General features: G+C 70.8%; 99 protein-coding genes, 1 tRNA gene, 1 pseudogene and 1 riboswitch (2 of these 102 cut by a window edge). Of the genes and pseudogenes, 42 read left to right on the forward strand and 59 right to left on the reverse strand.

From position 1 onward, the window contains the following. Positions 1–672 carry the 5' portion of an ABC transporter permease gene (locus DO944_RS12370; RefSeq protein WP_112617430.1) on the reverse strand. The gene continues 189 nt to the left of window position 1, outside the view, so only the first 672 of its 861 coding nucleotides appear in the window; the start codon lies at positions 670–672; its stop codon lies beyond the left edge, outside the window. Next, positions 669–1,610, reverse strand: a complete 942-nt coding sequence (locus DO944_RS12375) for an ABC transporter ATP-binding protein (RefSeq protein WP_112617431.1) — start codon at positions 1,608–1,610, stop codon at positions 669–671. The genes DO944_RS12370 and DO944_RS12375 overlap by 4 nt, the downstream gene beginning before the upstream one ends. Positions 1,611–1,672: 62 nt before the next feature. Here DO944_RS12375 and DO944_RS12380 point away from each other — a divergent pair, with 62 nt between their 5' ends. Together DO944_RS12380 and rraA are read left to right on the forward strand one after the other, a co-directional pair. Then, positions 1,673–2,524, forward strand: a complete 852-nt coding sequence (locus DO944_RS12380; protein ID WP_112617432.1) for a sulfurtransferase — start codon at positions 1,673–1,675, stop codon at positions 2,522–2,524. 36 nt (positions 2,525–2,560) lie between these two features. Further along, complete coding sequence (rraA, locus tag DO944_RS12385; protein ID WP_112617433.1) at positions 2,561–3,028, forward strand: ribonuclease E activity regulator RraA; 468 nt, start codon at positions 2,561–2,563, stop codon at positions 3,026–3,028. 4 nt (positions 3,029–3,032) lie between these two features. Here rraA and DO944_RS12390 read toward each other — a convergent pair whose 3' ends face one another. Then, a complete protein-coding gene (locus DO944_RS12390) occupies positions 3,033–3,569 on the reverse strand; it encodes a hypothetical protein (protein WP_112617434.1) in 537 nt (178 codons plus the stop codon). Between the two features lie 95 nt (positions 3,570–3,664). Between DO944_RS12390 and DO944_RS12395 the strand changes: the two genes are divergently transcribed. Then, the gene (locus DO944_RS12395; RefSeq protein ID WP_112617435.1) at positions 3,665–5,620 is read left to right on the forward strand and encodes an ABC transporter ATP-binding protein; all 1,956 of its coding nucleotides are present in this window, start codon (positions 3,665–3,667) and stop codon (positions 5,618–5,620) included. Positions 5,621–5,726: 106 nt separating this feature from the next. Here DO944_RS12395 and DO944_RS12400 read toward each other — a convergent pair whose 3' ends face one another. Continuing rightward, on the reverse strand, positions 5,727–7,625 hold the full coding sequence (locus tag DO944_RS12400; protein WP_112617436.1) for a phosphoenolpyruvate carboxykinase (GTP): 1,899 nt from the start codon (positions 7,623–7,625) through the stop codon (positions 5,727–5,729). Between the two features lie 118 nt (positions 7,626–7,743). On the opposite strand from DO944_RS12400, the gene DO944_RS12405 reads away from it, so the two are divergent. Further along, on the forward strand, positions 7,744–9,186 hold the full coding sequence (locus DO944_RS12405; RefSeq protein WP_112617437.1) for an XRE family transcriptional regulator: 1,443 nt from the start codon (positions 7,744–7,746) through the stop codon (positions 9,184–9,186). Between the two features lie 44 nt (positions 9,187–9,230). Here the strand turns inward: DO944_RS12405 and DO944_RS12410 are convergent, their stop codons facing one another. Further along, entirely contained in the window at positions 9,231–10,355 is a 1,125-nt protein-coding gene (locus DO944_RS12410) for a winged helix DNA-binding domain-containing protein (protein WP_258524711.1), read from the reverse strand. A 246-nt stretch (positions 10,356–10,601) separates the two neighbouring features. On the opposite strand from DO944_RS12410, the gene DO944_RS12415 reads away from it, so the two are divergent. Genes DO944_RS12415 through DO944_RS12425 form a run of 3 tightly spaced genes read left to right on the forward strand, consistent with a single transcriptional unit; the run spans position 10,602 to position 13,098 of the window. Then, positions 10,602–11,456 (forward strand): ABC transporter substrate-binding protein, encoded by an 855-nt coding sequence (locus DO944_RS12415; protein WP_112617438.1) that lies wholly within the window; start codon positions 10,602–10,604, stop codon positions 11,454–11,456. A gap of 20 nt (positions 11,457–11,476) precedes the next feature. Beyond that, positions 11,477–12,322, forward strand: coding sequence for an amino acid ABC transporter permease (locus DO944_RS12420; RefSeq protein ID WP_112617439.1), 846 nt, complete (start codon positions 11,477–11,479; stop codon positions 12,320–12,322). Continuing rightward, on the forward strand, positions 12,319–13,098 hold the full coding sequence (locus DO944_RS12425) for an amino acid ABC transporter ATP-binding protein (RefSeq protein WP_146752041.1): 780 nt from the start codon (positions 12,319–12,321) through the stop codon (positions 13,096–13,098). The genes DO944_RS12420 and DO944_RS12425 overlap by 4 nt, the downstream gene beginning before the upstream one ends. Before the next feature lie 85 nt (positions 13,099–13,183). Here DO944_RS12425 and DO944_RS12430 read toward each other — a convergent pair whose 3' ends face one another. Together DO944_RS12430 and glyA are read right to left on the reverse strand one after the other, a co-directional pair. Continuing rightward, on the reverse strand, positions 13,184–14,065 hold the full coding sequence (locus DO944_RS12430) for a bifunctional methylenetetrahydrofolate dehydrogenase/methenyltetrahydrofolate cyclohydrolase (protein ID WP_112617598.1): 882 nt from the start codon (positions 14,063–14,065) through the stop codon (positions 13,184–13,186). A 142-nt stretch (positions 14,066–14,207) separates the two neighbouring features. Beyond that, the gene (gene glyA / locus DO944_RS12435) at positions 14,208–15,482 is read right to left on the reverse strand and encodes a serine hydroxymethyltransferase (protein WP_112617440.1); all 1,275 of its coding nucleotides are present in this window, start codon (positions 15,480–15,482) and stop codon (positions 14,208–14,210) included. Positions 15,483–15,522: 40 nt separating this feature from the next. Continuing rightward, positions 15,523–15,606: riboswitch (ZMP/ZTP riboswitch) on the reverse strand. A gap of 71 nt (positions 15,607–15,677) precedes the next feature. Between glyA and DO944_RS12440 the strand changes: the two genes are divergently transcribed. The 5 genes from DO944_RS12440 (at position 15,678) to DO944_RS15955 (ending at position 20,622) form a co-directional block, all read left to right on the forward strand. Then, positions 15,678–17,240 carry a family 20 glycosylhydrolase gene (locus DO944_RS12440; protein ID WP_112617441.1) on the forward strand — a complete coding sequence of 521 codons (1,563 nt, stop codon included), beginning with the start codon at positions 15,678–15,680 and terminating at the stop codon, positions 17,238–17,240. After that, positions 17,228–18,388, forward strand: coding sequence for an N-acetylglucosamine-6-phosphate deacetylase (nagA, locus tag DO944_RS12445; protein WP_112617442.1), 1,161 nt, complete (start codon positions 17,228–17,230; stop codon positions 18,386–18,388). Before DO944_RS12440 ends, nagA begins: the two co-directional genes overlap by 13 nt. Positions 18,389–18,449: 61 nt before the next feature. Further along, positions 18,450–18,848, forward strand: coding sequence for a YrdB family protein (locus DO944_RS12450; RefSeq protein WP_112617443.1), 399 nt, complete (start codon positions 18,450–18,452; stop codon positions 18,846–18,848). Beyond that, complete coding sequence (locus DO944_RS12455; RefSeq protein WP_112617444.1) at positions 18,845–20,212, forward strand: FAD-binding oxidoreductase; 1,368 nt, start codon at positions 18,845–18,847, stop codon at positions 20,210–20,212. Before DO944_RS12450 ends, DO944_RS12455 begins: the two co-directional genes overlap by 4 nt. After that, positions 20,209–20,622, forward strand: coding sequence for an NUDIX domain-containing protein (locus tag DO944_RS15955; protein ID WP_162815470.1), 414 nt, complete (start codon positions 20,209–20,211; stop codon positions 20,620–20,622). Before DO944_RS12455 ends, DO944_RS15955 begins: the two co-directional genes overlap by 4 nt. Before the next feature lie 107 nt (positions 20,623–20,729). Here the strand turns inward: DO944_RS15955 and DO944_RS12465 are convergent. The 5 genes and pseudogenes from DO944_RS12465 to DO944_RS12485 form a co-directional block, all read right to left on the reverse strand. Next, positions 20,730–21,494: pseudogene (locus DO944_RS12465) on the reverse strand (ROK family protein); the annotation flags it as partial. Further along, a complete protein-coding gene (locus tag DO944_RS12470; protein ID WP_112617446.1) occupies positions 21,491–22,456 on the reverse strand; it encodes a carbohydrate ABC transporter permease in 966 nt (321 codons plus the stop codon). The gene DO944_RS12470 and the pseudogene DO944_RS12465, both read right to left, overlap by 4 nt. Further along, a complete protein-coding gene (locus DO944_RS12475; protein ID WP_112617447.1) occupies positions 22,453–23,430 on the reverse strand; it encodes a carbohydrate ABC transporter permease in 978 nt (325 codons plus the stop codon). The genes DO944_RS12470 and DO944_RS12475 overlap by 4 nt, the downstream gene beginning before the upstream one ends. 59 nt (positions 23,431–23,489) lie before the next feature. Beyond that, positions 23,490–24,749, reverse strand: a complete 1,260-nt coding sequence (locus DO944_RS12480; protein ID WP_112617448.1) for an extracellular solute-binding protein — start codon at positions 24,747–24,749, stop codon at positions 23,490–23,492. Positions 24,750–24,843: 94 nt separating this feature from the next. Further along, complete coding sequence (locus tag DO944_RS12485) at positions 24,844–25,992, reverse strand: ROK family protein (protein WP_112617449.1); 1,149 nt, start codon at positions 25,990–25,992, stop codon at positions 24,844–24,846. 172 nt (positions 25,993–26,164) lie between these two features. On the opposite strand from DO944_RS12485, the gene DO944_RS12490 reads away from it, so the two are divergent. The 3 genes from DO944_RS12490 (at position 26,165) to DO944_RS12500 (ending at position 28,686) form a co-directional block, all read left to right on the forward strand. After that, the gene (locus DO944_RS12490) at positions 26,165–26,602 is read left to right on the forward strand and encodes a hypothetical protein (RefSeq protein WP_112617450.1); all 438 of its coding nucleotides are present in this window, start codon (positions 26,165–26,167) and stop codon (positions 26,600–26,602) included. 123 nt (positions 26,603–26,725) lie between these two features. Next, the gene (locus DO944_RS12495) at positions 26,726–28,165 is read left to right on the forward strand and encodes a L,D-transpeptidase family protein (protein ID WP_112617451.1); all 1,440 of its coding nucleotides are present in this window, start codon (positions 26,726–26,728) and stop codon (positions 28,163–28,165) included. A 68-nt stretch (positions 28,166–28,233) separates the two neighbouring features. After that, entirely contained in the window at positions 28,234–28,686 is a 453-nt protein-coding gene (locus DO944_RS12500; RefSeq protein ID WP_094260231.1) for a GNAT family N-acetyltransferase, read from the forward strand. 75 nt (positions 28,687–28,761) lie between these two features. Here the strand turns inward: DO944_RS12500 and DO944_RS12505 are convergent, their stop codons facing one another. Then, positions 28,762–30,978, reverse strand: coding sequence for an NADP-dependent isocitrate dehydrogenase (locus tag DO944_RS12505; protein WP_112617452.1), 2,217 nt, complete (start codon positions 30,976–30,978; stop codon positions 28,762–28,764). 115 nt (positions 30,979–31,093) lie between these two features. Between DO944_RS12505 and DO944_RS12510 the strand changes: the two genes are divergently transcribed. Together DO944_RS12510 and DO944_RS12515 are read left to right on the forward strand one after the other, a co-directional pair. Continuing rightward, a complete protein-coding gene (locus DO944_RS12510; RefSeq protein ID WP_112617453.1) occupies positions 31,094–32,074 on the forward strand; it encodes an acetylxylan esterase in 981 nt (326 codons plus the stop codon). Continuing rightward, a complete protein-coding gene (locus tag DO944_RS12515; protein ID WP_112617600.1) occupies positions 32,071–32,997 on the forward strand; it encodes an N-acetylglucosamine kinase in 927 nt (308 codons plus the stop codon). Before DO944_RS12510 ends, DO944_RS12515 begins: the two co-directional genes overlap by 4 nt. Positions 32,998–33,080: 83 nt before the next feature. Here DO944_RS12515 and DO944_RS12520 read toward each other — a convergent pair whose 3' ends face one another. From DO944_RS12520 to DO944_RS12555, 8 genes are all read right to left on the reverse strand, one after another. Further along, on the reverse strand, positions 33,081–34,892 hold the full coding sequence (locus tag DO944_RS12520) for an ABC transporter ATP-binding protein (protein ID WP_112617454.1): 1,812 nt from the start codon (positions 34,890–34,892) through the stop codon (positions 33,081–33,083). Further along, on the reverse strand, positions 34,889–36,724 hold the full coding sequence (locus DO944_RS12525) for an ABC transporter ATP-binding protein (RefSeq protein ID WP_112617455.1): 1,836 nt from the start codon (positions 36,722–36,724) through the stop codon (positions 34,889–34,891). The genes DO944_RS12520 and DO944_RS12525 overlap by 4 nt, the downstream gene beginning before the upstream one ends. A 308-nt stretch (positions 36,725–37,032) precedes the next feature. Next, positions 37,033–37,578: a methylated-DNA--[protein]-cysteine S-methyltransferase gene (locus tag DO944_RS12530; protein WP_112617456.1), complete on the reverse strand. Its 546-nt coding sequence runs from the start codon at positions 37,576–37,578 to the stop codon at positions 37,033–37,035. Further along, the gene (locus tag DO944_RS12535) at positions 37,575–39,089 is read right to left on the reverse strand and encodes an AlkA N-terminal domain-containing protein (protein ID WP_112617457.1); all 1,515 of its coding nucleotides are present in this window, start codon (positions 39,087–39,089) and stop codon (positions 37,575–37,577) included. The genes DO944_RS12530 and DO944_RS12535 overlap by 4 nt, the downstream gene beginning before the upstream one ends. Before the next feature lie 141 nt (positions 39,090–39,230). Further along, the gene (locus tag DO944_RS12540; RefSeq protein WP_112617458.1) at positions 39,231–39,887 is read right to left on the reverse strand and encodes a hypothetical protein; all 657 of its coding nucleotides are present in this window, start codon (positions 39,885–39,887) and stop codon (positions 39,231–39,233) included. 4 nt (positions 39,888–39,891) lie between these two features. Then, entirely contained in the window at positions 39,892–40,593 is a 702-nt protein-coding gene (locus DO944_RS12545; protein WP_146752042.1) for a hypothetical protein, read from the reverse strand. Positions 40,594–40,596: 3 nt separating this feature from the next. After that, positions 40,597–42,288 (reverse strand): alpha/beta hydrolase, encoded by a 1,692-nt coding sequence (locus tag DO944_RS12550; protein WP_112617460.1) that lies wholly within the window; start codon positions 42,286–42,288, stop codon positions 40,597–40,599. Next, positions 42,285–42,578: a hypothetical protein gene (locus tag DO944_RS12555; protein ID WP_112617461.1), complete on the reverse strand. Its 294-nt coding sequence runs from the start codon at positions 42,576–42,578 to the stop codon at positions 42,285–42,287. The genes DO944_RS12550 and DO944_RS12555 overlap by 4 nt, the downstream gene beginning before the upstream one ends. A 251-nt stretch (positions 42,579–42,829) precedes the next feature. On the opposite strand from DO944_RS12555, the gene DO944_RS12560 reads away from it, so the two are divergent. Continuing rightward, positions 42,830–44,257, forward strand: coding sequence for an NAD(P)/FAD-dependent oxidoreductase (locus DO944_RS12560; protein ID WP_112617462.1), 1,428 nt, complete (start codon positions 42,830–42,832; stop codon positions 44,255–44,257). Between the two features lie 27 nt (positions 44,258–44,284). Here the strand turns inward: DO944_RS12560 and DO944_RS12565 are convergent, their stop codons facing one another. The 8 genes from DO944_RS12565 to DO944_RS12600 form a co-directional block, all read right to left on the reverse strand. Next, positions 44,285–45,094, reverse strand: a complete 810-nt coding sequence (locus tag DO944_RS12565; protein WP_112617463.1) for a hypothetical protein — start codon at positions 45,092–45,094, stop codon at positions 44,285–44,287. Beyond that, a complete protein-coding gene (locus DO944_RS12570; RefSeq protein WP_146752043.1) occupies positions 45,091–45,741 on the reverse strand; it encodes a hypothetical protein in 651 nt (216 codons plus the stop codon). The genes DO944_RS12565 and DO944_RS12570 overlap by 4 nt, the downstream gene beginning before the upstream one ends. A gap of 107 nt (positions 45,742–45,848) precedes the next feature. Then, a complete protein-coding gene (locus DO944_RS12575) occupies positions 45,849–46,331 on the reverse strand; it encodes a hypothetical protein (RefSeq protein WP_146752044.1) in 483 nt (160 codons plus the stop codon). Between the two features lie 32 nt (positions 46,332–46,363). Beyond that, entirely contained in the window at positions 46,364–47,038 is a 675-nt protein-coding gene (locus DO944_RS12580; RefSeq protein ID WP_112617466.1) for a hypothetical protein, read from the reverse strand. A 10-nt stretch (positions 47,039–47,048) separates the two neighbouring features. After that, on the reverse strand, positions 47,049–47,690 hold the full coding sequence (locus DO944_RS12585) for a hypothetical protein (protein WP_112617467.1): 642 nt from the start codon (positions 47,688–47,690) through the stop codon (positions 47,049–47,051). Beyond that, the gene (locus DO944_RS12590) at positions 47,690–48,817 is read right to left on the reverse strand and encodes a hypothetical protein (protein ID WP_112617468.1); all 1,128 of its coding nucleotides are present in this window, start codon (positions 48,815–48,817) and stop codon (positions 47,690–47,692) included. Before DO944_RS12590 ends, DO944_RS12585 begins: the two co-directional genes overlap by 1 nt. Next, positions 48,814–49,116 carry a hypothetical protein gene (locus DO944_RS12595; protein ID WP_023955668.1) on the reverse strand — a complete coding sequence of 101 codons (303 nt, stop codon included), beginning with the start codon at positions 49,114–49,116 and terminating at the stop codon, positions 48,814–48,816. Before DO944_RS12595 ends, DO944_RS12590 begins: the two co-directional genes overlap by 4 nt. A gap of 64 nt (positions 49,117–49,180) precedes the next feature. Further along, positions 49,181–49,468 (reverse strand): WXG100 family type VII secretion target, encoded by a 288-nt coding sequence (locus tag DO944_RS12600; RefSeq protein WP_112617469.1) that lies wholly within the window; start codon positions 49,466–49,468, stop codon positions 49,181–49,183. 394 nt (positions 49,469–49,862) lie between these two features. On the opposite strand from DO944_RS12600, the gene DO944_RS12605 reads away from it, so the two are divergent. Beyond that, complete coding sequence (locus DO944_RS12605) at positions 49,863–51,323, forward strand: HNH endonuclease signature motif containing protein (RefSeq protein ID WP_258524713.1); 1,461 nt, start codon at positions 49,863–49,865, stop codon at positions 51,321–51,323. 900 nt (positions 51,324–52,223) lie between these two features. On the opposite strand, the gene DO944_RS12610 is transcribed toward DO944_RS12605, so the two are convergent. From DO944_RS12610 to DO944_RS12640, 7 genes are all read right to left on the reverse strand, one after another. Further along, a complete protein-coding gene (locus DO944_RS12610) occupies positions 52,224–52,775 on the reverse strand; it encodes a hypothetical protein (RefSeq protein WP_146752045.1) in 552 nt (183 codons plus the stop codon). 74 nt (positions 52,776–52,849) lie between these two features. Continuing rightward, complete coding sequence (locus DO944_RS12615; protein WP_146752046.1) at positions 52,850–53,290, reverse strand: hypothetical protein; 441 nt, start codon at positions 53,288–53,290, stop codon at positions 52,850–52,852. A 5-nt stretch (positions 53,291–53,295) separates the two neighbouring features. Continuing rightward, positions 53,296–57,873 carry an FtsK/SpoIIIE domain-containing protein gene (locus DO944_RS12620; RefSeq protein ID WP_112617473.1) on the reverse strand — a complete coding sequence of 1,526 codons (4,578 nt, stop codon included), beginning with the start codon at positions 57,871–57,873 and terminating at the stop codon, positions 53,296–53,298. Between the two features lie 41 nt (positions 57,874–57,914). Further along, on the reverse strand, positions 57,915–59,384 hold the full coding sequence (locus tag DO944_RS12625) for an RDD family protein (RefSeq protein ID WP_181574235.1): 1,470 nt from the start codon (positions 59,382–59,384) through the stop codon (positions 57,915–57,917). Positions 59,385–59,478: 94 nt separating this feature from the next. Further along, positions 59,479–61,083 (reverse strand): bifunctional phosphoribosylaminoimidazolecarboxamide formyltransferase/IMP cyclohydrolase, encoded by a 1,605-nt coding sequence (gene purH / locus DO944_RS12630; protein ID WP_112617475.1) that lies wholly within the window; start codon positions 61,081–61,083, stop codon positions 59,479–59,481. 39 nt (positions 61,084–61,122) lie between these two features. Next, positions 61,123–61,737 (reverse strand): phosphoribosylglycinamide formyltransferase, encoded by a 615-nt coding sequence (purN, locus tag DO944_RS12635; protein ID WP_112617476.1) that lies wholly within the window; start codon positions 61,735–61,737, stop codon positions 61,123–61,125. Positions 61,738–61,741: 4 nt separating this feature from the next. Continuing rightward, positions 61,742–63,028, reverse strand: a complete 1,287-nt coding sequence (locus DO944_RS12640) for a DUF6350 family protein (RefSeq protein WP_181574236.1) — start codon at positions 63,026–63,028, stop codon at positions 61,742–61,744. Between the two features lie 79 nt (positions 63,029–63,107). On the opposite strand from DO944_RS12640, the gene DO944_RS12645 reads away from it, so the two are divergent. Then, positions 63,108–64,544 carry an NCS2 family permease gene (locus DO944_RS12645; protein ID WP_258524714.1) on the forward strand — a complete coding sequence of 479 codons (1,437 nt, stop codon included), beginning with the start codon at positions 63,108–63,110 and terminating at the stop codon, positions 64,542–64,544. Positions 64,545–64,637: 93 nt separating this feature from the next. On the opposite strand, the gene sucD is transcribed toward DO944_RS12645, so the two are convergent. The 4 genes from sucD to DO944_RS12665 all read right to left on the reverse strand — a co-directional run bounded on the left by sucD (position 64,638) and on the right by DO944_RS12665 (position 68,723). Further along, positions 64,638–65,540: a succinate--CoA ligase subunit alpha gene (gene sucD / locus DO944_RS12650; protein ID WP_112617478.1), complete on the reverse strand. Its 903-nt coding sequence runs from the start codon at positions 65,538–65,540 to the stop codon at positions 64,638–64,640. A gap of 27 nt (positions 65,541–65,567) precedes the next feature. After that, positions 65,568–66,734, reverse strand: coding sequence for an ADP-forming succinate--CoA ligase subunit beta (gene sucC, locus DO944_RS12655; RefSeq protein ID WP_112617479.1), 1,167 nt, complete (start codon positions 66,732–66,734; stop codon positions 65,568–65,570). A 133-nt stretch (positions 66,735–66,867) separates the two neighbouring features. Further along, positions 66,868–67,470 carry a DNA-binding response regulator gene (locus DO944_RS12660; RefSeq protein ID WP_023955690.1) on the reverse strand — a complete coding sequence of 201 codons (603 nt, stop codon included), beginning with the start codon at positions 67,468–67,470 and terminating at the stop codon, positions 66,868–66,870. Continuing rightward, positions 67,467–68,723 (reverse strand): sensor histidine kinase, encoded by a 1,257-nt coding sequence (locus DO944_RS12665; RefSeq protein ID WP_258524715.1) that lies wholly within the window; start codon positions 68,721–68,723, stop codon positions 67,467–67,469. Before DO944_RS12665 ends, DO944_RS12660 begins: the two co-directional genes overlap by 4 nt. A 112-nt stretch (positions 68,724–68,835) precedes the next feature. Between DO944_RS12665 and DO944_RS12670 the strand changes: the two genes are divergently transcribed. Beyond that, entirely contained in the window at positions 68,836–69,336 is a 501-nt protein-coding gene (locus DO944_RS12670) for a small multidrug efflux protein (RefSeq protein WP_112617481.1), read from the forward strand. Between the two features lie 62 nt (positions 69,337–69,398). Beyond that, positions 69,399–71,093: a long-chain-fatty-acid--CoA ligase gene (locus tag DO944_RS12675; RefSeq protein WP_112617482.1), complete on the forward strand. Its 1,695-nt coding sequence runs from the start codon at positions 69,399–69,401 to the stop codon at positions 71,091–71,093. Between the two features lie 9 nt (positions 71,094–71,102). On the opposite strand, the gene DO944_RS12680 is transcribed toward DO944_RS12675, so the two are convergent. Continuing rightward, a complete protein-coding gene (locus DO944_RS12680) occupies positions 71,103–72,623 on the reverse strand; it encodes an FAD-dependent oxidoreductase (RefSeq protein ID WP_112617483.1) in 1,521 nt (506 codons plus the stop codon). Between the two features lie 61 nt (positions 72,624–72,684). Between DO944_RS12680 and DO944_RS12685 the strand changes: the two genes are divergently transcribed. Further along, the gene (locus DO944_RS12685) at positions 72,685–73,350 is read left to right on the forward strand and encodes a TetR/AcrR family transcriptional regulator (RefSeq protein ID WP_112617601.1); all 666 of its coding nucleotides are present in this window, start codon (positions 72,685–72,687) and stop codon (positions 73,348–73,350) included. A gap of 46 nt (positions 73,351–73,396) precedes the next feature. Next, a complete protein-coding gene (locus DO944_RS12690; RefSeq protein WP_112617484.1) occupies positions 73,397–74,644 on the forward strand; it encodes an acyl-CoA dehydrogenase family protein in 1,248 nt (415 codons plus the stop codon). Positions 74,645–74,740: 96 nt separating this feature from the next. On the opposite strand, the gene DO944_RS12695 is transcribed toward DO944_RS12690, so the two are convergent. Further along, positions 74,741–75,721 (reverse strand): hypothetical protein, encoded by a 981-nt coding sequence (locus tag DO944_RS12695; protein ID WP_112617485.1) that lies wholly within the window; start codon positions 75,719–75,721, stop codon positions 74,741–74,743. Between the two features lie 74 nt (positions 75,722–75,795). Beyond that, complete coding sequence (locus tag DO944_RS12700) at positions 75,796–77,667, reverse strand: alkaline phosphatase (RefSeq protein ID WP_112617486.1); 1,872 nt, start codon at positions 77,665–77,667, stop codon at positions 75,796–75,798. Between the two features lie 219 nt (positions 77,668–77,886). On the opposite strand from DO944_RS12700, the gene DO944_RS12705 reads away from it, so the two are divergent. From DO944_RS12705 to DO944_RS12720, 4 genes are all read left to right on the forward strand, one after another. After that, a complete protein-coding gene (locus DO944_RS12705) occupies positions 77,887–79,044 on the forward strand; it encodes an AI-2E family transporter (RefSeq protein ID WP_112617602.1) in 1,158 nt (385 codons plus the stop codon). Positions 79,045–79,053: 9 nt separating this feature from the next. Beyond that, positions 79,054–80,097 (forward strand): ATP-dependent DNA ligase, encoded by a 1,044-nt coding sequence (locus tag DO944_RS12710; RefSeq protein ID WP_112617487.1) that lies wholly within the window; start codon positions 79,054–79,056, stop codon positions 80,095–80,097. Positions 80,098–80,240: 143 nt separating this feature from the next. Further along, complete coding sequence (locus DO944_RS12715) at positions 80,241–82,352, forward strand: phosphatase PAP2 family protein (RefSeq protein WP_112617488.1); 2,112 nt, start codon at positions 80,241–80,243, stop codon at positions 82,350–82,352. Positions 82,353–82,432: 80 nt separating this feature from the next. After that, complete coding sequence (locus DO944_RS12720) at positions 82,433–83,731, forward strand: threonine/serine exporter ThrE family protein (RefSeq protein WP_112617489.1); 1,299 nt, start codon at positions 82,433–82,435, stop codon at positions 83,729–83,731. 15 nt (positions 83,732–83,746) lie between these two features. Here the strand turns inward: DO944_RS12720 and ligD are convergent, their stop codons facing one another. The 5 genes from ligD to DO944_RS12745 form a co-directional block, all read right to left on the reverse strand. Next, positions 83,747–84,778, reverse strand: a complete 1,032-nt coding sequence (gene ligD, locus DO944_RS12725) for a non-homologous end-joining DNA ligase (RefSeq protein WP_112617490.1) — start codon at positions 84,776–84,778, stop codon at positions 83,747–83,749. Between the two features lie 186 nt (positions 84,779–84,964). Next, positions 84,965–86,047, reverse strand: a complete 1,083-nt coding sequence (locus DO944_RS12730; RefSeq protein WP_112617491.1) for an SseB family protein — start codon at positions 86,045–86,047, stop codon at positions 84,965–84,967. A gap of 48 nt (positions 86,048–86,095) precedes the next feature. Beyond that, a complete protein-coding gene (locus tag DO944_RS12735) occupies positions 86,096–88,564 on the reverse strand; it encodes an ATP-dependent helicase (RefSeq protein ID WP_112617603.1) in 2,469 nt (822 codons plus the stop codon). 44 nt (positions 88,565–88,608) lie between these two features. Further along, positions 88,609–89,292, reverse strand: coding sequence for a response regulator transcription factor (locus DO944_RS12740; protein ID WP_181574237.1), 684 nt, complete (start codon positions 89,290–89,292; stop codon positions 88,609–88,611). Then, positions 89,261–90,502: an ATP-binding protein gene (locus tag DO944_RS12745; protein WP_112617492.1), complete on the reverse strand. Its 1,242-nt coding sequence runs from the start codon at positions 90,500–90,502 to the stop codon at positions 89,261–89,263. The genes DO944_RS12740 and DO944_RS12745 overlap by 32 nt, the downstream gene beginning before the upstream one ends. 114 nt (positions 90,503–90,616) lie before the next feature. Between DO944_RS12745 and DO944_RS12750 the strand changes: the two genes are divergently transcribed. The 3 genes from DO944_RS12750 (at position 90,617) to DO944_RS15690 (ending at position 92,605) form a co-directional block, all read left to right on the forward strand. Next, positions 90,617–92,116, forward strand: coding sequence for a PspC domain-containing protein (locus tag DO944_RS12750; RefSeq protein ID WP_112617493.1), 1,500 nt, complete (start codon positions 90,617–90,619; stop codon positions 92,114–92,116). After that, complete coding sequence (locus tag DO944_RS12755) at positions 92,113–92,466, forward strand: hypothetical protein (RefSeq protein ID WP_181574238.1); 354 nt, start codon at positions 92,113–92,115, stop codon at positions 92,464–92,466. The genes DO944_RS12750 and DO944_RS12755 overlap by 4 nt, the downstream gene beginning before the upstream one ends. 63 nt (positions 92,467–92,529) lie before the next feature. Next, positions 92,530–92,605, forward strand: a tRNA-Met gene (locus DO944_RS15690). Between the two features lie 8 nt (positions 92,606–92,613). On the opposite strand, the gene DO944_RS12760 is transcribed toward DO944_RS15690, so the two are convergent. The 3 genes from DO944_RS12760 to DO944_RS12770 all read right to left on the reverse strand — a co-directional run bounded on the left by DO944_RS12760 (position 92,614) and on the right by DO944_RS12770 (position 94,568). Next, a complete protein-coding gene (locus DO944_RS12760; protein WP_112617494.1) occupies positions 92,614–92,919 on the reverse strand; it encodes a biopolymer transporter Tol in 306 nt (101 codons plus the stop codon). 43 nt (positions 92,920–92,962) lie between these two features. Then, positions 92,963–94,069: an acyl-CoA desaturase gene (locus tag DO944_RS12765; protein ID WP_258524727.1), complete on the reverse strand. Its 1,107-nt coding sequence runs from the start codon at positions 94,067–94,069 to the stop codon at positions 92,963–92,965. Positions 94,070–94,232: 163 nt separating this feature from the next. Continuing rightward, positions 94,233–94,568, reverse strand: coding sequence for an ATP-dependent DNA ligase (locus DO944_RS12770; RefSeq protein ID WP_112617496.1), 336 nt, complete (start codon positions 94,566–94,568; stop codon positions 94,233–94,235). A gap of 133 nt (positions 94,569–94,701) precedes the next feature. Here DO944_RS12770 and DO944_RS12775 point away from each other — a divergent pair, with 133 nt between their 5' ends. The 3 genes from DO944_RS12775 to DO944_RS12785 all read left to right on the forward strand — a co-directional run bounded on the left by DO944_RS12775 (position 94,702) and on the right by DO944_RS12785 (position 96,362). Next, a complete protein-coding gene (locus DO944_RS12775; protein ID WP_112617497.1) occupies positions 94,702–94,911 on the forward strand; it encodes a hypothetical protein in 210 nt (69 codons plus the stop codon). Positions 94,912–95,098: 187 nt separating this feature from the next. After that, complete coding sequence (locus DO944_RS12780; protein ID WP_112617498.1) at positions 95,099–95,425, forward strand: ATP-dependent DNA ligase; 327 nt, start codon at positions 95,099–95,101, stop codon at positions 95,423–95,425. A 19-nt stretch (positions 95,426–95,444) separates the two neighbouring features. Beyond that, positions 95,445–96,362, forward strand: coding sequence for a helix-turn-helix domain-containing protein (locus tag DO944_RS12785; protein WP_112617499.1), 918 nt, complete (start codon positions 95,445–95,447; stop codon positions 96,360–96,362). Positions 96,363–96,372: 10 nt separating this feature from the next. On the opposite strand, the gene DO944_RS12790 is transcribed toward DO944_RS12785, so the two are convergent. From DO944_RS12790 to DO944_RS12810, 5 genes are read right to left on the reverse strand one after another with little or no spacing between them, the layout of a single operon-like run. Beyond that, positions 96,373–97,557, reverse strand: coding sequence for an ATP-binding protein (locus tag DO944_RS12790; protein ID WP_112617500.1), 1,185 nt, complete (start codon positions 97,555–97,557; stop codon positions 96,373–96,375). A gap of 7 nt (positions 97,558–97,564) precedes the next feature. Beyond that, positions 97,565–98,656 carry an ABC transporter permease gene (locus DO944_RS12795; RefSeq protein WP_112617501.1) on the reverse strand — a complete coding sequence of 364 codons (1,092 nt, stop codon included), beginning with the start codon at positions 98,654–98,656 and terminating at the stop codon, positions 97,565–97,567. After that, the gene (locus DO944_RS12800; protein WP_112617605.1) at positions 98,653–99,612 is read right to left on the reverse strand and encodes an ABC transporter ATP-binding protein; all 960 of its coding nucleotides are present in this window, start codon (positions 99,610–99,612) and stop codon (positions 98,653–98,655) included. The genes DO944_RS12795 and DO944_RS12800 overlap by 4 nt, the downstream gene beginning before the upstream one ends. Positions 99,613–99,622: 10 nt before the next feature. After that, positions 99,623–101,245, reverse strand: a complete 1,623-nt coding sequence (locus tag DO944_RS12805; RefSeq protein WP_112617502.1) for a HAMP domain-containing sensor histidine kinase — start codon at positions 101,243–101,245, stop codon at positions 99,623–99,625. 6 nt (positions 101,246–101,251) lie between these two features. Further along, positions 101,252–102,250 (reverse strand): glycerophosphodiester phosphodiesterase family protein, encoded by a 999-nt coding sequence (locus DO944_RS12810; protein WP_112617503.1) that lies wholly within the window; start codon positions 102,248–102,250, stop codon positions 101,252–101,254. A gap of 158 nt (positions 102,251–102,408) precedes the next feature. Between DO944_RS12810 and DO944_RS12815 the strand changes: the two genes are divergently transcribed. The 8 genes from DO944_RS12815 to DO944_RS12850 all read left to right on the forward strand — a co-directional run bounded on the left by DO944_RS12815 (position 102,409) and on the right by DO944_RS12850 (position 113,596). Then, positions 102,409–103,305: a Bax inhibitor-1/YccA family protein gene (locus DO944_RS12815; RefSeq protein WP_181574239.1), complete on the forward strand. Its 897-nt coding sequence runs from the start codon at positions 102,409–102,411 to the stop codon at positions 103,303–103,305. An 88-nt stretch (positions 103,306–103,393) separates the two neighbouring features. Next, positions 103,394–104,623, forward strand: coding sequence for an ROK family transcriptional regulator (locus DO944_RS12820; protein WP_112617504.1), 1,230 nt, complete (start codon positions 103,394–103,396; stop codon positions 104,621–104,623). 107 nt (positions 104,624–104,730) lie between these two features. Continuing rightward, the gene (locus DO944_RS12825; protein WP_112617505.1) at positions 104,731–106,092 is read left to right on the forward strand and encodes an extracellular solute-binding protein; all 1,362 of its coding nucleotides are present in this window, start codon (positions 104,731–104,733) and stop codon (positions 106,090–106,092) included. Positions 106,093–106,099: 7 nt separating this feature from the next. After that, positions 106,100–107,044 (forward strand): carbohydrate ABC transporter permease, encoded by a 945-nt coding sequence (locus tag DO944_RS12830; protein WP_112617506.1) that lies wholly within the window; start codon positions 106,100–106,102, stop codon positions 107,042–107,044. A 1-nt stretch (position 107,045) separates the two neighbouring features. Then, the gene (locus tag DO944_RS12835) at positions 107,046–107,897 is read left to right on the forward strand and encodes a carbohydrate ABC transporter permease (RefSeq protein WP_112617507.1); all 852 of its coding nucleotides are present in this window, start codon (positions 107,046–107,048) and stop codon (positions 107,895–107,897) included. 27 nt (positions 107,898–107,924) lie between these two features. After that, positions 107,925–110,954, forward strand: a complete 3,030-nt coding sequence (locus DO944_RS12840; protein WP_112617508.1) for a glycoside hydrolase family 38 C-terminal domain-containing protein — start codon at positions 107,925–107,927, stop codon at positions 110,952–110,954. 121 nt (positions 110,955–111,075) lie between these two features. Beyond that, positions 111,076–112,869, forward strand: coding sequence for a ribonucleoside triphosphate reductase (locus tag DO944_RS12845; protein ID WP_112617509.1), 1,794 nt, complete (start codon positions 111,076–111,078; stop codon positions 112,867–112,869). A 1-nt stretch (position 112,870) separates the two neighbouring features. Further along, positions 112,871–113,596 (forward strand): anaerobic ribonucleoside-triphosphate reductase activating protein, encoded by a 726-nt coding sequence (locus DO944_RS12850; RefSeq protein WP_258524716.1) that lies wholly within the window; start codon positions 112,871–112,873, stop codon positions 113,594–113,596. Between the two features lie 30 nt (positions 113,597–113,626). Here DO944_RS12850 and DO944_RS12855 read toward each other — a convergent pair whose 3' ends face one another. The 3 genes in view from DO944_RS12855 to DO944_RS12865 are tightly spaced (at most 25 nt apart) and all read right to left on the reverse strand, a layout consistent with a single transcriptional unit that may run on beyond the window. Beyond that, a complete protein-coding gene (locus DO944_RS12855) occupies positions 113,627–114,223 on the reverse strand; it encodes a CbiQ family ECF transporter T component (RefSeq protein WP_112617511.1) in 597 nt (198 codons plus the stop codon). A 25-nt stretch (positions 114,224–114,248) separates the two neighbouring features. Beyond that, entirely contained in the window at positions 114,249–114,935 is a 687-nt protein-coding gene (locus DO944_RS12860) for an energy-coupling factor ABC transporter ATP-binding protein (protein ID WP_112617512.1), read from the reverse strand. Further along, positions 114,932–115,343 carry the 3' portion of a biotin transporter BioY gene (locus tag DO944_RS12865; protein WP_112617513.1) on the reverse strand. 230 nt of this gene lie beyond the right edge of the window, so only the last 412 of its 642 coding nucleotides appear in the window; its start codon lies off the right edge, out of view — the gene reads right to left on this strand; its stop codon occupies positions 114,932–114,934. Before DO944_RS12865 ends, DO944_RS12860 begins: the two co-directional genes overlap by 4 nt.

A 115,343-nucleotide genomic window follows, 5' to 3' on the forward strand; every position in this document is an offset into this window, starting at 1 on the left:
AAGTGTCTCCACGGGGTAGAAGGTGCCCGAGAAGAGGAACATCGGCATGAAGATGAAGCGCTGCACGAGGGCGAACTGCCCCTTGTCGTCTTGAATGGAGCCCGCATACGCCATGAGCGGGATGCCGAAGGCGATACCGGCCGCGACACCGGCGAGGATCGACAGCCAGCCCGTCGCGGGGTTCGGGACAGCGCCGAACGGCAGCAGCCAGATGAAGAGGTAGTAGGCGGAGACGGCGACGATCATCCGCGCGGTGGCCCCGATGATGACGCCGTTCGCGATCTGGGGGCTCGACAGCGCCGACGCGTTGAATCCGTAGAAGTAGCGGCGCCACTTGAAGCCCGCCATCACCGGATAGGTCATCTCCTCGGAGGCCACGGCGATTGCGGCGGTGACGAGCAGCGCCGGCGCGACGAACGGGAGATAGCCGACCTCCTGGCCGTGGGAGGAGATCGGCGCGGTGATGAGCGCCGCGAGCCCGACGGCCAGCCCGAGCAGATACATGATCGGCTGCCCGACGGCGCCGACGACGATCGTCCAGCCGTAGGCGCGCATGGCGCGGACCATGTGCTCGGCGACATACCAGGTGCCGTAGCGCCGGGGCTTGCGCCCACCGGCGAGTGCCTCGGCACGCAGCTCGTCGAGCGTGGGATGCGCGGTCTCGGTGCTCATTCGATCAGCGACCGTCCGGTCAGGCGCAGGAAGACGTCTTCGAGGCTCGATCGGCGCACGAGGCTCGTCAACGGCGTGAGCCCCACCGCCGAGACACGCTCGAGAGCCGCCTCACCGTCGTGCGCGTAGACGAGGATGCGGTCGGGCAGCACCTCGACGCGGTCGCCGATCCCCCGCAGCTGAGCGGCCGCCGACTCGTTGCGGTCGGACCCGAAGCGCACCTCGAGGACTTCACGGCTCGAGTGCTCGCGGATGAGCGAGGCCGGCGTGCCCTCGGCCATGATCCGTCCCTTGTCGACGACGATGAGCCGGTCGCACAGCTGCTCGGCCTCGTCCATGTAGTGGGTCGTGAGGACGAGCGTCGTGCCGCGCTCCTTCAGACGGAACAGCCGGTCCCACAGCACGTGACGGGCCTGGGGGTCGAGGCCCGTCGTCGGTTCGTCGAGCAGCAGGATGCGCGGGTCGTTGATGAGGCCGCGCGCGATCGTGAGGCGCCGCTTCATGCCGCCCGACAGCTGATCGACCTTGTTCTTCGCCTTGTCTTCGAGCTGCGCGAACGCGAGCAGCTCGTCGGCCTTCTCGTGGCAGACCTTGCCCGGAAGACCGAAGTACCGCCCGTAGATGTAGAGGTTCTCGCGGGCGTTCAGCTCGCCGTCGAGGTTGTCCTGCTGGGGCACCACCCCGAGCCGGGACCGGATCTCGGGGCCGTAGCGATCGGGATCGAGCCCGAGGATCTGCAGGTCGCCGCCGCTGCGGGTGGACACCGCACCGATCATCTTCATCGTGGTCGACTTTCCCGCGCCGTTCGGGCCGAGCAGCCCGAAGGACTCTCCGGGCGCCACCTCGAACGACAGGTCGTCGACGGCGACGAAGTCGGGCTTGCCCTTCACGGCATAGGTCTTGCGCAGCCCACGGGCGGAGATGACGGATTCTGGCACGCGACAACACTAGCGACGAGGTCGGACGACGACCGGAGCCGCGGTGCGCGAGAATCGCTCGCATGGATCACATCCTCACCACTGCCGCTGAACTCCGGACCGCCATCGGGGCGGGCCGCTACCCCGACGGCGGCCCCGTGCGGGTGCTCGACGTCAGGTGGTGGCTCGACCGCCCCGACGGACGCCCGGCGTTCCGCGCGGGCCACATCCCCGGCGCGCGCTACGCCGACCTCGACACCCAGCTCGCTGAGCACGGCGAGCCGACGGAGGGCCGGCATCCGCTGCCCTCCCCCAGGACGCTGCAGGCCGCCGTGCGCGACTGGGGCATCGACGAGGGCGACACCGTCGTGGTCTACGACGATGTCGCCAACCTGGCGAGCGGCCGCGCCTGGTGGGTGCTGCGGGATGCCGGCATCGCCGACGTCCGGGTGCTCGACGGCGCCCTCGCCGCCTGGATCGACGCGGGGTTCGACCTCGAGGAGGGCGACGCGGCAGACGTGCGCCCGGGTACCGCGGTCGTCTCGCCCGGCGAGTTGCCGGTGCTCGGGATCGACGACGTCCTCGATCAGGCCCGCACCGGTCTGCTGCTCGACGCCCGCGCCGGCGAACGGTTCCGCGGCGAGGTCGAGCCGATGGACCCGCGCGCCGGCCACATCCCGGGCGCGGTGTCCGCCCCGACGACGCAGAACAGCGATGAGTCGGGGCGGTTCCGGAGCTCGGACGAGCTGCGCGAACGGTTCGCGGCGCTGGGCGCAGAACCCGGCGCGACGGTCGGCGTCTACTGCGGCTCGGGCGTCAGCGCCGCGCACGAGGCCATCGCCCTCAGCCTCGCGGGATACCGGCCGGTGCTCTACCCCGGCTCGTGGAGCCAGTGGTCGCAGCATCCCGATCGACCCATCGCGACGGGCGCCTGACGGCTTGGACTCGGCGGTGGCCGCTACCCTGTCGACATGACGACCGCCACCGCAGACCTCTATGACGAACGCGGCGACGAGCTCGACTCGCTCGGCGTCCAGTTCCTCGACCTCGGCGGCCGGACCTCCTTCGCGGGACCGATCCGCACCGTGCGCTGTCATCGCGACAACGCGCTCGTGAAGCGCGTGCTCGCGACGCCGGGCGGCGGCGCCGTGCTCGTCGTCGACGGCGGCGGATCGCTCGAGTCGGCTCTCGTGGGCGACCTGATCGCCGCGTCGGCGGTCGAGAACGGCTGGGCGGGCATCATCGTGAACGGGGCGATCCGCGATCGTGTCGCGATCGCGTCGCTCGGCCTCGGCGTCAAGGCGCTCGGCTCGAACCCCCGCAAGAGCGCGAAGGACGGCCTCGGCGAGGTCGACGTTCCGGTCACCATCGGCGGCGTGGTCTTCACGCCGGGCCGACACGTCTGGGCCGACGCCGACGGCGTTCTCGTCGAGCGCTGAGGGGCTAAGCAGTCCGCTCCAGCGAGAGCGCGTAGATGGTGGGGTCGCCGGCGAGGTCCATGGTGACACTCACGCCCGGCTGCTCGATGGTCACGTCGAAGGCGATCGTGCTGTTGTCGCACGTCACGGGATCGCCCGATGACGCGCTGTCGATCGGGCCCGCGGTCACCGTGATCGTGCCGGCACCGCGGCACGCGACCTGCGCCTGGTACGTCCCGGCGGGGAGCGACGAGAACTGCGACGTCTGGTGTGCGGACGTGTGCTGACTCAGCCACCCCGACAGCGTCCCCATGCCGGTGGTGTCCGAAGACCGGGGCACCGCTGTCTTGGCCCAGTCCGCGATCTCATCGACCGGCAGGGGCAACTGCTGCTCGTCGGTGCGCGCGTCGGATGTCGGCGTGGGAGATGGCGTGGAACCGACGGATGCCGACGGCTCTGCCGCTTCGCCGTCTGCAACCGGACCGGTGCAGCCGGCGAGCGTGAGCACGACGAACGCGGCCGCGGCAAGCGGTGCCGCCTGACGTTTCGTGATCGAACGCATCCGGGCACTCTTCCATCGATACCGCGGACGGACAACCACCCTCGATGAAAGAAGTACGGTCGAAGGAGAGAGCTTCGCCGAACCGAGGGAACCGCATGTCCGACACCCGCAGCCGCATGCGCGGCGGCCGCCGCCGCACCGACGAGGGCCCGCGCGCCCGCCTGTCGCAGCTGCTCCCGTACCTGTTCGAGCACAAGGGCGTGCTGGTGGCGGTCGCGGTGCTCAGCATCGTCGAGGCGGTGGCCACGCTCGGCCAGCCGCTCGTCGTCGGGCAGGTCATCGAGCGTGTGCAGGTGGGTGACACCCTCGGCATCCTCGTGTGGGCGCTCGTGATCCTCGTCGTCGTCTCGTCGGCCATCGGCGCTTACCAGCACTATCTGCTCCAGCGCACCGGCACCGCGGTGGTGTTCTCCAGCCGCCGCCGGCTCATCGCACGCCTGCTCCGACTGCCGATCTCGGAGTTCGACGCCCGACGCACCGGCGACCTGGTCTCGCGCGTGGGCACCGACACGACGCTGCTCTACGCCGTGCTCACCCAGGGGCTCGCCGACTCGGTCGGCAACGCGCTCATCTTCGTCGGCGCGATCGTCGCGATGCTCTTCATCGACCCGCTGCTGCTGCTGCTCATCGTCATCGTGATCGGAGCCTCGGTCGCCGTCGTCGTGGGGCTCAGCACCCGCATCCGTCGCGCCACGCGCGAACAGCAGGAACGGGTAGGCGAGCTGGCCTCGGGTGTCGAGCGGGCGATCGGATCGATCCGCACGATCCGCGCCGCCGGAGCGACCGAGCGCGAGGAGGCCGCCGTCACGGGGGCCGCACGCCAGGCGTATGACGCGGGCGTGCGCGTCGCGAAGGCGTCGGCCCTCGTCGTGCCCGTCGCGGGCGTCGCGCTGCAGCTGTCACTGCTCGTCGTGCTCGGCGTCGGCGGATACCGCGTCGCCTCGGGCGCCATCTCGATCGCGAGCCTGGTGACGTTCGTGATGTTCCTGTTCTTCCTCGTGCAGCCGCTCGCGTCGTTCCTCGGGGCGATCACCTCGGTCAATCAGGCGCTCGGCGCGCTCGGCCGCATCCAGGAAGTGCTCGACCTGCCCACGGAGGAATCGGCCGATCCGGATGCCGCAGCCACCGTAGCCGTCTCGGGCGACAGCGATGTCGCGATCGAGTTCCGAGACGTGCACTTCCGCTACCCCGAGGCCGTCGTCGCCGCCCGGCGCTCGGCATCCGACGAAGCGTTGCGCACCCTCGCGGACGCCCGCGTCGACACCTCGGCGGTCGCTGCGGTCACGGCCGATGAGACGGGTTCGCCGGCGAACGGCGCAGACGCCGCCGCCTCGTCCGCAGCGACAGCCGGAGCGACCGCCGTCCCCGAGGGCGAGGTGCTCCGCGGCGTGAGCTTCCGCGTTCCCCGCGGTGCGCGCGTGGCCCTCGTCGGGCCGTCGGGGGCGGGCAAGTCCACGACCCTCGCCCTGATCGAGCGGTTCTACGACGTCACCGGCGGAGCGGTGCTCGTCGGGGGTGACGACATCCGGTCCCTCCCACGGGCCGAGCTGCGCGCGCAGCTCGGCTACGTCGAGCAGGACGCCCCCACCCTCGCCGGCACGATCGCCGACAACCTGCGCCTCGCCTCGCCCGAGGCTACGGACGCGGAGTGCGAGCGTGTGCTGCGCGCCGTCAACCTCGGCGATGTGCTCGAGCGCAGCGAGCTCGGTCTTCAGGCGCCCGTCGGCGAGGCGGGCGTCATGCTCTCGGGCGGCGAGCGTCAGCGCCTCGCGATCGCCCGCGCGCTGCTCGCTGCGCCCCCGATCCTGCTGCTGGACGAATCGACGTCCTCGCTCGACGGGCTCAACGAGCAGCGGATGCGCGAGGCGATCGACGCCGTCGCGACGGGCCGCACCCTCGTGGTCATCGCGCACCGGCTCTCGACGGTCGTCGACAGCGACGTCATCGTGGTGCTCGACCACGGCCGGGTCGTCGGCCAGGGCACGCACTCCGAGCTCGTCGCCACGGTCCCGCTGTACCGCGACCTCGCGAAGCACCAGCTCCTGGTTTGACGGGCCGCACCCGCCCGCCCTTCCCGCGGAAACGCACCATCGCCGCGAACGCGCACCCTTTCCGGTGCGTTCTCGCGGCGACGGTGTGTTCTCGTGGCGGGCGGGGTCAGGCCCGGTGGCCGAGGCGGTAGCGGAGGGCCTCGAGCTCGGCACGCAGGGCCGCGGGCAGCCGGTCGCCGAAGGAGTCGTAGAACTCCTCGGTGAGGTCGGCCTCGCGCAGCCACGAGTCCGTGTCGACCGCGAACAGCTCATCGAGATCGTGCTGCGACACCTCGATGCCGTCGAGGTTGAGATCCTCGGTGCGCGGGAGGCGTCCGATCGGGCTGTCGACCGCGTCGACCTCGCCATTCAGGCGCCGCACGATCCAGTCGATGACGCGCGAGTTGTCGCCGAACCCGGGCCACAGGAAGCGCCCGTCGCTGCCCTTGCGGAACCAGTTCACCTGGAAGACGCGGGGGGCCCGGTCGAACCGCAGCTTCTGCCCGACCTTCAGCCAGTGGGCGAAGTAGTCGCCCATGTTGTAGCCGCAGAACGGCAGCATGGCGAAGGGGTCGCGGCGGAGTTCGCCGAGCGTCCCCTCGGCCGCCGCCGTGCGCTCCGACGAGATGTTCGAGCCGATGAAGACGCCGTGCGTCCAGTCGGTCGCCTCGACGACGAGGGGGACGTTCGTCGCCCGGCGACCCCCGAAGAGGATGGCGTCGAGTGGCACGCCCTCGGCGGCATCCCAATCCGACGCGATCTGCGGGCACTGAGCGGCGCTGACGGTGAAGCGCGAGTTGGGGTGCGCGGCCGGCCGGCCCGATTCGGGGGTCCAGGGCTTGCCCTCCCAGTCGATGAGCTCGGCGGGCGCCTCGTCGGTGAGCCCCTCCCACCAGACGTCGCCGTCGGGACGCAGCGCCACGTTCGTGAAGATCGTGTTGCCCCACAGCGTCTCGACCGCCGTGACGTTGGTCGACTCGCCGGTGCCCGGCGCGACGCCGAAGAACCCGGCCTCGGGGTTGATCGCCCACAGCCGCCCGTCGGATCCCGGACGCAGCCACGCGATGTCGTCGCCGAGGGTCTCGACACGCCAGCCCGGGATGGTCGGGCGCAGCATGGCGAGGTTCGTCTTGCCGCAGGCCGAGGGGAAGGCCGCGGCCACGTGGTACGCCTTGCCGGCCGGGTCGATGACCCGGATGAGCAGCATGTGCTCGGCGAGCCAACCCTCATCGCGGCCGATCACCGACGCGATGCGCAGCGCGAAGCACTTCTTGGCGAGGATGGCGTTGCCGCCGTAGCCCGACCCGAACGACCAGACCTCGAGGGTGTCGGGGAAGTGGACGATGTACTTCTCGTCGTTGCACGGCCACGCGACATCCGCCTCGCCGGGCGCCAGCGGCGCGCCGACCGAGTGGACGGTCTTGACCCAGGGCTTGCCGCCGGCGATCTCGTCGAGCACGGCCGCCCCGACGCGGGTCATGATGCCGATCGACGCCACCGCGTAGGCGCTGTCGGTGACCTGCACGCCGATGTGCGAGAGCGGGCCGCCGACCGCCCCCATCGAGAACGGCACGACGTACATCGTGCGCCCGCGCATCGAACCCGCGAACAGGGGCGTGATGGTCGCCCGGATGTCGTCGGGTGCGACCCAGTTGTTGGTGGGGCCGGCATCCTCCTCGCGCTCGGACGCGATGAAGGTCCGCGCCTCGGTGCGGGCGACGTCGCTGGGGTGCGAGCGCGCGAGGTACGACCCAGGCCGCCACTCGGGGTTGAGCTTGATGAGCTTGCCCTCGTCGACCATCTCGCGCAGCAGCGCGTCGTTCTCGGCCGCCGACCCGTCGACCCAGTGGACCCGATCGGGCTGCGTGAGCGCGGCGATCTCGTCGACCCAGGCGACGAGATCGCCGAGAGGACCGGATGCCGCCGACGGCCGGGCGCCGAGGTCGGGCCGTGCGCGGCGGGGAGCGGCGCCCGCTGCGGTTGTGCCGGTGACGGCGGGGCGGGTGAAGAGGTCGGCGATGGCCATGTCGGTCTCCTACGTCGGCGGTGAGATCGGTGATACCTGACGATTCCAACGCATGAATACCCCGTCTTGCTGCGTTCAACGACTTCAAGAAACCCGATTCTTTCCCTATGATCAAGGAATGGCCGCATCCGGAATCGAACTCGCAACCCTCGGGCACCGCATCCGCCACCACCGCCTCGCCCGCGGGCTGACACTCGACGAGCTCGGCGCTCAGGTCGGCGTCGCCGGCAGCCAGCTGAGTCTGATCGAGAACGGTCGACGCGAGCCGAAGCTCTCGCTGCTGCAGGCGATCGCGTCGGCGACCGGCACCGACGTGACCGACCTCCTCTCCCCGGAGCCCCCGAACCGCCGGGCCGCCCTCGAGCTCGAGCTGGAGCGGGCGCAGGCCAGTTCCGTCTTCCGGCGACTCGGCATCGCACCGGTGCGCGCGGGCAAGACGATGAGCGACGACACGCTCGAGTCCATCCTCGGACTGCATCGCGAACTGCAGCGCCGCGAGCGCGAGGCGATCGCGACCCCGGAGGAAGCCCGGCGTGCGAACACGGAGCTGCGCCTGCGGATGCGCGAGGTCGCGAACTACCTCCCTGACATCGAGCGCCTCGCCGAGAAGCAGCTCAAGGCGGCCGGACACACCTCGGGTGCGCTGACGCACCGCACCGTGAGCATCATGGCCGAGCAGCTGGGGTTCGAGCTGCTCTACGTCGCCGACCTCCCGCACTCCGCCCGCTCGGTCACCGACCTCGAGAACGGGCGCATCTACCTTCCGCCGGCCTCGATCCCGGGCGGTCACGGCCTGCGGTCGATGGCGCTGCAGGCGATGGCGCACCGCTTGCTCGGCCACACTCCCCCGAGCGACTACGCCGACTTCCTGCAGCAGCGCCTCGAGATCAACTACTACGCCGCGTGCTGCCTCATGCCCGAGACGGCCTCGGTCGCGTTCCTGTCGCAGGCGAAGAAGGACCGCAACCTCGCGGTCGAGGACTTCCGCGACGCGTTCGGGGTGACGCACGAGGCAGCCGGGATGCGCATGACGAACCTCATGACCCGGCATCTCGGCATCCCGCTGCACTTCCTGCGCGTGGATGGCGCGGGGGCCATCACACGGGTCTACGAGAACGACGGCCTGCCGCTGCCGATGGACGTCACCGGCAGCGTGGAGGGCCAGGTCGTGTGCCGGGCCTTCTCGGCGCGGTCGGCGTTCGAGGAGCAGAACCGCACGGTCGAGCACTACCAGTACACCGACACCCCGGGCGGGACGTTCTGGTGCTCGAGCCAGACCGGGACCACCGCCGAGGGCGAGTTCTCGATCACCGTCGGCGTGCCGTTCGACGACGCCCGCTGGTTCCGCGGCCGCGAGACGCAGAAGCGGGCGACATCCACGTGCCCCGACGAGTCATGCTGCCGGCGGCCCGACCCCGACCTGACGTCGCGATGGGAGGGCAAGGCCTGGCCGAGCGCCCGCGTGCACATGCAGATGTTCTCGCCGCTGCCGCGCGGCAACTTCCCCGGTGTCGACGACGGCGAGGTTTACGCCTTCCTCGACCGCCACGCCGCCGGCTGACTCGCCGGCAGCGCTCGAGGTCCCACGGCGGGGCACGCGGGAGCTCAGCCGGCGAGGAAGCGGGAGACCCGGGCGAGCGACGCCTCGATCGCGGATGCCGCGACCGCTGGGTCTGTCACGAGCGCGGGCTCAGGTGGCAGACGGTGCCGCCCGGCGGCGACGGAGTGGCGCCACGTGCCGATCACCTGTCCCCGGGAGACCAGGATCGGCGCGACCTGACCGTTCAGGGTGGGGCCGATCCGAGCCGCGAGGTCGGGGGCGCAGACGGTCATCCGGTCGGCGTAGGAGAGGAAGTACTCGTCGAAGGCGGGGAGGGCGACGACATCCCCGCTGTCGCGCTCCGGGTCTACCCCGGCAACGGATGCCGGCACGCCGGGCCCCGCGCCCGGTGCCGCGAACAGTCCGGCCTCGATCTCGACCACGCGGTCGCCGGCCGCCTCGGCCGCACGTCGTGCCATTCCGATCGGCAGCCCCGCCCACCAGCGGAAGTCCTCGACGCGGGCCGGTCCGTGCGAGCGGATGTAGCCGGCGAACATCTCGGCCAGCGGATCATCGGGCACCCGTCCGGACGGCAACTCGTCCACGGCGACCAAGAACTGGTCGCGGGTCGGTCCACCCTCGCGCGGCACCACCGGGCCGAAGGCGAGCACGCCGCGGACGGCGAGCGCCGAGAGGATGTGGTTGCTGCGCGAGCGCTCGGTCCCGATGCCGGCACCGCGCAGGAGGTCGGCGAACTCGTCGCGCGTGAGCCGGTTCCCGCCGCGCAGTGCCTGTCGGGCGGCACGCTCAGCCGTCGCCAGCACCGCCTCGTCGATCGCGAGCCCGCGCAGGATGCCCGCCGCGGCACGCTGTTGCCGGTCGGCGGTCACCGCAAGCATCCCGGCGAGGTCGACCGAGCGCACGATGTGCAGGGTGCCGCGTTGGGTCCATGAGCGCACGAGCGTGCCGTCATCGAACGCGGCGTCCACCTCGCTCAGCGCAGGCTGGCCGTCGGTGCGGACCGCCAGCGCCCATCGACCCGACCAGAACTCCTGCGCCTGCACGGCGAGCATGTGGGCCCCGGCCTCGCCGAGTGACGACGCGGGTTCGCTCAGCAGGTGCGAGCGCAGCCGCTGCGTCGTGATCGCCCCCGTTCCCCTGCACCCTCCCCCACCGCCGTCGTCTCGCACGCCGCCGATCCTGCCCGACCCCGCCCCCGCGGGTCCACCCCTGCGAGGTCCCACTTGGGCCGGGTGTGAGCCGCGCTTACCCGGCCCACGTGGGACCTCGCGGGGTTCGGGCCCGCAGCCGGGCCTGCAGGGAGGCCGCGTAACACGACGACCCGCGCGCGCCGCGGCATCCCGGCCGGGTGAGAATGGATGCAGCCGCCGGTGACAGCACGCCGATGCGCGGCATCCGCACCCGGAGGTTCCCCGATGTCCCGCTCTCTCGTCCGCGCCGCCTCGATCGGCGTCGCCGCTCTCGCGATCGTCCTCGCCGGGTGCTCGTCCTCGCCCGCGCCCGCCGCCTCGGGCGATGCCGCGTCGGGACCCGCTGCCGAGGACTACGTCACCCCCGGCAAGCTCACCTTCGCCACGGGCGAGACGGCCTACGAGCCGTACTTCGTCGACGACGACCCCGAGTCGGGCGAGGGCTTCGAGGCCGCCGTCGCCTACGCCGTCGCGGACAAGCTCGGCTTCGCACCGGACGACGTCGTGTGGGTGCGCACGAGCTTCGAGGCCGCGATCGCGCCGGGTCCGAAGAGCTTCGACATCAACGTCCAGCAGTACACGATCACCGACGAGCGCAAGCAGGGCGTCGACTTCTCCTCGCCCTACTACTCCGCGAGCCAGTCGATCGTCGCGATCCGGGGCGGCGCGGCCGACGGCGTCTCCGACATCGCAGGGCTGACCGACCTCACGATCGGCGCGATGGCCAACTCCACGAGCGCGCAGACCCTCGCAGAGGTCGCGCCCGACGCCGAGGCTCGCCTGTACAACTCGAACGAGGATGCCGTGGCCGCGCTCGGCGCGGGACAGATCGATGCGATCGTGCTCGACACCCCCACCGCCTACCTCGCGGTCAACTTCTACATCGAGAACTCGTTCTTCGTCGGCGAGCTGCCGAAGGCGGGCATCGAGGACGAATGGGGCCTGCTGCTCGCGAAGAACTCGCCGCTCACCCCCGCCGTGACGGCCGCCGTCGACGAGCTGCGCGAGGACGGCACCCTCGCCGAGCTCGAGCAGAAGTGGCTCTCGGGACTCACGGAGGGCGTGACGCTCCTCCAGTGAGGGCGCGCTAGCGTCTATCCGTGACCACCTCCGTCCCGAGCGCGCTCGAACTCGAGCGCCGAGCGTATCGGCGCGGCCGCGAGCGCCGGTCGGTCCTGATCGCCGTCGCTTCGACACTCGCCTTCGCCGCGGTCGTCTGGGTGACCGTGATCAACACGGAGGGCTGGGCGACCGTCCAGCGGAGCTTCTTCGACCCCGCCGTCGCGCTGCAGGCCCTCCCCGAGGTGTGGCAGGGCTTCCTCGTGAACCTGCAGGTGCTCGCCATCTCGGTCTTCACGGTCGCCGCGGTGGCGCTGGTGCTGGCGCTGCTGCGGACCCTGCGCGGACCGGTGTTCTTCCCGCTCCGGCTGATCGCCGCGGCCTACACCGACCTCTTCCGCGGCCTGCCCTTCGTCATCGTGCTGTATCTGATCGGGTTCGGGCTGCCGACGATCCTGAACGCCCGCATCGATCCGGTGCTTCTGGGAGTCCTCGCCATCACGCTGACGTACTCCGCCTACGTCGCGGAGGTCGTGCGGGCGGGCATCGAGTCGGTGCATCCGTCGCAGCGTCTCGCCGCCCGCGCGCTCGGGCTCAGCTACCCGCAGACCCTCGTGCGGGTCGTGCTGCCGCAGGCGCTGCGCAAGATGACCCCGCCGCTCATGAACGATTTCATCTCCATGCAGAAGGATGTCGGACTGATCTCGATCCTCGCGGCGTTCGACGCGATCGCCGAGGCGCGGGGCGTGGTCGCGACGACCTACAACTTCACCCCGTACGTCGTGGCAGGCGTGCTGTTCGTGCTGCTCGCGATCCCGACGATCCGGCTGACGGACTGGTACACCGCGAGGCTCCGACGCCGCGAGCAGACGGGATCGATCCTGTGAGCCGGAACCGACCCGGCAGCGCGCCCGACACCGAGCCCGGCAGCGTCGCCGACGTGCTGCACGCCCGCGGCATCCGCAAGTCGTTCGGCGACAAAGAGGTGCTGCGCGGCGTCGATGTGTCGCTCGCCCGGAACGAGGTCGTCGCCCTCATCGGCGCAAGCGGTTCGGGCAAGTCGACGCTGCTGCGCTGCCTCGGGCTGCTGGAGCCGATCGACGACGGGCAGATCCTCCTCGCCGGCGCGGACATCTCCGACCCCCGGGTCGACGCGAACGCGGTGCGCGCGCGGCTGGGAGCGGTGTTCCAGAGCTACAACCTCTTCCCCCACCTGTCCGTGCTCGACAACGTGACCCTCGCCTCGCGGGTCGTGCACCGCGTGCCCCGGCGCGAGGCGGAGGCGCGTGCGCGGGACCTGCTCGCGCGCATCGGGCTCGCCGACAAGGCCGGGGAGCACCCCGACCGGCTCTCGGGCGGTCAGCAGCAGCGAGCGGCGATCATCCGCGCGATCGCGACCGATCCCGAGGTGCTGCTGCTCGACGAGATCACCTCGGCGCTCGACCCCGAGCTCGTCGGCGAGGTGCTCGAGCTGGTCCGCGACCTCGCGGTGGCCGGCTCGACGATCCTCATGGCGACGCACGAGATGGCGTTCGCGCGGGATGTCGCCGACCGCGTCGTCTTCCTCGACCAGGGCGTCATCGTCGAGGAGGGCGCGCCGTCGGAGGTGTTCGGCGCTCCCCGCGAGCCCCGAACCCGCGCCTTCCTCTCCCGCTTCCTCTGAGCTCCCGTCGACTCGCCAGAGAACGCGGATCCGGGCGGGCCGGCATCCGCACTTTCTGGCGAGTCGACGGGTGGAGGAAGCAGGCTCAGGCGGTCGCGCGCTCGGCGGCCTCGACCACGTTGGTCATCAGCAGGGCGACGGTCATCGGGCCGACGCCGCCGGGGTTGGGCGAGAGGAAGCCCGCGACCTCGGCGACATCCGGCGCGATGTCTCCGTAGACCTTCGACTTGCCGGTCTCGGGGTCGTTCTCGCGGGTGACGCCCACGTCGAGGACGGCGGCGCCCGGCTTGACGTCCGCGGCGGTGACGAGGTGCTTCACGCCCGCGGCACCCACGATGACGTCGGCCTCGCGCAGGTGCGCGCCGAGGTCGGCGGTTCCGGTGTGGGTCAGGGTCACCGTGGCGTTGATCTCGCGGCGGGTCAGCAGCAGACCGATGGACCGGCCGATCGTGACACCGCGCCCGACGACGACGACGTTCTTGCCCGCGAGGTCGTATCCGTTGCGCTGCAGCAGCTCGATGACGGCACGCGGCGTGCACGGCAGCGGCGTCGTGATGGGGTCGTTGACATTGAGCACGAGACGCCCGAGGTTGACGGGGTGCAGGCCGTCGGCATCCTTCGCGGGATCGATGCGCTCGAGAACCCGGTCGGTGTCGAGGTGTTTGGGCAGCGGCAGCTGCACGATGTAGCCATGGCACGTCGGGTCGGCGTTGAGGCGGTCGATGACCTCCTCGACCTCCGCCTGCGTCGACTCGGCCGGCAGCTCGATCTGGATCGAGTTCATGCCGATCGCCTCGGACTCGCGGTGCTTCATCCCGACGTACAGCTGGGATGCCGGGTCGGCCCCGACGAGCACCGTCGCGATGCCCGGCGTCACTCCGCGGGCCTTCAGCGCGGCGACGCGCTCGGCGAGTTCGGTCTTGATGGCAGCGGCGGTGGCCCGCCCGTCGAGCTTCTGCGCGGTCATGTCGTTCTCCGTTCGAGAGGGTCGCGGTCGCCGGGTCGCGGTCGCCGAGAACATACGCTCCGGGCGAGAACGTACCGTGCGGGGTGCGTTCTCGCGGGGAGGGTGCGTTCTCGGCGACCGGCCGGCGACCGGCGACGCCGGGTTACTGCTGCAGGCCGGGGTACAGCGGGAAGGCGTCGGCGAGCGTCGCCACGCGAGCACGCAGGGCATCGAGGTCGGCGCCGGGCTGCAGCGCGAGCGCGATGATGTCGGCGACCTCGGTGAACTCGGCGTCGCCGAAGCCGCGGGTCGCGAGAGCGGGCGTCCCGATGCGCAGGCCCGAGGTGACCATCGGCGGGCGCGGGTCGTTGGGCACCGCGTTGCGGTTGACGGTGATGTGGATCTCGTGCAGCAGGTCTTCGGCCTGCTTGCCGTCGATCGCGGCGTCGCGCAGGTCGACGAGCACGAGGTGCACGTCGGTGCCGCCCGAGCGGACGGCGATGCCGGCATCCGCCACATCCTGCTGCGTCAGACGGTCGGCGATGATCGCGGCGCCGCGCACGGTGCGCTCCTGGCGCTCCTTGAACTCCGGCGTCGCTGCGAGCTTGAACGCCGTCGCCTTCGCCGCGATGACGTGCATGAGCGGGCCGCCCTGCTGGCCCGGGAAGACGGCGGTGTTGATCTTCTTCGCCAGGTCGGCGTCGTTGGTGAGGATGATGCCCGAGCGGGGGCCGCCGATGGTCTTGTGCACCGTCGACGAGACGACGTGGGCGTGGGGCACCGGCGACGGGTGCACGCCGGCGGCGACGAGACCGGCGAAGTGCGCCATGTCGACCCAGAGGTACGCGCCGACCTCGTCCGCGATCGCACGGAAGGCGGCGAAGTCGAGCTGGCGGGGGTAGGCCGACCAGCCGGCGATGATCACCTTCGGCTTGTGCTCGAGGGCGAGGCGACGGACCTCGTCCATGTCGATCAGCGAGGTCTCGGGGTTCACGCCGTAGGCGACGATGTCGTAGAGCCGGCCCGAGAAGTTGATCTTCATGCCGTGGGTGAGGTGGCCGCCGTGGTCGAGCGAGAGGCCGAGGAGCGTGTCACCGGGGCGCGCGATCGCGTGCAGGACGGCGGCGTTGGCCGTCGCGCCCGAGTGGGGCTGGACGTTGGCGAACTCGGCGCCGAAGAGCGACTTGGCGCGCGAGATCGCCAGCTCTTCGGCGACGTCGACCTCTTCGCAGCCGCCGTAGTAGCGGCGACCCGGGTAACCCTCGGCGTACTTGTTGGTGAGCACGGAACCCTGCGACTGCAGCACCGAGACGGGCACGAAGTTCTCGGACGCGATCATCTCGAGGTAGCCGCGCTGGCGGTCGAGCTCGCGCTCGAGCACCTGGGCGATCTCGGGGTCGACCTCGGCGAGCGGGGCGTTGAAGTACGAATCGGTCATGACGATCTCCTGACGACGGCTTTCACGAGCAGAGAAGTTCCACATCGGCCCAGGCGTGCGGTCGAATGCCGTGTCGGTCGCTCCCCGGTGGTGGCCCACCTCAACGCCAGTCGCGACGCGTCGAGCATAACGGATGCCGCGCTGATACGCTGGCTCGAAAGTTTGTTAGGCACCCTTACAGATAGGGGCGCGCTGATGTCGCTGCCGCTGGTCCCGTTGCCCGCCTCGGTCACGCCCGCGAAGGGGGTGGCGTTCACCCTGACGGACGCCGTCTTCATAACCGGGGATGCGGATGCCGCGGGCGTCCTCCACCGGCTCGTCCTGACGCGGACCGGCCTCCACCTCACGGCGGCCCCCGGCACCGCGGAGCCCGACAGCGCCGCGGAGCCCGACAGCGCCGCGGAGCCCGACAGCGCCGCGGAGCTCGACAGCGCCGCCATCGACGTCGCCGTCGACGGGGACGGGCCGCCCGAGTCGTACCGGCTGTCGGTCGACCACCGCCGCATCTCGATCCGGGGCGCCGACTCCGCGGGCCTCTTCTACGGCGTGCAGACTCTCGGCCAGCTGATCACCCGCTCGTCCGACGGCTGGGTGATTCCGGGGGTCGACATCGACGACGCCCCCCGCTTCGCGTATCGCGGCGTGATGCTCGATGTCGCCCGCCACTTCCACGACGTCGCGACCGTCACCGCCTACCTCGAGCGGGCGGCGAGCCTCAAGTTCAACGTCCTGCACCTGCACCTCAGCGACGACCAGGGGTGGCGGCTCGCGCTGTCCCGCCGCCCGGAGCTCACCGTCCATGCGGCGACGAGCGCGGTGGGCGGCGGTGCCGGCGGCTTCTTCACGGCCGACGACTACCGCGCGATCATCGCCCACGCCGCGGCGAACCACATGACCGTCGTGCCCGAGTTCGACATGCCCGGCCACACCCACGCCGTCGGGCTCGCCTACCCCGAGGTCGCTGCGCCACCGGCGCTGGACGGGTGGGATGTCGCGGGCGGCCCCGCTCCCGTCGCCGGCGAGGCGTACACGGGCATGGGGGTCGGCTTCTCGTCGCTGCGCATCGGCGCACCCGAGACCGATGCCTTCGTCGACGATGTCCTGACGGAGCTGGCGGAGCTGACCCCCGGCCCCTACCTGCACTTCGGCGGTGACGAGGCGCACGGCACCCCGGCGGAGGACTTCGCGGCCTTCGTGGCCCGCACCTCGCGGGTCATCGCCGACCTCGGCAAGACGCCGATCGCCTGGCACGAGGCCGGCGCCGCCGCGGATCTCGCGCCCGGCACGATCGGCCAGTACTGGGGCCTCGTCTCGCCGACCGACGGTGCCGACGAACGTGCGCGGGCCTTCGTCGCGCGCGGCGGCCGCGTCATCCTCTCGCCCGCCGACGCCGTGTACCTCGACATGAAACCGACGGCCGATGCTCCCCTCGGCCTGACCTGGGCGAACGGTCCGACGAGCCTCGAACGGGCTTACTCGTGGGAGCCCGGCGAGGTCGTGTCCGGCATCTCGGAAGACGACATCCTCGGGGTCGAAGCGCCGCTGTGGACCGAGACCGTCCGCGACCTGGACGACATCGATGCACTCGCCTTCCCTCGCATCGCGGCGGCCGCTGAAGCCGCCTGGTCGGCTGCGACCGGCAGCGCAGACAACCGCACGTGGGAGTCCTTCCGCGAACGCGTCGGCGCGCTCGGACCGCTGTGGACGACCCTCGGCATCCGCTTCCCCGCTTCCCCGGAGGTCGCATGGACGGTCTGAACCGCGTCATCCATTCCGTTCGGCTCGTCGACGGGGGCCGCGAGATGCCCGACTCCTGGCTCGTCGTGCGCGACGGGCGGGTCGCCGCGCAGGGCACCGGCGACGCGTGGCGCGATGCCGTCGCCGAAGAACCGGTCGACGAGGTCGTCGATGCCACCGATGCCGCCGGCCCCGGCGCGATCCTCGCTCCCGGCTTCGTCGACATCCACGGCCACGGCGGCGGCGGCGCGGCATACGACGAGGGTGCCGAGGCGATCCGCACCGCGCGCGAGCTGCACCGGGCGCACGGCACGACGCGAGCGGTCATCTCGCTCGTCACGGCATCCGTCGACGACCTCGTCCGACGGGTCGCCGCCATCGGCGACCTCGCGGAGACGGATGCCACGGTGCTCGGCTCGCACCTCGAGGGGCCGTTCCTCGATCCCGGACACCACGGCGCCCACGATCCGGAGCTGCTCATCGGACCCGCCGCCGACGCCGTGGCGCGGCTGCTCGAGGCCGGCCGCGGCACCGTCCGCCAGGTCACGATCGCTCCGGAGCTGCCGGGCGCCCTCACCGCGATCGAGCGCATCGTCGCCGCGGGCGCGGCCGCCGCCGTCGGTCACACCGACGCCGACGCCGAGACCGCTCGACGGGCCTTCGACGCCGGCGCCACGATCCTCACCCACGCCTTCAACGCCATGCCGGGCCTCCACCACCGTCAGCCCGGTCCGATCGGCGCGGCCACCGCCGACCCACGCGTCACGCTCGAGGTCATCGCCGACGGCGTGCACCTCGCCCCCGAGGTGGTGCGGATCGCCTTCGCCGCCGCACCGGGGCGCATCGCGCTCGTCACCGACGCGATGGCGGCCGCCGGATCGGCCGACGGAGACTACGTGCTCGGGGCGCTCGCGGTGCGCGTCGAGAACACCGTGGCGCGGCTCGCAGACGGCACGATCGCCGGATCCACCCTGACGCAGGATGCCGCGCTGCGGACGGCCGTCGCCGCGGGGGTGACGCTGCCGACAGCCGTGACGGCCCTGACGGCCACTCCGGCACGCGCGATCGGGCGTCCCGACCTCGGCAGGCTCGAGATCGGGAGCCCGGCCGATGCCGTCCTGCTCGACGCCGACCTGCGCGTCCGGCGCGTCTGGACCGGGCGCGCGTGACCTGTTCGCCCGAGGTGCCTCCCGGGGCGGCGACGTGAGGCCGGCGCCTAGAATCGGAGGCATGTCCGAACTGCCGAACGTCCGTCCCGCCACCCCCGAGGCGCCGCAGCAGGCGGCCGGCACGCGACGGGCTCTCTCGGCGATCGACCTCCTCGCCTTCGCCTGCCAGCTCTTCGCCTTCGCCACCTTTGCGATCTGGGGCTTCGCGGCGTGGGACTTCCCCCTCAACCTGGTCTTCGGCATCGGCGCTCCGGTCGCCGCGATCCTCCTGTGGGCACTGTTCGTCTCGCCGCGTGCCGTGCTCATGGTGCACCCGTTCGTGCGCGCCCTCGTCGAGTTGTTCGTCTACGCCTCGGCCACCATCGCGTGGTGGAGCATGGACCAGGCCTGGGTCGGTCTCGTCTTCGGGGTCATCGCGGTGACCTGCGGTGTGATCGCCGGCCGCCGGCGCCTGTCATGACCGCTCCCGACGTCGTCGCCCGGCTCGTCGCCGAGCTCGGCGACCGCGTCGATGTCTCGGATGCCGGTCGGGCTGCCGCTCGGGCGGACAAGTCGGGCCAGGCGGCATCCGGATCGCCCCTCGCCGTCGTTCACGCCCGCACCGTCGAGGACGTCCAGGCGACGATGCGCATCGCCTCCGCGAGCGGCACCCCGGTCGTGCCGCGGGGCGCCGGCACCGGCCTCGCGGGCGGCGCCAACACGGGCGCGGGTGAAATCGGGCTCTCGCTGCGTTCGATGGACCGCATCCTCGAGGTCCGCCCCGACGACCTCATCGCCGTCGTCGAGCCCGGCATCCTCAACGGGCAGCTGAACGCGGCGCTCGCGGAGCACGGCCTCTGGTGGGCGCCCGATCCCGCGAGCCGCGACATCTCGACCGTCGGCGGCAACATCGCCACCGGCGCGGGCGGCCTGCTCTGCGCGAAGTACGGGGTGGTGCGAGACGCGGTCCTCGGCCTCGATCTCGTGCTGGCAGACGGTCGCCTGATGCGTCTCGGACATCGCACCGTGAAAGGCGTGACGGGCCTCGACCTGACCTCGCTCGTCATCGGGTCGGAGGGCATCCTGGGCGTCGTCGTCGCGGCGACGCTGAAGCTCCGCCGCCTCGTCCCCGGCCAGGCCCGGACGATCGCCGCGACGTTCTCCGATGTGCGCTCCGCCGCGGTCGCGGCATCGGCGGTCACGGCGGCCGGCATCCAGCCGGCGATCATGGAGCTGATGGACGCGACCTCCCTCGCCGCCTCGCACCGCCTGCTCGGGCTTCCCGCCCCCACGCCCGGTGCCTCGCAGCTGACGGTCCAGACCGACGGCCCGGGCGCGACGGCCGAGGCGGAGGCCGTCGTCGCGGTGCTCGCGGCCGCCGGCGGCACCGTGCGCCTCGCCGCCGATGACGCCGAGGCCCAGCAGCTGTGGACGGTGCGGCGGTCGATGCATCCCGCGATGGAGACCCTCGGAACCGCGCTCATCGAGGACGTCTCGGTGCCGCGCAGCGCCCTGCCCGCGATGTTCGACGAGATCGCCCGCATCGAGGAGCGCTTCGGTCTGACGATCCCGACCGTGTGCCACGCGGGCGACGGCAACCTGCACCCGAACTTCATCTTCGACGGCGACGAGGTCCCGGAGGTCATCTGGGAGGCGGCGGAAGACCTCTTCCAGTCGGCGCTGCGCCTCGGCGGAACGCTCACCGGCGAGCACGGCGTCGGCGTCCTCAAGCGGCGCTGGCTCGCGGACGAGCTCGGCGACGACCAGTGGGAGCTCCAGCGGCGCATCGCGCGGGTCTTCGACCCCGCCGGCATCCTGAACCCCGGAAAGGTGTTCGCGCCGTGAGCGACTCCGTCCCGGCCGGGGAGGTCCACGTGAGTGCGGCGGTCGTGACCGACGGCGACGGGCGTACCCTGCTCGTCCGGAAGCGCGGCACCGAGCGGTTCATGGCGCCCGGTGGCAAGCCCGAGCCGGGCGAGTCCGCCGGCGCGGCCCTCGTCCGCGAGCTGCACGAGGAGCTCGGCGTCGTCGTGGCCGAGCCCGACCTCGTCTACCTCGGCCGGTTCGAGTCGGATGCCGCGAACGAGCCGGGCTTCCGCGTCGTCGCCGAGGCGTTCGCGATCACGCTCGACCCCGCGTCGGTCAGCGCCGCCGCCGAGATCGCGGAGGCGCGCTGGCTCACCGCTCCCGAAGCCGCGGCGTTGCCGCTCGCACCGCTCAGCACCGAGCACCTGCTTCCGCTCGCCTGGGCCTGAACGGCGGCACCCAGCGCCCCCACGGGCACGTCCCGGGGCGCGAGCTCGACCCGCTCGTCCAACCGCAGCGACCGCAGGAACGGCGACGCGCCGGCGGATGCGGCGAGAGCGGCCCGCACCGGGACGAGCAGCCGATCGGAGAGCGCGGCGACGCCCCCGCCCAAGACGACCACGTCGACGTCGGTCGTGAGCACCAGCAGCCGGACCGCCGCCTCGACGCCGCGCACCACGTCCGCTCTGATGCCGTCGGCGCGCTCGTCCCCCGCATCCGCAGCATCGAAGACCGCGAGCACGGGCAGCGGCGAGGAACCGCCCCAGCGCTCGGCGACGGCTCCCCCGCCCGCGAACGCCTCGATGCATCCGCGCTGTCCGCAGCGGCAACGGGGCCCGTTCGGGTCGATGGGGATGTGCCCGACCTCACCGGCCGCGCCGCGCCCGCCGCGGCGCGGGCCCGTCTCGTCGACGATGCCCGCGGCGATGCCGGTTCCGAGGTTCAGGAAAGCGAGCGATCCTCCCCCGGCACGGAGTGCCCGCGCACCCACCGCCGCGTACCGCACGTCGTTGTCGATCACCGGTCGAATGCCGATCCGCGCCGCGACGGCTCCCGCGAGGTCGTACCGGTCGATCCCGAGGTTCAGGGCATGCTCGACGATCCCGCCGCCGGGCCGGATCTGCCCGGGCACGCCCACGCCGACCGCGACGACCGATTCAGCCCCCGCCAGGTCGGCGACGACCGCCGCGACGCCGTCGGCGACGGCATCGCCGCCCCATCCGGTCGGCCGACGGAGGCGGGCGATCTCGTTGCCGTCGCCATCCACGGACACGGCGAGGATCTTCGTGCCGCCCACGTCGACACCGATGCGCAGCGTCATCCCTTCACGGCCCCCGACACGAGCCCGCCCGACATCCGCCCCTGCACGATGAGGAAGAAGATCACGACGGGGATCGACATGAGGGTGGATGCCGCCATCACGGCGCCCCAGTTGGTCGCTGCCGTCGCCGACTGGAACGACAGCAGCCACGGCGGGAGCGTCAGGTTGTAGCCCTTCATGAGCAGCAGCGCCATGGTGAACTCGTTCCACGACTGGATGAAGGCGAAGATGCCCGTGGCGACGAGTCCGGGCGCCAGCAGGGGGAACGTCACCTTCCAGAACGCCTGGGTGCGGGTGCACCCGTCGATCATGGCCGCCTCTTCGAGATCGGCCGGAACACCCGCGACGAATCCGCGCAGTGTCCAGATCGTGAACGGGATGACGGCGGCGACGTAGACGATGCCGAGGCCGACGAGGGTGTTCATCAGGCGCCAGTCGTCGATCATGCCGTAGATCGTGAACATCATCGCCTCGCCCGGGATCATCTGCACGATGAGGACGGCGACGATGAACGAGCGCCGCCCGCGGAAGCGGATGCGGGCCACGGCGATCGAGGCGAGGAAGGCCAGCACCAGCGTGATGACGAGCACGCCGACCGTCACCAGGGTCGACGAGAGGAGCCCGTGCACGAAGTCGGTCTGCCCCGGGGCCGCCTCGCGCGTCCATGCCGTGGCGTAGTTGCCGAGCGTGAAGTCGAAGGGGAGGAAGCTCGGGGTGCGGCTGATGATGCTCTCGCCGCGCGTGAACGACATGTTCAGCATCCAGTAGACGGGGAACACCGAGCACACGAACACGACGAGCGCGGCGAGGTTCAGTCCCGCGCGCGAGAGGATGCGGCGGCGCGGCGGTCGTCGCACGGCGAGCGAGCGCGGCCGGGGGCGCTTCGCCCGGCCCACCTCGCCGACGACCTCATCGACCCCGATCGTGCCGAGCTGGGTCGCGGGGGTGACCTGGGTGCTCACAGCTCCTCCTCCTTGAGCGTGGTGCGGATGTATCCCCACGAGAGGGTGAGGAGCAGCACGACCATGAGCACGCCGATCGCGCTCGTGACGCCGAACTCCCCCGGGCCCTGCCGGAAGATGTAGGTGCCGAGCACGTTGGTCTCGGAGATGAGGCCGCCACGCTGCTGCAGCGCGTAGACCTGCGTGAAGATACGGAGGTTCCAGATGACCTGCAGCACCACGACGACCGTCACGACGTTGCGCAGATACGGGAACACGACGAGTCGGAAGCGCTGCCACCCGACCGCGCCGTCGAGGGATGCCGCCTCGAGCACCTCGGCGGGGACCTGCCCGAGCGCCGCGTACAGGGTGAAGGCCGCGAAGGGCACGCCCTGCCAGACCACGATCACCGTCAGGACGAAGAAGAACGACCACGGATTCGCCAGCCACGAGTGGTTGGTCCAGTCGGTCGAGCCGGTCATCGTGTTCAGCGCCCGGTTGACGATGCCGTACTGCGAGTCGAAGATCCATCCCCAGACCGTGGTCGCCGCCAGCGGCGGCATCGCCCAGGCGAGGAGGAGACCGAGCGAGACGAGGATGCGCCACCCGCGCCGCAGGCGCGTCATGAGCACCGCCACGAGGGCGCCGAGCCCCACGATCAGCACGGTCATGGCCACCATCAGCCCAAGACTGCGGACGAGGACGGCCGGGAAGTCGGACTGCGTGAAGACCTCGAGGTAGTTCTCGAACCCGATGAAGTCGGGAAGCGTGCCCTGCACCTTGTTGCGGATGGCGTAGTCGGTGAACGACTGCACGAGCATCAGCACGGCGGGGTACCCGACCATCACCCCGAGGATGATGAGCGAGGGGCCGAGGAGCGTCAGCGCGCCGACGTTGTCGCGGCGACGCCGAGACCGTTGCCGCGCGGTAGGCGGCGGCCCGTGCTTCGCCCGCGGCTCGGGCCGTCGCGGCGTTCGGGTGAGCACGTTAGTCATCGTGCTGTCCTCTCTGCGGTGTTCGTGGGGCGCGGACTCCCGCGCCCCACGACTCACGACTACTTGTTGAGGATGGCTTCGATCTGACCGTCGAGCTCGGTCGCGATCGCCGTGACGTCGCCGCCCTGCGCGATCTTGACGAGAGCGTCCTTGATCACACCGGAAGACTCGACCTCGGACCAGTTGGGGCTCGCCGGAACGGCCTTCGACGATGCGACGGCCTTCGCCGCCTCGACCGTGATCTCGTCATCGGGCAGGAAGTCGGCGAACGAGGTCAGCGCGGGGATGAGCCCGTTCTCGGCGAGGATCTTCTGGTACCCCTCCGAGAGGATGATCTTGAGTGCGGCCTCGGCCTTGTCGGGAGCGTCCGACTTCGCCGCGATAGCGATGTTCGAGCCTCCGGCGAAGACCGGAGCGACCTCACCGGCGGTCATGCCCGGAAGAGCGAACGCCTTCAGATCGGCGCCGACCGTCTCGGGGCAGCCCGGGGCCTTCGCGTCGTCGGCGGGCGCGAGGATCGACCACTTCACCCACGCCGGAGCCGAGAGGAAGCCGATCTCGCCGGCGCAGAACGGAACCTGCGGATCGGTCTCGTCCGCGTCAGCCGGCGCGATCGTCGCGTTCTGGTAGACGTCCTGGAGCATCGTCAGACCGGCGATGCCGCCCGAGCTGGAGAAGCCGCCCTTCCAGGTGTCGCCGTCCTGCGTCGCGATCTCGCCGCCGTTCGCCCAGACGTAGGGCAGCGCGTTGTACCAGTCCTTGCCGGGGGCGTAGATGCCCGACTTGGTGGCGGTCGTCGCAGCGATGCCGTCGGCGACGTACTCCTCGAGCGTCGTCGGCACCTCGCCGCTGTACGAAGAGGGCGAGTAGAAGACGATGCGCGACCCCGCGTAGTAGGGAGCGGCGTACAGGCTGCCGTCCGCCGACCCGAGCTCGACGAAGCTCTGCAGCAGTTCGTCGCCGCCGAGGTCCGCCTGGAGGTCGGAGATGTCGAGGAACAGACCCTGATCGATGAAGCCGGGCGACTGCGTGTTGCCGACCTCGACGAGATCGGGCGCGTCGTTCGACGACAGCGCGGCGACGTAGTTGTCCGCGGTGTCGGCCCAGGTCTTCTCCTCGATCGTCAGCGTCCAGCCCTCGTTCTCTGCTTCGAACGTCTTCTTGAGGTAGTCGCGGGCGTCCTGAGGCGTGTCGGTGCCGACCAGCCATACGGTCAGGTCGCCGGTCTCGGCGCTCTGTCCCGCGTCGCCGCTCGCGCAACCGGCGAGCAGCAGGGCGGAGACACCGAGGAGCGACAGTGCTCCGAGGCTCTTCTTCATGGTGATTCCTTCTTCTCTGGTGTCGACGAGTCGGATGGCTCGCCCGGGTGTGGAGCTGGTGGTGCAGGTGGGGCTATGGAGCTGTGGAGCGAAGTCAGGAGACGCCGAGACGCCCTGACAGGACCATGACGGCAGCACCGCGCAGGACGATGTCCTGGCCCTGCTCCGTCATCCGCACCTGCAGCTCGTCGTGGAACGTGGCGAGCGTGCGTGTGCGCACCGTCTCGGCGGCGGCGCTCGCAAGCGTGCCGTCGAGAAGTTCCGCGGGGCCGGAGAGGACGATCTCCGACAGGTCGAGAGCACCCACGATGGGGGCCAGGGCGATGCCGAGACGTTCGCCCGCGTCTCGCAGCAGACCGTCGCGGTCGCTCGCGGCGCCGGCATCGATACGCGCGGAGAGCGAGGGAACCGAGATCCAGGCCTCGAGACATCCCACCTTCCCGCACGCGCAATCGGGGCCGCCATCGGTGCCCACCGTCACGTGGCCGATCTCGCCGGCGGCCGAGCGCGCACCGCGCAGCGGTTCGCCACCCGTGAGCAGGCCCGCACCGACACCGCGGCCGACCTTCACGAGGATGATGTCGTCGCCGGCACCGCCGAACGTGTGCTCGGCGAGCACTGCGGCGTTGGCGTCGTTGGCAACGAGCACCGGGGCGCCGACCGCCTCGCTCAGGATGCCGGTGAGGTCGAGGCGATCCCAGCCGAGGCCGGGTGCCGCGAGGACGACTCCGGTGTCATCGACGACACCGGGGGTGCCGACGCCGACGCCGAGCACCGGCGCGTGCGCGTCGTCCACCAGTGTTCGCGCGAGGTGCACGACCGCCGGCAGGATGTCGTCGCGGCCGCGGGGCACGGCGACCTCGTGACGAGCGACGATCTCGCCGTCGAGGGTCATCACCGCACCGAGGAAACGGTCGCTCCCCGAGAGGTCGAGGCCGACGATGCGGTGGCCGTCGCGAGCGAGGTCGACGAGGATCGCGGGCTTGCCCGGTCCGGCGGCCTCGCGGGTGCCTCGCTCACTGACGAAGCCGTCGCCGATGAGCTCGGCGACGAGGTCGGAGATCGTCACTCGGGTCAAGCCGGTCTCGCGAGCGAGGTCAGCACGGCTCATCGCTCCGCCGTGGAAGAGACGTTCGAGCACGAGCGCGCGGTTATGCGCCCGAGCGTGCTCGGGCAGGATCTTCGCGCCCGGGCGCCGGGTGCGCGTCGTGCGCCGCGGGGCCTCGGTATCGGTGCTCGCCATGTTTGTTAGTAGACCTTACGAATCTGGCGGACACAAGAGTTGCGCCCAGGTTTGCTAGCGATGTTTACAAACCCGTTACATCCGCACATCGCCTCCCCTGCAGATGTCAAGGGGAACGTTCGATCGTCGCGCCTCCGTAGGGTGGAGAGATCGCTGCATCGAGGAGAACCCCATGAACCGTCGCCTGACCGCCCTCACCGTCACCGCGCTGGCGCTCGTCGCCCTGACCGGGTGCACCGGCGGAGACGGCTCCGCTGCTGGGGGCTCGACCCCCGCAAGCACCCAGTCGGTCGAGGAGGCGTGCACCCAGGTCAACGACGTCATGACCGAGGCGACGCAGGGAATCCAGGAGATCGACCCCTCCGACCCCGCCGCCGCCGCCGGCGCGCTGCGCACGATCTCGGACGGCATGGGCGACGCCGCCACCCAAGTGACGAACGAAGAGGTGTCCGGCATCCTGCCCGACCTGCAGACGGCGTTCTCCTCGGCCGCCGAATCAATGGAGGCTGTGGCCGCCGGTGACACCGATCGTGCGACGGAGCTCACCACCGCGCTGAGCGACGTGCAGGGCAGCATCGACACCTACACCGAGCTCTGCGGCACGGAATGACGCATCGGCGCGATCCGGATCGCGCCGCCAGATAACGCTCTGGTTTCACTCAGGCCGCTCTCGGAGTGCCTTCGCGTACCATAAGAACCGAGTGCGCTCTCACGCGCAGACGGGGGTACAGCGGTGACGGATGTCGCGTCGAAGCATGATCACGAGAGCACGGCCGAGCGAGGCACGCCCTCGGACGATGCCGGGCAGCGCGTCGAATGGGCGCCCGTGGAACCGGCGCCCAAGAAGCGGCACCTCGGCTTGTGGATCGGCATTCCCGTCGGCGTCGTCGCGCTCGGCGCCGCCGCCGCATCGCTCTTCTTGATCGCCCCCGGCACCTCGATCGGCGGTGTTCCCGTCGGTTTCATGACGCCGGGCGCCGCTGCGGCCGCCGTACAGGACCGCCTCGATCAGACCACTGTCACGCTCGGCGACGGCGGAGACAGCGTCTCCGGTGCGGATCTCGGAGCACAGGTCGACGGCACGCAGCTCGCTTCCTCCGCCTTCGACGCGCGGCCCGCCTGGAACATCACCCAGTGGTTCGGCGAGCCCATCGCTGCTCCCGTGGCCCTCGATGAAGCGACGGCCACCACCGCCCTGCGAGGCGCCGCGGGCGACCTGTACGTCGAGCCTACGGCGGCATCCGTCTCCTTCGACGGCTCGTCGTATGTCGTCAGTCCCGACGTCCCCGGTGCGGGCGTCGACCCCGAGGCGGCCCGTGCGGGCCTGCAGAGCGCCTTCGATTCCGGCACGACCGACGCGGTCATCGACCCCGAGCTGACGCCCGTGACGGCGCTGACCACCACCGCCGCGGCGGAGGAGACCGCCGCTTCGCTGAACAGCATGCTCGACGGCGTCGGCTTCTACGTCGGCGACGAGCGCACGGTCCCCGTCGACCGCGCGACGGCCGCGAGCTGGCTCACGGTCGGCACGAAAGACGACGGCTCGTTCGAGATCACGGCCGACCCCGCCGCCATCCAGCCCGTGGTCGACACCCTTCCGGGGCTCGTCGATCGGGCGCCCGTCAACGGCGTGGTGTTCGCCAACGCCGCGGGTGAGGTCATCGACGACTCCGACGCCGGCCTCGACGGTCGCACGCTGAGCTCGACGGACGGCATCGCCGCCGGATTCGCGGAGCAGCTCGCGACGGGTGATGCCGCCTACCGCCTGCCCGTCGAGGTCGTCCCCGTCACGACGGAGACCATCACACGGCTGCTCGAGGTCGACCTGAGCGAACAGCGCCTCTACCTCAAGGAGAACGGCGCCGTGGTCGACTCGTGGCTCGTCTCCACCGGCCGCCCCGGCGCTGACACCCAGACCGGCTACTACACGATCGGGTGGAAGACTCCGCGCCAGGACATGCGCGGCACCGCGGCCGACTCGGGCGTGAGCTACGTCCAGCCCGATGTGAAGTGGGCGATGTACTTCAACGGCGACCAGGCGTTCCACGGCGTCTACTGGCACAGCAACTGGGGCAACCGGATGAGCGCCGGCTGCGTCGGGATGCCCGACTCGCGCGCCGCCCAGATCTACGAGTGGGCTGTCGCCGGAACCGACGTCTACGTCCACGCCTGATCGACGCATCCGGGCCCATCCCCCGATCGACCGATGCGCGGTCGATCGATCACCGTTAGCCTGTGACCATGGCTGACCTCCGAGTGGAAGAACTGTCGGCGTCGACGATCGTCGCGGTGAACAACCTGTCGCTGAAGCCCGGGCAGGAGCGATTCGTCGTGCCCGAGAGCTACGCGATCGCGGCGACCGTGGTCGACCCGGCGACCTCGTGGCAGCGCGTGATCCTGGACGGTGACGAGGTCGTCGGCTTCGTCAGCGCGGGCTTCGACCCCGACGCGCCGCACGAGCACTTCCGCTCGGTGCTGTGGCGCATCAACGTCGACGCCGACGACCAGGGCCGCGGTGTCGGACGCTTCGCCGTCGAACAGCTCGTCGACGAGGCGCGCAAGCGAGGCTTCGACTGCCTCAACGTGATCTACGAGGCCGGAGAGGGCGGGCCCGAAGCGTTCTTCACCCGTGTCGGCTTCACGCCGGTCGACGAGACCGAGTACGGCGAGGTCGTCGCCGAGATCCGCTTCTGACGGACTCCCCCACGCACGACGCGAAACGCCCCGGGCGCCGAGGCGGCCGGGGCGTTTCGCTGTGTCAGAGCGGAGTCAAAGCCCGTCGATGATGCCGTTCAGCGTCGCCGAAGGCCGCATGACGGCCGCGACCAGCTCGGCGTCGGGACGGTAGTAGCCACCGATCTCGGCCGGCGAACCCTGCACCGCGATCAGCTCCTCCACGATCGCCGTTTCGTTCGCGGCGAGGGTCTCGGCGACCGGCGCGAAGGCGGCGGCGAGTTCGGCGTCGACCGTCTGAGCCGCCAGCTCCTGCGCCCAGTACAGCGCGAGGTAGAAGTGGCTGCCGCGGTTGTCGATCGTGCCGAGTGCGCGACCCGGCGACTTGTCCTGCTCGAGGAACGTGCCGGTGGCGGCATCCAGCGTGTCGGCGAGCACCTTCGCGTGAGCGTTGCCGGTGTACTCGGCGAGGTGCTCGAACGACGCCGCGAGGGCGAAGAACTCACCCAGCGAGTCCCACCGGAGGTAGTTCTCGGCGACGAGCTGCTGCACGTGCTTCGGAGCCGAACCGCCCGCGCCGGTCTCGAACAGGCCGCCACCGGCCAGCAGCGGGACGATCGAGAGCATCTTGGCGCTCGTGCCCACCTCGAGGATCGGGAAGAGGTCGGTCAGGTAGTCGCGGAGCACATTGCCGGTGACCGAGATGGTGTCCTCGCCGCGGCGGATGCGTTCGAGCGAGTAGCGCGTCGCGTCGGCGGGAGCGAGGATCTCGATCGTGAGCCCGTCCGTGTCGTGCTCGGCGAGGTAGGTCTTCACCTTCGCGATGAGGTTCGCGTCGTGCGCACGGTTCTCGTCGAGCCAGAACACGGCAGGCACGCCCGTCGCACGCGCGCGGGTGACGGCGAGCTTGACCCAGTCGCGCACCGCGACATCCTTCGTCTGCGTCGCGCGCCAGATGTCGCCCGCCTGAACCTCGTGCGACAGCAGGACCGACCCGGACGAGTCGACGACCTCGACGGTTCCGGCGGCCGGGATCTCGAAGGTCTTGTCGTGCGAGCCGTACTCTTCGGCCGCCTGCGCCATCAGGCCGACGTTGGGCACCGAGCCGATCGTGGCCGGGTCGAGCGGGCCGTGCTCGATGACGTCCTCGATCGTCGCCTGGTAGACGCCGGCGTAGGAGGAGTCGGGGATGACGGCGATCGTGTCGTCCTCGCCGCCGTCGGCGCCCCACAGCTTGCCGCCGTTGCGGATGAGGGCCGGCATCGAGGCGTCGACGATCACGTCGGAGGGCACGTGCAGGTTCGTGATGCCCTTGTCGGAGTTGACGTACGACAGACGGGGCCCGGAGGCGATGGCGGCCTCGAAGGCGGCACGGATCTCGTCGCCGTTCGCGAGCTGCGAGAGGCCCGCGAGGATGGCGCCGAGGCCGTCGTTGGGGGTGAGGCCGGCGGCGGCGAGGTCATCGCCGTAGCGAGCGAACACGTCGGCGAAGAAGGCGCGGACGACGTGGCCGAAGATGATCGGGTCGCTGACCTTCATCATCGTCGCCTTCAGGTGCACCGAGTACAGCACGTCGTCCGACGCGGCCTGCGCGACCGTGTCGGCGAGGAAGGCGTCGAGGGCTGCGGCCGAGAGGAAGGTCGCGTCGACGACCTCGCCCGGCAGCACCTTCAGGCCCGACTTCAGCTCGGTGACGGTGCCGTCCTGAGCCGTGAAGCGGATGGCGAGGACGTCGTCGCCCTCGATGACCGTCGAGGTCTCGTTCGACTTGAAGTCGTCGTGGCCCAGCGTCGCGACGCGAGTCTTCGACCCGTCGGCGAACGGCTTGTTGCGGTGCGGGTGCTTGCGGGCGTAGTTCTTGACCGAGAGCGGGGCCCGGCGGTCGCTGTTGCCCTCGCGCAGCACGGGGTTCACGGCGGAGCCCTTGATGCGGTCGTAGCGCGCGCGCACGTCCTTCTCGTCGACGTTCTGCGGCTCGTCCGGGTAGTTCGGGATGTCGTATCCCGCGGCCTGCAGCTCGGCGATGGCCGCCTTCAGCTGCGGGATCGAGGCCGAGATGTTCGGCAGCTTGATGATGTTGGCCTCGGGCAGCGTCGCCAGGCCGCCGAGCTCGGCGAGGGCGTCGCCGACCTGCTGCTCGGGCGTGAGGTTCTGCGGGAAGGCGGCGAGGATGCGGCCCGCGAGCGAGATGTCGCGGGTTTCGATGGCCACGCCGGCCGCACCGGCGAAGGCCTCGACGATGGGCAGGAAGGAGGCGGTGGCCAGTGCCGGCGCCTCGTCGGTGTACGTGTAGATGATGGTCGAGTCGGGCACGTGTCGTCTCTCCAAAAAGCGCGTCGAGGGTCGTTCCTCAGCGTATCGCACGGGGGTGGTTCTCTCGATGTCGAGATATCTCTCACGGTTCCGGGCTTCGCGCTAGGGTGAGCGCGTGCCGCGCTTCGATCTCTCGCTCGCCGAACTTCAGGACTACCGCCCGGAGGTGAGCGAGCCCAGCGATTTCGACGATTTCTGGTCGGCGACGCTCGCGGGCTCGCGTGAGGCCGGCGGTGAGGTGACCGTGTCCGCGGCATCCGAGCTGTACGCGACGGTCGACGTGCACGACGTGACCTTCCCCGGGTACGGCGGTGATCCCGTGAAGGCCTGGCTGATCCTCCCCGCGCATCGCGAGGGCCCGCTGCCGGCGGTCGTGGAGTTCGTCGGCTACGGCGGCGGACGCGGCCTGCCGACCGAGCGGCTCGCCTGGGCCACTGCCGGGTACGCCTCGTTCGTCATGGACACCCGCGGACAGGGCAGTGTGTGGGGCAGCGGCGGCGAGACTCCCGACCCCCACGGCTCCGGCCCCGCCGTGCCCGGCTTCATGACGCGCGGCATCGATTCGCCCGAGACCTACTACTACCGGCGCGTGTTCACCGACGCCGTGCGCGCGGTCGACGCGGTGCGGTCGCTGCCGGAGGTCGACGCCTCACGGGTGTCGGTCACGGGCGGCAGCCAGGGCGGCGGCATCGCCATCGCGGCCGCCGGTCTGAGCGACGGACTCGTCGCGGCGATGCCCGACGTTCCCTTCCTCTGCCACTTCGAGCGCGCCATCGGTTTCACCGGCAGCGACCCCTACCAGGAGGTCGTGCGCTGGCTCGCCGTGCACCGCGGCGCCGAGGCGCGGGTCTTCGAGACGCTGTCGTACTTCGACGGCGTGAACTTCGCCCGCCGCGCCGACGCGGCGACCCTGTTCTCGGTCGGGCTGCTCGATCCGGTGTGCCCGCCCTCGACGGTCTACGCCGCGTTCAACGCCTACGGCGGCGCGCACAAGGAGATGTCCGTCTTCCCCTTCAACGAGCACGAGGGCGGCCAGGGATACCAGTGGGAGGCGCAGGCGGGCTTCCTGCGCCGCGTGCTCGGGGGCACCGCGTGAGCGAACGACGCGTGCTCGCGATCGACGCGGGGCAGAGCGGCATCAAGGTGCGCGCGACTGCGGCATCCGGTGAAGACCTGCTCTTCCCCGGCATCCGAACCGGTGAGCCGCTGCTCCCCCAGCTCGCCGCCGTCGTCGCCGAGACCACGGCGCGCACGGGCTCGCCCGCTGACATCGTGGTCGCGGGTATCTCGGGGCTGACCGACGCGAACGCCGACGCCGACGCGATGCTCGCGCTCACGGCGGCGCAGGGCGTGCGCGGCGTCGTGCTCGCCCACGACTCGACGACCTCGTTCCTCGGCGCGCTCGGTGACCGACGCGGAGCCGTCGTCGCGGCCGGAACCGGAGTCGTCACGCTCGCCGTCGGCGCGGAGACCACTGCGCGCGTCGACGGGTGGGGGTGGATCATGGGCGACGCCGGCAGCGGCTACTGGATCGGCCGCGAGGCCCTGGATGCCGTGATGCGCGCCTACGACGGCCGGGGGCCGACGACCGAGCTGACGGCGACGGTGTCAGGCCGGTGGCCTGACCTGTCGCAGGCGTACATGAGCCTGCAGGCCGATCCCGATCGGGTCCGCGTCGTCGCGAGCTTCGCCGCCGTCGTCGCGCGCGCCGCCGTCGCCGGCGACACCGTCGCGCAGGACATCTCGGTCCGCGCCGCGCACGAGCTCGCGCAGAGCGTGCGCGCGGCGATCGCCCAGGTGCGCACCGACGAGGAGACCTTCCCGGTGTGCGCGATCGGCGGCGTCTTCGGTTCGATCCCGCTGCTCGAGGCCGTCACCGCCGACCTGCACACGGGCGACGCATCGGTGCGCCTGGTGGCGCCCGTCGGTGTCGGCATCGACGGCGTGATGGCCCTCGCCGATCTCGACACCTCCCACCCCCTCGCCGCGGTCACCCACCGCGCTGGCGACATCCGCTGACCGGCGCCGAGAACGCACCGTAACGCCGAGAACGCACCGCCCCCGGTACGTTCTCGCGGGGGCGGTGCGTTCTCGGCGTGAGCTCAGACGAGCGACTCGCGCCAGGCGCTGTGCAGCTGGGCGAACTTGCCCGTGCCGGCGATGAGCGCCGCGGGGGTGTCGTCCTCGATGATGCGGCCGTGCTCCATCACGAGCACCCGGTCGGCGATGGCCACCGTCGACAGGCGGTGCGCGATGATGATCGCCGTACGGTCGGCCAGCAGCGTGCCCAGGGCCTCCTGGATCTGCCGCTCGCTCGGGATGTCGAGCGACGCCGTCGCCTCGTCGAGGATCAGCACCGCCGGGTCGGCGAGGAAGGCTCGCGCGAACGAGATCAGCTGACGCTGCCCGGCCGACACGCGCCCGCCGCGCTTGTTGACGTCGGTTGCGTATCCGTCGGGCAGCCGCTCGATGAACTCGTGCGCCCCGACGGCCTTCGCCGCCGCCTGGATCTCATCCATCGTCGCGTCGGGCTTGCCGAGCGCGATGTTGTCGGCGACCGTCCCGCTGAACAGGTAGGCCTCCTGCGTGACCATGACGATCGCGCGGCGCAGATCTTTCGGATGCAGCCGGCGCAGGTCGACGCCGTCGAGCGTGACCCGCCCCTTCGTGGGGTCGTAGAACCGCGCGACGAGCTTGGCGAGCGTCGACTTGCCCGCACCGGTCGTGCCGACGAGCGCGATCGTCTGCCCCGCGGGCATGTCGAGCGCGAAGTCGGGCAGGATCGTCACGGCATCCGAGTAGCCGAACGTCACGTCCTCGAACCGCAGGTGCCCGCGGGCCTCCCGCAGCTCGACGGGATCGGTCGGGTCGGGGACCGTCGGGTCCTCCTCGAGCACACCCGAGACCTTCTCGAGCGCCGCCGTCGCCGACTGGTACGAGTTGAGGAAGAACGCCACCTCCTGCATCGGCGCGAAGAAGTTCCGCACGTACAGCACGGCCGACAGCAGGAACCCGAGGCTCAGCGTGCCGTCGACGACCCGGAATCCGCCCCAGGCCAGCACGAGGGCGAGCGAGACGGATGCCACGGCCATGAGCGCCGGCTCGAAGGTTCCGAACAGGCGGATCGAGCGCATGTTCACATCGCGGTAATCGCTCGACAGCCCCCCGAACTCGGTGTCGTTCGCGGGTTCTTTGCGGAACGCCTTGACCGCACGGATGCCGGTCATCGACTCGACGAACTTCACGATCACCTTCGCGCTGATGACGCGCGACTCGCGGTAGACGACCTGCGACCGCAGGTAGAACCAGCGCATGAGCAGGAACAGCGGGATGCCCATGACCGCGAGAATGACGCCCGACTGCCAGTCGAGCAGCAGCAGCGCGATGAGCGTGAATCCGCCGTAGAGCAGACCCGAGACGAGCTCGTTCAGGCCGCCGTCGAGCAGTTCGCGGATGGTGTCGAGGTCGCTCGTCTGACGCGAGATGATGCGTCCCGACGTGTACGACTCGTGGAACTCGAGGCTGAGGCGCTGCGTGTGGCGGAAGATGCGCTTGCGGAGGTCGATCATGACCGCCTGGGTCAGGCGTGCCGCCACCACGGCGTACCAGCCGATGAGCGCGGCGCCGCCGACGGCGGTGATGAGGAAGACGACGACGACCGCGATGGTCGGCATCCAGTCGGCCTGCTCCTGCACGGCCGGCAGCGCGTTGGCGATGCCCCAGCCGACGAGTGCGGGGCCCGCGACGCGCAGCGCCGTCGAGACGACGAGCACGACCGCCGCCAGCGCCAGCTGCATGCGCAGCGGGGAGACCAGCGACCCGAGCAGACGCAGCGAGCGTCGCCGGATCTCTCGGCTCTCCTCGCGGGTGTAATCGGAGCGGTCCTCGCCGCTCGTCCCGGTGACGGTGCTCACAGGGTCACCTCCGCTTCATCGTGTCGTTCATGGTCGTGGCGGTCCTGCTCGTCCTCGAGGCTCGAGATCACGTGCCGGTAGTGCTCGCTCGTGCGCAGCAGCTCGGAGTGGGTGCCGACCGCGGTCACCCGCCCCTCCTCGAGCAGCGCCACACGATCGGCAAGGGTCACGGTCGAGGGGCGGTGCGCGACGATGAGTGCCGTCGTGTCGGCCAGCACCTCGCGCAACGCATCTTCGACGAGCGCCTCGGTGTCGACGTCGAGCGCCGACAGCGGGTCGTCGAGCACGAGCACGGCCGGGCGCGCGGCCACGGCTCGGGCGAGCGCCAGGCGCTGCCGCTGTCCGCCCGACAGGCTCAGCCCCTCTTCGCCGATGACCGTGTCGACGCCGTTCGGAAGGGAGTCGACGAAGTTCGCCTGCGCGACCGAGAGAGCCTCGCGCATGACGCGCTCGGCCTCCTCGCTGCCGCGTTCGAGGTCCTCGCGACCGAGCAGCACGTTCTCTCGGACGGTCTGCGAGAACAGCGTCGCGTCCTCGAACGCCATGCCGACGTGACGGCGCAGCTCGTCGAGCCGCAGGTCGCGCACGTCGACGCCGTCGAGCAGCACGCGGCCTCCCGTGACGTCGTACAGGCGCCCCGGCAGCGTCGTGAGCGTCGTCTTGCCCGAGCCGGTGAGTCCGACGAGCGCCATCGTCTCCCCCGGCCGCAGCGCCAGGTCGATGCCGTCGAGCAAGTCGCGCTCGCTCTCGGGGGCGTCCTGGTACCGGAAATGAGCGCCCTCGAAGACGAGCTCGCCGCGCGGCTGCGCGATGGTCGCGGGGTTCTCGGGGTCGACGATGGTGTTCTGCTCGTCGAACACCTCGAAGATGCGGTCGGTGGCCGTCCGTGCGTCGACGAGGAACGAGAAGAGGAACCCGATCGACTCGACGGGCCAGCGCAGGATCGTCGCCATCGCGAAGAACGCGATCAGCGAGTCGACGCCGAGCTCACCCGCCTGCACGAGGTAGATGCCCGCGCCGAGGCACAGGGCGAAGGCGATGTCGGGCAGCAGCACGAGCCAGAACCAGATCCAGCCGACCGCCTTGGCCTTCTTGACCTCGGTCTCGCGCAGGGTCTCGGCCTGGCGCGTGAACTTCTGCAGGGCGTGTCCGCCGCGGCCGAACGCCTTCAGCACGCGGATGCCGTGGACCGACTCCTCGACGGCTGTGGCGAGGTCGCCCGCCTGGTCCTGGCTCTGCCGGGAGAGCAGGCCGTAGCGGTTCTCGAAGATGAATCCCGCGATCCACAGCGGGGCCGAGACCACGACGAAGATCGTGCCGAGCAGCCAGTGCCACCGGAACAGGATGATCGAGCCGACGACGATGGTGAGCATGTTCACGACGAGCAGGACGATGCCGAAGGCGAGCCAGCGACGGATGAGGCTGATGTCCTGCATCATCCGGCTGAGCAGCTGACCCGACTGCCAGCGGTCGTGGAAGGCGACCGGCAGCCGCTGCAGGCGCGCGAAGAAGTCGGTGCGCAGCTCGTACTCGACCTTGGTCGCGGGGGCGAGGACGAACCAGCGGCGCGCCCAGACCATGAGCGCCTCGAGCAGACCGAGGGCGAGCACCGCGCCGGCGCCGAGGACGATGAGCCACGGGTCGCCCGAGGCGATCGGGCCGTCCGGCCCGACGATCACCTCGAGGACGAGCGGGATGCCGAGAGCCAGCAGGCTCGCGATGAGCGCGCTGGCGAAGCCGAGGCTCAGCCGGGGCAGCACCGGTTTGGCGAAGGGGAGCAGACGCGCGAGCGCGCGCGGCGTGGACAGACGAGGGGGCGTCGAGGAAGTCATGATCCTGAGGTGTGTCGAGCGGATGCCGAAGACGGCGAGGGGCGCGCGCGAGCGCGGCGAGGCGGGACCGGGGCCCCGCGGGAGGAAACGTCGGAAGCGGCGAGGCGCTTCCCGGAGCTACCGGGCGATTCCTCCGCGTGCGGGGCGTCCGTCAACCATGATGAGGAGAGCGACGGACTTCGTGATGACGATGGCCGGGGACATGGCTTCCTCCTGAGGTCGAGCGGACAGAGCACCCGCTGCACACACGGGAGCCCTCCAGGCTATACCTGAGTATTCGCTGAGTGCAAGGAAAAACTGGCGCCGGCTCAGCCGCTCAGCCGCGCCTCGCGCGTCAGGAGACTCTGCTTGACCTCGACGCCCCAGGCGAACCCGCCGAGCGCCCCACCGGTGCGGAGTACGCGGTGGCACGGCACGAAGAGGGCCGCGGCGTTGCGCGCGCAGACGGATGCCGCGGCACGCACGGCTCCGGGAGAACCGAGCGCCGCCGCGAAGCCGGTGTAGGTCAGCGGCTCGCCCGGCGTGATCCGCCGGAGCGCCTGCCAGCCGGCGCTTTGCATCGCCGTGCCCGACTGGCGCACCGGCACCGCGTCGATCGCCGCGAGGTCGCCGGCGTAGTACGCGGCGACCGCGGCGGCGGCATCCGTGGGGGCCTCGACGACCCGCATGGGGCGGACGGCGGGCCGGAGCCGATCGACGATCGCGACCGGGTCGGCCGTCCACCCCGACGCGAGCACCTCGCCGCGCGCCTCGAGGATCGTGAAGGGACCGTCGGGCGTCTCGACCGTCTGGATCGAAGCGGTCTCGACCCGGGTGGCGTCGATCGGGGCGGGGGCGTGGGAGACGGCGGTCATGCTCGGGCCTTTCGGGACGGCGGGAGGGTCGGCTCGGTCGCGCTTTCGCGCCACGCCTGCGTGACGGGGGCGGCGTACCAGAGGTGGGCCATGAGGTAGCTGCGCCAGGGGGCGGCGCGTTCGGCCCAGGCGACCAGCTCGGACGGGCCGGCGGGGATGCCGGCGGCGGCCGCCCCCGCGCGTGCCGCGACGTCGCCGGGCAGCAGGATGTCGGGGTCGCCGAGCACCCGCATCCGCACGTAGTCGGCGGTCCAGGGGCCGATGCCGGGCAAGGCGAGGAGCGCCGCGCGCTGCTCGTGCGTGTCGTCACCGGGAGACAGACGCAGCGAGCCGTCGGCGAGCGCGGTGGCGGCGCCGACGATCGCCCGGATGCGCGCCCCGGGCCCGCGCAGCACCTCAGCGCCGCGCTCGGCGATCGCCGCCATCGTCGGGAAGAGTGTCGCGGGGCCGGCGGCGGTCTGGACGGGCTCGCCGAGCTCGGCGGTCAGGCGCCCCTGCACGGTGCGGGCGGAGGCGACGCTGATCTGCTGGCCGATCATCGCGCGGATGAGCATCTCGTCGGGGTCCATCGCCGCGGGCAGGCGGACGCCCGGGATCCGCGCCACGAGAGGCGCGAGTGCGGGATGCCGCGCGAGGGCCTCGTCGATCGCCGTCGGGTCGGCGTCGAGGTCGAACAGCCGTCGGACCCGCGCGATGAGGGTGGACAGGTCGGCCAGCGAGGCCAGCTCGGCGCGCAGGCGCACGCGCCCCGCGTCATCCTGGCGCACCTCGAACCACGCCGGTCCCCCGGCGAGGCGGATCACGCGGGCGAATGAGCGTTCGTCGCCCGACTCGACCCCGGGGATGGCGTGGGCCCGCATCCATCCGAAGAGGCCCGCGGCGTCGAACGGCTCGCGCACCGGGAGGACGAGGTCGATGCGGCCCGGCATCCGCTCCCCCGCCTGCCGGCGCGCGCGCAGCTGGCCGGGAGGCATCGCGAAGACCTCACCGACCGTCTCGTTGAACTGCCGCACGCTCGCGAACCCCGCGGCGAAGGCGACGTCGGCGATGGCGAGGTCGGTGTCGACGAGCAGGGCGCGTGCGGTGTGAGCACGGTGCGCGCGGGCCAGCGCGAGGGGTCCGGCCCCCAGCTCCGCGGTGAGCAGTCCGGTGAGGTGACGCGACGAGTAACCGAGACGCGATGCGAGCCCCGGAACGCCCTCGCGATCGACGACCCCGTCGGAGATGAGACGCATCGCTCGCGCGGCGAGGTCGCCGCGGAGGTTCCACTGCGGCGACCCGGGCGTGGCCTCGGGCAGGCAGCGTTTGCACGCGCGGTATCCGGCCTCGTGAGCGGCGGCGCTCGTCGGGTAGAAGGTCACGTTGGCGGGCTGAGGTGTGCGCGCGGGGCAGCTCGGGCGGCAGTAGATGCCCGTCGAGCGCACCGCCGTGACGAACTGGCCGTCGAAGCGGCGGTCGCGCGCGTCGATGGCGCGATACCGCTCGTCGAAGGTCATCCCGTCACTGGTCATGCCCCCAGCCTGACACGCTCCGCCGACACCGGCTCGCGGAAATCGGACACGACCGTTCCGAGGTTTTGCTGCGTCGACTCGCCACAGAATGCGGATGCCGCCCCTCCCCCACCCGCACTTTCTGGCGAGTCGACGAGGAGGTCAGCGGGGCGGGGGCAGGATGGGCGCGCCGGTGGCGTCGTAGTGGAGGGGGCTGCCGGGCGGGAAGGAGAACTGCGGCACCGAGGACGGCCCCTCCGTCGCGGGAAGCCGACGCCAGACGTCGTCGGGATACTGCTCCTCCCCGAAGATCGCAGTGAGGATCTCCGAGCTCGACCCGGGCGTGCAGGCGGTCTCGCTGGAGACGAGCACACGGCCATCGACCGGACGGATCACCACCACGGTGCGCGCGGCATCGCTCTCGCCCACCACCGTCACTTCCCGCGCATCCCCTGAACCCCGCTCGACGGTCCCCGCGTCGACACCGAGCTGGGCGAAGCCCTCGGATGCCGCCGCCGCGATCTCCGCGGCTTCCCGGCCCGGCAGATCGAGCGCGCGCACCGCCGTGAACGAATATCCCGTGTCCGAGCTGACGCCCAGCTGACATCCGCTCGGGCGGGCTCCGTACTGTCCCTGGTCGACTCGCCAATCGATCGGCTCGATGGCCATGATCACCGTATGCAGCTCGTCGGCCATCGCCGTGAACTGCTCGCGCGCCCGGGGGTACGGATCCGCGTCGGGCGTACCGGCGCACGCACCGGTCAGGCCCGCAGCGGCGACGATCGTCGCGACGACGGCGAGACGCTGACGAGCGCGCACGCGATCAGTCGCCGCTGGGCTGCGGCTGCACGGGGTTGCCGGACTCGTCGTAGTACAGCGGCCCGTCGGGCGGGAACGAGAACGACGGCTCGGATGTCGGACCGTCGAAGGCCGGGAGCCGGCGCCAGACATCCGCGGGCAGCCGTTCTTCGCCGAAGACCTGCGTCGCGAGGTCGTGCGCTGATCCGGGCGCGCACTCCGTCTCGGCCGACACCCTCACCTGGCCCGTTGCCGGGCGAATGGTGACCACAGTCCGCTCGGCGATGCCGCCTGTCGCGACGACGGTCACCTCGCGCGCATCTCCCTGCCCACGGTCGGCGGTGTTGCTGTCGATACCGAGAGCATCGAAAGCGCCCGTGGCCGCCTGAGCGACCTCCAGCGGGTCACGGCCGGGAAGCTCGATCCCGCGGACCGCCACGAGACGATACCCGCCCTCTTCGCTGAGGCCCGACTGGCACCCGGTCGGGTGAGCACCATACGCGCCGTCGACCACACTCCACTCGGCCGGCTCGATGGCCATGATGACCGAGTGCACGCCGGTCGCGAGCGCCGTGAACCGCTGCTCGGCCTGGGCGTACGTCTCACCGGACTCGCCGCCACCGGCGCCTCCGGTCGATCCGGGATCGCCCTGCCCACCGCATCCGGTCATCGTCAACACCAATCCGACGGCGAGCGCCGTCATCGTCATCCGCGAGGTCGATCTCATCAGTCACGTCCGGTAAGGGTCAACGGGCAGCCACTCCAGCCAGTCGGGCAGATCCCAGAAGCCGCTCTCGCTGCCTTCGCCGTCCATCTCCGTCCCGGGCTCACCGGTCAGGATGATCTGCTGGATGTTGTAGAACGACTCCGATCCTTCCACGAGGTATCCCTCGCCGTCCCCGGACGGAAGCGGCCCGTTCCCACCCGAATGCGCGGCATGCCCAGGTGTCGGGGCGAGGTCCTCGCCGTCGGCGCGGCCACCGTCGCTGCCGAACTCCGTCATTCCCGGAAGAGTCTCCGGTACGGTGCCGTGCGCGCCACCCCAGCTCGTGTCGCGGCCGATCCGCGCCCAGGCGTCGTTCTCGGACAGCGTCGCGTACATCCTCAGGCCCTCGGCGTTCTGAAGGTTCGACAAGATCTGCGGGTCGCTCGGGAATCCGGCCGATCCCACCGCGATGAACTGGTCGACGCCGAGAGCGTCCGGGCGTGACCCGATCGCGAGGGCGGCGGTGGTGCTGCCATAAGAGTGCGCGATGACGGCCTTCTCTGCCGCGGGGTGCACTGCGTCAAGACCGAGCAGAAAGGCACGAAGAGCCGGAGCGCCGTCGTTCGCCCGCTGCATGGACGGCTCCTCTGCGACGGTGGGCGAGTCGTACCCGAACCACACGACACTCGCGATGTTCGACCCGGCGGCGTTGAGCGCACGCGCAGAATCGCCCCATTCGCCCATCCCCGTCACGTTCGACAGCATCCCGGGCACGAGCACGTTGATGTCGGTCGCGGTCGCGAGGTCGCCGTACGCGAGAGCGGCCGTCACCTGAGCCGACCCGTCCGGATCGAACGAAACCAGAAGTGGCGGCGGTGCACCTTGCACGAGGGTGTTCCAGAGCGCGTCGATCTGGTCGCCGAACTCTCCGGTCAGGTTGGAGTTGTACAACGCCTCCAGGCGCTCTCGGTTGACCCGCCCGCGGACGTCGTAGGGGATGCCGTCGAGGTTGCCGATGATGTCGGGATGCGCTCGGGCGATCTCGTCCTGCAGCTCGGGGTGTGCGAGCCACAGCTCGAGCACCGCCTGCGGGGTGTCCGCCGCGAGCAGCTGGTCGAGCAGGTTCTGCGCCTGCGACGTCATCGCCGGCCCCGCACCGCCGGCGAGCTCGGCGAGCGCCGCGTCGTAGGCCGCATCCCAGGCGGAGTAGTGGCTCTCGAACTGCTCCCACAGATCGGCCAGATCGCGCGCCGCGGCATCCCGGGCGGCGACGGCATCCTGCGCCGCATCGTTCGCGCGCCGGACGTCGGCCGGCTCGCCGGAGCGCGAGGTCCACAGCGCGTTCAGCCCCGCTTCATCGGCTGCGGCTGATGCCGATGCCAACGAAGCGTGGGCGGACTCGATGTCGTCGATGAGCCGGTTCGCCGCCTCCGCCGACGACGAGAACGCGTCCGCGTACCGCTGCAGCACCCCCGCGAGAAGCTCCGCCTCGGCGATCTCCGCGGCCAAGGCGCTGGCGACCTCCTGCGCTTTGGAGCGAGCCGACCGGATCGATGCACCGACACCGTCGAGGTCGGTCGCGGACTGGACGGTCGTACGGAGTTCACCGAGCGAGCCGGCGACACGGCTGAACGCGCTGCTCCACCAGCTCATCGACCCGGGATTGCCCTCGAGGCGTTCGAGCGGGTAGCCGCGGTTCGGGGAGGTGAGGGTCACGGCTGCTCCTGCCCGGTGAGCTCGACGTCGAGGTCGGAGTAGCGCGTCGCGATCGCGGTCAGCAACGCGCCGACCTCGGATGCCGCGGTCGTGCGCTCGAGCACGGCGCGATTCAGTCCGCTCAGCCGCCGGTTCATCTCGAGACGGAGCGCGACCCGGTGCGCGGGGTTCTCGACACCGGTGTCGTCGCCTTGGATGTCGGCGTTGTCCATCACCGCGCTCGAGACCCGCGTCTGGATCGCATCCGCGGCGCTCGTGAGCGCGTGATAGTAGATCTCGACGTCTGACATCGGGCCCCCTCCGCCGGCTCGGTCCGGCCGACGCTCACACGCTATCGGGGGCCTGGACGCCGCGTCGATGGGGAGAACTCCCCTGCGTCGCCGGCCGACGAATCGCCGCCCGACCGGACCGCGCACAGGCTCAACCCCATGCCATCCCCGCCCACGGGTCGGATCGAGCCGCTCAGCGCGTTGGCGGCACGCGCGACCCCGCTGAGCGCAAGTGCTGGCGCACAGCCCGCAACCGGGGTTAGCGTCGCGACATGAGCGAACGCACCTACGACCTCGTCGTCATCGGAGCCGGTCCCGTTGGAGAGAACGTCGCCGACCGCGCCGTGCAGGGCGGCCTGAGCGTCGCCATCGTCGAGAGCGAACTCGTCGGCGGCGAGTGCTCGTACTGGGCGTGCATGCCGTCGAAAGGTCTGCTGCGAGCCGGCGCCGCCCTCCGCGCGGCGCGCGCGGTCGACGGTGCGAAGCAGGCTGTGACGGGCGAGATCGACGTCGCCGGGGTGCTTCGCCGCCGCGACTCGCTGACCTCCGACTGGAACGACGCGTCGCAGGTCGAGTGGCTCCAGGGGGCCGGCGTCGACCTCGTCCGCGGGCACGGCCGCCTCTCCGGCGAGAAGCGCGTCGAGGTCACCGGACCCGACGGCTCGCTCACCACCCTCATCGCACGTCACGCCGTCGCGGTGTGCACCGGTTCGGCGGCTCTCCTCCCCGATATCCCCGGCCTGGCCGATGTGTCTCCGTGGACGAGCCGCGAAGCGACCGCCGTGCAGGAGGTCCCGGGCTCGCTCGCGATCGTCGGCGGCGGTGTCGTCGCCGCGGAGATGGCCACGGCGTTCGTCGACCTCGGCAGCGAGGTGACGCTCATCGCGCGCAGCCGGCTGCTCGGACCGATGGAGCCCTTCGCGGGCGACCTCGTCGCGCAGTCGCTGACCGACCGCGGCGCGCGGGTGCTGCTGCACACCGACCTCGTCTCCGCCCAGCGCGTCGACGACGGTCAGGTCGAGCTCGAGCTGTCGAACGGCACGCGCGTCCGCGCCGACGAGGTGCTCGTCGCGACCGGTCGCGTCCCGCGTACCGACGATCTCGGGCTGGATGCCGTCGACCACCAGCCCGGCTCGTGGCTGGATGTCGACGACACGATGCTCGTCCGCGGATCCGACTGGCTCTACGCGGTCGGCGACGTCAACCACCGTGCCCTCCTCACCCACCAGGGCAAGTACCAGGCCCGCGCGGCGGGCGACGTGATCGTCGCGCGGGCGACCGGGGGCACCATCGACGACGCCCCATGGGGCGCGCACGTCGCAACCGCCGACCACGGCGCCGTGCCGCAGGTGACGTTCACCGATCCCGAGGTGGCATCGATCGGCGAGACCGAGGCATCCGCGCGTGCTGCGGGACGCAACATCCGTGTGCTGGATTACGACCTCTCGTGGATCGCGGGCGCGTCGACGCGGTCTGACGCCTACTCCGGTCAGGCGCGCGCGATCGTCGACGAGGACCGCGGCGTTCTCATCGGAGCGACGTTCGTCGGGGCGGATGTCGGCGAGCTGCTGCAGGCTGCGACGATCGCGGTCGTCGGCGAGGTTCCGCTCGCGCGATTGTGGCACGCCGTGCCGGCGTACCCGACGCTCAGCGAGGTGTGGCTGCGCTTCCTCGAGACCTACGGCCGCCCGAACGTCTGAGCCGGTCGGCCCGCCGCAGCCACCGGCTCACGCGCGCCGCTCGGCGTCGAGGAGGAACAGCGTTCCCGGCTCGCACCCGAGGGCCTGCTCCAGGGTGCCGGCGTCGATCAAGCCGCGCTCGTGCAGCACGGCGAGCGCGGCGTTGCGGTCGTCGACGATGGCCTGATGCTCACCCGCCGGCAGCACCGCGATGCGGGCGCGGATGTCGCCGACGCTGAGGCCTGTCTCGGGCGCGCCCTCGCCGTCGCCATCGGGCTCGCGGACGCGGAAGCGCAACAGCATCCCGAGGGCTGCCAGCCCGGCGACGCCGAGCGCGATGAGGACCGGAACCCGCCACTGCTGCCACCCCGTGTAGTCGTCGAGCTCGGCGACGCCGGGCATCGTGCCCAGCGCGAGAAGTGCCATCGCCGCCGCCACGAGGTGGATGGAGAACTCCGGCCACGAGAACCGGGCGCCCCGGACCAGCCAGATGACCAGGAGGGTGGCCTGGCTGACCGCCGCGACGGTGAACATCGCGCCCGCGATCGGCATCGCCCGCTGGGCCTCGATGCGGTGGAAGTCGAAGCGGTCGCCCATGAGCACGGCGAGGCCCGCGATCGGTGCGAAGAACGCGCCGATCACGAGGGACCACAGCACGACGTCGAGGATGCGATATAACGATGACCTCTTCGCGTTCGCGTGCAGGCGGTGCGCCATCGCGGCGCCGTCGGCGCCGAAGTGCTGGAAGATCTCCGGATGCCGCTGGTAGGCCACAGCCTCGAGCTGCGCGAATCGGACGTCGGCGGCGAGCGAGTGGCCTTCCGCCCAGCCGCGTGCCGTGGTGCGGAGGAAGCTCATGAGCCACCGCCGTAGGGGGCGACGGGAGACTCGGTGGACGCGGGCGGAGGTTCGATCGGCGTTCCGTCCTCGTTCCAGTACACCGGGCTGCCGTCCTCGGGGAAATAGAACCGGGGTTGCCAATCGGGCCCCTCGAAGGCCGGCACGCGCAGGGCGAGTCCGGGGTAGGAGATGCCGGCGAAGACCAAGTCATACAGCTTCGCGGCGTCACCGGGGAAGCACCCGGGTTCCGCGGTCACTCGGATCGTGCCCCGCGCAGGGCGTATGGTCACGACGCCACGACCGACGGGACCACCCGTCGCGATCACGTTGACTTCCCGGCGGTCTCCCTCGCCGTAGGTCGTGGTGGTCGCCGTCATGTCTGCGGCATCGAAGGCAGCGGATGATGCCGCCACGATCGCCTCGATATCCGGCGCATCCTGCTCCAGCAGTCGGGCCCACGAGAAGGCATACCCGTCGGAGCCGCTCTCTGTCCGGCACGGGATAGGCGAGGCGCCCCACGACCCCTGATCCACCTTCCACTCACCATCGTGGATCGCCATGATCACCGAATGCATGGTCGTCGCGTACGAGAGGTATCGATCCTCGCCGTCGCGGTACAGCGCATCTCCCGTCGGTGCTTCGGCTGCGGAACTGCATCCCGTCATGATCACTACCATTCCCGTGGCCAGCGCCATGGCAAACGTGCGTCGCGCTCGCCCTGTCGCGCGGAGGCGGTATGAGCTGCTCCGCGAGTGCCCCAGCCGGCCCGCCGTCATCGCTCACCAATCGAGGAACGTCGGGAGAGCATGGCGATGCCCACGACCAGGATGACGACCGCGAGAGCCGAGATCGGGGCCGCGGCCCATTGCGCACCCCAGACCATGTCCCCCGTACGCACGCCGCGCTCCGGCGTCATACCGGCGAACAGGACCGCAGCGATCGCGGCGGCGATGCCAGGCCCGATAAGACCGCGCAGACCCGGCACATCGTCGCGACGAGCGGTCGCCACCGAGACGACGGCCAAGACCACGGATGCACCGGCTAGCGCGATCAGGACTCCGGCGGGTATGACGAAGAGCGGATACGGCGCCGCGACGGCCCACTTGGCCCTTGTGGACTCGCTGACCTGCCCGCCCGAGAGGATCAGCGACCCCACGAGGAATACGATCAGCGCAGCGGGAGGAACCACGCCGACGATCGCAGAGGCACGCGTGGCGAACGCGTGCCCGCGGCTCGGCGGCGACGACGGGACCACGGTGTCAGCGTATGCGGCAGATGGAGCGCGTGTCAGCGAGCGCGCACCGAGCGTGTGAGCCACGACCACAGCGGGTCGCCCGCACTCAGGCCGTTGACGATACGCAAGACGCCGCCGCTCTGCCCGATTCCGCTGAGGGCGCCGCAGATGCCGACGAGCAGGGCCGGCACCGTGAAGATCGAGACGCCGGCGCCGAGGTCGCGTATGAACACTGCGACGCCACCCACAGCGACCAGCAACGCGAGCGCTACCGTGAGCAGGCGGACGAGGATGCGGGGCTCGAGGTTCACTGTTCGCGCCTGCACCCACCCGGCGGCTCGCGGCGCGCGCTGGCCGTTCACGTACGGCGCGCGCAGCCAATACGAGGCTGCGCGAGTAAGTGCACGGCCGCTGCGCCACAGCGCCACGAGCAGCGCTGCCCCGGCGAGGGCGACCCCGGCTGAGATCGCGATGGCGATGACGGTGTCCGGTGTCACGACGCCCATCGCCACGACGGTCGCGACCAGCCCGCCCGCGAAGAACACGCCGCCCGCGGCAGCGACGAATCCGACGATTCCGAGCGCCCAGCGCGACCATCGCTCGTAGTCGGCACGCAGGACGGCGACAGCACGATCGGCTTCGGACGGCCCCGCGGATGCCGCAGGCTCCCCCGCCTCGCCTGTCTCGAGGAGCGGGCGGGATGCTGCCTGAATGAAAGCGAACGCCATGGACAGAATGCTACGTGGCGACGGGCTCGGGCTCCGCGGGCTCGGCGCCCTCGGGCAGAGCCTGCGTCGTCGTGAGCGCGAACGCGACGTGCAGCGCCAGCTCGGCCGACTGCTGCGGGTCGGAGCACAACCCCATGACGACGGCTGTGCCCGCGCCGCCGGGAAGACGGATCTCGCCGACCGCGGTGAGGTGCGGCATCCCGCCGTCCGTCGACGCACCGAGGGTGATCGTGCCGACGCGACCGTCCGGGGTGGTGAAGCTCTCGCTGCGCCCGCCCTCGCCGAACCGCGCGAGCGGGAGCAGCCGGTGGAAGGCCGTCGCGGCGGCGTCGGTCTCGGCCGCCCCCGGCACCACGTTCGTGCAGAGGAAGAATGCCGCCGGGCGCTCGCCCAGCGTCAGGGAGACACCGGCGAAGGCGAAGGCGGTGTCGGCGAACAGCTCGACGCCGGCACGGAAGCCGTCGACGATCGCGTCGCGCGCGGCATCCGGGAGCCAGCCCTCGGCACTCACGAGGTACCAGTCGAGCCACTCCTGCGGCGAACGATCGCCGAACGAGCGGAACTCGATCCACCCCTGGGGCACGCGCTGCCAGACCCGCAGCGGCGCACCCTCAGCCGCGATCGGGTCGAGCGTCGCCTCCTGCTCGGTCATCAGACCTCCTCGTCGGTGCGCGGACCGTTGCCACGCAGGGTGTTGTTGAACCGCTCGGAGAGGTTCTGCCACGGCCCGGTCAGACTGTCGACGAAGTCCGTCCCCTTGCTGTGGGCGTCCATCGCGCTGTTCACGGTCCAGTAGGTGTTCGCGACCATGTTCGGCAGATTGACGTTGAGCGCCACGGCGACGCTTCCCGCCGCGGCCCCACCGCCGGCGATCGCCGGCGTCATGCCCTGGATCGACGGGATGAGCACCTGTCCACCGGGGCCGATCAGCGCCTTCGCAGCCTGCCCGAGCGCGCCACCCGCCAGCAGTCCGAGGGCGCCGGTGGCGAACTCGGCGAACGTTCCGCGACCGGTCGCCCACTGCAGGCCGTCGATCGCGACGAGCGCGATGGACATGATGAGCGCCACCGTGCCGAGGACGGGGATGAAGAGCGAGAGGATCGCGATGATCGGCAGCGCCGCCCGGAGGATGTCCTCCAGGATCGGCACCACGTTGTCCATGAGCCAGTTGCCTGCGTCGGCGAGCCAGTCGCCGGCCGAGCCAAGGAAGTTCATGACCGGGTTGCCGGCGTAGGAGTTCAGCGTGTCGCTCGCGGAAAGCAGTGCTCCGGCCGCGGCGGCGGCGTCGGCATCGACCTCGTCCTTGAGCTGACGAGCGCGCGCGCGGATCGACTCCAGCTCGCCCTGCGCGTTCGCCAGCGCCGTCGACGCGTTCGACACGGCATCCGGGTCGGCGTCCTCGGCGTCTTTGTTCGCCTGCGCTTGCGCATGCGCCGATTCCGATGAGGCCACGCTCGCGGATGCCGCGGAGGCTTCTTCCGCGAGCGCTGCGGCACGACGCTGGTAGTTGGTGAGCTGATCGGTCCAGGTCGCGAGGGCGGTCCGCGATGTGCGCAACGCCTCTCCGGTGTCACTGAGGTGCGGTCGGAAGTCCTCGCTGAGTGCGGCGCGGAACGCCGTCGCCGACTTCCCGATCCAGGCGGCGTCGTCGGAGCCGTCCATCATCGAGAGCGCGTCATCGACACCGTCACAGCTGGTGGTGAGCGCATCCACGTATCCGGAGAGCGTCGCAACGTCTCCCGGGGCGGGGTCGAAGCCGAGAGCGGAGAAGTCGGTCACGACGCCGATCCTTCCTGCGGAACCATGCTGTTGCCGAGCTCGGTGTCGAGCTGCTGGAATGCCTCGAGAATGCCCTCGAGTCCCGTGCCCGCGTCTTCCGCATAGCGGGCGAGTTTGTCGATGCCGCCACCCCACGAGTCGTGGAGATCCTCGAGACGCCGCCGCAGCACGTCTTGGGGCACGGCCGCGCCCGACACGTTCGACATCGCTCGTGTCGCCCCGTCGAGAACATCCCGCATGTTCGCGTAAGCGTTGCGGCTGGCGCGCATCGCGCCGTAGTCGATCCGCACGTCGACCATGGTCACCTCCGAGAATCGAGCGGAGCCGAGGCGCCCAGGACGCCTCGGCTCCGAGAAGACGAGATCAGCTGCCGGCGAGCTGCTGGTCGAGGTCCTGGATCGCGCGCATCATGCCCAGCAGCGACTCGGACATGTCGTTGATGCCATCGACCGCGTTCTTCAGACCGGTGGTGAGCTCGGAGTAGCCCTCACCGAACTTGCCCGACGCGTGCTGGGTCTTGAAGTCATCGCCCAGAAGCGTGTCGACCTGCGACTTCAGGGTGTCCAGCTGACCCTGAATGTCATCACGAGCCTGCGCCAGCGAACTCGCAACCTGCTCCATCTCGCCATAAGATGCACCGAAATCAGCCATGACGGCCCTCCTGAAAGTAGATGTCCCGACCCCCCTCCGGAGCCGACACAGAAAACCTATCGGCACCGATCGGCCCGGGTCGATGGGGAGAACTCCCCATCTGGGAATGTGCTAGGCAATCGCTTTCCTCTGGCAGCCCGGGCGCAGTCTCGCCCTTCATGCCGAGAGGACGCGGCCAGGCCAGCTAGAACGATCCCGGCGGGAACGATGTTGACGGCGGGGATGACGATGAGAGAACCCCAGGCGCTCGGGGGAACTCCCCACCGGTCCGAACGGGCGTGACGCGTCAGGTTCGGACGGCTGCGCTGCGGCATGTTCCGACGGTCGATCGCGCGGATGCCGCAGCCTGTGGACAGTTCGGATGGATGTCGGAGGTCGGTGCCATGATTAGAACATGCCTTCGAATCACGGATCCGGCAGTGGGATGGGCAGCGACGCCGACGTCGCCGCGCTCGCGGCGTTGGTCGCGGATGCGGAGGTGGCTGCGGATGCCGTGCGGGCGGCGCAGATTCATGAGGTGAGGGTGCTCGCGGCGGCCGGGGTGCTCGCGGAGCAGCAGTCGGCGGGAGCGTCGGAGCGAGTGAAGGCGCGCGAGATGGCGCTGCGCGGGATCGCCGCCGAACTCGCCGGGGTGTTCGCGGCAACGGATAGGACATTGCAGCGTCGGATCGACGAGGCCCGGGATCTCGTCGACAACTACCCGCTGACGATGGCCGCGTGGGAGGCCGGGCGGATCGTGCGGGGCCATGTGCGCGTCATCCAGGATGAGGGATGCGCCATTCCTGTGGGTGACCGTGCGGAGTTCGAGCGTCTCGCGATCGAGAAGTGCGAACGCGACGCGCCGAACCGGGTGCGCGATGCGCTCCGCATGGTGGCTGAGCGGGTGCACCCGCGGTCGTTCACGGAACGGCATGAGGCGGCCGCCGCGGGCCGGTGCGTGTCGGTCAAGCCCGGGCCGGACGGGATGTCCGACCTGATCGCCACGCTGCCGACCGTGATCGCCGACGGGATCGTCGATCGGTTGACGCGGCAGGCACGGGAGATCATCAACGCGCGGCCAGGTGTCCGTGCCGGGGATGGCGACGCGGCCGCGGCGGGCTCGGACACGCTCGCCGCCGGTACGGAAGGACTACCGGCGGGCTCGGGCGGCGCCTTGTTCGATTCACCTGATGCGACGCCGTCGGCCGACGCGTCGTCGTTCATCGACGATGGCCGCAGCATCGACCAGGTCCGCGCCGACGTGTTCAGCGACCTGCTCCTCGCCGGAACCCCCGCCCTCGACCCGACCGCGACGGGTGACGGCGACGGCACCCTCGGCGCGATCCGCGCACACGTGCAGGTCGCCGTTTCCGCCCTCACGCTCATGGGAAACGACGAAGAACCGGCTGACCTCGCGGGACGCTCCCCCATCGACGCCGCAACCGCACGAGAACTCGCCGGGAACACGACCTCGTGGGATCGGCTCCTCACCCACCCGGTCACCCGAACGGCCCTGGAATGCGACGCGTACCGGCCCACGGCGGCGATGGTGCGGCTGTTGCGGGCGCGGGACCGGCACTGCCGGTTCCCCGGATGCCGGCAACCGGCAATCCGATGCGAGTTGGACCACACGATCGCGGCATCCGACGGCGGGAAGACACACGTCTGCAACCTCGCCGACCTCTGCAAACGCCATCACGACGTGAAACACCACACCCGATGGCGGGTGGTGCAACTTGCGGGCGGAACGTTGGTGTGGACCTCCCCCACCGGGCGGGTTTACCGCGAAGACGCACCACCACCCCTGGTCACCTTCACCATCCCAGACCCACCGGGTGCGGCCGGGCCGCCACCCGACACTCCGCCACCGTTCTGACGCGCATCTCCGCCGTTCCGACGCGCAGCGCCCGGGGGACGGAAGATCTCGGGATGCGGCTGGAAAGCGATCGTTTCGAGGCGACCGAATCGCAGATCCGCGTTCAAGGAATGATCGTCGGCCCAGTCGGTGGCACTGTCGTGGAAGAACGTCATCCCACGATCACGCTCTGCGGGCGATCATCGTCCAGGTGCGCGGCGGACGGGGTTATGCGTCTGCGCCTCGGCGACGACGACTCTTTGCGGACGAGGCAGCCACGCCGAAGAGCAGCACGACGAACGCGCCGCGGAGATGACTGCTGCCACCCATTGCTCACCGAAGAGGGTGTCACCCCACCGGGTGCCCCCGTCGGGGACGAGGAGGGAGAAAGCAAAAGCACTGACCATGGCCGCCGCCGTGGGACCCAGCACACCCCGCTGCCCCAACTCGTCGCCGGCTCGCGCACCGAGGGGCGACCACCAGCGCGAGAACCCCGGAGACGGCAGCGAGGCCGACCAGGATCGCCGTCTGCATGAGGAAGACCGGATAGGGGATGACGGGGTCCCGCTTCGTGTCCATCGGTGGGCTCACTTGGTCACCCGACAGCATGAGCGACCCGATGAGGTGAGAACGAGTGCGATCGGTGAGACGACGGTGATCACCGCATAGAGCGTTCGGCTCGCAGAGTGCGCTCGTCGTGGTGAGGCGGTCGGCTGCAGCACGGCGCCAGCCTACGACGACGCCATCGGACGAGGTCGCGGCGCGATAACCGCACCGTACAGTCCCGTACGCCAGGCGGCTGGCAGCATCGCCGGCCGGCAGCACGTACGCGGGAGCAGGAGCATCGTGGTGCCGGAGAACGATGCCGCCGCTCCCAGGGCGAGTGCGATCCACGACCCCGGTCAACTCTCCGCGGTCCGCTCAGTCTGCGGGCGGCGGGGAAGAGGGCAGCCGCGGCTCACCATCGGCGATGCCGAAGAAGATCGGGTCGGAGGGCGCCTCCTGCTCTGGGACCGGCCAATCCGGAATCGGATCGTCGCCATACATCATCCGGTCCAATTCCTCGATGTCGCCGGGCTGGCAGGGCGAGGTCGCGGTCAGCACCACGTTGCCGTTGTCGATCAACGTCACCGTCAACAGCGAGTACACCCCCTGCTTGCGCACGATCACATCACCCGACGACACCGTCCCGGACGCGAGATCCATACCCTCGACCTCGAAACCCGCCTCGACCAGATGCTGAGACACCGCCTCCCGTTTGTCCGGGATCTCCGCCGGATCGAGGCTCACCGTCCGGGTCAGATCGAACTTCCACCCGTCGCCGCACCCGACTCCCGACGGCAGCATCCCGTACGTCCCCACCTCCCAGGGCCCGTCGTGGACCGCTGCAAGCACTCCGTTCGTCGTCTCCCGGAAATCCAGATACAGGCTCTCCGCCCGCTCGAACAGTTCCTCACCTGTCGGTTCTGCCACCGTCGCCCCACATCCCGTCAGAACGGTGACCGCGAACGCGGCCGCCGTCGCACCGAACAGACTTCTCCGCATGCTCACTGCCGCACCTCATCGGCGCGCCGGGTGCGGGGCGATCGCACCGCGATGATGACGAGGAGCACGACCTGCGCCACGGCGAGTGCGAACCACAGCCGCAGTTGCGCTTCCGAGAACGACGTGCCCGCAGACGTTCCCACCACAGCGCGGTATCCGATCGCCGCGACCATTGCCACCGCGACGATCGTGGCGATGATCGCGGCATCCGTTCGCCTTGCCGCAGGCCGGACGACGGCCGCCGCGCCGAGAGCGAGAACCGCGACGACGGATGCCGTCACCATGATCGGAAGGGCGAGGCCGGGGTCGAGCCGGATACGCCGGAGCGGTGGATACATCACGGCAGCCGAGACGACCGCGGACGTCATCCCGGCGCCCGCGATCCACGCCCACCACCGCCCGCCCGCAGTGGCTGGCGACGCGCGGACCCGCCCCGACGACATCCGACTCAGCGAATGGTCTCGGTGACGGTGTCGGTCGACACGGTTTCCCCCGCGCCCGCCGCCACAGGACGGGGCGCCGCGACGGTCTCGGACTCCACGAGCGGCATCTGCACCGTGACGGCACGACCGGCCTGCACGAAGATGCCGCGGCCCTCGGGGAAGTCGCTGCGCTTGACCTTCGGGAACGGCACCTTGAACACGGCGTCGCCGTCGAAGGCATCCGGTTTGAGGATGATGCCCTTGCGGCCGCCCTTGAAGTCGCCGACGAGGCCGAATCCGCTGGTCACCTGCGTGACGTCGGCGTCGCCGATGAGCAGGTGGTCGCTGCGGTTGACCGCCTGGAACAGGGCCTTCAGCGGGCGCTCCGCCGGCGAGTCGGCGAACTGCGGCACGTCTTCGACGACGATGAGGATGCGGCGCCCCAGCGTCTCGTCGGCGACGAGCTCGGCGAGCTCGGTCGCGAGCTCCTTCGCATCGTCGGGCGTGGTGGCACTGCGCACCCATGGCGCGTAGTCGCGCAGCTGCGACCGGCGCCCGCCGAAGTGGAACAGCGTCACCTCGGGGTCGAGGCGCGTCATCGACGTGATGATGGCCTTCATCGCGGTCGTCTTGCCCGCCATCGGCGGGCCGGCCACGACGAACGTTCCCACGGGGTCGAATTCGCGCGCAGCCAGGGTGTCTTCCGCGACGCCGAGCACCGGGAACTCGCCGATGCGGTCGGGAAGGTCCGCGGGCGCGAGACGCGTCGGCAGCGAACCGATCTCGGCGACCTCGCGCACGCCGCGGGATCGCAGCTCGTCGGCGAGCTGACCGAGCAGCTTCGTCTGCTCCGCGACGTTCGGCGTGCCGCCGAGGACGGCGATCTGCGTCTCGAACCCGTCGACGATCGCCCGCCCGGGCGCGGAGCGCTCGTCGAGGACGTCCTTCGGCGCGTTCAGCAGCGCGTAGGCGTTCTCGTCCGAGAGGCGCAGCACGACGCGGCGCGAGATGTTCGAGCTGACCGCCGTCGGCACCGAGCCGGAACGGTCGGCGGTGGCCACGACGTGGACGCCGAGCGGACGTCCCTCGCCGAGGATCCGCATGAACGCCTGGTAGAACGGCATCCGCGCCGTGGTGGACTCCCACTCCGCCCGGAACTGCGGCAGCCCGTCGAGGAGCAGCACGATGCGCGCCTCGTCACGGCCGGTGAGATCGCGGTATTCGGCGATCGTCGACGCGTTGGCGGCGCTGAAGCGCTTGCCCCGGTCATCAAGCACCTTCCCGAGCGAACGCATGATGCGCTGCACGCGCTCGGCGTCGTCGCCGGGGATCACCGAGCCGACGTGCGGCAGGATCTCGAGGCTCTTGAGCGATCCCGAACCGAAGTCGAGACCGTAGACCTCGATGTTCTCGGCGCGGCGGCCCGTCGTCGCGGCGGCGATGGCGATCGTGCGGAGGACCGTCGACTTGCCCGAGCCGCTCGTGCCGTACACGAGCATCGAGCCGTCGCGGTCGGGATCGAAGTACACCGCCTCTTGCAGCTGGCGTTCGGGGATGTCGCTCTTGCCGATGAGGATCGACCCGGCGCGACCCGCGGGCAGCGAACGGATGTCGACGGTGGTCTCGAGGTCGTCGAGCCAGGGCCGACGGGGTGCCGGGATCGCCGCTCGGTTCGCGGCGGCGACGAGGGTGGCGACGATGCGCTTCTGGTCGTTGGGACCGGGATCGACTTCCGCGGCCGGATCCTCGGGCTTCTCGTCGACCTCCCAGCGCTGCACCGAACCGAAGCGGAGCTCCGCGACGCTGACGTCGGCGGCGACGACCTCATCGGTGCTCCAGCCACCGGCATAGGCCGACTGGAAGGGAACGAGACGGCCGGGGCCGGTCTTGGCGATACCGCGGCCGGGGATGCTGGGGTCGAAGCGAGCCGCCACCGGGTCGTCCACGACGTCCTTCGAATCCGACTCGTCGGCCATGCGCAGGGCGACGCGGAGGTTCGTGTTGGCGCGGAGGTTGTCTTTGATGACGCCGGCGGGACGCTGCGTCGCCATGATGAGGTGGATGCCGAGCGAGCGACCGCGCTGGGCGATGTCGACGACGCCATCGACGAACTCGGGCACCTCGCCGGCGAGGGCGGCGAACTCGTCGATCACGAGAACGAGTGCGGGCGGGGTCTCGGGGTCGCGACGCTTCTCGAGCTCGAGCAGGTCCTTCGCCTTCTTGCGGTTGAACAGGTGCTCGCGGTGGTGCAGCTCGGCCCGGAGGCTCGTCAGGGCGCGACGGACCAGGTGCGGGCTCAGGTCGGTGACGAGGCCGACGGTGTGCGGGAGCTCGACGCAGTCGGCGAAGGCCGATCCGCCCTTGTAGTCGACGAAGAGGAAGGTGACACGGTCGGGACTGTGGGCCGCGGCCATGCCGAGCACCCAGGCCTGCAGGAACTCCGACTTGCCGGCGCCCGTCGTACCGCCGACGAGGGCGTGCGGGCCCTGCGTCCGCAGGTCGAGCGTCATGGCGTCGGTGGCCCCCTGGCCCACGATGGCGCGCAGGTTGCCGGCCTTCTTCAGACGCGGCAGCGCTCCCCCGCTGCGGTCGAGGATCGTGTTGTTCTCGCGCCAGCGCTCGACCGCGAACGTGGGGTCGGAGGCGAGCTCGGAACCGACGAGCGAGAGGAACATCACCGAGTTCGGGATGTCGGAGGAGTCCTCGATGATCGTGCTGGCATCGGCCACCGGAGCGAGTCGCTTCGCGAGCACCGTCATGAGCTCGTTCGAGACGCCCTCGACCTCTGTGACGGGGTACTCGACGCCGCTGCGGACGGTTCCCACACGCGCCGCGCCGAGTCCCGCCGACACGTCGACGAACGTGCGGCACACCGCGGGCAGTGCGTCGACGACGGGCGCGACGAAGATGCCGTAGACGCCGACGTCGGCGCCGCGCTCGAGCACCTGCGTGAGGCGGGCACGATCGACCGGTGCATCGGAGGTGACGATGACGAGCACCGCGGTCTGCCCCGGGAAGGTCGCCTCTTCGGCGGCGCGACGGACATCGGTGCCGTAACGCATCGGGTCCCAGTCGTCGTCGAACGGCAGACGGGGCGCGGCTGCCGCCTTCGATCGCCGCATCACGAGCTCCTCAAGCCCGGACAGCAGTGCGGCGCCGGTGGAGGCGGAATCTGACAGCGGCATGTCGCGGAACGGGCTGCGCTCGCTCGAGGTGTGCGGCAGCCACTTGAGCCACTCGAGCTCCTTCGCCCACTCGGGCTCGGTCAGCGCGACGGCGGCGAGATCGTTCGGGGAGTGCAGCCCGAACAGCTGCACGGCCAGCCCGCGGAGGGCATCCGCGGCCTCGCGTGCGCCGCCGGCGACGCCGAGCACGCCGACGCTCTGCAGCGACTCAAGGACGGGGACGCCGTCGATCATCCGGTAGCGCTCGCGCAGCCGGTCGACGCGCTCGACGTACTCCTGCAGCGCATCGGGGTTCTCAGCACGCTTGACGCTCGTGCGTGAAGGAGCCTCGGAGGTGCCCATCCTCACCGAGAGGAAGTTCCAGTGCTCGGGGCGCCGCGTCCACAGCATCGGGCCGAGCTGCATCGACTGCTCGAAGACCACGGCGACGGGCGGGACCTCGGCGTTGCGCACCTCGCGCTCACGCGGGCGCAGCCGGTACAGCTTCTCCTCGAGCTCCTCGAAGGTGCGCTCGAAGATCTCGACCTCTTTGCGCTGACGCTGGCCCAGCTGCGTCCGCTGCGAGATGAAGTTTCCGAGCAGCATCATCGGCGTCATGAAGACGATGAGCAGCGTGCGCGGCTGGTTGGTAATCGAGAACATCGCGATGCCCAGGATGAGGGGCGCGATGAGCATCGGCCATGGGAAGAGGCGCGACACCGGATCTTTCGGCATCCGCGGCTCTTCGAGCTCTTCGCCGACGTAGCGCGCCTCGACCCGCGGGCTGCGGTTGAACAGGAGGCTGCCGCCCCGCTCGAGCACGGGATCCTGCTCGACGGGGGCGAAGCTCTCGACCATCGAGATGACGAGCTCGGTGTCGCCGAGCTGGAACCGCTGGCCGGGGATCACGCGCAGGCGCTGCACGAGACCGCCGTCGATGACGATTCCATTGGCGGAGTTCAGATCGACGAGCTCGACGGATGCCCCGATCTCGATGCGCGCGTGACGCTTGGACACCAGCCGGTCATCGAGCACGATGTCGTTGCCCTGCGAGCGGCCGATCGTGAAGTGGCCCTGCGGGAGCGAGAACTCGCGTCCCGCAAGCGGCCCGCCGACCACGTGGAGGATCGCGGCGACGGGGCCGCCGGCACCGCGGGTGGCGACGTAGTCCGCTCCGAGGTTCGTCACGGTGGCGACGAACCCCGAGCCGATCGGAGCATCGCTGACGAGCATGTTCGGGTCGAGCATGACGAAATCGGGCGACGTCGGCGGCGCCACCGTCAACGTCAGGACATCCGAGTCGCCCGCGGCGACTTCACGTCGCGGGTCGCTGTCGACGATCCGACGCGCGACGTCGTGCACGGTGGCGGTCGAGTCGGACGTGACGACGATGTCCGTCCCGGTGTGATCGCGGCGCTGCAGAGTCAGCTTGAGTCTCATCGAGGTTTCCTGTCAGCCGTGCGACGTCGGTCGGCGGGGAGTCAGCGGATCGCGACGACCGCGGAGCGGTCGCCGAAGCGGATGGTGTCGCCGTCGCGCAGCTCGACGGGCTGGCCGGGGACGAGGACCTGCTCTCGGGCGCCGCGCACGAGGACGCTTCCGTTGGTCGAGCCGCGCTCGACGGCCACGACTCGGCCACCGGAGCGAAGGAGCGCCCAATGGGTCTTCGAGATCGATCGCGTGTGGTCCACGACCGGAACGGGTGAGACGTCCACATCGTCGGGACCGGTTGCCGGGGCCCGGCCCAGAACGACGCCCCCGCCCGGCACCGCGATCGTGTCGCCCGAGTCGAGCGTCAGCTCGACGACCGCGGACGGCGCGGCCACCCGCTCGGCGGCGGGAACGGGTGCCGGGGCCGACACAGCGGGCGCAGCCGGGGCAGGCGCAGCCGGGGCAGGCGCAGCCGGGGCGGGGGCAGCCGGGGCAGGCGCAGCCGGGGCAGGCGGCGCAACGGGCTCTTCGAGCAGCGACGGCGGCGTCCACGGCGCTGCACCGGCGGCGGGAGCGACGATCGCCCCCGGAGCAATAGCACCGGGCGTGGGTGCGCCTGCAGGCACTCCCGGCGCTGCGGGTGGCGGCGACGCCGCGGGCATGCCCGGTGCGGGTGCAACGAACGGCGCCGGCGCGACCGTGGTGGGGATGCCCGGGCGTTCCTCCTCCTCGACGGCATCCGTCTCGCCGATGATTCCGCTGCCGGGTGCGGAGCGAACGGCTCCGAGCACACCGCCCTTGTTTCGCGCGAGCGGAACGTACGACCCGGTGCCCGCCGAGGCGACGGGTGTCGCGAGCGACGGCAGCTCCGTCTTCACATCGAGCAGGTCCGTCGCGACCGTCTTCCTCGCGATGCGCATGCGCTTGTCGTCGTACGGGTTGAGCCCGCGCTTGATGTCGACGAGCCAGACGGCGGCCGCGAGATCGGGCCAGCTGCGGCCTCGCCGGTTGGGGTCGAAAAAGGGCGAGAGCGCGATGACGAGCAGGGGGCCGAGAATCGGGACGATCATGCTCGCGCAGAGGACGAGGTAGCGCACGACAGCGCCTCGCCAGAAGCCGGGACGCTCGAGCGTGCGGACGTTCACGGCGCGCAGGCCCGTCAGCGCCTTGCCCAGAGTGACTCCGCGGCGGCCGAGCAGGATGAGCTGGGTGAGGACGAAGGCCGTCGACAGACCCGAGCTCACGGCCGCGAGGATGATCAGCAGCAGCAGATCGTCACGGGCGGCGAGCGCCTCGACCGGCTCGGCCGCCAGAGTGATGCCGCTCAGCGCCGGAACCACGAAGACGAGCAGCGGCGACTGGATCAGGAGCAGAACCAGCGCTTCAATGGCCGTGGCCAGCACGCGCCGGCCGAACGGTGCTCGGCGCAGTCCGAGAGACGCGGCGTACTCCGCCCTCGGTCGGCCGTCCGCATCGAGCCCCTCGATCGTCCGAGCGCGCTCATCGATCTCCCAGATCACTCGTTCCTCCCCGAAACGATCCACACCCGAAGCGACCCTATCGCCCGTTCCGGGCCCGCCGATCACCTCTTGACTCGGCCGACCCCGCTCGGCGTCAGTGGAAGAAGTGGCGCTCGCCTGTGAAGAACATCGTCACGCCCGCGGCCTGGGCCGCATCGATGACCTCCTGGTCGCGCACCGAACCGCCGGGCTGGATGATCGTCTTGATCCCCGCGTCGATGAGGACCTGCGGGCCGTCGGCGAAGGGGAAGAAGGCATCGGATGCCGCGACCGAGCCGGCCGCCCGCTCTCCGGCGCGCTCGACGGCGAGGCGGCACGAGTCCACGCGGTTGACCTGTCCCATGCCGATGCCGACCGTCGCCGATCCCTGAGCGAGCACGATGGCGTTCGACTTGACGGCGCGGCACGCCTTCCACGCGAAGATCATCCCCTCGAGCTCGGAGGGGTCGGGACGCTCCCCCGACACCAGCTGCCAGTCCGTGGCGACCGACTCGATGTCATCGGGGAAGCGGTCGGCGTCCTGCAGCAGGAGCCCGCCCGAGACGAGCCGGACGTCCATGCGCTCCTGACGCCAGTCGGCGGGGAGCCGCAGCACGCGGAGATTCTTCTTCAGCTTGAACACCTCGAGCGCGGCGGGCTCGAAGTCGGGAGCGACGATCACCTCGGTGAAGATGTCGCGCAGGTTCTCGGCCATCTTGAGCGTGACGGTCCGGTTGGCGGCGATCACCCCGCCGAATGCGGACACGGGGTCGCACTCGTGCGCGCGCAGGTGCGCGGATGCGATGGGGTCGAGCGCCTGCGGTGCGGTGACGGCGATGCCGCACGGGTTCGCGTGCTTGATGATCGCGACGGCGGGCTTGACCATGTCGAACGCGGCGCGCAGTGCGGCATCCGCGTCGACGTAGTTGTTGTACGACATCTCCTTGCCCTGCAGCTGCTCGGCCTGAGCGATGCCGTGGCCGCCCGCGCGCGTGTAGATCGCGGCGCGCTGATGCGAGTTCTCGCCGTAGCGCAACGTCGCCAGACGCTCGGCGCGGATCGTGAGGTGCTGCGGCAGCTCGTCGCCCTCGAGGGTCGACTCGGCGAACCACGTCGCGACGGCCCGGTCGTACTCCGCCGTGTGCGCGAAAGCGCGGGCAGCCAGGTCGCGGCGCTGCGCGAGGCTCGTGCCGCCGGCGGAGACCGACTCGATGATGGCCGGGTACGACGAGGGCGAGACGACGATCGCGACGTTGGCGAAGTTCTTCGCCGACGCGCGCACCATCGCGGGCCCGCCGATGTCGATCTGCTCGACGACGTCGTCGGGCGCAGCGCCCGAGGCCACGGTCTCGACGAAGGGGTACAGGTTCACGACGACGAGGTCGAACGCCGAGATGCCGAGCTCTCCGAGCTGGGCCTCGTGGCTCTCGAGTCGCAGGTCGGCGAGAAGACCGGCGTGGACGCCCGGGTGCAGCGTCTTCACTCGCCCGTCGAGCGACTCCGGGAACCCAGTGACCTCGGCGACATCGGTCACGGTCAGGCCCGCATCGCGGAGCAGCGCGGCCGATCCACCGGTCGAGACGATCTCGACACCGGCATCGGCGAGAGCCTGTGCGAGCGGCAGAAGATCGGTCTTGTCGCTCACCGAGATGAGCGCTCGGCGGACGGCGACGAGGTCGCGCGCGCGGTAGAGGGCGGGGTCGTGGCTCGGTCCGGCCATGGCGGTTCTCCTCGGGTGCGGTGTGGGGCCTGCGGTGCGTCAGGCGGTCGGAGCGGTCGGGTTCGGGGATGCGGGCGCGGCGAGGTCGATCTCGCCGGTGGCGATGCGCCGCACGACGTCGATGAGCAGTCGGCGTTCGACGGGCTTGATGCGCTCGTGCAGCGACGCCTCGTCGTCGGAGGGAAGCACGGGCACGCGCTCCTGGGCCAGGATCGGCCCGGTGTCGACGCCCGCATCGACGACGATGACGCTTGCCCCCGTCAGCTCGGCACGGGCCGCGAGCGCATCGCGCACGCCGTGAGCGCCCGGGAACTCGGGCAGATACGCCGGGTGGGTGTTGATGATGCGGGGCGACCACGCGTCGACGACCGCGGCGGGCAGCAGCCGCATCAGCCCGCTGAGCACGATGAGGTCGGGGGCCCAGGCCGCCAGCTGGCGAGCGAGCTCGTCACCCCACTCCTCACGCGTCGCGTACTCGCGGAACGGGACCGCGAAGGTCGGGATGTTGTACGCGTCGGCATGGGCGAGACCGTCGGCTGGCCGGTCGGCTCCGACGACCACCACGCGGGCGGGGAAGTCGGGCTCGGCCGCGGCGTCCAGGAGGGCCCGCAGGTTCGACCCGCCACCGGAGATGAGGACCGCGACCGTCAGCACCGTCCTACTCTACCCACGCCTTTCCGGCGGTCTGAGCCGGGTGTTCGGCATCGGCTGCCGAGGGGGCGTCGCGCCCGGGTTCGCGATGCGACGACCGCGGGCCGAGGAGGGCGATCGCGGCACCGATGCCGACCTCGACCGCGAAGGCGAGGCCGACGGCGCCCGCGGACGGGCCGATCTGGTCGAGCCGGTCAGGACCGAACGCGCCGGATGCCGACATCGACAGCACCGCGACGGCGAGACCGCCTCCGACCGCCAGAATCGCGGCGGCGATGAGCCGGGGCGCGACGGGCTCGGCGGCGAGAGCGGATGCCGGCGCCGGAAGCCTGCGCCGTGCCGCCGCCCCGGCGACGAATCCCACCGCGACGAACAGCAGCGCCGCGAGCAGCAGCATCGGCGGCGTCGCCGGCGGGACGGCTCCCAGCACGGGGATACCGGGGATCACACCCAGCTGCGTGCCGGAGGCGGCGACCGTCGAGCCGGCGCCGAGCGAGAACCCGGGGCCGGCCGCGAACGCGCCGCCCCAGACGAATAAGGTCGGCAGGTACGCCGCCTGGCCGATGGTGATGACCGTCGCGCCGATCGCGTCGACGTTGGCCGCCTGGAAGAGCGCCACGATGTCGCCGCCGCGGACGAGCATGGCGATGCCGACGAGGAGGGCACCGACCGCGACGAAGCCGAGAACGGCGATCGCGAGGCCGCGAGCCCCCGCCGACACCGCGGCGGCATGACCGCTGCGGTCGAGCCGCACGAAGAGCGAATCGACGGGCCCGTCGTCGCCGTCGCGCCACGCGCGGGTCACGGAGCCGACCAGGGCCGGCACCGCGAAGACGGCGGTGGGCAGCAGGACGGCCTGCCAGGTCTCGACGACGGCGTACGGAGTCGAGGCTGTCGCGGCGAGGATGGCCGAAACGACGGCGACGGTCGATGCCCCCGCGAGCACGCCCGTGAACCCGGCTCCCGCGCCGGCAGCGCGCGATCCCGACCGCGCGGCGAAGAGCGCGATGAGCAGCGCCACGGCGAGGGGCGAGAGCGAGAGCGAGAACGACATCGCGTCGGCGCCGATGCCGGTTCCCACCGTGTACTCCTGCGGCAGCGTCACCTGCAGCGGCACCAGGTTCCCGAACTGCCAGAGGCGCACCGACGCGGGCCAGAGCGACGACCAGTCGGCTCCACCACCGAAGGCGACGGCCCAGAGGACGGTCAGCGGCGCCAGGGCCGCGGCAACGCCGACGGCCACCGCGACGAGGGCGTCGAAGGCGGAGAGGAGGGCGACGAGCAGGCGATTCATGCCTGATCGACCCTACCCAGCGAGCCTGTGCGTGTCGGGCGGACGCGCGCGGGGCGCTACCGTCTTCTCGGAGGATTTTGTGAACACTACGCAATCGCGCGCGCCCCAGGGTGCCATCGACCGCTTCTTCGATATCAGCCGACGCGGCTCGACGATCGGCACGGAGGTCCGCGGCGGCCTCGTGACCTTCGTCACGATGGCCTACATCGTGATCCTGAACCCGATCATCCTGTCGGGCAAGCCGGATGTCGCGGGGACCACCCTCGACTTCGCGTCCGTCAGTGCCGCGACCGCTCTGACGGCGGGTGTCATGACCATCCTGTTCGGGCTCATCACGCGTCTGCCCTTCGCCTTCGCCGCCGGCCTGGGCATCAACGCCTTCGTCGCGTTCGGGGTCGTCGGCGAGGTCACGTGGGCAGAGGCGATGGCGCTCGTCATGATCAACGGCGTCATCATCGTGCTGCTGGCCGCCACCGGCCTGCGCAAGCTCATCTTCGACGCGGTGCCCGTGCAGCTGAAGCTCGCGATCACGGTGGCCATCGGCCTGTTCATCGCCTTCATCGGCTTCGTCAACTCCGGTTTCGTGACCTCGACCGGGCAGGCCTCTCCCCCGGTCGGTCTCGGCGTCGGCGGGTCCGTCGCGTCGGTGCCGACCCTGATGTTCGTCATCACCCTCCTGCTGACCGGCATCCTCGTCGCTCGCAAGGTCAAGGGCGGCATGCTCATCGGCATCGTCACGGGCACGGTCCTGTCGATCGTCGTCGAGGCGATCTGGCACCTCGGCGCGGCCACCGAGAACCCCGGCGGGTGGGGACTGACCGTCCCGGCCCTCTCCGGCTCGCCCGTCAGCGTCCCCGACCTGAGCCTCATCGGCGCAGTCGACTTCGGGTTCGACCTGGGCAAGGTGAGCATCGTGACCCTCGTCATGCTCGTCTTCACCCTCGTCTTCTCCAACTTCTTCGACGCGATGGGCACCATGACCGGACTCGCGAAGGAGGCGAACCTCGCCGACGCGAAGGGCGACTTCCCGCGCATCAAGTCGGCGCTGATCGTCGAGGGCGTCGGTGCGATCGCGGGTGGCGCGACGAGCTCGTCGTCGGCCACGGTCTTCGTCGAGTCCGGCTCGGGCATCGGCGAGGGCGCGCGCACGGGCCTCGCCAACGTCGTGACGGGCCTCGTCTTCCTGCTGGCGATGTTCTTCACGCCGCTGACCTCGATCGTGCCCACCGAGGTCGCCGCGGCGGCACTGGTCATCGTCGGGGCGATGATGCTGTCGCAGATCGCGCACATCGACCTGACCGACTTCCGCGTCCTGCTGCCGGTGTTCCTCACGGCGACCGTCATGCCGCTCACCTACTCGATCGCCAACGGCATCGGTGCGGGCTTCATCTCGTGGGTGCTCGTCAACGCTCTCTCGGGCCGCGTCAAGCAGATCAGCCCGCTGCTGTGGGTCGTCGCCGGCGGATTCGTGATCTTCTTCGCCCGCGGGCCCCTCGAGGCGCTCCTCGGGGTCTGACCCGGCCACGGCGCGCCGCCGCCGGGGACAGCGCCGGAGAACAGCGAAGGGGCGGATGCCGCAGCATCCGCCCCTTCGTCGTATCCCGAAGCGTCAGAGCTTCTCGATGATCTCCCGCATGAGCGCGGCGGTCTCGGAAGGCGTCTTGCCGACCTTGACTCCGGCGGCCTCGAGGGCCTCCTTCTTCGCCTGCGCCGTGCCCGCGGAGCCGGAGACGATGGCGCCGGCGTGGCCCATGGTCTTGCCCTCGGGGGCGGTGAAGCCCGCGACATAGCCGACGACCGGCTTGGAGACGTGCGCCTTGATGTACTCGGCCGCACGCTCCTCGGCGTCGCCGCCGATCTCGCCGATCATGACGATGGCCTTCGTCTCGGGGTCGGCCTCGAACGCCGCGAGGGCGTCGATGTGCGTGGTGCCGATGATCGGGTCGCCGCCGATGCCGATGGCGGTCGAGAAGCCGAGGTCGCGCAGCTCGAACATCATCTGGTAGGTCAGGGTGCCCGACTTCGACACGAGACCGATCGGGCCCTTGCCCGTGATGTTCGCGGGCGTGATGCCCGCGAGAGCCTCGCCGGGCGTGATGATACCGGGGCAGTTCGGCCCGATGATGCGGGTCTTGTTGCCCTTCGACTTCGCGTAGGCCCAGGCCTCGGCCGACTCGCCGACGGGCACGCCCTCGGTGATGACGACGAGCAGGGGGATCTCGGCGTCGATGGCCTCGACCATGGCGTCCTTCGTGAACGCGGGCGGCACGAACGCGACCGAGACGTCGGCCCCGGTCTTCTCGATCGCCTCGGCGACCGAGCCGAACACGGGCAGCTCGACGGCGTTGCCGTCGGCGTCGGTGTGCGAGACCGTGGTGCCGGCCTTGCGGGCGTTGACGCCGCCGACGATGTTGGTGCCCGCCTTGAGCATCAGCGCGGTGTGCTTGGTGCCCTCACCGCCCGTGATGCCCTGGACGATGACCTTGGAGTCCTTGTTGAGGTAGATAGACATGTCGTTGGTCCTTTTCGCGTCCGGAGCTCAGGCGTTCGCCAGCTCGGCGGCCTTGTCGGCGCCCTCGTCCATACCGGCGGCGAGGGTCACGAGCGGGTGGTTCGCGTCGGCGAGGATCGCGCGGCCCTCGTCGACCTGGTTGCCGTCGAGACGCACGACGAGCGGCTTGGTCGCCGAGTCGCCCAGGATCTCGAGGGCCTTGACGATGCCCTCCGCGACGGCGACGCACGACGTGATGCCGCCGAAGACGTTGACGAAGACGCTCTTGACCTGCTCGTCGCCGAGGATGACGTCGAGACCCGAGGCCATGACCTGGGCGTTCGCGCCGCCGCCGATGTCGAGGAAGTTGGCGGGCTTGACGCCGCCGTGCTTCTCACCGGCGTAGGCGACGACGTCGAGGGTCGACATGACCAGACCCGCACCGTTGCCGATGACCCCGACCTGACCGTCGAGCTTGACGTAGTTCAGGCCCGACTCCTTGGCCTTGGCCTCGAGCGGGTCTGCGGCGCCCTTGTCCTCGAGCTCCTCGTGCTCGGGGTGGCGCACTTCGCTGGCGTTCTCATCGAGCGAGACCTTGCCGTCGAGAGCGACGATGTCACCGGCGCCCGTGCGGACGAGCGGGTTCACCTCGACGAGGGTCGCGCCCTCGCCCTTGTAGACGTCGTAGAGCTTGACGAACACGTCCGAGACCTTCTCGACGAGGTCGTCGGGGAAGTTCGCGGCGCGGGCGATCTCGACGGCCTTGGCCTTGTCGATGCCCTGCAGCGGGTCGACCTCGATGCGCGCGAGCGCCTCGGGACGCTCGACGGCGAGCTCCTCGATCTCCATACCGCCCTCGACCGAGCACAGGCTCAGGTACGAGCGGTTGGCGCGGTCGAGCAGCACGGAGAAGTAGAACTCCTCGGCGATGTCGGCGCCCTGTGCGACCATGACGCGCTGGACCACGTGGCCCTTGATGTCGAGGCCCAGGATGGCCTCGGCTGCGGCGTATGCCTCGTCGGGGGTCTTGGCGACCTTGACGCCGCCGGCCTTGCCGCGACCTCCGGTCTTGACCTGAGCCTTCACGACGACGACACCGCCGATCTTCTCGGCCGCCGCCTTCGCCTCCTCAGGGGTGTCGGCGATGATGCCGGCGAGCACCGGCACCTCGTACTTCTCGAACAGGTCTCGGGCCTGGTACTCGTAAAGGTCCACTGCAATCCTTCGCTGGGCGACGGTGGGTGATGGGCGTGAAGAATCTCGATGTCGAGAGATCGCCCGATCGGAAAGCCTACTACCCGCGCCTGACGGCCCCGTGCCCGCGCCCCGCCGAACGGAGGGGGCGGTGTCAGATCCAGCCGCGCTCGCGCGCCATGATCGCCGCCTGCTGCCGGGTGGCGAGATGAAGCTTGCCCAGCACCGACGAGACGTGGTTGCGGACCGTGCCCGCCGACAGATGCAGCGTCGCCGCGATCTCGGCGATCGTCTCGCCTCGGGCACCTGCCCGCAGCACGTCGAGCTCCCGATCGGTGAGGGGGCTCCGCTCGTCGCTGAGGGCATCGGCGGCGATCTCGGGGTCGACGTAGCGTCGCCCCGCGGCGACCTCGCGGATGACGGCGGCGACGTCGTCGGCGCGGCGGGATTTCGGCACGAAGCCGTCGACGCCGGCGCTCAGCGCGCGTCGCAGCACGCCCGGCCGCGCGTGCCGTGTGACGACGACGCAGCGCGCCGGAACCCGCTGCCGGATGCGGGCCGCCGCCTCGACCCCGTCGATGCCGGGCATCTCGAGGTCGAGCAGGCAGACGTCGGGACGCAGCTCGAGCGCCCGCTCGACCGCGCTCTCGCCGTCGCGGCATTCGGCGATCACCTCGAGGTCGTCCTCGAGCCGGAGCAGCGCGGCGAGGGCCGAACGGATCATGTCCTCGTCGTCGGCGATGAGCACCCGGATCACCGCGGCATCCCCTCGCCCGCTTGCTCCCGCCCCGCGGCGGCCGCGGGCGCTTCCGCCGGCACCGAGACGACGACCTCGAACCGGTCGTGCTCGCGGCGGGTCCGCAGATCACCGCCGGCCACCCCGACCCGGTGCGAGATGCCCGCGAGGCCCGAGCCAGCGCCGAGCGACGACGCCGGACCCGGGTCGTTGGCGAAGATGACACGCCAGAATCCGCCGTCGCGATCGAGCCGCACCTGCGCCCATCGGCCACCGCCGTGCTTGAGGACGTTCGTCGTGCACTCCCGGATCACCGGCCCCAGCAGGTCTGCGGGGGCGAGGACGGTGTCGGCGGCCACGTCCGACCGCACCGCGAGTCCGGCCGCGCGCAGCAGGTCGGCGGCGTTGGCCAGCTCGTCGGGCAGGGGCACGCCGCGGAAGCGTCCGGCGAGCTCCCGGGTGCCCGTGCGCGCCGCGTCGACGGAGGCTCGGGCCAGACGGATCTGTTCCCCCGCGGCATCCGGATCCCGGGCGAGCATCCGCTCGGCGAGCTCCAGCTGCAGCGCGATCACCTGCAGGTGGTGCCCCTGCAGGTCGTGCAGCTCGCCCGCCAGGCGCAGCCGCTCCTGCGTCGCGGCGAGGCGCGACTCGGTCGCACGCGCGCGATCGAGCTCGAGCACCACGTCCCAGGACCACAGCGACAGGGCGATGGATGCCGGAAGCGCGACGGCGAAGACGAGCAGCGCGAACGTCAGCGAGCCCACACCCGCGAGGGCCCCTTCGATGCGCGCCCGCTCCGCGAACCAGAGCGCGACGAGGGCGGCCTCCACCAGGATCACGCCGCGCCACCGGATGCCGGGCCCCCATCGCACCAGGCACAGGATCGTCGCCAGGACCGAGGCGCCGAACAGCACCGACACGGTCGCCGCGCCGAGCAGCACCGATCCGCCCACACCCAGCAGAACCGGCCACGACAGGAAGCGGCGCAGGCGAGGCGGGCGATCGGCCTCCCCCACATCGCCGTCGGTGCGGTATCGAACGAGCAGCACGACCGTCGAGACCAGGACGGCGATCGATCCGACCGCGTACCCGACGATGACCGCCGGATCCTCCAAGCGGGTGCGGACCGGCAGCGCCCAGAGGCTCCAGATGCCGAGCGCCGAGATCATGAAGAAGACGATGGACACGGCGATGTACCACGAGGTGGCCACGACCTCGCGGGCGAGCGTCGTGCTGCGCGGCGCGGCTGCCGGGCGAGGGTCGCGGTCGTTCACGAGGCCCACAGTACGGCCATGACGTTTGTCACGGTCCGGGTCGCGGAACCTCCCGGACTCCGGTGACGCCCCGGCACTCCCGTGAGCGTCGGGCCGCCGCTGGGATGGATCCATGACCAACCCCTTCGCAGACCTCATCCTCGGCTTCCAGGACCTCGTGGCCCGGATGCCCGACATCCTCCAGCCCGTCATCGTCGCCCTCGCGGGCGCTGTGCCCTTCATCGAGGGCGAAGGCGCCGCGGGCATCGGCATCATCGGCGGCATCCACCCCGTCGTCGCCGCGCTGGCCGGCGCCATCGGCAACTTCGTCTGCGTCGCGGTCGTCGTGCTCGTGGCCGCTCGTGTCCGCACGGCCGTGACGACGCGCGGCGGGGCACCCGAGAAGCCGAAGTCGGCCCGAAGCGAGAAGTTCCAGAAGGCGTACCACCGCTACGGCACCCCGGGCGTGAGCCTGCTCGGTCCCCTTCTGCTGCCCACGCAGTTCACCGCCGCCGCCCTGACCGCCACCGGAGTGCCCCCGCGCACCGTCCTGCTCTGGCAGGGTGCGGCGATCGCGATGTGGACGACGATCATCACGCTGTTCATCACCGGAGTGCTCTACGTCGCCACCTGACGCGCACGCAACCCCCAGGCCGTATTCAGCGGCGGGCATGCCGCGGAATGCAGGATGGGGACATGACCGCCCTCGAGTCCCGCCCGTGGCTGTCGGCCTACGCCGACGGCGTCCCCGCCGAGATCGACGAGGTGACGCAGACCCTGCCGGAGATGCTCGCCGCGACCGTCGAACGGCACGGCAACCGGACCGCTCTGGAATTCTTCGGCGCCACCATGACGTACCGAGAGCTCGGCGCGAACGTCGACCGGGCCGCCGAGGGGCTGCGCCGGCTCGGGGTGACCGCGGGCGACCGGGTGGCGATCGTGCTGCCCAACTGCCCGCAGCACGTCGTCGCGTTCTACGCGGCGCTGCGCCTCGGCGCGATCGTCGTCGAGCACAACCCGCTCTACACGGCCCGCGAGCTGCGCCACCAGTTCGAGGACCACGGCGCGCGCTTCGCCATCGTGTGGGACAAGACCGTCGACACCATCGCTGACTTCCCGACCGATCTGCGCGTCGAGCGCATCATCAGCGTCGACGTCACCGAGGCGCTCCCCCGCGGCAAGCGGATGCTGCTCCGGCTGCCGATCGCGAAAGCGCGGGAGTCGCGCGCCCAGCTGACCGCGAAGCCGCGGACCAAGGATGCACTGCCCTGGTCGAAGCTCGTCGACCACCGCCCCCTGTCGCGTCGTGCGGCGGGACCGACCCTCGACGACACGGCGTTGCTGCAGTACACCAGCGGTACGACCGGCATCCCCAAGGGCGCCGTCCTGAGCCACCGCAACCTGCGGGCCAACGCGATGCAGGGGCGCGCGTGGGTTCCCGGGCTCGTCGAGGGCGAGGAGACGTTCTACGGCGTCCTGCCGCTCTTCCACGCCTACGGCATGACGCTCTGCCTGACCTTCGCGATGAGCATCGGGGCGAAGCTCGTGCTCTTTCCGAAGTTCGACGTCGGCCTCATGGCGGATGCCGCGAAGAAGAGCCCGCCGACGTTCCTCCCCGCCGTGCCGCCGATCTACGACCAGCTCGCCCGCGGAGCATCCCGCGGCACCATCGACCTCTCGCGCGTGCGGTTCGCGATCTCGGGAGCGATGAGCCTGCCGGTCGCCATCGTCCGCCGCTGGGAGGACACCACGGGCGGGCTCCTCGTCGAGGGCTACGGCATGACCGAGTCCTCCCCCGTCGCGCTCGGCAATCCCATGGGTCCCTCGCGCCGCCCCGGCACGGTGGGGGTGCCGTTCCCGAGCACGGACATCCGCATCGTCGACCCCGACGACCCGTCGGTCGACCGCGAACCGGGCGAGGAGGGCGAGCTGCTCCTGCGCGGTCCCCAGGTGTTCTCGGGCTACTGGCGCCGCCCCGCCGAGACCGCCGACGCGCTGCTGCCCGGCGGCTGGCTGCGCACCGGAGACATCGCCGTCGTCTCGCCCGACGGTTTCGTCACGATCGTCGACCGGCTCAAGGAGCTGATCATCACCGGCGGGTTCAACGTCTCGCCCAGCGAGGTCGAAGACACCCTGCACGCGCACCCCGACGTGGAGGCCGCGGCCGTCGTCGCCGCTCCCCGTTCCTCGGGCGGAGAGGAAGTCGTCGCCGCCGTGGTGCTGCGCGACGGGGCCGAGCTCGACGTCGAGGGGCTGCGCGACTTCTGCCGGACGCGTCTGGCCGCGTACAAGGTCCCGCGCCGCATCGTCGCGGTCGACGACCTGCCCCGGTCGCTCATCGGCAAGGTGCTGCGACGTCAGGTGCGCGAACAGCTGCTCGCGCGGGACTGACCTCTCGGGTCAGCGCAGACGTCGCAGGCCCGTCGAAGCGGGACCCTCGATGCGCTCGCCGTCGGGGGTGAAGCGCGACGCGTGCAGCGGGCAGTCCCACGTGCACTCGAGGTCGTTCCACTCGAGCACACCGCCCATGTGCGGGCAGATCGCGCTGACCGCCCGCGTCTGACCGTCGACCGTCGAGACGCCCACCGGCCGGGCGTGGTGCTGCGCGACGGTCCCTTCGCCTTCCGCAGGCTGCGCGACCGGGGTGGACCGGGCCAGCGCCGCGGTCCAGCCCTGCGCGGCGACGGCTCCGACCTTCGCGTTCTCGGAGACCCCGCGCGCCAGGTCTGCGGGCACCGTCAATCGCGTTCCGATGACCGTCATCCAGGTCGGCCGCTCGCGCATCTTCTCGCCGCGAAGTTCGCTGGCGATCCGCAGGGCCGCTGCCGGCGCGTTCGTGAGCCCCCACTTGGCGTAGCCGGTCGCGAAGCGCACGCGACCGAGCGAGCGCGGCATCGAGCCGATGAACGGCACGAGGTTGTGCGAGGTGTAGTCCTGCGCCGACCAGCGGTGGGTCTCCGCGCCCACCGGGAACGTGTCCCGGGCCCACGCGATGAGCTCGTCGAGTTTCGCGAGCTCGCTGTCGGTCCGGCCGACCGGGTGTCCGGCGCCGCCGACGATGAGCTGCGGTGACCGCTCCGGGCCGGCACCGTCGGCGGCCGTCGCGGTGCGCACCGACCGGGTGGGGCTGTCGGCCGACAGGTACATGCCGTAGGGCACCTCGCCCTCGAGGTCGAATGACACGCACGCCGACCGCATCCCGCTCACCTTGGCGAAGTAGAGCCCCCGATCGGTGATGGGGGCACCCGTGGCGAGCACGATCTTCCCGGCGAACAGCGGGCCCGCCTCGGTGTCGACCCGCGGCCTCGGCACGACCCGCACCCGGCTCACCGCCGTGCCCAGGTGGAGCCGACCTCCGGCCGCGACGAACGCGGTCGCCAGTGCCGCCAACAGGCTCATGGGGTCGATCGCGCGCTGATCATCCAGAGCGACGGCGCTGGCCATGTGGACGGGACTGGCGGCGAGCTCGTCGGCGCCCGCGAGCCGCACGTCGAGGCCCGCCTCGCGGGCCGCCCGGTACTCCTCGGTCACGGCCGCCACGCCTTCGGCCCCCTGCGCATGCGTGTACGCGGTGCGGGTCGTGGTCGAGACCCCGAGCTCGTCCGCGGCGCGGGTGATCCAGTCGAAGCCGTCGCGGTTCGCGTCGACGTAGGCGCGGACGAGGGATGCCGGGTGGTGCCGGCGGAGCGACGACAGCGTCGTGCCCTGCAGAAGCGAGATCTTGCCGGTGTTCGAGCCCGAGGCGAGCTCGCCGATGCCGCCGCGCTCGACGATCGCGACATCCATGCCGCTGCGGACCAGCTCGAGGGCGGTGGCGAGGCCGGTCAGCCCCGCGCCCACGATGATCACGTCGTGCCGTCGACCGGGTTCGAACGGCGTTCCGGCGGGCACGGTGACGTCGGACTTCCAGAGCGCGGTCATCTTCGCAGTCAACGCCGAGCGCCGGACGGCGGCAAGCGACTTGACACTAGGCTCGGTGCCCATGACCGAGGCCTCCCGCACCCCCGGCGACCCTCTGGTGGCCGCGGCCGTCGCGATGTTCGACGAGCAGGGGTACGAGCGCACCTCGGTCGACGACATCGCGCGGGCGGCGGGTCTGTCGCGGTCGACGTTCTTCCGGCAGTACGGCGGCAAGGACGATGTGGTCTTCGCCGACCACGACGTGGCGATCGCGACGCTGCGCGAGCTGCTCGAGACGCCGCACGAGAGCCCCTGGCGGGCCGTGTGCGACGCCGCCCTCGCGGCCTTCGACCATTTCGCCGCCGATGTCGAGCTGGCGCGACGCCGGTATCGCGTGGTGAGGGGTGTCCCGGCGCTGCGCGAGCGCGAGATCGTCATGGTCTTCCGTTACGAGCGGCTCTTCGGCGACCACCTGCGCGAACGCCTGCCCGACCTCGATGCCGCCGAGGCCGTCGCCTTCAGCGCTGCCGTGACAGCGGTGCACAATCATGTCCTGCGCCGCCTCCTGCGCGGCGACGACGCCGTCACGCGAGCCACGGTGGAAGCCGCGCTGGACGACCTGCTGCATCGCTTCGGCGTGCACCCCGACGGTCAGGCGCCCGCAGCCGACGACGTCGTGGTGGCCGTCTTCCCCCGCCGCATGCCGCTCGCCGAGGTCACCCGCCGTCTCCGCGCCGATCTCTCCTGAGTGCAACCGGTGACACTCAGTGCCATTCGGGGCGATACTGGATGTCATGAGCGATGAAGCCGACCGTGATCTCGACGCGCTCCCCGGCGAGCGCGTCGCCTCGTATGTCCTGACGGGACGCCGCGACACCGACTACTACGGCGTCTTCGCCGACGTCGACGACGAGGACCGGGCCGCCTGGAACCGCGCCCGCGCCTTCGTCGACGAGGTGGGCGACCGGATGCAGCAGGCCTGGGACTCCGCGATCTACCCGATCGACCTCGTCCGGCGGATGGGTGAGCTCGACCTCTTCGTCGACGGCATCGAGCATGCGGACCTGACGCGCATCACGCCGCTCGGGGCGGGCCTGGTGACGATGGAGATCTCGCGCGGCGACGGCTCGCTCGGCACGGCGCATGCGGTGCAGGGCGGGCTCGCGCTGCGCACCCTCGCGCTGTTCGGCTCGCCCGCCCAGCAGGAACGCTGGCTGCGCCCCCTCGCGACAGGCGAGGTGCTGGGCAGCTTCGCCCTCACCGAGCCCGACCACGGCTCCGACTCGGTCTCGCTCGAGACCGTCGCCCGCCGCGAGGGCGACGAGTGGGTGCTCCGCGGCGCCAAGAAGTGGATCGGCAACGGCGCCTCGGGCGGCATCACGTTCGTGTGGGCACGCGTCGACGATGAGGGCGACGATCTGCACGGCTCGGTGCGCTGCTTCCTGGTCGAGCAGGACCGCCCGGGCTACACCGGCACCGTCATAGCGGGCAAGGCTTCACTGCGCGGCATCCACCAGGCTCACGTGGCCCTGCGCGACGTGCGGGTTCCGGTCGACGCGGTGCTGGAGGGCACGAGGTCGTTCCGGGATGCCTCGACCGTCCTCTACGCCACCCGTTCGGGGGTCGCGTGGTCGGCGCTCGGCCACGCGACCGCCTGCTACGAGGCTGCGGTCACCTATGCCGGGGAGCGCATCCAGTTCGGGCGGCCGCTCGCCCGCTCGCAGATGGTGCAGGAGCGCCTCGCGCAGATGCTCGACGAGCTCACCGCGATGCAGCTCTACTGCCGCCGCCTCGCCGACCTCGAGACCGCCGGCGGCCTGCGGCCGACCCAGGCCTCCCTGGCGAAGTACCACAACACCCGCGCCGCACGGCGGATCGCCCAGGTCGCGCGCGACCTGCTCGGCGGCAACGGCATCCTGCTCGAGAACGGGGTCATGCAGCACATGGCCGACATCGAGGCGATCCACACCTACGAGGGGACCGAGAGCGTGCAAGCGCTGTTGCTCGGCCGCGACATCACCGGCGTCGGCGCGTTCACCTGATCCGCCGAGGGGCCGCGCTTCGGAGGGAATCCGTACAACAGAGGATGCCGGGGCGGATGCGGCCCTCCGATGTGCGGATCTCCTCCGAACTGCGGCTCAGCGCGCGCGCCGGCGCAACACGATGACCGCCACGAGCGCGATGATCCCCGCGCCCAGCACGACGACGGCGATCGACGACCAGGGCACGGCCGGCGTCGAGAACCCCGAGGATGCCGCTTCGGGCAGCGGCACGCGATCGTCGCCGAGCGAGATCGGGGTCACCGCGACCTCGCCGGCGGCGAAGAACAGCGGCGTAATCGGCAGCTCGATGCGCTGCGTCGCCGATCCGCCGGGCAGCACCTCGAGCGCTTCACCGGCCCCCCCGCCCGGCATGAGCCCCAGCGGCCCCGCGGCCTCGGCGGCGGCGCTCGCCCCGAACCGGACGTTGCCGGTATTGGTCACCTGATACTCGACCGTCAGGGTCCCGGGCGCGAACGGAATCCACGACGGCGTGAAGCTCGCCGTGGCGGCGTCGATCCGCAGCGCGGGGGCGATCTCGCCGGCAACCTGCAGGTGCACGCGCACGCCGACGCGGTGCGTCACCGTCACACCCGTCTCGTCGGTGCTGAGTCCGACGACGATCCCCGCGGGATGATCGCCCGGCGTCGCGTCCGCCGGAACGGCGATCGTCACCGGCAGCACCCGGGTCTCGCCCGCCGCCAGGGCCAGCGACCCGCCGTCGAGCCCGCCGACATCGATCCACGCGCCGCCCGCCTCCGGCTCATCGGTGCGGACGTCGTACGCGCCGTCGGTGCCGACGAGCCCGTCACCGGCGGTGACGGCGAAGACGGCGGGTTCGGCGGAGTGGTTGGTGACCGCGACGGCGTCGGTGACCGCGGCGCCCGGGTCGATGGTGTGCCGCAGCGACACCCGGCCGTCGGGTCCCGCAGCGTCGGCGGGGACGACGCCCCACTCGATCGCGGGGGACTCCGGCGCGGCAGCCGATGCCGGGACGACGGTGAGCGAAGCGGACGCCGTCAGTGCGACGAGCACGCCGGTCGCCAGCAGCACGGCACGGACGAGAGGGATGCGGGGCATGGTGTCTCCGGTGAGCGTGGGCGGGGACGGGCGGGAGCCCGCCCCCGCCGATGGGGGTGTGCTGCGCGGGACGCTCAGTCCTGCGCGAACAGGGTGAGCGTGATCTCGCTGCCGTACCGACCGCCCGCTGCCTCGGCCGGGATCGACAGGTCGAGATCAGCGCCCACGACCGTCGCGCCCAGGCGCGAGGTGCGGTCCGCCGCCGCCAGAGTCGCGGGAGCCTCGAGGGTCGCGCGCCCGCCCGCGGCGGCGCCCGACTCCGACCGGACCACGCGCGGCGTCCAGGCGAGGTTCTCCGCCGCGAGCGTGCGGTTGCCCGCGACGAAATCGGTCGCGGAGCCCGCGAGCGTCCAACCGCGTCCCTGAGCGCGGACCTCATTGCGCGTATCGGCGACCGTCACGAGCGGCAGAGTGGCGTCGAGCCCCTCCCCCGAACCGCTGAACGACACCCGCTCGCCGTGGCCGGCGACGCTCAGGCTCAGGGCCCCCTCCGCCTGATGCCCCGCGACCGTGGCCTCGAGCGCCACCGCATCCGCCGAGCTGCGCTCGCCGTGTCCGAGGAAGTCGAAGATCGTCTCGCCGATCGCGGTGTTGTCGAGATAGGCGCCGCGGACGACGTCCCACTGATCGGCGCGCGCCTCGAGCACCTCGGCCCCGGCGCCCTTGGCGAAGAGCGGAACGAGCGCGTTGGTGTGTCCACCCGAGTGCCAGGTGAGGTCCGGCAGCTGACCCGCCGTTCCCGTCATCGGCGTCCATCCGGCCTCGGGACCGGCGCCCGCACCCGCGAGGTAGCCGGTCTCGTGGTCTGCGGTGACGACGACGAGCGTCTCGTCCCAGCTGCTGTTCTCCTCGACCCACGCCTCGACGGCCTCGACGGCGTCGTTGAAGGCGATCTGCTCCTCGATCAGGCGCGTGGTCTGGTTCGCGTGGCCGGCCCAGTCGACCGCCCCGCCCTCGACCATGAGGAAGAAGCCCTCGTCGCCCGTGTCGAGCACGTTGAGCGCGCCGCGAGCGAGCGTGTCCAGGTCGGGGACGTCGTTCGCGGGATCGGTGTACGGCAGCACGGCATCGTTGGCGAGACCGGGACGGTTGTACTGCAGCGTCTCGGCCACCTGCGCGAGGCCGAACACTTTCTCGGGGACGGCGGTGCCTGCGGCGAGAGCCTCGAAGTCGGCTGTGTCGTCGATGAAGCTGTAGGGCGTGGCGCCCGTCGACACCCGCTCGTAGTCGTTCTGCGCGATCCAGGTCCAGTCGGCGGCACGCGACTGGTGTCCGTCGGTGTACATCGGGTGTCCGCCGCCCATGAGGACGTCCACGCCGCTGTCGATCATCTCCGCCGCCAGGCCCTGGTAGTCGTTGCGGTCGGCGTTGTGGGCGATGAAGCCCGCGGGGGTGGCGTGGTTGAAGGGCACGGAGGTGACGAGCCCGACCTTCTTACCGACCTCCTGCGCCTGCTCGCCCACGGTGAGCAGGCGGTCCCCGCCCGGCTCGAAGCCGAGGGTCCCGTTGTTCGTCTTCACACCGGTTCCGAGCGCCGTGCCCGCTGCCGCGGAGTCGGTGGCGCCCGAAGCGACCCAGTCGAAGTCTCCCCACGCCTTCTCGGTGACGTACTCCGCCCGACCCGAGGCCGAGTAGTGCGACTGGGCGACCTGGACGGGCCAGGTCTCGTAGGCCTGACCGGGCGTGGCCGCCTCGTGCGCGATCGCGCCGGTCGCGGGATGGACGGTGACCTGGTGCGCGCTCGTTCCGTGCTCGTAGAGGCTCGCGGCGTCGAACTGGTTGTAGCCCGCGCCGTCCGAGATCATCAGGATGACGTTCTTCGGAAGGGATGCCGGGTCGGCCTCGGTCGCGCCCGCGGCGATGGCGGGTGCCGACGCGAGGGCGATGCCGGTGACGATGCTCGTCGCCGTCAATGTGCAGGCGCGCGTGTGCGCTCTCCGTTGCATGGAGATCCTCTTTCGTATCTGGGGGGAGGTGCGAAAGCCGCCGCGTGCGGGCGGCCCTTCAACGGTGGTCGGCGCAGATGGCCACCCGCCGACACCTGAGCGACGGGTCGGTGAACGGGAGGAGCCGCGGACGTGACCGCCGCCGCCGCTGCCCTGCCCCGCGAGCGCCTCGAGCGCAACCCCGCGTCAGGGGCGTCGCGGTCCGCTAGCGTCGTCGTCATGAGCCTGTTCCGACGGAGACCGCGGCCCGAGATCGTGCTGGCGGATGCCATCGACCGCGACGCCGAGCGACCTCCCGCAGGCCTGTGGGCCGACGGCTTCGGGCGGCTGGCCATCCGCGCAGTGCAGATCATCGTCCTGGTGATCCTCGCGATCGGCGTCGTCTACGTGCTGCGCCAGGTGTCGGTCGTCGCGATCCCCCTGATCCTCGCGCTCATCTTCGCGTGCGCGTTCGCGCCGGCCATGAGCTGGATGCGTCGTCACGGGGTGCCGTCGCTGCTGGCGACGATCATCACCCTGCTCACGATCGTGCTGCTGCTCAGCGGCCTCTCGTGGCTCATCGTGTGGGCCGTCCGCGACCAGTGGGACGACCTGTACTCGCAGGCCGAGGAAGGATTCCAGCAGCTCGTCGCGTGGGCGCAGACCCTTCCCTTCTCGATCGATCAGAAGCAGATCGACGAGTGGCTGGGCGCCCTCGGCGACTTCGTCACCAGCGCTCAGTTCGGCTCGGGCGCCATCGCGGGCGTCAGCGCGGTCGCGACCTTCATCACCGGCGCGGTGCTGATGGTGGTGATCTTGTTCTTCTTCCTCAAGGACGGCCCGCGCATGTGGGAGTTCCTGCTGCGCCCGTTCCGCGGGGCGAACGAGCAGCGGGCTCGCCGTATCGGCGACAAGACGGTCGTGGTGCTCGGCTCCTACATCCGCGGCACCGCCGCCGTCGCCTTCGTCGACGCGGTCGGCATCTTCATCGCGCTGCTCGCCCTCCAGGTTCCGCTCGCCATCCCCCTGGCCGTGCTCGTCTTCCTCCTGGCCTTCATCCCGATCGTCGGTGCGACGCTCGCCGGCATCCTGGCCGCGCTCGTCGCACTCGTCGCGAACGGCCCGCTCAACGCGGTCCTCGTCGTCGGTGCCGTCGTGCTCGTCAACCAGCTCGAGGGCAACTTCCTGCAGCCGGTCCTCATGGGCCGCACGATGAAGCTGCACTCGTTCGTCGTGCTCGTCGCACTGACCGCCGGCACCGCGATCGGCGGCATCCTGGGCACCCTGCTCGCCGTCCCGATCACCGCCGTCGTGTGGGGCATCGTGCAGGTGTGGGACGGGCCGAACCTGCCCGCCCGCTGGGCCCGACCGAAGCCGCGCGAGCAGCTGCGCGCCTGAGGAACCGCGATGACGTACGACATCCCCGCCCCGATGCTGGCCAAAGCGGTGCCCGCCATTCCGGATGCCGGGCCCCGCGGCGCGGGGCTGTCGTTCGAGCCGAAGTGGGACGGGTTCCGCGCGATCGTCTCCTGGGACGGCGAGAGGGTCGAGATCGGAAGCCGCGGTTCGAAGCCGCTCACCCGGTACTTCCCCGAGCTCGTCGACGCCTTCTCGAGGCTGCTCCCCGAGCCGTGCCTCATCGACGGTGAGATCGTCGTGGCCACCGACACCGGTGCCGGCCGGCGGCTGCAGTGGGAGGCTCTGTCGCAGCGGATCCACCCCGCGGCCTCGCGCGTGGCGCTGCTGAGCGAGCAGACACCTGCCATGTTCATCGCGTTCGATCTCCTGGCCCGCGGCGAGCGAGACCTGCAGGCCGAGCCCTTCTCGCGGCGGCGTGAGGAACTCGTCGAGCTGCTGCGCGACGTGCCCGATCCGATCCACGTGACGCGCGCGACCGACGACGTGCGCACCGCGCGTCGCTGGCTCGCGGAGTTCGAAGGCGCCGGCCTCGACGGCGTCGTCGCCAAGCCCGTGGATCAGCCCTACGCCCCGGGCAAGCGCACGATGCTCAAGATCAAGCATGCCCGCACGGCGGACGTCGTCGCGATCGGATACCGCATCCACAAGTCCGGCACCGGAGTCGGCTCACTCCTCGTCGGGCTGTACGGCGATGACGGCGAGCTGCACGGGGTCGGCGGGGTGTCCGCGTGGAGCGACAAGCGGCGCCGTGAGCTGATCGACGAGCTCGAGCCGCTGGTCGAGCGGGATGCCGCCGGGGCGGCGGTCACCGGCGAATCCGACCGCTCGCGCTTCGCATCGTCGAAGGATGTCTCATTCGTGAGGCTGCGACCCGAGCTCGTGCTCGAGGTGCGCTACGACCAGCTCGAGGGTCGGCGGTTCCGGCACACGGTCCAGTTCGAGCGCTGGCGCCACGACCGGGACGCCCGCTCGTGCACGTTTGACCAGCTCGAGACCGTCGCCGCCTACGACCTGGCCGACGTTCTGGACTGACGGCGGGCGAGGGGGCGACACCGGCCGTTCACGCCGCGGCCACCGATCGTTGCGCGCCGCTTCCTAGCGTGCGAGAGTCGCCCGCAACCCCCGCCCGCCCGGGCCGGGGGCGCGATTCTCCCCCCGCATCCGAAGGACGCTGCATGCACCTCGCTCCCTCTGCTCCCGATCCATCCCGGCGCCGCACGGGCATCCCCCTGGCCGTGGCGGCGCTCGCCGTCACGACCCTCGCTCTCGGCGTCGCCGCGCCCGCGAACGCGGCCGCCGGCGATCTGCTCGACGAGAACGCGATCGCACCGCACGCCGCTCCCTACGGCACGTTCGTCGACGTCTACACCGCGAACAGCTCCGCCAACACCACGCCCGAGACGAACCCCGCGATCGGTGTGCTCTCGGGAATGCTCGACCTCTGGCAGCCGGGAGCCACCTGGGACACCGGCCGGGCGACGGATGCCGGCGCGGCGGTGCTCGACGCCAACATCGCGCGCAACGTGGAGGTCGCGCGCACCCGTACCGCAGCGGACGAGACCGCCGCGTGGATCTTCGACCGGCGTCATCAGAGCTACAGCGCCATCGACGGACTCGGCCCGGCAGCCTCCGCCTTCCGCGAGGCGATGAATGCCGGCACCACGATCCCCGACGCCATCCCCGCCGACGCCACGACGGTGCGCTACGACGACGCCGGCAACGCCTCGGGCCGCTGGGCAGACCCGAACTCCGAGCTCGGCTCGGTCGTCGCGCTCGTCGACACGGTGCGCGGTCCCTCGGCCTCGTCGAACCCGTCGAAGAACTTCTTCAGCTACAAGCGACCGTTCCGCTGGGTGGACGACTCGATCATCGTCCCCGCGCTGATGCCGGTGCGAAAGCCCGACAGCGAGGCGGCGAGCGACGGCGGCTTTCCGAGCGGTCACACCAACGCCGCCTACCTCGCCTCGTTCGCCCTCGCCGACGCGGCGCCGCAGTACCAGGACCTCCTCATCGCGAACGCCGCCGAGATCGGCGACAGCCGCATCGTCGCCGGGATGCACTCGTCGCTCGACGTCATCGGCGGTCGCGTGCTGGCGACCGCCCTCGCCGCCGCAAGCCTGAACGATCCCGCGAACGCCGAGCTGCGCGCCGCCGCGTCGGCCGAGGCCCAGGGTCTGATCGACACGCTGCCCGCCCCGGCATCCACATCCACGCTCGACGATGCCGACTACGACGCGCTCGCGCAGCAGTACCGCGATCGCATGACCTACGGGCTGCCGAGCACGGGCGTCGCCGGCCTGCCCGCACGCGTCCCGGCCGGCGCCGAAGTGCTGCTCGAGCACCGGCTGCCCTACCTCGACGCCGAGCAGCGCCGCTGGGTGCTCCACTCCACCGCCATCGACTCCGGCCACGCCGTGCTCGACGACCCCGAGGGCTGGGGACGACTCAACCTGTTCGAGGCGTCGAACGGATACGGTGCCTTCGACACCGATGTCACGGTGACGATGGATGCCGGCTCCGGCGGCTTCGCCGCAGCCGACGAGTGGCGCAACGACATCGACGGTTCCGGGTCGCTGACGAAGGACGGCTCCGGCACCCTCGTCCTGTCGGGCGAGAACACCTACACCGGCGGCACCATCATCGACGACGGCATCGTGCAGGCGACCTCCCCGACGGCCCTCGGCACGGGCGACCTCTCGGTCACCGGCGGATCGCTCGTCGAGGCGACCTCCGGGCTCGCCGTGGGCGGCGACTTCACGCAGGCGAAGGATGCCGCGCTCGAGCTGTCGGTCGAGAACGCAGCGCCGGCCCTCTCGATCGCGGGCACCGCCACGCTCGGGGGCACCCTGCGCGTCGCCCTTCCCGCGGAGGCTCCGGCCTCTCCCCTGCGGCTGATCGCGTACGGCGCGCGTGCCGCCGACACGACGTTCGACGCGGTCGAGCTCACCGGCGCCGGCGCGGGCTTCGACGGCGCACTCGAATACCGCGCCGACGGTGTGTACCTCGTCGACGTCGCCGCTCCCGGGGAGACGCCCGGGGAGACGCCCGGCACCCCGGCGCCCGGCATCCCGGCGCCCGGCGTTCCGATGCCCGGAGCTTCCGACACCGCTGCCGGAGGCGACTCCGCTGCGGCCATCGGAACGAGCGCGGCGCGACCCACCACCGACCGCATCGCGCGGACCGGCGGCGAGGGCTCGCCGGTCGGTCTCCTGATCGGCGGAGTCCTCCTGGTCTCCGCCGGAGGCGTCGTGCTGCTCTCGCGGCTCCGTCGCCTCGCGCGCCGCTGACAGCGCGGCGACCCGATCGACCCGATTGGTCCGGCCGATCCTCCCACCCGAGCAGCCTCCTCGGGTGGGAGGATCGAACCATGCGGGATGACCAGCGCGACGACGTCCCCGACGGCACCGCCGAACTGCACCTCGAGCCCCTGCGGTTCATCGCGCGGACGGATGCGGTCCTCCGCCTCGGCACGCTGATGCTCGGCGCGGGCGCTTCCTCGGCCCGTGTGCGCGACACGATGGACCGCACCGCTCACGGACTCGGCCTTGATCGCCTCGAGTCGCGCGTCGGGATGACCGACATCGTCATCACTGCGCAGCGGGGACAGCTCTTCCGCACGAGGGTGGCCGACGTGCGGCATCCGGTCGTCAACTCCGAGCGGATCGCCGAGGTCATGCACCTCTCCCATCGCGTCGCCGGCGGCGTCACCGCGGACGACCTGCAGCGCGAGCTCGACCGGATCGAACGGATGCCGCCGCGTTACCCGACCGCGGTGCGGGTGCTGGCCGCCGCGGCGGCCTGCACGGCCTTCGCGTTCCTCAACAACGGCGGATGGGCCGAGTGCCTGAGCGTGGCGCTGGCCGTCGCGCTCGGCCAGTACGTGCGCGTTCGCGGAGCCCGGCTGCAGGTCAACGAGTTCTTGCTGGTGTTCCTGTCGGCTTCGGCCGCGCTGCTCACCTTCCTGGGCGTCTCGCATCTGATCGAGCTGCTCGGTGCGCCCTCGCCGCAGTACGGCGCCGCGCTGACGAGCGCCGTGCTCTACCTGGTGCCCGGATTCCCCCTTGTCACGGGTGCCCTCGATCTCGCCCGCCTCGATCTCAACGCGGGAGTGAACCGCGTCGTGTACGCCTGCCTCGTGCTGCTCTCGACAGGGTGCGCCGTGTGGGCCGTGGCCGCCGTGTTCCAGACGAGTGCCGTCGCCGTCGCGGCCCCCGAGCTGGCGGAGCCGCTGCTCTCCCTCGGTCGCCTCGTCGCGGGGTTCGTCGGCGTGATGGGCTTCGCGCTGCTGTTCTCGACGCCCTGGCGCATCGCTCTCGCGGCCGCGGCGATCGGCACGGTGGCCAACGTGGGCCGCCTGCTCATGATCGACCACGGCACGATGCAGCCGGTCGCGGCCGCCGCAGCCGGTGTCGCGGTCGGATTCGGAGCGTTCGCCGTGTCGCGCTTCGTCCGGGCTCCGCGCATCACCCTCACCGTGCCCGCCGTGCTGATCATGGTGCCGGGAGCCTCCGCCTACCGGGCCATCGTCGGGACCATCGAGAGCGACACCATCAGCGCGGTGCAGTACGGGGTGACGGCGGTGTTCGTCGTCGTCGCTCTGGCGGTGGGCCTCACCGTCGCGCGTGTGGTCACCGAGCGCGAGTGGCAGCGCCCCTCCGCACGGTGAGCGGCGGGATGCCGACTAGTCGGCGCCCGGCTGTCGAGCGCGGCTCGGCTGCACGCGCGGCGGCTCTCCCGGCATCTTGGGGAACTCCGGCGGGAAGGGCAGCTCGCCGAGACCGGCGTCGAGGTCGCGCTGCCACCACTCCAGCAGGGTGCCGATGCGGCCGGGGTCGGCCTGCAGCTCGGCCCAGGGATCGCCGATGTCCGCCAGCCGCTGCGGCACGGTGCGGACCGTGAACGCGGACGGTTCGACTCCGGCCTCGAGCTCGTCCCAGGTGATCGGGGTCGCCACCGTCGCCGCCGGCAGCGCCCGTGCGCTGTAGGCGCCCGCCATCGTGCGGTCGCGGTTCGCCTGGTTGAAGTCGACGAAGACGCGCTCGCCTCGCTCCTCCTTCCACCAGTTGGTGGTCACCCGGTCGGGCATCCGGCGTTCGAGCTCGCGCCCGGCGGCGATGACCGCGTGCCGCACATCGAGGAACTCGTGCGTCGGCTCGATCGGACAGAAGACGTGCAGGCCGCGATTGCCGCTCGTTTTGAGGAACGCCGTCAGGCCGGCCTCGGCGAGGACTTCACGCAGAGCCGGCGCGACGGATGCGGCATCCGCGAAGTCCGTGCCCGGCTGCGGGTCGAGGTCGATCCGCAGCTCGACCGGGTTGTCCGTGTCGGCGGCGAGCGAGGCCCACGGATGGAAGACGACCGTGTTCATCTGCACCGCCCACACGACGGCGGCGGTCTCGTTCAGCACGACCTGGGGATGCCGCCGCCCGCTGTTGTAGGTGCACACGACCTGATCGACGTAGCCCGGGGCGCCCTTCGGCGGATTCTTCGAGAAGAACCGCTCGCCGTCGATCGAGTCGGGGAAGCGCTCGAGCGAGACGGGCCGATGGCCGTTGGCCCGCAGGAACGGCTCGGCGACAGCGATCGCGTACTCGGCATACTCGTGCTTGGTGATGCCGAGCTCGGGCCACAGCACCCGATTGGGGCTCGAGAGGCCGACCTCACGGTCGCCCTCGGGGCCGGGCACGGTCAGGGTGATGCGCTCGCTCGCCATGGCCCGACCCTAGGGCGTCGGGAACGGATGACGTAGCCCCTGGACAATCCCGTCGGCGGAATGCTCGGCGACGGAGCGAGCGGATTGATACACCTGCCGGACCGGCGGTGCTGGTGAGCCCTCGCACGCGGCGTGTGGGCTCACCGGCACCGGCGGCCCGACGGATGTATCAGCGCGAGGACGTCGTCAGGACGCCGGCGGCTCGGAGGCCGGCTCAGTCGGCGCGGCCGGAGCGGGCTCGGGGTCGGGCTCGTCGGCCCGCGCGAGGACGGGACCGAGGTGGGCGCGGTCGACATGGATCCAAGGCCCACCCGGGTCGACGATGACGCCGTTGAGCGCGGGGTTGGACTGGAGGGCACGCGCCAGCTGGGGCGCGGTCACCGGCACGGGGCGGTCGCCGCGCTGCAGCACGAGCACCTCGAGCGGGTGCGAGTAGACCTCGAGGCGCCGCTCGCCCGATACGGTGCGCGACTCGGCGAGACCGAGCTGGCCGCTGTCGCCCGCGGGACCCGCGGCCACCCACAACGGTGCCTGCGCGAGAGCCTCGCCGACCGCAGCCGCCGTCTCGGCGCTGCGCGGTCCGGCGAGCAGGTTCTTGATCGTGAAGGCGGGATCGCCCTCTTCGAACGCCTTCGTGATGAGCTGCACGGGCAGGACGATGCGCGATCCGGCGACCGCGTGATCGATGATGAGGCCCTCGTACGGACCCTCGATCGCGTTGCGGAACACGTTCGCGACGGGAAGCCCCAGCGCCGAGGTGTCGCGGTCGCCGTCGGCCTCGACGCTCGCCCGCAGCGATGCGCCGCCGGTGAAGGCGAGGAGGAAGCGGGCACCGTCGATCTGCGAGACCGCGAGCGTGATCGGCTTGCCTTCGGCCGTCAGGGCCCGCGCGTCGCCGCGCACGCGAACGTACATCGTGCCCTGCATGCTCTGACGCATGACGTTCATGACGTCGACGTTGCCGGGCTTCTCCGGCAGCGACGCCAGGGCCGCCTGCACGAGGGTGTTGTCGGGCATGCCCGTCACCGTCTCGGTGCGGGCGGGGGCCTCAGCCGGCGGGCGCGTGACCGTCCGCTCGGGCTGCGCCGGGGCTGCGGCCTGAGCGGGAGCACCGAAAGTCGACACCGAGATGCCCACGTGGGGCACCACCTCGGCAGGTGTCTCGGCGTCGGGGGTGACGGCGGAGTCGCCGTCGACGTCGGCAGCGACCTCGTCGGCGTTCGCGGGCTGGCTCGTGGTGTCTCGCGCGGAGCGCTTGAAGATCGCCATGTCCCCGAGCCTAACCCGCGCCCCCGCGCCGCGCGGGGGGGGGTTGCGTCACAGCTTGACGATCGGTGCGATCTTGATGAGCAGCTTCTTCGGGCCGGCCGAATCGAAGCGGACGTGCGCGACGCGCTTCGCCCCCTCGCCCGTGACCGCGTCGACCCGGCCCTCGCCGAAGTCGTCGTGTCTGATGCGGTCGCCGGGGCCGAGCTCGAGGTCGCCGTTGTCACGGACCTTGGCCGGGATGCGGTTGGCGAACTTCGCGATATCGCCGCTCTTCTCCTTGCGCGGAAGCGGCACGAGGTCGTCGCCGTATCGCTTGCCCGATCCGCCGAAGCCGCCGCCGGATCCGCCGGAACGCCGACCATTGAGGGCTCGTGACTGCATGCCCCCGCGCGAGTTGACGTCACCGGGCGACTGCCGCCAGTCGATCAGGTCGTGCGGGATCTCCTGCAGGAACCGGCTCGGCATCGCGGCGGACACCTCGCCGAACTGCGCTCGCGTCATGGCGAGCGAGAGATGCAGGCGCTTGCGGGCACGGGTGAGCGCCACGTAGAAGAGCCGCCGCTCTTCCTGCGGGCCGCCGGGCTCGTTCGCCGAGATGCGGTGCGGGATGAGGTCCTCTTCCACGCCCGTGACGAACACGGCGTCGTACTCGAGACCCTTCGCCGTGTGCATGGTCATGAGCGACACCGTGCCGGATGCGTCGTCGAGGTCGTCGGCATCGGCGACGAGGGCGACCTCGGTGAGGAAGTCGAGGATGGTTCCCTCGGGATTGTTACGGGCGAACTCGCGAGTCACCGCGATGAGCTCGTCGAGGTTCTCGAGGCGCGCTTCGTCTTGCGGGTCGCGGCTCGCCCGGAGGGCGTCCATGTACCCCGACTTGTTCAGCAGCACCGTCAGGCCCTCGGTCACGGACGTCGGCGGGGCGATCTCACCCGAGCTCGGCAGCATGATCTCGGACGCTTCGGCGAGAACGGCATCGAGCTGCGCGATCGCGGCCTGGATCTTCGGACCCACGCCGAGCGCCGAGGCGTTGGCGAGCGCATCGCGGAAGGTGATCTGGTGGTCGGCCGCGTACCGGGCGATGGACGTCTCGGTGACGTCGCCGATGCCGCGGCGCGGGCGGTTCAGGATGCGGCGCACCGCGAGCTCGTCGGCGGGGTTCGCCACCGCGACGACGTAGGCCAGCGCATCCTTGATCTCGGCACGGTCGTAGAACTTCGTGCCGCCCATGATCTTGTACGGGATCGCCGCGCGGATGAAGATCTCCTCCAGCGCTCGCGACTGCGAGTTCGTGCGATAGAAGACCGCCATCTGCGAGTAAGGCACCGACGAGCGGTGCAGCGCTTCGATCTCGTCGGCGACGAACTGCGCCTCGTCGTGCTGCGAGTAGCCGGTGAAGCCGACGATCGCGTCGCCCGCGCCGACATCCGTCCAGAGCTTCTTGTCTTTGCGGTCGAAGTTATGGGAGATGACGGCGTTCGCGGCAGAGAGGATGTTCTGCGTCGAGCGGTAGTTCTGTTCGAGCAGCACGACCTTCGCGCCGGGATAGTCGCGCTCGAACTCGGTGATGTTGCGGATGTCGGCGCCGCGGAACGCGTAGATGGACTGGTCGGAGTCGCCGACGACGGTCAGCGACGCAGCCTCGACCTCAGGGGCCGACTCGGGCTCGAAGATCATCATGCCGCCCGTCGAGAACGCGTCGCCGCCCTGCCCCTGGACGGGGCGCGTGAGCTCGTGGATCAGCGCGTACTGGGCGTGGTTGGTGTCCTGGTACTCGTCGACGAGGATGTGCCGGAACCGCTTGCGGTACACATCGGCCACGTGCGGGAACGCCCGGAACAGGTAGACCGTCTGGGCGATGAGGTCGTCGAAGTCGAAGGCGTTGGCCCGCTGCAGGGCGGACTGGTAGGCGCCGAAGAGCTCGACGAAGACGCGCTCGGCGGGATCGGACATGTTCGCCTGGCGCGCGTACGAGTCGGCGTCGGCGAGCTCGTTCTTGAGCTTCGAGATGCGGCTCTGGACAGCCGCCGGCGTGAGTCCGAAGGCGTCGGCCTCGTGCTCTTTCACGAGACGCTTGATGAGCGCGCGCGAATCGCCCGAGTCGTAGATCGTGAAGTTCTTGGTGAAGCCGAACTGCTGCGCCTCGCGCCGGAGGATCCGCACGCACGCCGAGTGGAACGTCGAGATCCACATGCCCTGTGCGCTGTCGCCGATCAGCTGCTGCACGCGCTCGCGCATCTCGCCGGCGGCCTTGTTGGTGAAGGTGATGGCGAGGATCTGGCTCGGCCACGCCTCGCGGCCGCGCAGCAGCGACGCGATGCGATGTGTGAGCACCCGGGTCTTGCCCGAGCCGGCGCCCGCGACGATCAGCAGCGCCGGACCGCGATAGGTCACCGCCTCGCGCTGGGGCGGGTTGAGTCCCTCGAGGAGGTCGGCGTCGGGACGCTCGCCCGAGGAGGCGCCGGGGCGCACGGATGCGGCGGACCCGACGATGACGGGCTTGATGGGCTCTGGCATGACCACTCGATTCTACGTTCGGCCACCGACACCCGCCCGGCGACTCAGAGCAGGCGTCGGGCCGTCGCCCAGGCGGTCAGCTCGTGCCGCGACGACAGCTGCAGTTTGCGCAGCACCGCCGAGACGTGCGTCTCGACCGTCTTCACGGAGATGAACAGGTCGGCCGCGACCTCCTTGTATGCGTAGCCGCGGGCGATGAGCCGCATGACCTCCTGCTCGCGCGAAGACAGCCGGTCGAGCTCGTCCACCGCCGTCGCCGTCTCACCGGCCACGGCCCCGAACGCGTCGAGGACGAATCCCGCGAGCCTCGGCGAGAAGACGGCGTCTCCGCCCGCCACCGCAACGACGGCGCGGCTCACCTCGTCGCCCGATGAGCCCTTGGTGATGTATCCGCGTGCCCCGGCGCGGATGACCCGCACGACGTCGTCGGCGGCATCCGAGACGCTCAGCGCGAGGAACCGCGCCGGTGTCGGGGCGGCCCGGGCGATCACCTCCGCTCCCCCGGCTCGGTCCTCGCCCGCGCCGCCGGGCAGGTGCACGTCCAGCAGCACGACGTCGGGTTCCGTTCGCGCGATGACCTCGACGGCGGATTCGACATCCGCGGCCTCCCCGACGACGGCGATCCCCGTGCCCAGATCAGCCCGGAGCCCCGACCGGAAGATGGAGTGGTCGTCGACGATGACGACGCGCAGCGCGTCAGCCACGTGCGTCCCCGGGGCCGCCGACATGGAGGTGGACCTCGGTGCCGCCCGAGGCCGCCGTGCGGACCGATGCCGATCCCCCGGCGCGCCGCATCCGGCCGATGACCGACTCCCGGACGCCCAGCCGGTCGTCCGGGATCGCGGTCACGTCGAACCCGGCGCCGCGATCGCGGATGTACACGTCCACCCCGCGGGATCCGCCCTCGATGTAGACCGAGACGTCGCCGCCGGCGTGCCGGGCGGCGTTGAGCATCGCCTCGCGCGCCGCCGCCGCCAGTTCACCGCTGGCCTGCTCGGCCGACAGCCCGGCGGAGACCACGTCGATCCGCACCGCGTAATCGAGCTCGAGCGCGGCGGCGTAGTCGCGCAGGTCGCTGACGAGGTCGCTGTCGGGGTGCGCCTCGCCGTCGAAGAGCCAGGCGCGGAGCTCGCGCTCCTGTGCCCGAGCGATGCGCGCGGCCTCGCTCGAGGCGCCCGCCGTGTTCTGGATGAGCGCGAGAGTCTGCAGCACCGAATCGTGCAGATGCGCTGCCATCGCGCTTCGCTGCTCCTCGCGGATGCGCCGGACGCGCTCTCCCGACAGGTCGCGCCACCGGCCGGCGAGGAATGCCCCGCCGAGGGCGAGCACCCCAGCGACGGGAAGGGTCAGGTCAGGAAGCGCCACGAGACCGTCGGAGTCGACGCGCGGCAGCATCGCGAGGAGCACCACGATCAGGATGCCGGCCGCGACCGTCCGAACGGTGACGGTATGCCGGCCCCCGCGATCGATGTCTCGGCGGTCGACGAGCTCGGCCCAGCACCCTGCGGTCGTCGCGAGGACGGTCACGAACGCGACGACCGCCAGAAGAGTGGGCGAGAAGGATCGCGACATCCAGGCATCACGGGCCTCGATGGCGAGGACCGCGAACAGGATCGGCAACGCGGCGGTCGCGGCTGCGGCGAGGATCCAGGCGACCGGCGCCTGTCGGGTCGGCGCCGCCGGCCCGGGTCGGCGGGGCACGAGGGCCCAGAACCAGAGGTACAGGAGCGGACCGGCTCCCGCGACGAGCGTCAGGACGACGAACAGCGCACGGATGCTGCCCACCCCGACGCCGAGGTGCTGCGCGAGCCCCGCGCTGACGCCCGAGACCACGCTGTCGCGAGCGCGATCGAGCGGCGGTCGCGTGCCCGGGCCGATGACCGGTCGCGGAGGCGGAGGTCCCGGGTGCGCGGCGGGAGTCGCGAGAGCGGAGGACATGGCCACATCCAATCACTCCGGCCGCGGCGGCACACCAGCGCCGGTGCAGGATCAGGGAAGCCTCAGGGCGATCCCCCATATCGTCCGCTGCCGCGCACCGCGGAGGATCGGACCATGACTTCCGCACCGACTCTCGCCGCCCCACCGCGACCCGATCCCGCGTCACCGACGGAGGGCCGGTTCTTCCGCTGGGTCGACGCCGTCGGCGTCGCCCGCCGAGACGGGTGGATCGGCGGCGTGTGTGCGGGAGTGGCCGCGCGCTGGGGTGTCGACCCGGTCATCGTGCGCGGGCTCGCCGTCGTCGCGACCGTGATCGGCCTCCCCGCCATCGTCGCCTACGCCACCGCCTGGGCGATCCTGCCCGATACCTCGGGGCGGTCGCACGCCGCCGACCTCGAGCGCGGCCGGTTCTCGTACGCCCAGGGTGCGATCCTCGCCGTCGCGATCATCGGGGTCGTGCAGATCCTCGGCCTCCTGATCACTCTCGCCGGCCTCGCGACGAATTCGAGCGCTGCAGCGGTCACGGCTGTCCTCGGGGCACTCGCCCTCATGGGCGCGGTGGTGGTGGCGGCCGGCGTGATCGCGCTGCTGGTCCGAGCAGCGCGTCGGGTCCCGGGCGCCGTGGAGGACGAGCGGCGATGGGCTTCCGCAGCGTCCGAGACGGTCCCGGCCGCATCCGCCGACGGCTCCGACTCGGGTACCGGCGCGGGCGGAGCGGAGGGCGCCCCTGCGCCTACCCCGCCCCCACCCCCGAGCAACGACGCCGACGCCGACGCCGACGAGCTAACCGCCTGGCGCGCTCAGCACGCGGCCTGGAGGGAGCGAGATCGCGCCTGGCGTCGCGAGCAGGGCGACGCCGATCGCGCGGCTCGAACCGCCGCGCGGGAAGAGCGCCGCGCCGCAGCGGCGGCGTTCGCGCGCGAGGCGGCGGAGCGCCGACGCGTACGGCGCGCTGCGCACCCCCGCACGAGCATCGCTTTCGTCGCCGTGACCGCGGGGGCCGCCGCCATCGCCGGCACGATCGCCGGCCTGGCCACTCCGGGCCCCCTCTCCGTCGCGCTCGGTGTCTTCATCGCTGCCCTGGTCACGGCTCTCGCCATGATCGTCGCCGGAGCCATCCGCCGCCGCAGCGGCTTCCTCGCCTTCGCAACCGCAAGCCTGCTCATGGGCGGGTGCGTCGCGGTCGCTGTCTCCGTCGTCGAGGAACTGCACATCGGCGTCTACGGGATCTCGAACGTCTCATCCGAGGCCGGGGCGGAGACCTACCGGCAGACGTTCGGCGAACTCCGCGTCGCGCTCGTCGACGCGTCCGATGCGGCGCCGCTGACCATCGAGAAGGGATCCGGCTCGACCTACGTGACCGTCGCACCCGGTGTCGAAGTGACGCTGCATGCATCTGTCGGCGACGATGCATCACTGATCCTCTCGGAGGGCGACGAATGGACCGTACTCACCGACAGCCCCGACGCACGAGATCTCGGTGCGGACCGAACCGCGGTCGATACGACGATCCCCTCTCGAGGGGAGACGACGACGCGTCAGTCGCTCACCCTCGACCAGGAGAGCGGCTACATCGAGATCCGCATCCTCGACCCGAAGGAGACCGACCGATGACCGACCTGACCTCCACCGAAGACACGGCGCTCCCCTCGCCTCTTGCTCGTCCCCGCGTGCGGTGGGCCGGCATCGTCTGGGGCCTCGCCTTCGCGACGCTCGCCGTCGCGGGCGTCGTGCTCACCCGCTCACCCGACGCCTACGGCGGACTGCTCGAGTGGGGGGCGGCGATCTCGATTCCGACCCTCGTCGCCACGGGCCTGTTGACCGTGGGCGCCGCGGTCCTCGTCACGGGAATCGTCGGCATGCTCAGGCACGCTCAGCGCTCGCTGGCGCCCCGCCACGCTGCTGCGCCCAGCACGGACCACGTCACCGAGACCACCGAGACGCCGGAGCGTCACACGACGTAGCACGGCGTCTCCGGCCTTCACACCCCTGGCGACCCGGCGGGCGCCCACGTAGCGTGAAGGCATCGCGGCGATCCGGGTGGTCCCGGGCATCGGCTCATAACCGATCGCGTTGCGGGTTCGACTCCCGCCGTCGCGTCCATTCGGATCTCAGTCCCCTTCGAGCGCATCGAGTCGCTGCAGCGCGTCCCGCGCCCGCGCGAGGCGATCACCCTCGGGCTCGTCCCACCAGTACGGTCCGCGCTCTCCCAGGCCATGCTTGGCCAGGCCCACGCGCTCGCGCGCTGCGGCGACCGCCTCGTCGTCTCCGCGCCGCTTCGCGGCTCCCACCGCCGATCGACCGCGTCCGAGGTGGGACTTCAGCGCAGCGACGAGATCATCGGGCAGCGAGGGGTCGGTGCGCCGCCAGCGTCTCCCGTCGATGACGAGCCAGCGTTCGGAATCGACTTCGGCCACGGACTCAGTATGAGCCGTGGCCGACGTCGAGGGATGCTGCGCCTCAGGCGCGACGGAACTCCGCGCGCATGGGGCAGTCGAACGGGTCGCGGGCGGCGAGTCCGACGCGGTTGAGGTAGTCGATGACGATGGCGTAGGAGCGCCAGAGTGTGGTCTCGGTGTACGGCACGTTCAGGGCGTCGCACTGGTCCTTCACGATCTCGCGAGCGCGGGCGAGTGCCGGCCGCGGCATGTTCGGGAAGAGGTGGTGCTCGATCTGGTAGTTGAGGCCGCCCATGAGCCACGTCGCCCACCAGCCGCCGCCGATGTTGCGCGAGGTGCGCACCTGCTTGCTGAAGAAGTCGAGCTTCGCGTCGGGCGCGATGATCGCCATGCCCTTGTGGTTCGGCGCGAAGGAGGCGCCCATGTACAGCCCGAAGACGGCGACCTGCACGCCGAAGAAGGCGAAGGCCATACCGATCGGCAGGAAGATGAAGATCGGAGCGACGAAGACCGCGAACCGCGCGAGGATCAGCGTGATCTCGAGCGCACGCTTCTTCACCGGGCCTCGGCTGAAGAGGTGGCGCATCGACAGCGCGTGGAGGTTCAGGCCTTCGAGCAGCAGCAGCGGGAAGAAGAACCAGCCCTGGCGCTGCGTGATGAATCGGCGGATGCCGCGCGCAGTGGCCGCGTCCTCTTCGATGAACGAGATCGTGTCGATCTCGATGTCGGGATCCTTGCCCACCTTGTTCGGGTTCGAGTGGTGCCGGGCGTGCTTGGACGTCCACCACGACAGGCTCATGCCGACGACGCCGACGGCGAGGAAGCGGGCCAGGCGGTCGTTCGCGGGGCCGGAGGCGAGAACCTGCCGGTGGTCGGCCTCGTGTGCGAGGAACGCCACCTGGGTGAAGACGATGCCGAGGGCTGCCGCGATGAGCAGCTGGAACCAGCTGTCGCCGAGCAGGACGAATCCGGTCACGCAGCCGCCGATCGCGAGGATCAGGGCGAGGCCGACGAGGCCGTAGAACCAGGGCGTGCGCCGCAGCAGACCCGATTCCCGAACGACGCGGGAGACATCGGTGAACGCCTTGGCCATCGGCGGGAAATCGGCGGTTCCGGCGTAAGTGGTGCGGATGGGGCCGAGACGCGACTCGACGACGGATGAAGCGATGAGAGCACCTGCTGACTCGTTCGTGACCGGGAAGGTCGGGAGCAGAAGGCGGATGCCGACGGCTGTGGCTCACACTACGGAGCGCTGGATCGCCGTAGCGGTATATGCCCCGGTCTCACCGGCGATGCACGGCGGTCGCACAGGCGGGACGCTCGGCGCCCCGCTACTCCGCGCCGTCGAGGAATGCGCCGTTTCGGGGCGAGTCCGGCGGCTCGGGAACGACGTACAGGCCCGTCGGCGAATTCGCCGTGTGCGTCAGCGCCTCGAGCCATGCGCGATTCAACGACGGCGTCCGGCTGCCGTAGTACTTGAAGACGAGGCCGCAGCCCGGGTGCAGCCATACCGTCGTGCGGCCGTCGCCGATGCTGACGTCGTCCTTCCACGTGAGCGTGAACGTCTCGCCGCGCCGCAGCTTCGTCGTGATCACGGTCTGAAGGTGCGCGAGCGTCCGATCCTCGAAATCCGCTCGGATCTGGTTCTCATAGATGAAACGACCCATCGCGTCTCCTTCCGGTCCGGCCCGACCTTAGTGCGCGCAACGCGAGGACGGCATCCCCTTGTGCTCGTCGGCGGGATCGGTAGTCTCGCCTGACACGGCGGACTCGACGCCGGTGGATCGAAGGGCGGATGCCGTGTCCAAGAGAGTCGATGTGTTCTATGGCGGTCGCCCGTACAGCATCGGCGGTCGCGACATCGAAGACGTCCGAGCCGAGATCGCGGCGGCGCTCGCGCTCGGCCACGGCTGGCTGACCGTGAACGACGGCGAAGGCGTGGCGCAGACCACCGATCTGCTCATCACCCCCGGGGTGGACGTCACGCTCGCCGCCATCCCCGGTGATTAACGTGTTACGTAATCATCCGTAAAAGTCAACCCCCTCCCGTTCCCTGACAACTGCCTGAAATCTGCGGTGGCACAGCACGGCTGTGCGCGTCGCGGACAGAGCGCGCGCGGAACGGACTCTTCCGCGCGGCGTCGTGACCCGATCGCGGAAGCTGATGATCGCGCTGAATGGCGCGCGAGGAGGAATATTGGGCAGGTTTGTTTACGACGGCAACAATCGCGTCGAGATCGAGGACCGCACGCTCGCACACCTCCAGATGACCATCGGTGCGAAGCTTCGTCGCGGTGAGGCGTTCTTCTTCACCTGGAAGGACGACGTCAGCGTCGGCAAGGGGCGGACGACCGTCTGGATGCACGCCGGAGCCTCTCTCGTCTTCACGTTCCACGGCAGCCGGACCCCCGCGATCAACCGCGCCTGGCTCGAGGCGCTGATGTACACGGCCAACTCCCCCAGCGGACTTTACGTCGTCCCCGAACCGGCAGAGTCCGCATCCGACAAGCTCGTTGTTGAATAGCGAGCCCGTTCGGCGGGGGTTGCAGACCGACGACCCCGGTCGGGCACAGGAATCGGTCAGCTCGCTGTACGAGACCCCGGTGGCGCTCGCGGTCGACGGCTCCGCGCCCTTCCGCTACGAGATGGCGGCTCTCGCCCACCCGGCCGCCGCCGCCGCTGCCGTCCGGTTCACGGGAACGATGCGCACCACGACCCGGGCCTTCCCGCGTCTCATCGTGGCGCACGCGGCGCACGGCAGCCACCGGTGGCAGGTCGGAGGCGAGTCCGGCGACGGCCGAACCCCCTTCATCGTGCCGCCGGACACCGAGTTCACCGCCGAGTTCGGTCAGCTGCACCTGCGCACGTTCAGCGTCACCACGGAGACGCTCGACCACGTGCTGCGCAGCATGATCGGCGACGACCCCCGCCATCTGCAGTTCTCGGGGCTGAACCGCCGGGCCGAGAACCCGCGGCTCGTCGCCGAGACCCTGCGCTTTCTCGAGGCGACCATGCTGGCCGACGAGAAGGTCGCCGCCTCGCCTCTCATGCGCAGTCAGCTCATGCACCAGGCAGTCGCATCGCTCGTGACGGCGTTCCCCGTCATCGACCCCGAAGAGGGGGAACGCCGACGCCCGACCGCGCGAGCCGTGCGCCGCGCTGTGGCGTTCATGGAGGAGAACGTCAGCAACCCCATCAGCATCAGCGACATCGCGGTGGCCTCCGGAACATCGGTCCGCGCACTCCAGAGCGCCTTCCACAAGGCGTTCGAGATCCCGCCGAGCACCTATCTTCGCCGCCTGCGCATCGAGGGCGCCCACCGCGAGCTCCGCGCTGCGCCTCCCGGGTCGACGACCGTGCGGGATGTCGCTCTGCGCTGGGGGTTCGCGCACACGGGACGCTTCGCGCAGCTCTACGCCGCGATGTACGGCGAGCACCCCTCGCACACGCTGCGCCGCTGAGGCGCGCGACTCAGGCGGCGGTCGCCGCGGGGTCCGGCAGGAGGATCCAGACGCGGGTGCCGCCGAGCGGTGAGTCGTCGAGACCGATGCGCCCGCCGTGCGCCTGGATCACCCGTCGACAGGTCGACAGGCCGATGCCGAGACCCTCGGCCTCGGAGTCCCCCCGCTCCATCAGCGCGAAGACGCGTTCGCGGTCCGCCGGGGGCACCCCGGGACCGTTGTCGTCGACCGTGATGCGCCAGCCGCCGTGCACCGCGTGCGCCTCGACACGCACCCGCGGGACCTTCCCCGCGGCCGCGGTGAACTTCACCGCGTTCGCCACGACATTCTGGAGCACCGCGCGCAGGAGCGTGGGATCACCGGCGGGCTCGACCTCGATGTCCTGACGGATGTCGGCGCCGGAGGCCGAGATGGACGCGTCGAGATCCTCGACGACGGCGTGCATCACGGCACCGAGATCGACGCGCGCCCGTTGGGGGCTCGCACCGCCGATGCGGGCGTAGGCGAGGATGTCGGAGATCATGGCGTTCATGCGGTCGGCCGCCGACTCCGCACGGGCGAGCACGCGCGCCGCCTCGGGCGCGTTGTCCATGTCGGGGCTGTCGATCGCGAGCTCGAGGAAGCCGGTGAGGGCCGTCAGCGGATTGCGGAGGTCGTGACTGATCTGCCCCGCGAAACGCGAGAGCTGATCGTTCGACTCGCTCAAGGCGCGGCTGATCCGGCGCAGCTCGAGCAGGTCGACCACCTGATGAGCCAGCAGATCGAGCGCCTCGCGAGCCGATTCGTCGAGGTCGCCCACGGAGTCGTTGAAGACGCAGAGGGTGCCGATGGCGACGCCCGCCGGCGTGACGAGCGGACTCGATGCGTAGAAGCGCACGTGGGCGATCTCACCGGTGACGAAGGGGTTGTGTGCGAACCGCTCGTCGAGCCGTGCGTCGGGCACGATGACCCGACCGGGACGCGCGATGACGGCGGCGCACATCGAGTCTTCGCGTGAGCAGACCGCGGGTTCGAAACCGACCGCGGCGATCTGATGCTGCGAGCGGTCGTCGATGATGTTGATGACGGCCGTGTCGACGCCGCAGACGGTGGCTGCGAGGCGGACGATCCCCTGCAGGTCGGGCGCGGGGGCCTCGCCGATCACGTGATAGGCGTCGATCGCCTCGCGGCGGGTGATGTCGAGTTCGGTGACCATGGCACTCTTACGCTATCCGCGTTCCGGGCGGCAGGGCTCGGGCCGGCGTCCTCGTCCGCGACCACGCTCCCGCCACGAGCAGACCCGCGACCACGATCTGCCCGGCCAGTCCGACGAACCAGCTCGGCGCCGTTCGTTCCCGGATCTCCGCCGCGGTCGGCACGGCGCCGTCTGCGGCCGGCCGGCACTCGTCGTACCCCGTCTCGAGATCAGGTGCGACCTGTGCCTGCCGGACGCCGGATGCGATCTGACCGAACAGGTCGACGGGGTAGCCGAACCGGTCGTACTCGGCAGGCGTCGCGTCGGCGAGGATGACGAAGGGGTTGGCCGCGAGCACCCACCACACACGATCGAACCGCGGCACGGTGTAGGTCGATGTCTCCGGCTCGCCGCAGACCATGCGAGCGGGATCGTTCCAGCAGTCGTCCGCCCCGTCGATGCACTGCGGCGATCCGTCGGCGTTGTACTGCGCCGGCCGGTAGGTCGCGGTCGCCTCGCTCGAGAACGCCGTCGCGCCGAGGCCGAAGGCGATGAGCGTTCCGAAGACGAGCGCAGAGACGACGAGGTAGGTCGCGGCGACCGAGAAGAGAGGCCGGGCGATGAGGCCGCTCAGCCCGACGCCGATCGCAGCGATGATGCCGATCTCGATCACGAGGACGACCAGCGACACCACGACGACGACAGGGTCCACTCCCCCGGCCAGGGTCGCGATGACGAGGAACGGGGCGGCCACCGCGGCGAACGCGAGACCCGTGACCCATGCCGCGAGCACTTTTCCGAGCAGGATCTCGGAGGTTCGCGCGAGCGTCACCTGGACCGGTGCGAGGGTCGCGGCATCCCGGTCGCCGTTGACGGAGTTGCCGCTGAGTGTGGGCGAGACGAGGACGACGAGCAGCAACGTGATGATGACGATCGTCGAGTAGATGCCGGCGCCGCGCTGCTCGCCCTCCGCGATGCCCCCGCCGAAGGCCAGGAACGACAGCGCGGTGACACCGATCAGCAGCACGGCGAAGATGCCGAGCAGGACGTACCACGACACCGTGCGCACCCGTTGGAGCAGCTCGAGCCGAGCGACCGTCCACAGCCGGGCGACGCTCATGACGCCTCCTTCCCCTCGGTGCCCAGATCCCGGCCGGCGCCGAGATCGAGGAAGGTGTGCTCGAGCATCCCGGTCGCGGCCGAGAACTCGGCGACCGCGATGCCCGCGCCCAGCAGCGCCCGCAGACCGGCGGCAGCCTCGGCCTCGGACGAGAACGGGATCAGGACATCGCGGCGGTCTGTCGGCACGCGCGCGACGTCGAGCCGGAGGGCCGTCGCGATCGGGAGCACGGCAGCCTGCGCATCGAGATCGGCGACGCGGACGCGCCAGGTGCGGGTGCGGCGAGCCGCCGCCGCGACCCGGTCGGGACTCACGGTCGCGCCATCGAGCAGGAACACCGCGTCGTCGACGACCTCCTCGAGCTCGGAGAGGATGTGGCTGGAGATCAGCACGGTCTTGCCTGCAGCGGCGAATGCACGCAGGAGTCCGCGCAGGTCTACCCGCGCCTGGGGGTCGAGGCCCGAGGCAGGCTCGTCGAGGAGGAGGACGGACGGGTCGTGCACGAGAGCTCGCGCGAGACCGAGGCGCTGCTTCTGCCCGCGCGAGAGCACACGGGCGGGCGACTCGGCGAGATCGACCAGACCGACCTGATCGAGAAGCTCCCGCGCGCGGCGAGCCGCTTCGGCTCTGTCGAGGTCGTAGAGCCGAGCGGTCATCTCCAGCGTCTCCCGCACGGTGAGCGAGCCCCACGCGCCCAGCGCGTCGGGCATCCATCCGAGCCGCGCCCGGGCTTGGGCGGGATCGGTCACCGGGTCGACGCCGGCGATCCGGATGCTGCCCTCGTCCGGCTGGAGAAGCGACGCGAGCATCAGGAGCAGCGTCGTCTTACCGGCGCCGTTGGGGCCGACGAGTCCGGTCACCGCTCCCGCGCGAGCGTCGAGATCCACTCCGCGAACGGCTTCGACGCGCCCGAACGATCGACGGACATCGCGGACGGTGATCCCGGCGGTGAGCATGTCCGACACCCTAGGGGACGGCGGTGACGTGATCGAGAGGCGGAGGGGCGTCCGGCAGGCTGGCCCGCGGCAGCCTCACGACGGCGGCGGTACCGCCCACCCGCCCGGGCGTCAGCCGCACCTCGCCGCCGTGGGCGCGCGCCAGCCCGCGCGCGAGAGCGAGCCCGAGCCCGAGCCCCTGCGCGGCGCTCCGACGCGAGCGCGTGGTGCGATAGAACCGCTCGAACGCCTGACGGCGCTCGGCAGGGGTCATGCCGGGGCCCTCGTCGGTTACCGAGATCTCGACCTCGTCGGCTCTCATCGCGATCGAGATCTCGACGACGCCGGCGGGAGGCGACACCTGCCGCGCATTGTGCAGCAGCTCGGTCATGATCGCATGCAGGTCGCGGGCTGCGATGCGCGCGTGCGCCGTGGCTCCCATGACGGTCACGGCCACGTCGGAGTCGCCGTCGGCCGATTCGGCGACGACCCGGTCGACGACGGCACGGACCTCGCACGCCGCCGTCCCGGGCATCGCGTCCGCTCGACCCGTCGCGAGGATCAGCTCGACGGTGTGCTCCAGCCTCTCGGCGGCGCGGTGGATCGTCTCCCAGCGGTCGCGATGCTCCGGCATCGCCCCGGCGAGCGCGAGCTCGGCATTGCCGAGGATCACCGTGAGCGGCGTCCGCAGTTCATGGCCCACCGTGTCGAGGAACCGATCGCGGACGTCGACGGCTTCGACGAGCTCGGTCACGTCCTGGGCGACCACGAGCACACCGATGGGCTCGCCGTCGAGCGAGATGGGTCGGGCGACGAAGCGCAGCGCCACCTGATCGCCCGGCTCACCGACCCACACGCGACGCGCCTCGGCGAGTTCACCCGAAAGGATGATGTCGCGCAGGTCCGCGCCCACCACGACCGGGGTGATCCGGTCTTCCTCGTAGACGGACGTGCGCCCGTCCTGGTCGAGCGAGATCGCGATCCCCGCACGCTGGGCCAGCGCATGCGCGGGCGCGTTCGCGACCAGCACCGCGCCGTCGTCGCCGAAGAGCACGATGGCGTCCGGGCTCGTGTCGAGCAGCTGGCGCAGCGCGGCGTCGGTCCGGTTCGAGGAGTCGAGCGCCTCGGCCAATCGATGCGTGGCGCGTCGGGCCCTGCTGCGATGGCGGCCGAGGTCGGCGGAGACGAAACGACTTCCCATCGCGAACATGCCGAGCAGCGCCGGCACCGTCGCGAGCGCCAGCCACTCCGCGAGACCGGCGGGCGGCTCGGTCGCCGCCGCGAGGGGCAGCAGCCCCGCCAGGAGGACCCCCAGCGCCGCGACCGGCGGCGGGAACGCGAAGGCGAGCCAGGCGATCGGGAAGATGACGAGCATCCCGGTCACGGGAAGCAGATCGATGGCACCGTTGCGCAGCGGGGCGCAGGCGAGGATCGAGACGAGCGGGACGATGCACACCCAGACGGTTCCGCGAGTCGGCTTGTCGCGCCAGACGAACCCCATCGCGACACAGGCCGCGACGATGACGCTCGCGCCGGCGACGTAAGCCACGGTGATGCGCTCGGGAGCGACGACCGCGACGGTCGTGGAGATCATCACCGTCGACGCCCCCATCAGATACTGGGCGTAGGGCTGGATCCGGGGTCTGCTGAGCATCGGGGATCAGCGCCCGAACACGTCGACGCCGAGATCCGGGTGGTCGACGAAGACGCCGTCGACTCCGGATGCCGCGAGCTCGGCCCACTCGCCCGCGTAGTCTCCCCAGGCGGACCGACCGCCACCGCGTCGGTGCCGTCTGACGAGGAAGGCGTTCTCAGGACGCGCCGTCCACGTGAAGACGGCCAGCTCGCGCTCGTGCGCTGCGGCAACGAGCGCCCGGCCGCCGTCCGCGCCCCGCGCGGGGTCGAGGAGCATCCGTTTGTCCAGGCTCACACCGGCGACCCGTCCGCCGAGGGCGTCGAGCCCCGCGGGCGACGACCACTCCCGGTAGCTGCGTGCCCCCGCGCCCTCGGTCGAGACCAGGTCGTACGGCCCGCCCTCGGCCTCGAGGAGGAAGATTCGCGTGCCCCGGACGCCGGCGTCCGCCAGGCGGTCGAGGATCGTGAGCTCGAACGACTCGATCCACAGCGGCAGGTCGCCGTCGGTCCAGCCAGCCGCGTCGAGCTCTGCCGCGATGAGCCCGGACACGTCGAAGCCGGCGGCCTCCAGGAAGGTGGCGTGCTTGATCTCGAGCACGACGCCGGGCCGCCGCCCGGAGGTCTTCGCGGCATCGGTGACGAGGTCGAGGAGATCGCGCAGCCGCAGCATCGGCTCCGCGCCGTCATGACGAGCGCTGTCGGGCCGCAGCGCCGGGAGCCGCTCGCGGCAGCGCAGCCGTGACAGCTCGTCCCAGGTGAAGTCCTCCGCGAACCAGCCGGTGAGCGACGCGCCGTCGACGGTCTTCGTCGTGCGGCGCGAAGCGAACTCGGGATGGTCGGCGACGTCGGTCGTCGAGCCGATCTCGTTCTCATGCCGGATCACTGCGACCCCGTCCCGGCTGAAGACCACGTCCGGCTCGACGGCATCGACCCCGCTCTCGAGCGCGAGGAGATAGGAGGAGCGGGTGTGCTCGGGACGATACCCGGGCGCACCGCGGTGGCCGATCACGAGCGGGCGGGACACGACCCCAGCGTACGGGCCGATGACGCGTGATTTCGCTCAGGGCGATCGGCTTCATGGCCTGCTCACAGCGCCGCGCATACCCGGGAGGAACCGGTTCCCGTAGGCTGGGGATACACGGCATCCAGCTGTGTCGACCCTCGACTTGGAGTGTGAGAGCAGTGGCCCTCAATAACCCCGCATTCGACAATCCCGCGTTCAAGGAGCAGCGGCCGGGTCTGACGCCGCCCGCCGCCCCCGGTATGCAGACCGCCTCGGCGCAGCACGCCGGCGTGAACGCCGCTACGCAGGCCCACCTCGAAGGCATGTACGCCGCACCGGCCGCCGGTGCCCGCGAGACCTCCCGTATGACGGTCGAAGACACCGTCGTCAAGACGCTCGGGCTCTTCGCGATCCTGCTCGCCACGGCAGTCGTCGGCTGGGTGTGGACGCTCTTGCCGGTGACTCCCGCGAACCCCAACCCCACGATGATGCCCTGGATCATCGGTGCGCTCGGCGGCTTCGTCCTGGCGATGGTCGTCACCTTCACCTCACGCAAGAAGGTCCGGCCCGGGCTGATCTTCGGGTACGCCGCGTTCGAGGGCCTCTTCGTCGGCGGCATCTCCGCCTACCTCGAGTTCATCTTCCCGGGCATCGTCATGCAGGCGACCCTCGCAACCCTCGCGGTCGTCGGCGTGACCCTCGCCCTCTTCGCCAGCGGCAAGGTCCGCGCGTCGGCCAAGGCGACGAAGATCTTCATGATCGCGATGCTCGGCTACCTCGTCTTCTCGCTGCTGAACGTCGGCCTGATGCTCTTCGGCGTGATCCCGGGCGGCATGATGTTCGGCCTCCACAGCATGAAGATCGCCGGCATCCCGCTCGGCCTCATCATCGGCGTGCTCGTGGTCATCATGGCGGCGTACTCGCTCGTGCTCGACTTCGACAACATCCAGCGGGGCGTCCGCAACGGCGCACCCCGTCAGTACGGCTGGGTCGGCGCGTTTGGCATCATGGTGACGGTCGTTTGGCTGTACGTCGAGATCCTCCGCATCATCGCGATCCTGCGCGGCAACAACTGACGCTCCCCCGCGATCCTCGAAGGCCCGTCCGGTTCGCCGGGCGGGCCTTCGTCATGCGCGCGCGCAGTATGGTTCGACGGGAGGAACCATGAGACGCGGCTCGAACCTGCCGGCCGTCGGCACGTACAACCAGACGCTCGTGCTCGACCTGATCCGGCGCTCCCCCGACGGCATCAGCCGCATCGAGCTCGCCGCCCGCACGGGGCTGTCCGCCCAGACGCTCAGCAACGTCGCCCGCCGTCTCGTCGCCGAGGGCTGGGTGCGCGAGGGGACCCCGATCGTCACCGGCCCCGGCAAGCCCCGCACCCCCCTCCAGCTCGACCCGACGGCCCGGTGCGCCGTCGGCATCCATCTCGATCCGGCGGTCGAGACCGTCGTCGTGGTCGACCTTCTGGGCGAGGTCGTCGCTCAGACCGAGCGCACCCCGCGACCCGACGCGACCCGCGAGCAGATCCTCGGCGACCTCGTCGGCACCGTCGAGTCGCTGCTCGCGGAAGGCGGCCGTTCGCGGGCATCCGTGCTCGGCATCGGCGTCGCCGCTCCTGGCCCGCTCGACGCGGACGCGGGCGTCCTGTTCGAGCCCCCGCTTCTGCCGCCCGTCTGGCACGACCTCGCCCTGGGGCCGTTGCTGCGCGAGGCGACGGGACTGCCGACGACGGTCGAGAAGGATGTCGTCGCCGCGATGGTCGGCGAGCTCTGGCGGGATGCCGCACAAGAGCTGCAGGACTCCATCTTCGTGTACTACGGAGCGGGCGTCGGCGCGGGCCTCGCCGTCGACGGCGCACCGATCCGGGGCCGCACGGGGAACGCCGGTGATGTCGCCCACCTCGTCGTCGAACCGGGCGGGCCGGCATGCGGGTGCGGTCAACGCGGATGCCTCGGCGCCGCCATCGCCCCCGAACGGCTGCTCGTCGACGGGGGTGTGATCGATGGCAGTGAGCCCGTGGCCGCACCGGCACTCCGGGAGCGCCTCCGCGAACTCGCAGCCCGCGCGCGCGGCGGCGATGAGCGCGCCGCGTCGGCGGTGCGGCGCGCCGGGTCGAGCCTCGCCCGCGCCGTCGTGCAGATCAACAACCTCCTCGACGCGGATGTCGTCGTGGTCGGGGGGCCGCTGTGGAAGCTCCTCTCGACGACGGCCGGGCCCGCCCTCTCCGACGCCGTGGCGGCGAGCACCGAGACCGCCACGGTGCGCGGCATCCGCGTGCTCGAAAGCGGACTGCCCACGGATGCCGCCGCCGTGGGCGCCGCGTGCCTCGTGCTCGATGCCGCGATGACCGCCCGCCCGACGGACCTCATGATCGCGGGCGCCCCGGACTGAACCCACCGGGAAAGGTCGAGGCGAAGCCTTGTTCTTTTATTCCATTTGTTTTATAAAAGACGTGCGCACGCACCAGCGCCCCTCGTCAAAGCAAAGGAGCTTCGACCATGAAGAGACCCATCACGACCGTGGCCGTCGTCGGCATCGCAGCGTTCTCGCTCGCTCTCACGAGCTGCGGCAGCGGCGGCGGGGGCGGAGACGAAGCGTCGTCCGACACGATCCGCGTCGCCTATCAGAAGACGACGTCGTTCACCGCGATGGACGAGCTCATGAAGAAGACGAAGGAGGAGTACGAGGCCGCGCACGAGGGGATGACGGTCGAGCTCGTGCCGATCGAGGCGGAGCAGGACCAGTACTTCACCAAGCTCGCCCTCATGAACGGGTCGGCGGGGACGGCGCCCGACGTCATCTACGAGGACACCTTCCAGATCCGATCGGATGCCGCCGCCGGATATCTGCAGCCGATCGACGACTATCTCGCCGACTGGGACCAGTGGGAGCAGTACGACGACGGCGCCAAGCAGGCCGGGCTCGGCGACGACGGCAAGACGTACGGCGTCTCGCTCGGCACCGACACCCGGGGCCTCTACTTCAACAAGCAGCTGTTCGCGGCGGCGGGGCTTCCCGAGGACTGGGCGCCGGAGAGCTGGGACGACGTGCTCGAGGCCGCGCGCACCATCAAGGAGAGCAACCCCGACGTCATCCCGTTCAACATCTACGCGTCGCAGGCACTGGGCGAGGCGACGTCGATGCAGGGCTTCGAGATGCTGCTCTACGGCACCGAGGATGAGCTCCTCGACACCGACACGAACAAGTGGGTCACCGGCTCGACGGGGTTCCTCGACGCACTCGAGTTCTATCAGACGGTCGCGAAGGAGAAGCTCGGCCCCGACCCGGCGCTGGCGCTCGACGCCGGCTGGGGAACCAAAGTCAGCACGGAGCTCCTCCCCCAGGGCGGGATCGCCATCGCGCTCGACGGTTCGTGGCTGCCGAGCAACTGGATCGACGGCGAGAACGCGTGGCCGGAGTGGGAGCAGACGATGGGCTTCGCCGCTATGCCGACCCAGGACGGCGGCGGTGACGGCTTCACCTCGATGTCGGGCGGATGGACGCTCGCGATGGGTGCCAACGCGAAGAACCCGCAGGCCGCCTTCGACTTCATCGCCCAGGCTCTGACGTTCGAGAACGCACTGATGTATCACCAGGAGGCCGGGCAGATCGCGGTGCGCAAGGACGTCGCCGCCAGCCAGGAGTACCTCGACTACAACCCGTCGTTCGAGTTCTTCTCATCGCTCGTGCCGTACACCCACTTCCGGCCGGCAACGCCCGATTACTCGCAGATCTCGGCGAACATCCCGCGCGCGACGGAGTCGATCTTCACCGGTCAGGCGACCCCGCAGGATGCACAGGCCGCGTACGACTCCGCTCTCGTCGGCATCGTCGGCGAGGAGAACACGCAGGCGGGCTGATCCAGCGATGACCGCCACCGCCACCGTCACCACCGGCGGTCGGCACCGCCCGGGCCGGGAGATCACCTCCCGGTCCGGCCGGTCGGCCGGCCGTGCCGCCGCACGACTCCTCCCGCTCCTGCCCGCGGTGCTCCTGCTGCTCGCGTTCATGCTCGGACCGATCGTCTACGCGCTCTACGGGTCACTGACCGACCGCGCCATGACCGGGCCCCGCGCGGCGAACCCGCAGTTCATCGGACTCGACAACTACACGGCCCTGTTCGCCTCGGGAGAGTTCTGGCTCTCGCTCGGGCTCACCGTGGTGTTCGTGCTGGCGTCCGCCGTGATCGGCCAGAACGTCCTCGGGATGCTGCTCGCCGTCCTCATCCGCAACTCGGTGAAGCCGCTGCGTTCGCTCGTCGGCGGACTCGTGGTGCTGGCGTGGGTGCTGCCGGAGATCGTCGCCGCCTTCGCCCTTTACGCCTTCTTCCAGACCGACGGCACCCTCAACACCTTCCTCGGCTGGTTCGGGCTGGAGGGCACGAGCTGGCTGTACTACTTCCCGATGCTGGCGGTGATCCTGGCGAACATCTGGCGCGGCACGGCCTTCTCGATGATGGTCTACAACGCGGCGCTGTCCGAGGTGCCGCCCGAGCTGATCGAGGCCGCGACGATCGACGGCGCCGGCGCCTGGCAGCGCTTCATCCGCGTCACCCTCCCCGTCATCCGGCGGTCGATCTCCACCAATCTGCTGCTGACGACGCTGCAGACGCTCGGCGTGTTCACGCTCATCTGGGTGATGACCGGGGGCGGTCCGGGAACGCAGTCGTCGACGCTCCCCGTGCTGGCGTTCCAGGAGGCGTTCAAGTTCGCCCAGGTCGGATACGGCACCGCGATCGCCGTCGTGACGCTCCTGATCGGCGCCGTCTTCTCCGCCGTCTACATCCGCATCCTCAAGCCGGAGGTCGACTGACATGGCCACCATCGCCACCTCGGTCTCGGCACCGCGGAAGCGGGCTCAGACCGTGCTGTCGTCGATCATCCTCGCGGCGATCGGCGTGCTCTTCCTCGTGCCGCTGCTGTGGATCGTCTTCGCTTCCTTCGACGGCGACGCGAAGGTCACGATGAAGGTCCCCGAGACCTGGACCCTCGAGAACTACACGCAGGTGATGACGTGGGAGCTCACGTTCCAGCCTCTCCTGAACTCGATCCTCGTCTCGCTGGGCACCGCCGTCATCACCGTTGTCGTCGGTGTGCTCGCGGCCTACCCGCTGTCGCGCTACGCGATGCGGTTCCAGAAGACGTTCATGTACGCGATCCTCTTCGGCACCGGGCTGCCGATCACCGCGATGATGGTGCCGGTCTACGCGCTGTTCGTCTCGTTCGGGCTGCTCGACTCGGTGTGGGGCGTCATCGTCTTCATGGCCGCGACATCTCTGCCGATGGCGATCTGGATGCTGAAGAACTTCATGGACTCGGTGCCGATCTCTCTCGAAGAGGCCGCCTGGGTCGACGGGGCCGGGTCGATGCAGGCTCTCGCGCGCATCGTCATCCCGCTCATGCGCTCAGGCATCGGCGTCGTGTTCATCTTCGTCTTCACGACCGCCTGGGGGAACTTCTTCGTCCCCTTCGTGCTGCTCTTCACGTCGTCGAAGTTCCCGGCGGCGGTGTCGATCTTCAACTTCTTCGGTCAGTACGGTTCGATCGCCTACGGACAGCTCGCCGCCTACTCGGTGCTCTATGCCGCACCGATGGTGGTGCTGTACGTCCTCGTCCAGCGATTCTCGGGCGGCTCGTTCGCCCTCGCCGGCTCCGTCAAGGGCTGACCCGCTTCCTCCCCGAAAGGCTCCTCCATGCACGACCGCTCCACTCTCGCGCTGCTGCGCATCGACCGATTCGTCCGCGAACGTCTGGCCCCGGCGATCCACCGCGACTCCCGCCCGCTCGCGGTCAGCCGCTGGGAGGCGCCGGCCGAGCCGGTCGCCTTCGACGAGGCCCGCGACGGCGCCTACCGTCCGATCACGGTCGGTGAACCGTGGGGACGCCCGTGGGGGACGACCTGGTTCCGCGTCACGGGCGAGGCGCCGGACGAGTGGTTCGACGGGGACGAGCCGATCGCCGGGACGCGACCCGAGCTCGTCGTCGACCTCGGATTCACGACCGGACAGGCGGGCTTCCAATGCGAGGCGATGGTGTGGTCGGTCGACGGCCGGCCGCTGCGCGGCATCGCGCCGCTCAACAACGCGGTGACCGAGGCGGTGTCGCCGGGCGGTGAGATCGACGTCTTCGTGGAGGGCGCCTCCAACCCCGACGTCGGGAGCATCTTCACCTTCGCGCCCACACCGGTCGGCGACCGGGCGACCGCCGGGGAGGATCCCGTCTACGTGCTGCGGACGGTCGATGTGCGACTGCGCGACCTCGAGGTCACCGCTCTCCTGGACGACACCTCGGCGCTTCGGGGACTTGCGGCGCAGCTCGACCCAGCGTCGGCCCGCCGTGCCGACATCCTTCTCGCCTTGGAGCGGATGATCGACGTCGTCGACCCGCACGACGTCGCCGGTACCGCCGCCGCGGGCCGCGCCGTCCTCGCTCCCGTGCTGGCCGCGCCGGCCTCGGCGAGCGCACACACCCTGCATGCCGTCGGGCACGCCCACATCGACTCGGCGTGGCTGTGGCCCGTGCGAGAGACGGTGCGGAAGGTCGCTCGCACGTTCTCGAACGTCCTCTCGCTCATGGACGAAGACCCCGACTTCGTCTTCGCCGCGTCGTCGGCGCAGCAGTACGCATGGGTGAAGGAGTACTACCCCGACCTGTTCGAGCGCATCCGCGCGCGTGTGGCGGAGGGCCGGTTCGTGCCGGTCGGCAGCATGTGGGTCGAATCCGACACGAACCTGCCCGGCGCGGAGGCCCTGGCGCGGCAGTTCATCGCGGGCAAAGGCTTCTTCGAGCGCGAGTTCGGCATCGACACCCCCGAGGTGTGGCTTCCCGATTCGTTCGGTTACAGCGGGGCTCTTCCGCAGATCGCGAAGGCCGCGGGCGCCCGCTGGTTCCTCACGCAGAAGATCTCGTGGAACGAGACGAACCGGATGCCGCACCACACCTTCCGGTGGGAAGGCATCGACGGCACCCGCCTGTTCACCCACTTCCCGCCGGTCGACTCGTACAACTCGATCGTGTCGGCAGCCGAGCTCGCGCACGCCGAACGCAACTACGCCGACAAGGGGCGCGGCACGGTGTCGCTGCTCCCCTATGGATTCGGTGACGGCGGGGGCGGCCCCACGCGCGAGATGACGGCGGCGATCGCGCGGACGACCTCGCTGGAGGGCTCACCCCGTGTCGTTCACTCGACACCGCAGCGGTTCTTCGAGACCGCCGAAGCGGAGTACCCCGAGCCCGAGGTCTGGGTCGGCGAGCTCTATCTCGAGTTCCACCGCGGCACCTATACGAGCCAGCTCGCCACGAAGCAGGGCAACCGCCGCAGCGAGCACCTGCTGCGCGAGGCCGAGCTGTGGGCGACGACCGCGGCTGTGCGCACCGGCGCACCGTATCCCGCCGAGAGGCTCGCGCGGGCGTGGGAGACGGTGCTGCTGCAGCAGTTCCACGACATCCTGCCGGGATCGTCGATCGCCTGGGTCTATCAGGACGCCGAGCGCAACTACGCCGCGGTCGCCCGCGAGCTCGAGGAGATCATCGGCGACGCGTTGACCGCTCTCGCGGGATCGCCCGAGTCGGGCGAGGCCACATCCGAGCTCAGGGTCAACGCCGCGCCGCACGCGCGCGGCGGGGTTCCGGCGCTCGGAGCCGTACCCGTTGCCCCGGCGTCCCGCGTGCGCCCCGAACGCTCGCCCGAGGGCTGGGTGCTCGACAACGGCATCGTGCGCGTGGTGATCGACGATCGCGGGCTGATCGTCTCGGCGGTCGATGTGGCGAGTGGTCGCGAGAGCGTGCCGCCGGGCGCGGCATCCGCTCTTCTGCAACTGCACCGCGACACCCCGACGCAGTGGGATGCCTGGGATGTCGACGTGCACTATCGGAACACCGTCACCGACCTCACCGACATCGACGGCCTCGAGCTCGACGGCGACGAGGTCGTCGTCACCCGGTCGTTCGGCTTGTCGCGCGTGGTCGAGCGCATCGGACTCGATGCCGGGTCGCGCACCCTGTCGCTCGGGTTCGAACTCGACTGGCACGAGACGCAGAAACTGCTCAAGCTCGCGTTCCCCGTCGACGTGCACACCGACAGCGCGACCTCGGAGGTGCAGTTCGGCCATATCGAGCGGAAGACCCACACCAACACGTCGTGGGATGCCGCGCGCTTCGAGACCGTCGCGCAGCGGTGGGTGCGCGTGGGCGAACCCGGCTTCGGCGTCGCGGTCGTGAACGACTCCACCTACGGTCACGACATCACTCGAGCCGAGCGCTCGGTCGGCGGCGGCACGGTCTCGGTCGTCCGGCTGTCGCTCATCCGGTCGGCGCTGTTCCCCGATCCCACGCAGGATCAGGGCGCGTATGCACTGCGGGTCGGCCTGGTCGTCGGCGCGGACGTCGAGGATGCCGTCGTCGAGGGCTATCGGCTGAATCTGCCCGAACGGGTGGTGACGGGGACCGCCTCCGCGATCGAGCCGATCGTGACGGTGGCGGACCCGGGGGTCGTCGTCGAGGCGGTCAAGCTCGCCGAGGACGGCTCGGGCGACGTGGTCGTGCGGCTGTACGAGGCGCTCGGCCGCCGTGTCGACACCGTCGTGCACCCCGGTTTCGACGCGCTCGGGGCGGTTCGGACCGATCTGCTCGAGCGCGAGGTCGCGGCCTCCGCCCTCGTCGACGATGCCGTTCCCCTCTCCCTCCGCCCGTTCGAGATCGTGACCCTCCGCTTCGCCCGCTGACGGCTGACGCGCGTGGTGCGCCGGGATTTGTTCCGGCGCGCCACGCGGATCAGGCACATCATGTAGTGGCTGAATCGAGACCCGACCCCCACATCTGGGGAATCTCGACGAAGGAGCTCACATGACCGCGCGATCCATCTCCGTCCAGGCGACCGTGGAGGAGTACCTCGAGAGACGCGACTGGCGCGTCAACGCGAACGCGAATCAGGGCTACAGCCTCGGCGGGCTCATCCTCAACGCGTCTGGCAAGCTGATCGCCAACTACTGGCTCGACGAGGTCTACGCGCCCGAGGCCGGAGCGCACCGCGACGGCGACATCCACATCCACGATCTCGACGTGTTCGCCGGCTACTGCGCCGGGTGGTCGCTGCGCCAGCTCCTCGAGCAGGGGTTCAACGGGGTTCCGGGCGCGATCTCGTCGGCCCCGCCGAAGCACTTCTCGAGCGCCCTCGGCCAGATCGTCAACTTCCTCGGCACCCTTCAGAACGAGTGGGCCGGAGCGCAGGCGTTCAGCTCGTTCGACACCTATCTCGCACCCTTCGTGCGGCTCGACGGGCTCGACGAGCGAGCCGTACGCCAGGGCATCCAGGAGCTCGTCTTCAACCTCAACGTCCCCTCGCGATGGGGCACTCAGACCCCGTTCACCAACCTGACCTTCGACTGGACCTGCCCCGACGACCTCGCCGACCAGCGCCCGCTCGTCGGCGGGCGCCTCGCCGACTTCACGTACGGCGATCTCGCGCCCGAGATGGCGATGATCAACCGCGCGTTCCTGTCGGTGATGACCGAGGGCGACGCCGACGGCCGGGCGTTCACCTTCCCCATCCCGACCTACAACATCACGAAGGACTTCGACTGGGACTCCCCCGAGGCCGACGCGCTGTTCCGGATGACGGCGAAGTACGGCCTGCCCTACTTCCAGAACTTCGTGAACTCCGACCTCGACCCCGGAATGATCCGGTCGATGTGCTGCCGCCTGCAGCTCGACCTCACGGAGCTCCTCAAGCGCGGCAACGGGCTGTTCGGCTCGGCCGAGCAGACCGGGTCGGTCGGGGTCGTCACGATCAACTGCGCGCGGCTCGGATTCGTGCACGCCGGCGACCGCGCGGGCCTGTACGCGCAGCTCGACCGGCTGCTGGAGCTCGCGCGCGACAGCCTCGAGGCCAAGCGCACCGTCATCGGACGCCACCTCGACGCGGGCCTGTTCCCCTACAGCCGGCGCTACCTCGGCACCCTGGACAACCACTTCTCGACGATCGGCGTGAACGGGCTGAACGAGGCGGTGCGCAACTTCTCGGGCGACGCGGATGACATCACGACCGAGGAGGGGATGCGGTTCGCCGCCGACCTGCTCGATCACGTGCGCGTACGCATGGTGGAGTTCCAGGAGCAGACCGGGCACCTCTACAACCTCGAGGCCACCCCGGCCGAGTCGGCGACCTACCGCTTCGCCCGCGCCGATATCGCGCGCTTCGCGGGCATCCGTCACGCCGGCACGACCGCCAACCCGTACTACACGAACTCGTCGCAGCTGCCGGTCGCGTTCACCGACGACCCGTTCCTCGCGATGGAGCTCCAGGAGGGGCTGCAGCAGAGGTACACCGGCGGCACCGTCCTGCACCTCTACATGGGCGAGGCCGCACCTACGGCGGCGGCGTGCAAGACCCTCGTCCGCCGTTCGCTCGAGCGGTTCCGCATCCCGTACATCACGATCACGCCGACGTTCTCGATCTGCCCCCAGCATGGGTACCTCTCGGGCGACCACGCGACGTGCCCTCAGTGCCTCGCCGAGTGCGAGGTGTGGACGCGGGTGATGGGCTACTTCCGCCCGGTCTCGTCGTTCAACATCGGCAAGAGAGGCGAGGCCGCCGAGCGTGTGGCGTTCTCGTACGAACGCGCCGCGGCGGTCGTGTGACGTGTCCGCTGTGGCGGGTCGCGGCGCTTCCGAGCTGCGCATCGCGGGACTCTCGCGGTTCTCGACGGTCGATCGGCCGGGGCACCTCGTGGCGACGGTGTTCCTGCAGGGGTGCCCATGGGACTGCGCCTACTGCCACAACCCCGATCTGATCGATCCGCGGACAAGCGGGGTGATGCCGTGGGCGGACGTCGCCGCCTTCCTCGGCGAGCGCCGCGGCCTGCTCGACGGGGTCGTCTTCTCGGGCGGTGAGCCGACGATGCAACGCGCCCTCCCCGACGCGATCGCACGGACCCGCGAACTCGGGTTCGACGTCGGACTGCATACGGGCGGCGCCTACCCGGACCTGCTCGAAGCCGTGCTGCCGGCCCTGTCGTGGATCGGCCTCGATGTGAAAGCGGGGGCCGACGACTACGCCGGCGTGACGGGCCGGGGTCCGAGCGGGCGCGCCGCACTGCGCTCGCTCGACCTCGTGGTCGCCGCTCAGCGCGAGCGCGCCGCCTCGCCGCATCCGCTCGATGTCGAGGTCCGCACGACCGTGCATCCCGACCTCATCGACGACGCCCGGCTCGGCGATCTCGGCGAGCTGCTGGCCGACCGCGGGGTGCGGCGGTGGGCGATCCAGCGATTCCGTGCGGCGGGCAGCCGGTGCGGCACGCCGGTCGCCGCCCCGCTGCGGCTCGACCGCGTGCCGCGAGAACGGTTCGAGCGCGTCGACGTGAGATGAGGCGCCGCCGTTGCGCGAACTCGGCGCGAGTCAGCGCACGCCCCGCGCGGTGAGAGCGTCGCCGAGGTCGTCGGCGTGTTTCAGTGCGAGCACGATGAACGCCAGCGCGGAGGAACGGATGCCGCCTCCCGCGCCCCGCGCGCGGTGCGCGTCTCGCACCTCGCCTGCCAGGCGCGCGAGCGTCGGCACGGAGCCGAGCGCGACGACGAGGAGGAGGGAGATGCGCTCGGGGTCGGCGCCGATCGCCCGGGCGGGACGGAGGACACGCTCGAAGAGGTCGAGCAGAGCGGCGACCGGCGTCGTCAGCGCCAGCAGGGCGGCGAGCAGGATCGCGGCCAGGATGCGCACGGTTCCGACCACGGCGGGCTCGAGCCCCAGGAAGATGAGCTGGCCGGCGAGCGCGATGATCACGAGCCACCGCAGCGCCCGGATCTGTCGGACCAGCTCGCGCCAGCCCGTTCCGGGGACGGCGTAGCAGGCGAGGCACAGGGCGGCCGCACCGGCCGCAGTCGCCGGTGCAGCCGGGAGCAGCGACACCGTCATCACCAGGCCGAGGAGGAGCAGGGTCTTCGGCCCCGCCGGGAGCCGGTGCCACCCCCGCGCATCCGGACGGTAGAGGGTCAGCATCGTGCCGCGCCCGCCTCGGTAGACGTCATCGCCAGGTCCTCGCGTATGAATCGACGACCTCGGCCGCGTCTCCCACGTCGACGATGCGTCCCGCGGCGACGTGCACGCCGACCTCGCACCGCCGCGCGAGGTCGAGGTCGTGGGTCACGAGCAGCAGTCGGTGGCCGGTGTCGCCGAGAAGATGACCGGCGATGCGGGCGGCGTTCCGCCCGTCGAGGAACGCGGTCGGCTCGTCCGCGACGACGAGCTCGGGGTCGCGGACGAAGGCTCCGCACAGGGCGAGCAACTGCTTCTGCCCGCCCGACAGCTCGTGCGCGGGGTGGTCGCGGAGATCGGTCAGGTCGAACCGATCGAGCGCCCGGTCGACCCGTGCAACGCGGTCGGCGCGCGAGCCGCGATCGCCGCGAAGCGAGAAGGCGACGTCCTCGGCGACCGTGGGCATGACGATCTGCGCGTCCGGGTTGCTGAAGACGATCGCGACGCGGCGCCGCAGCTCGGCCGCATCCCGGACCGGGTCGCAGCCGAGCACCCGGACGGCTCCCGACGTCGGTCGCACGAGTCCGCCGATGAGTCGGGCGAGCGTCGACTTGCCCGAACCGTTGTCGCCGACCACCGCGATGGTGCGCGCGTCGAGGCCAAGGGTGAGGGGTTCCAGCACCTGCACGTCCCCGAGGCGGACGGCCGCGGCCTCGAGACGGATGCCGACCGTCATGCCGGGGCGGCGGTCCGGGTCGGCGCATCATCGCCGGCCCGGGTGCTCGCACGCGGCGCCCACGTGCGCCGGAAGGCGCGAGGGTAGCCGCGCACGAGTGCTCCGATCACGAGCGTCGCGACGACGACCTTGACGATGTCGCCCGGGACGAAAGCGAGGTTCGCCAGCGCCGCCTGCTCGAGCGGCAGGCGCAGGACGAGGCTCTGGACCGGGATGCCGCACGCATACACGACGAGCACCCCGCCGATGAGGAGCCCGGCCACGGTGCGCCACCACACGGGTCGCCGCCCGCCGGCGTGGACGATCAGCCCCACCACCACGGCGCCGACGAGCCAGCCGACGAGGTAGCCCGCCGTCGGGCCGGCGAAGACCGCGAGCCCGCCGCGGCCGCCCGCGAGGAGCGGAAGC

This window comes from Microbacterium sp. SMR1 (genome assembly GCF_003289625.1).
GTDB classification, from domain to species: Bacteria; Actinomycetota; Actinomycetes; order Actinomycetales; family Microbacteriaceae; genus Microbacterium; species Microbacterium plantarum.

Bases quoted from the DNA above. Each gene is read 5' to 3' on its own strand.
- DO944_RS12570 (WP_146752043.1), bottom strand. From the start codon at position 45,741: ATGACGGGATGCAGTTCCGCAGCCGAAGCACCGACGGGAGATGCGCTG.
- DO944_RS12395 (WP_112617435.1), top strand. From the start codon at position 3,665: ATGTCCGACACCCGCAGCCGCATGCGCGGCGGCCGCCGCCGCACCGAC.
- DO944_RS12455 (WP_112617444.1), top strand. From the start codon at position 18,845: ATGACCGCTCCCGACGTCGTCGCCCGGCTCGTCGCCGAGCTCGGCGAC.
- nagA (WP_112617442.1), top strand. From the start codon at position 17,228: ATGGACGGTCTGAACCGCGTCATCCATTCCGTTCGGCTCGTCGACGGG.
- DO944_RS12380 (WP_112617432.1), top strand. From the start codon at position 1,673: ATGGATCACATCCTCACCACTGCCGCTGAACTCCGGACCGCCATCGGG.
- DO944_RS12555 (WP_112617461.1), bottom strand. From the start codon at position 42,578: ATGTCAGACGTCGAGATCTACTATCACGCGCTCACGAGCGCCGCGGAT.
- DO944_RS12490 (WP_112617450.1), top strand. From the start codon at position 26,165: ATGAACCGTCGCCTGACCGCCCTCACCGTCACCGCGCTGGCGCTCGTC.
- DO944_RS12710 (WP_112617487.1), top strand. From the start codon at position 79,054: ATGACGTACGACATCCCCGCCCCGATGCTGGCCAAAGCGGTGCCCGCC.
- DO944_RS12595 (WP_023955668.1), bottom strand. From the start codon at position 49,116: ATGGTCGACGTGCGGATCGACTACGGCGCGATGCGCGCCAGCCGCAAC.
- DO944_RS12500 (WP_094260231.1), top strand. From the start codon at position 28,234: ATGGCTGACCTCCGAGTGGAAGAACTGTCGGCGTCGACGATCGTCGCG.
- DO944_RS12565 (WP_112617463.1), bottom strand. From the start codon at position 45,094: ATGAGCTTCCTCCGCACCACGGCACGCGGCTGGGCGGAAGGCCACTCG.
- DO944_RS12740 (WP_181574237.1), bottom strand. From the start codon at position 89,292: ATGTCGGCGGCCCCGGGGACGCACGTGGCTGACGCGCTGCGCGTCGTC.
- DO944_RS12675 (WP_112617482.1), top strand. From the start codon at position 69,399: ATGACCGCCCTCGAGTCCCGCCCGTGGCTGTCGGCCTACGCCGACGGC.
- DO944_RS12580 (WP_112617466.1), bottom strand. From the start codon at position 47,038: ATGGCGTTCGCTTTCATTCAGGCAGCATCCCGCCCGCTCCTCGAGACA.
- DO944_RS12800 (WP_112617605.1), bottom strand. From the start codon at position 99,612: ATGCTCACCGCCGGGATCACCGTCCGCGATGTCCGTCGATCGTTCGGG.
- DO944_RS12605 (WP_258524713.1), top strand. From the start codon at position 49,863: ATGCCTTCGAATCACGGATCCGGCAGTGGGATGGGCAGCGACGCCGAC.
- purH (WP_112617475.1), bottom strand. From the start codon at position 61,083: ATGGCCGGACCGAGCCACGACCCCGCCCTCTACCGCGCGCGCGACCTC.
- DO944_RS12535 (WP_112617457.1), bottom strand. From the start codon at position 39,089: ATGACCAGTGACGGGATGACCTTCGACGAGCGGTATCGCGCCATCGAC.
- DO944_RS12695 (WP_112617485.1), bottom strand. From the start codon at position 75,721: ATGCCCCGCATCCCTCTCGTCCGTGCCGTGCTGCTGGCGACCGGCGTG.
- DO944_RS12440 (WP_112617441.1), top strand. From the start codon at position 15,678: ATGTCGCTGCCGCTGGTCCCGTTGCCCGCCTCGGTCACGCCCGCGAAG.
- DO944_RS12770 (WP_112617496.1), bottom strand. From the start codon at position 94,568: ATGGGTCGTTTCATCTATGAGAACCAGATCCGAGCGGATTTCGAGGAT.
- DO944_RS12615 (WP_146752046.1), bottom strand. From the start codon at position 53,290: ATGTCGTCGGGGCGGGTCCGCGCGTCGCCAGCCACTGCGGGCGGGCGG.
- DO944_RS12820 (WP_112617504.1), top strand. From the start codon at position 103,394: ATGAGACGCGGCTCGAACCTGCCGGCCGTCGGCACGTACAACCAGACG.
- DO944_RS12430 (WP_112617598.1), bottom strand. From the start codon at position 14,065: ATGACCGCGCAGAAGCTCGACGGGCGGGCCACCGCCGCTGCCATCAAG.
- DO944_RS12730 (WP_112617491.1), bottom strand. From the start codon at position 86,047: ATGGCGATCTTCAAGCGCTCCGCGCGAGACACCACGAGCCAGCCCGCG.
- DO944_RS12390 (WP_112617434.1), bottom strand. From the start codon at position 3,569: ATGCGTTCGATCACGAAACGTCAGGCGGCACCGCTTGCCGCGGCCGCG.
- DO944_RS12830 (WP_112617506.1), top strand. From the start codon at position 106,100: ATGACCGCCACCGCCACCGTCACCACCGGCGGTCGGCACCGCCCGGGC.
- DO944_RS12485 (WP_112617449.1), bottom strand. From the start codon at position 25,992: ATGGCGAGCACCGATACCGAGGCCCCGCGGCGCACGACGCGCACCCGG.
- ligD (WP_112617490.1), bottom strand. From the start codon at position 84,778: ATGGCGAGCGAGCGCATCACCCTGACCGTGCCCGGCCCCGAGGGCGAC.
- DO944_RS12400 (WP_112617436.1), bottom strand. From the start codon at position 7,625: ATGGCCATCGCCGACCTCTTCACCCGCCCCGCCGTCACCGGCACAACC.
- DO944_RS12805 (WP_112617502.1), bottom strand. From the start codon at position 101,245: ATGCTCAGCAGACCCCGGATCCAGCCCTACGCCCAGTATCTGATGGGG.
- DO944_RS12735 (WP_112617603.1), bottom strand. From the start codon at position 88,564: ATGCCAGAGCCCATCAAGCCCGTCATCGTCGGGTCCGCCGCATCCGTG.
- DO944_RS12835 (WP_112617507.1), top strand. From the start codon at position 107,046: ATGGCCACCATCGCCACCTCGGTCTCGGCACCGCGGAAGCGGGCTCAG.
- DO944_RS12845 (WP_112617509.1), top strand. From the start codon at position 111,076: ATGACCGCGCGATCCATCTCCGTCCAGGCGACCGTGGAGGAGTACCTC.
- sucD (WP_112617478.1), bottom strand. From the start codon at position 65,540: ATGTCTATCTACCTCAACAAGGACTCCAAGGTCATCGTCCAGGGCATC.
- DO944_RS12720 (WP_112617489.1), top strand. From the start codon at position 82,433: ATGCGGGATGACCAGCGCGACGACGTCCCCGACGGCACCGCCGAACTG.
- DO944_RS12705 (WP_112617602.1), top strand. From the start codon at position 77,887: ATGAGCCTGTTCCGACGGAGACCGCGGCCCGAGATCGTGCTGGCGGAT.
- DO944_RS12860 (WP_112617512.1), bottom strand. From the start codon at position 114,935: ATGACGGTCGGCATCCGTCTCGAGGCCGCGGCCGTCCGCCTCGGGGAC.
- DO944_RS12690 (WP_112617484.1), top strand. From the start codon at position 73,397: ATGAGCGATGAAGCCGACCGTGATCTCGACGCGCTCCCCGGCGAGCGC.
- DO944_RS12640 (WP_181574236.1), bottom strand. From the start codon at position 63,028: ATGAATCGCCTGCTCGTCGCCCTCCTCTCCGCCTTCGACGCCCTCGTC.
- rraA (WP_112617433.1), top strand. From the start codon at position 2,561: ATGACGACCGCCACCGCAGACCTCTATGACGAACGCGGCGACGAGCTC.
- DO944_RS12475 (WP_112617447.1), bottom strand. From the start codon at position 23,430: ATGACTAACGTGCTCACCCGAACGCCGCGACGGCCCGAGCCGCGGGCG.
- DO944_RS12795 (WP_112617501.1), bottom strand. From the start codon at position 98,656: ATGAGCGTCGCCCGGCTGTGGACGGTCGCTCGGCTCGAGCTGCTCCAA.
- DO944_RS12700 (WP_112617486.1), bottom strand. From the start codon at position 77,667: ATGCAACGGAGAGCGCACACGCGCGCCTGCACATTGACGGCGACGAGC.
- DO944_RS12790 (WP_112617500.1), bottom strand. From the start codon at position 97,557: ATGGTCACCGAACTCGACATCACCCGCCGCGAGGCGATCGACGCCTAT.
- glyA (WP_112617440.1), bottom strand. From the start codon at position 15,482: ATGACCGATTCGTACTTCAACGCCCCGCTCGCCGAGGTCGACCCCGAG.
- DO944_RS12450 (WP_112617443.1), top strand. From the start codon at position 18,450: ATGTCCGAACTGCCGAACGTCCGTCCCGCCACCCCCGAGGCGCCGCAG.
- DO944_RS12525 (WP_112617455.1), bottom strand. From the start codon at position 36,724: ATGACTTCCTCGACGCCCCCTCGTCTGTCCACGCCGCGCGCGCTCGCG.
- DO944_RS12745 (WP_112617492.1), bottom strand. From the start codon at position 90,502: ATGTCCTCCGCTCTCGCGACTCCCGCCGCGCACCCGGGACCTCCGCCT.
- DO944_RS12585 (WP_112617467.1), bottom strand. From the start codon at position 47,690: ATGACCGAGCAGGAGGCGACGCTCGACCCGATCGCGGCTGAGGGTGCG.
- DO944_RS12855 (WP_112617511.1), bottom strand. From the start codon at position 114,223: ATGCTGACCCTCTACCGTCCGGATGCGCGGGGGTGGCACCGGCTCCCG.
- DO944_RS12825 (WP_112617505.1), top strand. From the start codon at position 104,731: ATGAAGAGACCCATCACGACCGTGGCCGTCGTCGGCATCGCAGCGTTC.
- DO944_RS12530 (WP_112617456.1), bottom strand. From the start codon at position 37,578: ATGACCGCCGTCTCCCACGCCCCCGCCCCGATCGACGCCACCCGGGTC.
- DO944_RS12685 (WP_112617601.1), top strand. From the start codon at position 72,685: ATGACCGAGGCCTCCCGCACCCCCGGCGACCCTCTGGTGGCCGCGGCC.
- DO944_RS12620 (WP_112617473.1), bottom strand. From the start codon at position 57,873: ATGAGACTCAAGCTGACTCTGCAGCGCCGCGATCACACCGGGACGGAC.
- DO944_RS12670 (WP_112617481.1), top strand. From the start codon at position 68,836: ATGACCAACCCCTTCGCAGACCTCATCCTCGGCTTCCAGGACCTCGTG.
- DO944_RS12480 (WP_112617448.1), bottom strand. From the start codon at position 24,749: ATGAAGAAGAGCCTCGGAGCACTGTCGCTCCTCGGTGTCTCCGCCCTG.
- DO944_RS12755 (WP_181574238.1), top strand. From the start codon at position 92,113: ATGACCGACCTGACCTCCACCGAAGACACGGCGCTCCCCTCGCCTCTT.
- DO944_RS12840 (WP_112617508.1), top strand. From the start codon at position 107,925: ATGCACGACCGCTCCACTCTCGCGCTGCTGCGCATCGACCGATTCGTC.
- DO944_RS12415 (WP_112617438.1), top strand. From the start codon at position 10,602: ATGTCCCGCTCTCTCGTCCGCGCCGCCTCGATCGGCGTCGCCGCTCTC.
- DO944_RS12715 (WP_112617488.1), top strand. From the start codon at position 80,241: ATGCACCTCGCTCCCTCTGCTCCCGATCCATCCCGGCGCCGCACGGGC.
- DO944_RS12600 (WP_112617469.1), bottom strand. From the start codon at position 49,468: ATGGCTGATTTCGGTGCATCTTATGGCGAGATGGAGCAGGTTGCGAGT.
- DO944_RS12680 (WP_112617483.1), bottom strand. From the start codon at position 72,623: ATGACCGCGCTCTGGAAGTCCGACGTCACCGTGCCCGCCGGAACGCCG.
- DO944_RS12545 (WP_146752042.1), bottom strand. From the start codon at position 40,593: ATGAGATCGACCTCGCGGATGACGATGACGGCGCTCGCCGTCGGATTG.
- DO944_RS12405 (WP_112617437.1), top strand. From the start codon at position 7,744: ATGGCCGCATCCGGAATCGAACTCGCAACCCTCGGGCACCGCATCCGC.
- DO944_RS12750 (WP_112617493.1), top strand. From the start codon at position 90,617: ATGACTTCCGCACCGACTCTCGCCGCCCCACCGCGACCCGATCCCGCG.
- DO944_RS12560 (WP_112617462.1), top strand. From the start codon at position 42,830: ATGAGCGAACGCACCTACGACCTCGTCGTCATCGGAGCCGGTCCCGTT.